This window comes from Telluria mixta (assembly GCF_029223865.1).
GTDB classification, from domain to species: domain Bacteria; phylum Pseudomonadota; class Gammaproteobacteria; order Burkholderiales; family Burkholderiaceae_D; genus Telluria; species Telluria mixta.
This window is the reverse complement of sequence record NZ_CP119520.1, coordinates 4,507,116-4,622,458: the sequence shown is the minus strand read 5'-3', so window position 1 is coordinate 4,622,458 and position 115,343 is coordinate 4,507,116. Positions and strand designations below refer to the sequence as shown.

Below are 115,343 nucleotides of genomic sequence, written 5' to 3'. Positions count from 1 at the left end.
GTGCGCGGCCGCGGCGGCGACCGCAATGCCGACGAGGCCCTGTCCGGCTTCCAGCGCTTTCCGAACTGGATGTGGCGGAACACGGACGTCGCGGCGTTCGTCCAATGGCTTCGGCACCATAACGAAACAACCGCCGGAGCGCAGGTCGGCTTCTACGGCCTCGACCTGTACAGCCTGTTCACGTCGATGGAGGAAGTGCTGCGCTACCTCGACCAGGTCGACCCGAACGCGGCGCGCCAGGCGCGCGAGCGCTACGCCTGCTTCGACCATTACCACGAGGACAGCCAGCACTACGGCTACACGGCGAGCCTCGACCTGTCCGCGTCGTGCGAACAAGGCGTCCTCGAGCAATTGCGCCAGCTACAGCAACGTGCCGCCGATTACATGTACCGGGACGGCGACGAGGAAGCGTTCTTCTACGCCGAGCAGAACGCGCGCCTCGTGAAGAACGCCGAGGAATACTACCGGACGATGTTCCGGGGCCGCGTATCGTCTTGGAACCTGCGCGACAGCCATATGGCGGAGACGCTGGATGCACTGGCCCACCACCTGTCCAAGGATGGCGAGCCGTCCAAGATCGTCGTCTGGGAACACAACTCCCACATCGGCGACGCGCGCGCGACGGAAATGGGAGAAATGGGCGAGTGGAACGTCAGCGAACTGGCACGCAAGGAATACGATGGGCAAACCAGGCTGATCGGGTTTTCCACGTACGACGGCTTCGTCACGGCCGCCTCGGAATGGGATGCGCCGGCCGAACACAAGCGCGTCCGGCCGGGCATGCCGGGCAGCTATGAGGAATTGTTGCACCAGACGGGCATTCCCCGCTTCCTGCTCCCCCTACGAGATGGCATCGACAAGGACGTCCGCGCCACGATGGAGGAGCGGCGGCTGGAGCGGGCGATCGGCGTCATCTACCTGCCCCGCACGGAGCGCCACAGCCATTATTTTGCCGCCCGCATGGCGCGCCAGTTCGACGCCGTGATCCATATCGACCACACGACGGCCGTGCATCCGCTCGATCCGGGCGGCGGCTGGCATGCGGAGGAACCGCCGGAGACCTACCCGACCGGCATCTGAAATGTGAAAATTGGCGAGATTGCGACCCTTTACATAGTTATAAAATGAACAAATTATTATTTGTTTATTATTGAAGGGTCATGAAGCCAATCCGGATCACCATTATTGCTGCCCTCCTTGCGGGCAGCACCTCCCTGCACGCCCAGGAGACCACCTCCAAAGTCGAGCGTTGCGACCGCCCGCTCGGCACCATCGCCGTCACGGAAGCCCAGAGCGATAGCGCGCACGCGCTGCAGAGCTACGGGCTCGGCTCGCCGGTCGCGCTGCTGCGCATCATGATCCAGCAATCGAACTGCTTCCAGGTCGTCGAGCGCGGCGCGGCGATGGCCAATCTGCAGCAGGAACGGGCGCTCGCCGCGAATGGCGAGATGCTGGGCGGCAGCAACGTCGGCAAGGGCCAGTTGCAGGCGGCCGACTTCGTGATGACGCCGAACGTGCAGTTCGCCGCCGCGAACACCGGCGGCATCGGCGGCGCGATCACGGATTACGGCGGACGCCTGCTGGGCGGCCTGGGCCGGATCGCGGGCGGCATCGCGGGCAACCTCAAGTTCAAGGAAGCGCAGACGAGCCTCTTGATCGCGGACGTCCGGTCCGGCATCCAGGTGGCGGCGGAAGAAGGCGTCGCGACGAAGACCGACTTCGGCATTTCCGGCTGGAGCTGGGGCGGCGGCGATTATTCGCGCCTGGGCGGCTACACGAATACGCCGGAAGGCAAGATGGTCGCGGCCAGCCTGCTCGACAACTACAACCGCATCGTGGCGCGCATCCGCAACGAGCCGAGCCTCGTGCGCACCAGCAGCGCGGCCAGCAAGGTGAATGCGCAGGCATCCACCCGGGAAGGCGTGCCCGTCTCGGCCGGCGCCAGCGTGTATGCGCGCCTGGCGACCGTCAAGGTGTACACGGAACCGCGCGCGAGCAGCAAGGTGATGGCGACGCTGAAGCGGTCGGAAGAAGCGATCGCCACCGGCGAAGAGCGCGACGGCTTCGTCAAGATCGACGGCGAGAACGTCGCGGGCGGCTGGGTGCAGCGCACGCTCGTGGCCACGCAGCCGGCACCGCAGTAATCACTGGGCCGGCACACCGGTGGCCGGCACACCGACCGCCTCCTCCGCCAGGCGCACCACGCAGCGGTTGCGGCCGCCGTGCTTGGCCGCGTACAGCGCCGTGTCGGCCCAGCCCAGCACCTGGTCCTGCGTGGGCAGCGGGCCGTCGATGCCGTGGACGAGCGTGATGCCGACGCTGGCCGTGACGTCCAGCGGCCCGGCACCCGTCGCGAACGGCTTGCGGATCACCTCCACGATCTTGGCGCCGATCCGCTCCGCCTCGTCGATGCCCTTGACGTCTTCCAGCAGGACGACGAATTCGTCGCCGGCCAGCCGGGCCGGCGTGTCCGTGACGCGCACGCAGCCAGCCAGCCGCTGCGCGAATTCCTTCAGCACCTCGTCGCCGACGCCGTGGCCCCACGTGTCGTTGATGGCCTTGAAGTGGTCGATGTCCAGGTAGGCGAGGCCCATCACCTGGCGCTGGCGGCGCACGCGTTCCAGCGCCTGGCCCAGCAGTTCCCCGAACAGGCGGCGGTTGGCGATGCCGGTCAGGCTGTCGAAGCGTGCCATCTGCACGAGCCGGCTTTCCGCTTCCTTCACCCGCGTCATGTCGTGCGCGAGCGCGTACACGCCCGCGACGGCGACGCTCACCCTGCCCTGCGCCTGCACGTCCGGCACGAACGTCCATTCGAGGATGCGGTGTCGGCCCTGTGCCTGCAGCGGCATCTCGAACGTGGCGCCGACGCCTTCGAAGGCCTGCCTGAGGCGCGGCCGGGCGGCGTCGTAGGCCGGCTTGCCCAGCACCTCCTGCAGGTGCATGCCGGGCAGGCGGACCGGTTCCAGCCCCAGCCACGCCTGGAACGTCGCGTTGCCGAAGCCCATGCGGTGGTTGCGGTCGATGTAGCAGATCAGCACCGGCAGGTTGTCGGCGATCAGGCGCAGGCGCTGCTCGCTGGCGGCCTGCGCCAGCTCCGCTTCCTTGCGCTCGCTGATGTCCATCGCCATCACGAAGAACCCGACGACGCGGCCGTCGGCATCGATGTCGGGGATCGTGTCGATCATCTGGTGGCGCGTGGCATCGTCGCTGCGCACGTCCTCCACGTGGCCATGCTCGCCGCGCAGCGCGGCGCGGATCAGCGGTTCCAGGCGCGCATAGCCGGCCTCGCCCAGCGCTTCGCGCACCGTGTGCCCGATGAACGCGTCCGGTGCCGAGCCGATCATGCGGTCGAAGCCGGCGTTGGTGAATTCGAAGCGTTCGTCGCGGTCGACGTAGGCGATCACGGCCGGGACGTTATCCGCGATCGCGCGCATGCGGGCCGCCGCGCGCCCGCGCGCCTGCACGAGGTCGTGGAAGGCGCGGCCCAGTTCGCCGATCTCGTCGTTGCGGGCCAGCGCCAGCACCTCGCTGCCGGCGCCTTCGTGGCGTACAGCAGCCACGTTGCGGTGCAACGCGTCCAGCGGGCGCAGGCCGCGGCGTACGAGCCACCACGCCAGCAGGCCCGCGACCAGCGCGAGGATGCCGGCTACGACCAGCACCGTGCGCCGTACCCGGGCGAGCGGGGCGAACGCCTCCGCCTCGGGATAGCGGGCGCCGAGGATCCAGCCGGTCGTCGTCAGGCGTTTATAGGTGACGATGGCGGCCCCGTCGCGATCGCCGCCGATCAGCCAGCCCTCGAACCCGTGCAGGGCGCGCCCGAGGCCGGGCTGGTCGGCGGGCGGCGCCGTCTGGCGTTCGCGCACGGGCGAGTCGATCAGGGTGCCGTCCGCCGACATCAGGAACAGATAGCCCGTACTGCCCGGCCGCAAGGCGTCGACCTGGCGCAGGAAGCGCGCATGCTGCAGGTCGATCCGGCCCGTCAGCACGTAGACGATCTCGCCGTGGTCGTCGAACACGGGCGCCGTCACCAGCACCATGTTCGCGCCGGACAGGCGGCTCTGGAGCGGATCGGACACGATGCCGCGGCCCCGCAGCAGGGTTTCTTCGAAGTACGGGCGGCCGGTGGCCGTCAGCGGCTGCGCGGTCGGCATGGAGGCGCCCGACGCCACCAGTTCGCCGTTGCGGGCAAACGCGGCAATGTTGATGAACTCGTCGCCCACGTCGGCCGTGCGGTTCGCGAGCCAGGCCTGCAGGCGGCGCGGGTCGTTGCGGGCGTCGGCCGGCATGGCCGCGGCCAGCGCGGCCATCTGGCGCAGGCGCGCCTCCAGCAGATCGTCGAGGAAGGCGGCGGCCCCGGACAGCGACGCATACTGCTGCGCACCCAGCACGGCGCGCAGGTCGTGCTCGGCCACGTCCACGGCCAGCGGGCCGGCCAGCATGGTGGCGCCCAGCACGAGCACGCCGACGGCACCGGCCAGGCGGCTGCGCAGGTTGGTCGAAAAAGTGATGGGTCGTCGCATGTGGGTCGGGCGTACGATGCTGCGCATCGGGCCGCTCCAGTATGTCATACCCCCCGGGTTTCTACTAATGCCACGTAAAAGATCAAATGACTTGGTCTTGACGGGGCAGTTTGGTTTAGCATTGCAGAGTTCAGCAAATGGCAACGGCAATCCCAACACATCCCACGAGGACATGAGTAAATACACACTGCACGTCAACGGCAAGGCCCAGGCCGTCGACGTCGAAGCGGATACCCCGCTGCTGTGGGCGCTGCGCGATACCCTCGGCCTCGTCGGCACGAAGTACGGCTGCGGCATCGGCGCCTGCGGCGCCTGCACCGTCCACGTGGACGGCCAGCCGGCCCGTGCCTGCCAATTGCCGGTGAGCAGCATCGGCAAGCGCCGCATCACGACGATCGAAGGCCTCGATGCCCGTGCCACGCACCCGTTGCAACAGGCCTGGACCGAGCTGGACGTGCCGCAGTGCGGCTATTGCCAGGCCGGCCAGATCATGACGGCGTGCGCCCTCCTGAAACAGCATCCGAAGCCGACCGACGCCCAGATCGACGACGCGATGGCCGGCAACCTGTGCCGCTGCGCGACCTATGTCCGCATCCGCGCGGGCATCCACCGCGCGGCGGACATTGCCGCGACCGGTAACGGAAAGGACAAGGCATGAGCCCCGTCTCCTCCTCGCGCCGCCGCTTCCTCGCCCAGTCTGCCGGCGCCGGCATCGCCCTGCTGCTGGGCGTGCAGGCGAGCGGCGCCATCGCTGCGCTGGCCGACAACGGTGCGGCGGAACCCGCAGCGGGCGACTTCGTCCCGAACGCTTTCATCCGCATCGGCACGGACGGCCGCGTGACGCTCGTCTCCAAGCAGCCGGAAATCGGCCAGGGCATCAAGACATCGCTGCCGATGGTGCTCGCGGAAGAACTCGAGGTCGACTGGAAAACGGTCCGCGTCGTGCAGGGCGACCTGAACCCGATCTATGGATCGCAGGGCGCCGGCGGATCAACGTCGACGCCGACCAACTATGACAACTTCCACCGCCTCGGCGCCACCGCGCGCACGATGCTCGTACGCGCCGCCGCGCAGACGTGGAACGTGCCGGCGGCCGAATGCCGTGCGGAGAACGGCGCCGTCGTGCACGGCGCCAGCGGGCGCAAGCTGGGCTACGGCGCGCTCGTGCGCACGGCGTCCGCGCTGCCCGTGCCGGATGCGAAGGAGGTCGTGCTCAAGGATCCGGCCGCGTACCGCCTGCTCGGCACGCGCGTGGGCGGCGTGGACAACGCGCTCGTCGTCAGCGGCCAGCCGCTGTTCGGCATCGACACGCGCCTGCCCGGCATGCTGTACGCCACGTACGTGAAGTGCCCGGTGCTGGGCGGCCGCCCCGTCGAGGCGAACCTGGACGCCATCAAGCGCATGCCCGGCGTGAAGGCCGCGTTCCTCGTCGAAGGCACGGAAAACCTGAACGGCCTGCGGCCCGGCGTCGCGATCGTCGCCGACTCGACGTGGAACGCGTTCCGCGCCCGCAAGAACCTGAAGGTGACGTGGGACGAAGGCGAAGGCGCGCGCCACAGCTGGTCCGGCTTCCTCGCCGCCGCGCAGGCCGCGAGCGGGCAGCCCGGCGCCGCCGTGATGCGCAAGGACGGCGACGTGGATGCGGCGCTGGCGGGCGCCGCGCGCACGGTGGAGGCGAACTACGTCTACCCGTTCATCTCGCACGCGAGCATGGAACCGCAGAACTGCACGGCGTGGTTCAAGCCGCTAGAGGGCACGCTCGAACTGTGGGCCCCGACGCAGAATCCGGGCGCGGGCCAGGCGCTCGTGTCGACGACCTTCAACATCCCGAAAGATAAAATCACGCTGCACATCACGCGCAGCGGCGGCGGCTTCGGGCGCCGGCTGTCGTCCGACTTCATCGTCGAAGCGGCCGCGATCGCGCAAAAAGTCAAAGCGCCCGTCAAGCTGACGTGGATGCGCGAGGACGACCTGCAGCACGACCACTTCCGCGCCGGCGGCTTCCACTTCCTGCGCGGCGGCGTGGACGACCAGGGCAAGGTCGTCGCCTGGCACGACCACTTCGTCACGTTCGCCAACCGCGTCGAGAAGAAGGAAAGCGACGGCGGCAGCGCCAGCGTGCTGCAGCCGGGCAGCGGCGGCAACCTGTCGGGCGACGAATTCCCCGCCCGCTGGCTCGCCAACTGCCTGATCGAGCAGACGCCGCTCGAATGCCGCATCCCGATGGGCCCCTGGCGCGCGCCGGGCAGCAATGTGTTCGCATGGGTGTTCCACAGCTTCATCGACGAACTGGCCCATGCGGCCGGACGCGATCCGGTCGCGTTCCGTCTCGACCTCCTCGGCGAGAAGGACCTCGTGGCCGGCACGGGCGAGCGCGGCGTGCCGTACAACGTGGGCCGCATGCGCAACGTGCTTAAGGCCGTCGCGGAAAAATCCGGCTGGGGCCAGCGCAAGTTCGCGCGCGGCCAGGGCGCCGGCGTCGCGTTCCACTTCAGCCACCGCGGCTACGTGGCCGAAGTGGCCGAAGTGACGGTGTCGAAGGAAGGCCGGCTGCGCGTGGACCGCGTCGTCGTCGTCGCCGACATCGGCGCGCAGATCGTGAACCTGTCCGGCGCCGAGAACCAGGTGCAGGGCTCCGTCATCGACGGCCTGTCCACCCTGATGTATCCGACGCTCGACATCGACAAGGGCCGTATCGTGCAAAGCAACTTCCACGACTACGCCCTGCTGCGCATGCCGGACACGCCGACGAAGATCGAGACGCATTTCCTCAAGACGGACTACCCCGTTACGGGCCTCGGCGAACCCGTGTTCCCGCCGCTGGCGCCGGCCGTCTGCAACGCGATCTTCGCCGCCACCGGCAAGCGCGTGCGCGAGCTGCCGCTGGCGAAAGCGGACCTGTCCTGGAGCTGACCGCGTGGCGGTGGAAGACACGTCCGACCTGCTGGGCCAAGCCGTCAGGCTGCACCAGCAGGGCCGGCTCGAAGCGGCGCAGGCCTTGTACCGGCGCGTGCTGGACCTCAACCCGCGCCAGTTCGACGCGCTGCACCTGCTGGGCGTGATCGAGCGCCAGCGCGGGCATCCCGGCCGTGCCGTAGATCTGATCGAAGAAGCGCTGCGCATCGACCCGCTGCAGGCGCGCGCCCATTGCAACCTGGGCGCCGCGCTGCAGGACCTGGGCCGCACCGACGCCGCGCTGGCCAGCTACGAAGCGGCGCTGCGCCTCGATCCGGCGTATGCGCTCGCCTGGGACAACCGCGGCAACACGCTGCGCCGGCTCGGCCGCCTGGCCGAAGCGCTGGACAGCTACGAACGCGCGCTCGGCATCAACCCGGCGCTGGCCGACGCGTGGTGCCACCGCGCCATCGCGCTGCACGACCTCGGGCGCCATGCGGATGCCGTCGCGAGTGCCGAACAGGCCCTCGCCACGCGGCCCGCGTATGCGGACGCCTTCGTCGCGCTGGGCCATGCGCTGCAGGCGCTGGACCGTCACGCGGACGGCATCGACGCCTACGGCTGCGCGCTCGCGCTGGCCCCGCAGGCCGACACCTGGTGCGCGCACGGCACGGCACTGAAGAAATCGGGCGACCTCGCCGGCGCCCTGCACAGCTACGAACGGGCGCTGGCCCTGCGGCCCGACTACGCGCTGGCGGAACACTATCGCGCGAACACGCTGCGCGCACTGGGGCAGCGCGATGCGGCGGTGGCGTCGTACCGGCGCGCGCTCGACCTGGGCGCGGATGCGGTCGAGATCCGCTTTGCGCTGGCGGCGCTGGGCGAGGCGGAGCAACCGGCGGCCGCGCCGGCGGATTACGTGAAACACCTGTTCGACCAGTACGCGGGCCGTTTCGACCGCCACCTCGTCGACGTCCTCGGCTACCGCACGCCGGCGCTGCTGGACGCCCTGCTCCGTCCGCACCTGGCCGCGCTGCCGGTGGATGCGGCACTGGACCTCGGCTGCGGCACAGGACTGTGCGCGCCTTTCCTGCGGCCGCTCGCGCGGCACGTCACCGGTGTCGACCTGTCGCAGAAGATGCTGGAGAAGGCGGCAGGACTCGACCTGTACGACGACCTGATCTGCGCGGACATCGTCGCATGGCTGGCCGAGCGTCCGGCTTCATGCGACCTCGCCGTCGCGGCCGACGTGCTCGTGTACCTCGGCGACCTGTCCCCGCTGTTCGCGCGGGTGCGGCGCGCATTGCGCGCGGGCGGGCTGTTCGCGTTCTCGTGCGAAGCGCTCGACGACGGACGCGACCACGCGATCCTGCCGTCGAACCGGTTCGCCCATGCGCTCGACTACGTCACGCGGACCGCGCGGGCGGCCGGCTTCGACGTCGTCGCGACGGAGCGCGCCGTGCTGCGCCAGGATCACGGCCGCGACGTCGGCGGGCACCTCGTGCTGGTGCGCGCGGCGTAAATCAACCTGTCGCCTGCGCCGTGACGTCCTGCGACGCCCCGATCATGGTCGCGGCATTCCCATGCTCGTCGAGGGTCACCTCGCCCTCTTCGCGGATATGGCGCCGGCTGCCGTCCGGCAGCACGATGTCGTATTCGACGCGGTAAGGCTGGCCCTCGACGATCGCCGCGTGGATGGCCGCCTGCACGCGCGGGCGGTCTTCCTCGACGATGGACGCGAGGAAGCGCTCCATCGTCACCTTGAACGCCTGCGGCGCCCAGCCGAAGATGCGGTAGGCCTCGTCCGTCCACGTGCAGTCGTCCGTCTGGATGTTCCAATACCACGCGCCCAGGTGGGCGATCTCCTGCGCCTTGGCCAGCAGCGCCTCGTTCTGGCGCAGCGCGGCCTCGGCACGGCGGCGCTCCGTGATGTCGAGGCTGACGCCGATCATCTTGACGGGCCGCTGGTCGAAGTCGCGGACCAGCGTCGCGCGCGACGACACCCAGCGCGTCGTCTCGCCGTCGACGACGCGGAATTCCCATTCATGCATCTCGTTCGCGTCGAGCGTGCGGCGCAGCACGTCGCGCAACCGCGCGACGTCGGCCGGGTGCACGCACGCCCAGAAGTCGTCCATCGAGCGGATGTGGCGGCCGAACAGCGATGTGTCGTTCGCCGAATACTGCAGGTGGTCCGTCATCACGTTCCACTCCCACGTGACGACGCCGGACACTTCCTGCGCCAGCTTCATGCGCGCCTCGCTCTCCATGATCTCGGCCAGGTGCTTCTTGCGCAGCGCGCCGATGTGCGGGTCGGCCGCGGTACTGGCTTCCAGTTCCGCGATCGCCTGCTCGCCGTAGCGCAGCCATAGCCAGTTCACGCCGAGGAAACGCGCCAGTTCCAGCAGGCGCGGGTATTCGATCTCGCCGCCGCGCGTCCATTTGTGCACGGCCGACGGCGACACCCCCAACGCCTCCGCCACCTGCTTGAGCATGATCTTCTTCTCTTCCAGTACACCTTTCAGGCGCGCGCCGAATGTCTCTTCCATGTTCCGATTAACCGTTGGTGAATTTTGTACCGCAGAGGATACACCAATTCGACACGCTTGACGCCGTACGAAAAACGGGCATACACTCGACTCAAATAAAACGTGAGTAAATTAATTAACCATCGGTGAATCACGAACAAAAGGAGACAAGCATGGACCAGCACACCTTCGCCCCGACCTGCCCGCTGCCGGGCGAACTGGGGTACACCCTGCCCGCGCACTACTACACGTCGCCGGACATTTTCGAACAGGAAAAGCGCACGATTTTCGCCCGCAACTGGATCTGCGTGATGCACCGCAGCCAGGTGGCGGAGAACAACCAGTACGCAACGGCCAGCGTCGCCGGCGAGAACGTGTTCGTCGTGCGCGGCCGCGACGGCGTCCTGCGCGGCTTCTACAACGTGTGCCCGCACCGCGCCCACGAACTGTTCGCGGAAGGCGCGGGCAAGGCGAAAAACGTCATCACCTGCCCGTACCACGCATGGGCGTTCGGCCTGGACGGAAAACTGATCCACGTGCGCAACGGCGAGAACGTGCCGGGCTTCTGCAAGGACAACGCGGGCCTCACGCCGGTGCGCGTGGAAGAATTCTGTGGCCTCATCTTCGTCAACCTCGACATGAATGCGACCCCGCTCGCGGAACTGGCGCCGGGCCTCTCCGCCGACATCCGCGCGCGCTGCCCCGACGTCGACCAGCTCGTGCCGGCCGTGCGCCTGTCGTACACGATGAAGGCCAACTGGAAGGTCGTGGTCGACAACTACCTGGAATGCCTGCACTGCCAGACGGCGCACCCGGCCCTCGTCGATTCCATCAACATGGAGACGTACCGCCACGTCGTGCACGGCATCTACACGAGCCAGGTGGGCCAGACCCGCTCCGGCAGCGAAGCCTTCACCTACGACGGCGATGCCCCGAACACGGATTTCGCCGCCTACTGGCTGTGGCCGAACGTCACGCTGAACGTGCTGCCGGGCGACGGCAACTATGGCGTGTTCTATATGTTCCCGGTCGATGCCGACACGACGATCCAGCACTTCGAGTTCTACTTCCGCGACGCGACGCCGACCGAAGAACAGCAGCAGCTGATCGACTACTACAAGAACGTGCTCAAGCCGGAAGACCTGTCCATCGTCGAATCCGTGCAGCGCGGCCTGAAGTCGCGCGGTTACCGCAACGGCCAGGGCCCGCTGCTCGTCAGCGACGACAAGACCTCCGCCATCGGCGAGCACGGCGTACAACACTTCCAGCAAATGGTGCTGGACGCCCTGGCTGCATGAGCCACAATCGCTAACAGGAAGAACAGCATGATCAAGACCCAGCTCTACATCGACGGCCAGTGGCAGTCCCCCATCGAGGCCGCCGTCCGCGACATCGTCAACCCGGCCGACGAAGCCGTCATCGCGCAGGCGGCCGAAGGCACCCGCGCGGATGCCCGCCGCGCCATCGCGGCCGCGCGCGCCGCGTTCGACGGCCCGTGGCGCCGGACGACCATCCGCGAACGCGCCAGGATCCTGAACAAGATCGCCGACCTTGTCGACCGCGACGCCGCCGAACTGGCGCGCCTGGAATCCCTGAACACGGGCAAGACGATCACCGAAAGCCGCACGGACATGGGCGACATCGCCGCCACGTTCCGCTACTTCGCGGGCCTGGTGGCATCGGAATCGGGCGCCGTCAACGAGGCGCCGCACCACGTCATCAGCCGCACGCTGCGCGAACCCGTGGGCGTGTGCGGCCTGATCACGCCGTGGAACTACCCGCTGCTGCAGGCCGCGTGGAAGATCGCCCCGGCGCTCGGTGCCGGCAACACGATGATCGTCAAGCCGAGCAATTTGACGCCGCTGACCACGTGGCATTTTACGAAGCTGATCGAGGAACTGGACCTGCCGCCGGGCGTGTTCAACCTCGTCACCGGCGGCGCGGAAGTGGGCGCGGAGCTGGCGGAGAGCCGCGACGTCGACCTCGTGTCGTTCACGGGCGGCGCCATCGCCGGTGAAAGCATCATGAAAGCCGCGACGGGTAACTTCAAGCGCATCGGCCTGGAACTGGGCGGCAAGAACCCGAACATCGTGTTCGCCGACGCCGACCTCGATGCCGCCGTCGACTACGCGCTGAACGCCGCGTTCTTCCACGCGGGCCAGGTATGCTCGGCCGGTTCGCGCCTGATGATCGAATCGGGTATTTACGACGAGTTCGTCGCGCGTCTCGCCGCCCGCCTGCCCCGCATCGTGATCGGCAACGGTTTTCACGCGGAGACGCAGATGGGCCCCGTGCAGTCTGCGCAGCAGCACGAGAAGATCCTCGGCATGGTGCAGGCCGGGATCGCGGAAGGCGCGCGTCTCGTCCACGGCGGCAAGCGCCCGGCCGGCGACGCGTATGCGCGCGGCTTCTGGCTGGAGCCGACGCTGCTCGCGGACGTGCGCGCCGACATGCGCATCGCGAAAGAGGAGATTTTCGGGCCGGTGATCACCGCGGAGCGCTTCGATTCGGAAGAACAGGCACTGCGCGCCGCGAACGACACGCCATACGGCCTGGCCGCCGCCGTGTGGACGCGCGACCTGGACAAGGCGAACCGCATGTCGCGCCAGCTGCGCTTCGGAACGGTGTGGGTCAACGACTACCACCCCTACTTCCCGGAAGCGCCGTGGGGCGGCTACAAGGCGAGCGGCATCGGGCGCGAACTGGCGCGCGTGGGCCTGGACGAATACACGGAACTCAAGCACAGCTACATCAACCTCGCCCGAAGGCGATGGGCTGGTTCGGCGCATAAGACGCACAACGGAGGAGACCATGGACGCAATTGAGGATTACGACTACATCATCGTCGGCGCCGGTTCGGCCGGCTGCGTGCTGGCGTCGCGGCTCACGGAGGATGCGGACGTCACGGTGCTGCTGCTGGAAGCGGGCGGCCCGGACTGGCGCTTCGACTGGCGCACGCAGATGCCGGCCGCGCTGGCATACCCGCTGCAGGGCACGACCTACAACTGGGCGTACGTGACGGAACCGGAACCACACATGAACAACCGCCGCATGACGCAGGGCCGCGGCAAGGGCCTGGGCGGTTCGTCGCTGATCAACGGCATGTGCTACATCCGCGGCAACGCGATGGACTACGACGGCTGGGCGCAGGAAAAATCGCTCGATAACTGGAGCTATGCCGACTGCCTGCCGTACTTCCGCAAGGCCGAGACCTACGACAAGGGCGCCAACGATTACCACGGCGGCGACGGTCCGCTGCACGTGACGACGCCCACCGCCGACTGCAACCCGTTGTTCAAGGCGTTCATCCGCGCGGGCGAACAGGCCGGCTACGCCGCCACGGACGACCTGAACGGCTACCGTCAGGAAGGCTTCGGCCCGATGGACCGCACGACGACGGCCGACGGCCGCCGCTGCAGCACGTCCCTCGCCTACCTGGACACGGCGCGCCAGCGCCCCAACCTGACGGTGCACACGCGCGCCCTCGCCGACCGCATCGTGTTCGAACGCCAGCGCGCCGTCGGCGTCGCGTACCTGCAAGGCGACCAGCCGCGCCAGGCGCGCGCACGCCGTGAAGTCATCGTCAGCAACGGCGCCATCGCGTCGCCGCAACTGCTGCTGCGTTCCGGCGTCGGCAATGCGGACGAGCTGCGCGCGATGGGCATCGCACCCGTGCTGCACCTGCCCGGCGTGGGCGAGAACCTTCAGGACCACCTCGAGATGTACCTGCAGTACGAGTGCAAGCAGCCCGTATCGCTGTACCCCGCGCTGAAATGGTGGAACAAGCCGGCGATCGGCATCGAGTGGTATGTGCGCGGCACGGGCATCGCGGCGTCGAACCATTTCGAGGCGGGTGGATTCATCCGCAGCAGCGACGAATTCGCGTGGCCCAACCTGCAATACCACTTCATCCCGCTGGCGATGAACTACGACGGCAGCAATCCCGTCGAGATGCACGGTTTCCAGTGTCACGTGGGCTCGATGCGCTCCCCGAGCACGGGCTACGTGAAACTGGCGAGCCGCGACCCGCGCGTCAAGCCGCGCATCCTGTTCAACTACATGGCGCACGACGTCGACTGGCGCGAGTTCCGCGCGGGCGTGCGCCTGACGCGCGAGATCATCGGCCAGCAGGCGATGGACGAATTCCGCGGCCGCGAGATCAAGCCCGGCATGATGGTGCAGTCGGATGCCGAGATCGACGCCTTCGTGCGCGACCACGCGGAAACGGCGCTGCACCCGTCCTGCACCTGCAAGATGGGAGACGTCTCCGACCCGATGGCCGTCGTCGACGGCGAGGGCCGCGTGCATGGCGCTCAGGGGCTGCGCGTGGTGGATGCGTCGATCATGCCGAAGATCGTCACGGGCAATTTGAACGCGCCGACGATCATGCTGGCCGAGAAGCTGGCCGACGTGATCCGCGGCCACACGCCGCTGCAGCGGTCCACGGCGCCCTATTACAAGGCACCCGTGGCACGCGACGACAACGCCACCGCACGCGTGCTGCGCGTGGCCGTGCCGGCCTGACGGGGAGACGACCATGTACCGCATCCGTTTCCTCTTCCCGGCCCTGCTGCTCGCCACCGGGGGCGCACACGCGCAAACTAGCGACGCGCCTGCGTTTACCGCCAACGTGGCACTGACCTCGCAATACGTGTCGCGCGGCTTCCGCCAGACGTGGGGCCAGCCCGCGATCCAGGGCGGCGTCGACTGGACGCACCCGAGCGGCTGGTCGGCCGGCACGTGGATGTCGTCCGTCAGCGACAAGTTCATCGAGGGCGGCACCGTCGAGTGGGACCTGTACGGCGGTTATGCAGGCACCGTCGGCGACATCAGCTACGGCGCCCAGGTCTATTACTACCGCTATCCCGGCGCGACGCTGCAGGCCACGCATACGAGCTACGACTATGGCGAAATCGTGGCGTCGCTCGGCTACAAGTGGCTCAGCGCGAAGTACTGGCTGACGTACACGCCGGACTACTTCGGCTACAACAGCAGCTCGCTCGGCATCGGTTCCGACCTGCACAGCCGCGGCTCCGGCTACCTGGACCTGAACGGCACGTTCGACCTCGGCCACGACACGTCGCTGCTGGTGCATTACGGCCAGGAACGCGTGCGCAACTTTGCCGCGTACAGCTTCCGCGACGCGCGCATCGCGTTGTCGACGTCGTTCGCGGGCGGCTGGACGCTCACGGGCGCCTGCACACGCGGCTGGGGACGGACCGACGTCTACGACCGCTACACGACCGGCGCCCTCGATTCGGGCGGCAGGCCGGCCATCTCCAACCCGCTGCGTCCGACATTCCTGGCCTCGCTGGCCAGGACGTTCTGACGCGGCACGTACCGAACCAAACCGTTTACACACAACGTATATGACTTCCCTGAGCCTTACCGACGCCACCGGACTCGTTGGCGTTGCCGCCTACGTCGCCGCCCACTTCGCCGTGCAGGTGCTGCACGCTTCGCCCACCGGCCGGCTGGCCATCGCCCTGAACGTGCTGGGGCCGGCCTGCATCCTCGTGTCGCTGTCCGGCGCGTTCAACCTCGCGTCGTTCCTCACGCAAGTGTTCTGGCTGGTGCTGACGGTGGTGGGCTGGTGGCGCCGGCGCGCGACCAAGGTGGTGACCTTGGAAGGCAGGGTCGCGCTGCAGAACGAGTGAAGCGCGCCCTCAGGAGGAGACACCCGCCACGAGCGGGCCATGACAGACCGTGAACGGCAGACTGCGAAGCAGCACCTTCAAACAAGACGGCATCATACAAGGAGACAATCGTGCAAGCACCTCAAGAAGGACTGACCGCGGGCATCCTCGCCCCGGTCCACGAACGGCAGGAAACGCATGAACTGAAACGCACCCTGACCTGGAAGGACGCCTTCTGGGTCACAAGCGGCGTGCCCGCGGGCGTGCTGTTCACCATCGGCGGCGTCTCGTCCACGATCGGCACGCCGGCGTGGATCATCTGGATCGCCGCGATCCTCATCGGCTTCATCCAGAGCTTCGTGTACGCGGAAATCTCGACGCTGTACCCGAACAAATCCGGCGGCGCGTCCGTGTACGGCGCGCTGGGGTGGGTCCGCTACAGCAAAATGGTGGCGCCCGTCTCGGTGTGGTGCAACTGGCTCGCGTGGTCGCCGATGCTGGCGATGGGCACCAGCCTCGCCGCCGGCTACATGCTGAGCAGCCTGTTCCCGGCCGACTCCATCATCAACACCTGGCACTGGACCCTGCTCGACCTGGGCGCCGTCGGCAAGGGCCTGACCCTGCGCGTGAACTCGACGTTCATCCTCGCGACAGCCTTCCTGCTCATCACGTTCAAGCTGCAGCACAGCGGCGCCAGCGCGGCCGCGACGACGCAGCGCATCCTCGGCATCGCGTCGCTGACGCCGCTCGTCGTCATCGCCCTCGTCCCGCTGATCACGGGCGACATGCCGTCGACGAACTTCCTGCCGCTGCTGCCGCTGACCCACGACGCGGCAGGCAGCGCGGTGCTGGGCGGCTGGAACGCGGCCGGCATCTCGACCGCGATGGGCGCGATGTTCCTCGCCTGCTGGTCCACGTTCGGCTTCGAGACCGCGGTGTGCTACACCCGCGAATTCAAGGATCCGCAGAAGGACGTGTTCAAGGCCATCTTCTGGTCCGGCGTGCTGTGCCTGTTCATGTTCATCGCCGTGCCGATCGCGTTCCAGGGTTCGCTGGGCCTCGCCGGCATGCTCAAGCCTGAGATCATCGACGGCTCCGGCGTCGGCGCCGCGATGGCGCACTTCGTCGGCGGCGGGAAGCTGATGTTCAACGTCGTCGTCGTGATGCTCGTGCTGGCGATCCTGCTGATCGTGATGACGTCGATGATGGGGTCCTCGCGCACCTTGTATCAGGCCTCCGTGGACGGCTGGCTGCCCCGCTACCTGTCGCACGTGAACGAGCACGGCGCCCCGACCCGCGCCATGTGGACGGACCTCGGTTTCAATCTGATCCTGCTGCTGATGTCGGACTACATGGCGATCCTGTCCGTGTCGAACGTCTGCTACATGATCTTCGTGTTCCTGAACCTGCAGTCCGGCTGGATCCACCGCCTGGACCGCGCCGACTGGCCGCGCGCCTACAAATGCAAGAACTGGCTGCTGGGCCTCGGCGCGCTGTGCGGCTTCGTGGACCTCGTGTTCGTCGGCGCCGGCGCGAACTTCCAGGGCGAGCACACGCTGCGCAACGGCCTGCTCACGGCCCTGCTGATCGTGCCCGTGTTCGTGTACCGCCACTACATCCAGGACAAGGGCCGCTTCCCCGCGTCGATGGCGCGCGACATGGCGCTGCCCCATGCCCGCGCCGGCGTGCTGCCTTACGTGGCGCTGGCCGCCGCCGTCCTCGTCGTGTGGCTGTCCGCCCGCCTCACCGTGATCACCTGACAGGAGCCTGACATGAACGATACGTTACGAGTCCGCGTCAGCCGCATCGAGCGGCTGGCCGACGGCATCAAGCGCTTCACGCTGCGCCGCAGCGACGGCCTGGACCTGCCCGCGTTCGACAGCGGCAGCCACGTCGTCCTCCACCTGGACGGGGGCCGCTTCCGCAACGCCTATTCGCTCACGAGTCCTCTCGACGACCTGGGCGGGTACCAGATCTGCGTGCGCAAGGAAGAAGCGTCGCGCGGCGGCTCGCGCTTCATGCACGAGGACGTGCGCGAGGACGACGAGCTGCACATCGGCGCGCCCGCCAACCTGTTCGGACTGCATCCGGGCGAAGGGAAGCACGTGCTGGTGGCAGGAGGCATCGGCATCACGCCGTTCCTCACGCACATCCAGGCCCTCGCGCGGCGCGACGCGGCTTTCGAGCTGCACTACTGCTTCCGCAACCGGGCCGGCGCGGCCGCGCTGGATACGCTGCCGGCGCTGGTCGGCCCGGAACGCCTGCGACTCTACGAGAGCGACGCGGGCACGCTGCTGGACGTGGCCGCGCTGGTGGCCGGCCAGCCGGCGGACGCGCACATCTACGTGTGCGGCCCGCAGCCGCTGAACGATGCCGTCGTGGCGGCGGCGAAGGCCGCCGGCTGGGACGCGGGCCGCATCCACTTCGAGCAGTTCCGCAACGACGTGGATGCGACCGGGGGCGCGTTCGACGTCACGCTGAAGAAAAGCGGCAAGACGCTGCACGTGGGGCCGGACGATACGCTGCTGCGCGTGATCGAGAAGGCGGGCATCCAGGTCGATTGCATGTGCCGCGAAGGGATCTGCGGGTCGTGCGAGACCGTGATCCTCGATGGCGTGGCCGATCATCGGGACAGTTACCTGTCCGATGACGAGAAGGCGGCGCAGAAGACGATGATGCTGTGCGTGTCGAGGTGCAAAGGATCGCACCTCGTCCTTGATCTCTGATTACGCAACCGATAACGCCACCATCCCGAACTCGCCCAGCCGCACCGGCACGGCCCCGCGCGCAACCATGCGGTCCTGCGCGCGGCGGCCGTCGCCCGGATTCACGTCGACGGCGCGCATGGCTTCCGGCACGATGAGCGTGTCGAATCCTTCTTCCAGCGCATCCGTGACGGTGTTCAGCACGCAGTAATCGGTGGCGAGCCCCACCACCGTTACACGCTCCACGCCCCGCGCGCGCAGCTGCGCCGCGAGGTCCGTGCCGCCGAACGCGGAATACGCGTCCACCGGCGCCGTGTCGGCCTTCGAGATGACGATGGCATCGTCCGGCAGCGCCAGCTCGGCCGCGAATTCCGCCCCCGGCGTGCCGGCCACGCAGTGCGGCGGCCACGGTCCGCCCTGGGCGCCGAACGAGCAGTGATCCTGCGGGTGCCAGTCGCGCGACGCGAAGATGGGCAGGCCTTGTGCCTGGTACAGCTCGATCAGGTGGTTGATGGGCGCGACCACTTCATGGCCGCCCGTCACGCCCAGCGCCCCGCCGGGCAGGAAGTCGACCTGCATGTCGATGATCAGCAGGGCATCCTGCTTGTCGAGGTGGATGGCACTCATTGGACTCTCCTGGAAGCGGTCGCGGACCGCGATGCCCTATTGTCGCGCAAACTCAATGGCGCGTCTCCCGCGCGGCGGCGTGGGCCGGGTCCGGATCGTGCCCGCCAAAGTGTTCGAGGATCTCGGCGGCCCGCTTGGCCAGCGCGGCATCGGCCGCGTTCACCGTGACCTGGCAGTCGCGCACGTCGTCCTGCGCCACCGGCGCGTACGTGTGCGAATAGGCCGTCTTGCCCGTCACCGAGGGCGAATCGCCGACCGTGAAATTGCCCTGCACAGGGCCGGTCTCGTCGATGCGGACGTCGATCGCGACGTCGTCGGCGGCGATGCCCGCGGCCAGCAGTTCCTGGCGCGCCTGTTCGGCTGCCGTCACGTGCTTGAAGGTGCGTACGATGGATTGCTGCATGGTGTACTCCCGAATGGTTCACTTTGCAATCACCGTACCAGAATCCCGCGCCGCACGGCGCCCGTCCCTTCAGGCATTTCCCACGCGCTATTTTCCACTCGTGCGGCATGGTTCCACCGATTTAGTACAATCAGGCAACACCCAGCCGTTGCACCGTGCGTTGTAACTTTTCAATAACATTATCCCAAGAGAATAAAAATGAAAATTTCTGCCCGGATTGCTTCCTCCCGTCCCCTCGCCACCACCGCCATGCACGGCCGCGTGGAAACCTTGCGCAGCGAGGGTGAGTCCGTCATCGATTTCTCGATCGCGATCTCGCACTTCCCCGCGCCGCGGCCGGTGCTGGACGCGGTGGCGGCGGCGATCGAGCGCGAACGGATCATGCCCTACACGAGCGTAGTGGGCGCGCTGGACGTCCGGACGCGGCTGGCAGCCAAGCTGAAAAAGGAAAACGGCGTCGACGCGGGCACTGACGAGATCATCGTCACCAACGGCGCCAAGCAGGGGCTGTACGAAGCGCTGTATGTCCTGAGCGATCCGTACGACACGGTCCTGGTCTTCAAGCCCCACTGGCCGGCCTATGTTGCTACGTCACAACTGTTGGGCCTGCGTCCCATCCTGGTCGATCTCCCTGAGGAAATCACGCCGGCTCTGCTGGACAGCTTCGGCAAACCGGACATCGTCATCATCAATAACCCGCACAATCCCACCGGCAAGGTGTACACTCGCCGGGAACTGGAACACCTTCGTGCATGGGTGGAGCGCATCGGGGCCCGGGTGATCGTCGACGAAAGCTACGAACACCTGATTTTCGATGGCGGACACACCAGCCTGGCGGCTTTGTGCGACTGGCGGAACATCGGCGTGGTGACGCTGTTTTCGGCCTCGCAGAGCTACGCCATGATGGGCTGGCGGGTCGGCTTCGCGCTGGCGCCCGCCGAAGTGGTCAACGCGATGCAGACGCTGCAAGGCCCCATCACGGCGGCCGCGCCGCATTTGTCGCAAGTGGCCGCCGACGTCGCGTTCGCGACCGGTGCGCCGCGCGCGATGATGGCGGACTACCGTGAACGGCGCGACCTGGCGGTACGGCTGTTTGCCGAGGTCCCCTGGATCGTCATGCACGCGCCGGCCTCCGGTCCGTACCTGTGGGGAGACGTGCGCAGCCTGACGCTGGACACGGTCGGCTTTGCCGAAGCGCTGCTCGAGGAAAAGAGAGTGGCGGTCATGCCGGGCGAGGCGCTGGGCGTGCCTGGTTACATCCGACTCGGCTATATTTCGGACGACGTGGCGACCTTGCGCGAAGGCATCCGCAGGATCATCGAATTTGGTAATGCGTTTGCTGCCCACAAGGCGGCAGATAGAAAATAGACAAATGACATCTGGCTTGAGCCGCTTCCGGCTGAACAGCCTGCGCAGCCGGCTCATGTTGCTGGTGGCGCTGGCGATCACGCCGCTGGCGGTGATGACGATCCTGTCCGGGATCCGCGAACGCGAACATGCCATCAAGGCATCGGAAGAAAACCTGCGCCGCCTGACGGGCATGGCGGCCGCCAACGAAGCCCAGTCGATCGAGGGCGCGCGCCAGATCCTCGTCGACCTGGCCAGCGTCCCGGACCTGATGGGCGACACCGCGAAATGCACGTCGCTGCTGTCCGACGTCCTCGACCGCAACGAGGGCTTCGTCAACTTCGGCCTCATCCAGCTCAACGGCGACGTCACCTGCAGCGCCGTGCCCCTGCTCCACCCCGTCAACCTGGGCGACCGCAGCCACTTCCGCCGCGCCATCGCGGAACGCAGGTTCATTGCCGGCGACTACGTGTTCGGCCGCGTCATCAAGAAGCACACGATCAACCTCACCTACCCCGTCATCGACCGCGGCGGTAAAGTCCTGGCCGTCGTGTTCGCGGCGATGGACCTGGAAGGCCTCGACACCTTCATCAACGACATCAACCTGCCGCCCGGCTCCGTGCTGGCGACGGCGGATGCGCGCGGCGCCATCATCTCGCGCCGCCCCGATCCGGAACGCTTCTTCGGCACCAAGCTGTCGCCGGCGATGCAGGAAGCGGTGAACACGGCCGGGCAGCGGGCCATGACGGTCCGCGGCGAGGACGGCATCGAGCGCCTGCACACGTTCGCACGCGTGGGCGCCCCCGCGCTGACCGATTACACGGTCACCATCGGCATCCCCACCGAGACGATCCTGTCGGCCGCGCGCCACGACCAGATCATGTCCCTGTTGGGTCTTGCCGCGACCACCCTGCTGGCCATGCTGGCCGCGTGGCTCGTGGGCGACGTATTGATCGTCCAGCGCGTGCGCAAGCTGATGGGCACCGCCGAGCGCATCGCCGCCGGCGACCTGGAAGCCCGCTCCGGCATCGCCTACGGCCACGAAGAGATCGGCAACCTGGCGCAGGCCCTGGACCGCATGGCGGCCGCGCTGCAGAAGAAAGAGACGGCGCGCTCGCTGGCCGAGCGCGAACTGCGCGCCGCCGACCAGCGGAAGGACGAGTTCCTCGCGATGCTCGCGCACGAGCTCCGTAACCCGCTGGCGCCGATCAGCACGGGCGCGCACCTGCTCAAGCTGCTGCACTCCGATAACGCCCAGATCACCCAGACGTGCTCCATCATCGTACGCCAGGTCGACCACATGACGAGCCTCGTCGACGACCTGCTCGACGTGTCGCGCGTGACGCGCGGCCTCGTGTCGCTGGCGACGCAGGTGCTGGACTTCAAGCGCGTCGTCGACGATGCGGCCGAGCAGATCCGCCCGCTGATCGCGGCGCGGCGCCACCGCGTCGTGATCGAGCTGCCGCCCGCGCCCGCGTACGTCAAGGGCGACCACAAGCGGCTCGTGCAGGTATGCGCGAACCTGCTCAACAACGCGACCAAGTACACGCCGGAAGGCGGCACCATCCACCTGCGCGTGGACGCGGACGGCGACGACTACGTGCTGACCGTGGCCGACGACGGCATCGGCATGGATCCCGCCCTCGTCGAGCGCGTGTTCGACCTGTTCACGCAGGCCGAGCGCACGCCGGACCGTTCGCAGGGCGGCCTGGGTCTCGGCCTCGCCCTCGTGAAAAGCCTCGTCGAGCTGCACGGCGGCGAAGTGAGGGCGTACAGCCCGGGCCTCGGCAAGGGCTCGACGTTCACCGTGCGCCTGCCCCGCTACTCGCAGGACGTGGTGCTGGCACCGGCGCCCGTCGTCGGCGAGGAACACCACGACGGCGGCGTCCCGCTGCGCATCCTGCTCGTGGACGACAACGTCGACGCCGTCCACACGCTGCAGCTGTTCCTGCGCTCCGGCGGGCATCGCGTGGAAGTCGCCTACTCCGCCACGGACGCGCTGGAACTGGCGAAATCCTTCGTGCCGGAAGTCTGCCTGCTCGACATCGGCCTGCCCGACTTCGACGGCAACGAACTGGCGCGCCGCCTGCGCATGCTGCCCCAGGCGACCGGTGCCACCCTGATCGCGATGACGGGCTATGGCCGCCAGCAGGACCGCGAGGCGTCGATGGCGGCCGGGTTCGACTACTACCTCGTCAAGCCGGTGAATACCACGCAGCTGGCGGACATTCTGGCCGCCGCCGCCGAGGCCAATATCAGGCGCTGACACGGCCCTACCGTACCTCGCTCATCCGGCACATCGCCTATCATCGTCTCCGACAAGGAGAGATAGGGAATGGAGACCGTCGAAGTCATCCTGGCGATGCTGCTCGCCGTGATCGCCAGCGGCTACGTGGCCCGGGTGCTGCCCATCGCCCTGCCCCTGCCGCTGATCCAGATCGCGGCGGGCGCCGTCATCTCGGGCGTTTTCCGCCATGGCGTCGCGCTGGAGCCGGACATCTTCTTCCTCCTGTTCCTGCCGCCGCTGCTGTTCGTGGACGGCTGGCGCATCCCCAAGATCGGCCTGTTCCGCGACAAGGCGACGATCCTCGAACTGGCGCTGGGCCTCGTCCTGTTCACCGTCGTCGGCGCTGGATACCTGCTGCACTGGATGATCCCTGCCATGCCGCTGGCGGTCGCGTTCGCGCTCGCGGCCATCGTGGCGCCGACGGACCCGGTCGCCGTGTCGTCGATCACCGCGCGCGTGCCGATGCCGCCGCGCCTCATGCACATCGTCGAAGGCGAGAGCCTGCTCAACGACGCGAGTGGCCTCGTGTGCTTCCGCTTCGCAGTCGCCGCGGCCGTGACGGGGCATTTCTCGCTGGCGCAGGCGAGCCTGACGTTCTTATGGGTGGCGCTGGCGGGCATCGCGGCCGGCATCGCGATCACGTTCGCCATCACGCGCGCGCACGGCATCCTGCAGCGCCGCTTCGGCGAGGAAGACGGCGTCCCGGTGCTCATCAACCTCCTGACGCCGTTCGGCGCCTACCTCGTGGCCGAGCGCCTGGACGCATCCGGCATCCTGGCGGCGGTGGCGGCGGGCATCACGATGAGCTACCTGGAACTGTCGGGCGCGGCGACGCCGGGCACGCGCATCCGCCGCAACGTCATCTGGGATGCGCTGCAATTCACCCTGAACGGCACCATGTTCGTGCTGCTGGGCGAGCAATTGCCGGACATCGTGCGCGGCGCCCTGCACCCGGCCGGCGGCACGCCGTACGACCTGGGGTGGCTGGCCGGCCGCGCGCTCGCGTTCAGCCTGGGCCTCGTGCTGCTGCGCTTCGCGTGGGTGTGGATTTCGCTGCAGCTGACGCTCCTGAACCGCAAGCGCCTCGGGCGCCAGGTCTTCAAGCCCAGGCTGCGCGTGATGCTGGCCACGTCGGTGGCGGGCGTGCGCGGGGCGCTGACGATGGCCGGCGTGATGACCCTGCCGCTCGCGCTGCCGAACGGCGATCCGTTCCCCGCGCGCCACCTGGCGATCTTCCTGGCCAGCAGCGTGATCGTCGTCTCGCTGCTCCTGGCCAGCGCCGCATTGCCCGCCCTGCTGCGCGGCCTGGAGATGCCGGCCGAGCCGGACGCGAAGTGCAACGAGGACGATGCGCGCCACGCGGCGACGCTGGCCGCCATCGCCGCGCTGGAACGGGCGCAGAAGGCGGACGGCGAGGACGGCGGCCGGGCCGTGGCCCATGTGCTGCGGCTGTACCGGCACCGCCTGAACGCGACCGACGCCGCGGGCGGCAATGCGGACGCACAGGCGCTCAGGCACACGGAGCGCAGCTACCGGCTGCTCGCGCTGAACGCGGAGCGGGACACGGTGCTGCGTCTCGCGCGGCGCATGGACATCTCGGACGAGACGGCGCGCAGGCTGCTGCGTCAGATCGATTTGCTGGAATCCCGTTACCAGCAAGACTAGTCAGCGGTCCCCGAGGCTGCTGCGCAGCCAGTCGCGCCCCCGCTCGTCCAGCGCTTTCGCGATGACGTCGGGCGGCAGGCTGTACACGGTGGCCCACGTCGCGCGGCCGTCCGGCGCGTTGGACGGGAAGCTCGTCGTCTCGATCGGCCAGTGGTACTTGCGCTTGAGCGCGCGGACGATGGCGGCCAGGGTCACGCGGCCGCGCAGCGGTTCGGCACCCGCCTGGTCGGCGTTGGACAGGAGGACGGCGAGGACGATGCCGCGCGCGGTGCGCGGGCCGGGGAAGATGGGAGATTTGCTCGGCATGACTGCATTCTAACGGTCCTGCACTACGTTAGTTCGCGAACGGTGCGCGATGGAGGCCGGCGTAGACTGGCACGGGCAGTCCGCCATGCCAACGACGAGTCCCCGATGAAAAACGATGACCCCGCCCTGCACGACCCGGTGCCGAACACCGACCCGCCCGCCGCCGCCAAGGCCGCGGGCCTGCGCTACGTCCACGACGACCGTCCCGGCATCCGCCGCGAGCCGGCCAAGGACGGTTTTCGCTACCTCGACGCGAAGGGCGAGCCGGTCGAGGACGAGGCCACCCTCAAGCGCATCAGGTCGCTGGCGATCCCGCCCGCGTGGACGGACGTCTGGATCTGCCCGCAGGCCAACGGCCACCTGCAGGCGACGGGCCGCGACGCACGCGGGCGCAAGCAGTACCGCTACCACCCGAAATGGCGCGAGGTGCGCGACGAGGTCAAGTACGAACGCATGATCAAGTTCGGCAAGGCGCTGCCGCAGATCCGCAAGGAAGTCGACCGCGCGCTGTCCCTCCCCGGCCTGCCGCGCGACAAAGTCCTCGCGACGATCGTCTACCTGCTGGAAGCGACGATGATGCGCATCGGTAACGACGAATACGCCCGCGAGAACAAGTCGTACGGCCTGACCACCCTGCGCAACCGCCACGTCAAGATCGACGGCAGCGAGGTCGAGTTCCGCTTCCGCGGCAAGAGCGGCGTGTACCACGACGTCAAGGTGCACGACCGGCGCCTGGCCCGCATCATCCAGCGCACGCGCGACCTGCCCGGCCAGGACCTGTTCCAGTACCTCGACGAGGACGGCGAAACGCACACGGTGGGCTCCGCCGACGTGAACGACTACCTGCGCACGATCACGGGCGAGGATTACACGGCGAAGGACTTCCGCACGTGGTCCGGGACCGTCCTTGCCGCGATGGCGCTGCAGGAATTCGAGGCCGTCGATTCCGACGCGCAGGCGAAGAAGAACGTCGTGCGCGCCATCGAATCCGTCGCCGAACGGCTTGGCAATACGCCCTCCGTCTGCCGCAAGTGCTATGTGCACCCGGCCGTGCTGGACGCCTACCTCGACGGCACGATGCTGGAAGGCCTGCGCGCCCGCGCCGAGGAAAGCCTCGTCGAAGACCTGAAGGACCTGCAGCCCGAGGAAGCGGCCGTGCTCGCAATGCTGGAACGGCGCCTCGCGCAGGAGACTGCCGCCAACGACCTGGCCGTCAAGCGGCGCGCCGCCTGAATCCATCCAACGAAAGGAACCCCATGAGCAGCATCGAACTCGTCGCGGACTTCGGCCACCAGGTGACGGGCGTCACCGTCGCCGAGGACGGCCGCATCTTCGTGAACTTCCCCCGCTGGACCGAAGACACCGAGGTGTCCGTCGCCGAATTGAAGGATGGCCAGCTGCGGCCGTATCCGGACGAAGGCTGGAACGGCTGGCGCAATGCGAAGAAGGACGACGTGACGCCGCACGACCACTGGGTGTGCGTGCAAAGCGTCGTCGCGGACCAGCGCGGCAGCCTGTGGGTGCTGGACCCGGCCGCGCCCGCGCAGGCGCACCTGGTGGCCGGCGGCGCGAAGCTCGTGCGCATCGACCTCGCGACCGACAAGGTGGCGCAGACGATCGCCTTCGACGAGGACGCCGCACCACAGGGCTCCTACCTGAACGACGTGCGCTTCTCGAACGACGGCAAATACGCTTACATCACCGATTCCGGCGTGCAGGGCGCGCTGCTCGTCGTCGACATCGCATCCGGCAAGGCGGCGCGCGTGCTGGACGGCCACCCTTCCACGCAGATGAAGAAGGGGTTGGACGTGACGGCCGACGGCAAGGTGCTGCGCCGCCCGGACGGCCGCGGCGTGGAATTCTCGGCCGACGGCATCGAGCTGTCCGGCGACGGCAAGTACCTGTACTGGCAGGCGATCAAGGGCGACGAGTTGTACCGCATCCCCACGGCCGCCCTCACCGGCCCCGGCGTCCAGGGTGAAGACGTCGGCGGACAGGTCGAACCGTACGGGAAGAACGGCGTCAACGACGGCCTTCTCATCGCGCGCGGGACGGAGCTCATGTACCTGACGTCCGTGCAGGACAATGCGATCAAGGTACGCGACCTCGCGCAGGGCCCGTCGGCGCAGGCGCGCATCGTCGTGCAGGACGAGCGGCTGCGCTGGCCGGACACCTTCAGCCAGGGGCCGGACGGGACGATCTACGTGACCACGTCGCACATCCAGGACTCGGCGTTCTTCAAGCCGGAGGCGCCGGCGGCGTTGCCGACGCAGTTGTGGAAGGTCGTGGTTTAACCGGCGAGTCCGAAGGCCCCCGGCCGCAACCACCCGCGCACGATCCGGAACCGCCACGTGCGCTCCACGGGCGGCGTGCGCTCCGGTTCGTCCGCTTCCCAGTCCACCTCCACGACACCCTGCAGCTGCAGCACGTCGCCGGTCGCGAAGTCGGCCACCACAATCGCGGCGCGCGGCTCCGCCAGGAAGTTCCCGAGCGTGTTGAAGTAGCGGTTGCCCGCGTAATCCGGCACGACCAGCACGTCGCCATCCAGCCGCGCGAACCCGGCCGGGCCGCCCCGGTGCGAGATATCCAGGCCCGCGGCACCGTCCTGCGCCTCCGTGCCGCTGGCGCTGGCCACGAACAGCGTGGGCGTCTCCGCCAGCATGGCCCGCGCCCGTCCCGGCAGGCCGGCATCGAACGCAATGACCGCACCCGGCGTGCGCTCCACCGGCTGGAGCGAGCGCACGTGGATGTAGCGCGGGCAGTTGCCGAACGATTGCGCGACGTCGACCGCGAATCCGGTCTCGCCCAAGGCCGCGACGACGCCGTTCAGCCGGTTGCGCCTCCGCGTGGCCAAATCGATGCCGAGCATGCCGACCCGTGCGCCGGCCGCGAGATGCGTCCGCACCGGATCGTCGGGCGACGGCAGCGCGGCCACGTCGAGCCGCGCCGGATCGGGCGAGCTCGCGAAGCCCGGCGGTCCCTGCACGAGCGTCGCCAGCGGCCAGCCGTCGGCGTCCGCCACGGCCAGGGCCAGGAATGGCAGCAGCGGGAAGAACGTGCGGTGCTGGTCCGGCATGCGGTTGCGGATCGGCGCGTTGAACGGGTCGACGCCGGCCAGCGCCTGCGCGATCAACTCGCCCTTGTGGAACGGCATCGGAATGCGGTCGCCATCCATGATCGCCTCACTCTTTCGGCATCGCCACGAAGCCCGGCAGCGCTTCCACGCGGGCGATCCACGCGCGCACCCGCGCGTACGGTTCGAGCGCGATGCCCCCTTCGGGCGCGTGCGCGATATAGCTGTAGCACGCGACGTCCGCGATGGTCGGCGCGCTGCCGACCAGCCAGTCGCGCGCGGCCAGCTCGCCTTCCATCAGGCCCAGCACGCGGGCGGCCAGCGCCTGCGACAGCGGGGCCGGCACGCCGGTATCGTAGAACCGGGCCGACACGCGCGCGGCGGCCGGCCCGAACATGATCTCGCCCGCCGCCTGCGACAGCCAGCGCTGCACGCGGGCCGCGCCGACGGGGTCTTCCGGCAGCCACGCGCTGCCCGGGGCGTAGCGCTTCGCGAGGTAGACGAGGATGGCGGTGCTGTCGGCCAGCACCACGTCGCCGTCCTGCAGCACGGGAATCTGGCCCAGCGGATTCAGAGCGCGGAATGCCGGTGACGTGCGCACGTCGGCCGGGCTGTCGGCGAATTCGTAGGTCAGGTCGAGCAGGTGCAGGAACAGCCTGGCGCGGTGCGTGTGGCCGGACAGGCGGGTGCCGTGGAGGATGCGGGTCATGGTCGTCTCTCTGTTCGTTGTCGGTCCATGCATCGTAGTGCCGGATCATTCATACCGGAATCCGGCATAATGGCAATTCAGCATTCCGTTTTTCGCAATAATCCTGTTCTTCGCAATAATCATGGACCGACTCGACGAGCTGCACGTGTTCATCGCCATCCTCGACGCGGGCAGCATGGCGTCCGCCGCGCGCAAGCTGGGCCGCTCGCCGGCGGCCGTCACGCGCATGTTGAGTACCCTGGAAACCCGCGCCGGCGCGCGGCTGTTCGAACGCAGCACGCGCCGGCTGACGCCGACCGAAACAGGCCTGCGCCTGGCGGAACAGGCACGCCGCCTGCTGGCCGACTACGACGCCGCGCTGCAGCCGCCGGGTGCGGGCACCCCGCGCGGCCTGCTGCGGCTCACGGCGCCGACCGCGTTCGGCCGCCGCCACGTGGCACCCGTCGTCACGCGCTTCCTCGCGCTGCATCCGGACATCCAGGTCGACCTGACGCTGTCCGACCGGAACGTGGACCTGATCGAGGAAGGCATTGATGCGGCGCTGCGCATCGGGGCGCTGGCCAACCTGAGCCTCGTCGCGCGGCGGCTGGGCGAGGTGCGCCGGGTCACGGTCGCGAGCCCCGGCTACCTCGACCGGCGTGGTACGCCGCTTGTCCCGGCCGACCTCGCGGGCCACGAACTGATCATGTCGACGGCCGTGCGCAGCGTCGCCGAATGGCGCTTCCGCGCGGACGGCCGCGAGCACGTCGTGCGCTACAGCCCGCGCCTGCGCATGAACGACGTGGAAGCCATGCTGGGTGCCGCGCGCGACGGCTTCGGCATCGCGCGGGCGCTGTCGTACCAGGTCGAGCCGGACCTGCGGGCCGGCATGCTGCGCCGGCTGCTCGTGGACTACGAGCCGGAACCGGCGCCCGTGCACCTCGTCATGCCCAGCAGCCGGCACATGGCGCCGCGGCTGCGCGCGTTCGTCGATTTCGCGGTGCGGGAGTTCGCGGCGCTGGATGTGATCCGGTGAGCCCAGGATGCCTCGAAATATGCCATCATGATGACCCTTTTGATCCGACCGCATCATGCTTTCATCCCCTGCCCTTCAAACCTCTCCGGCCGACAGCGATGCTGGGCCTCACGTCCGCTTCAGGGAGTTGTTTGAACAGTGCCCCGTCAGCCTCCAGATACTGGGCCCCGACGGTCGTACGCTGAGGGTCAACCAAGCCTGGGAAGACTTGTGGGAAATCCGCGCAGGCACCTCGCTCATGGCCTTCGTCATGAGTGCGGATTACAACGTTCTTCGGGACTCACAGCTTATCCAGTCAGGCATCGCTCTCTTGCTGGAGCGTGCGTTTCAGGGCGAATCGGTTCGCATTCCGGTCGGCCGCTACGACGTCGCGGCACTGGGCGGTTCGGGGCCCGTCCGGTGGGTGGCGGCGCGCGCCCACCCGATCAAGGACAATGGCGGCAACATCGTCGAAGTGATGCTCATGCATGAAGACGTCACCGAAAAAATGGAAGCCGAAAACGCGTTGCGCATCCGCGAAGAACGGTTTCGATCTCTTGTGACGGCAACATCGCAGATCGTGTGGAGCAACACGCCTGACGGTCGGGTCGACGAAGACTCGCCTTCATGGCGCGCCTTTACCGGACAGACCTATGAGGAATGGCGCGGGTTCGGCTGGCTGGATGCCGTGCATCCGGACGACCGCGACACGACCAAAGCGGCGTGGCTCGCATGCGTGGCGGCGAAAACCCTGTTCGAAGCACGCTATCGTCTTCGTCGTGCCGACGGCGATTATCGCTGGACCGAGGTTCGAGGTGTGCCGATCCTCGATGCGGAGGGGGCGATTCGCGAATGGATCGGCACCAATACCGACATCCACGAAAGCGTCCTGGCTGAAGCGGAACTGGCACAACGCCTGGAGCGCGAAAAGCGCAACGCGGCCTTGCTGGCCAAGGTCGCGCAGGCTGCGCGCAAGTTGCAGACGGTTCTCTGGAGTGGGGACATTGCGGAAGTGCTCGTCAACGAGGTACGCGACATTCTCCAGGCCCATCACGCCGTGGTATCGCTGTCGAACAACCACGCAGAGGTATGCCGGACAGACCAGGCGATGCGGGGCCGGTTGGCGGTGCCATTGATCGACCGGACGGGCATGAACATCGGTCTGATCCAGGTCTCCGGGAAGAAGGAAGGCGAATTTTCGGACGAGGACGAAGCGATCCTGGTGCAGCTGGCGTCGATCGCGGCGAATGGATTCGAAAACGCACGTCTTTACCAGTCCTTGCAGGAACAGGACCGGCGCAAGGACGAGTTCCTGGCGATGCTCGCACACGAGCTGCGTAATCCGCTGGCGCCGATCTCGGCGGCGGCAGAGGTACTCAAGCTCGGCACCGCCAGCGACGACAGGATCCGGCAATCCAGCAGCGTGATCGGCCGCCAGGTGCGGCATTTGAAATCGCTGATCGACGACCTGCTCGACGTATCGCGGGTCACGCGTGGCCTGATCCAGCTCGACCTGGCATTGCTCGACCCGATGGCCCTCGTCGCCAGCGCGGTAGAACAATCGCAGCCATTGATCGGCGCACGCGCCCACGTTCTTGCCGTCGAAGGCGATGCCGGCGGTGCGCAGATACGGGGCGATGCCAACCGGCTGGTCCAGGTTCTCGTCAACCTGCTGAACAATGCCGCAAAATACACGCCCGAGGGCGGACGAATCGCGTTGACGGTGTCCCGCGATGCCGACAGGGTCATCATCAGCGTGCGCGATAACGGGACCGGCATCGAGGCCGGCATGCTCCCCCACATTTTCGATTTGTTCACGCAAGCGAAACGAACCCCCGACCGTGCCCAGGGCGGGCTGGGCATCGGACTGGCGCTCGTGAAGACCATCATTTCGCTTCACGACGGCCGCGTCACCGCGCACAGCGACGGCCTGGGCGCGGGCAGCGTGTTTACGATCGCGCTGAACGCCGTCGGACCAACGTAACGGCCGCGTCAGAACATCAGGCGCCCTTCGATCGAATCGTCGAGCGTCTTGCCGACGAGCGCCCCCACCGCGACCTTGGCGCCCGCGATGAGGTTCCCGTGCTTGTTGTCCCAGTAGTACCCCGCTTGCGGCGTGAACTTGATGACGCTGATGCGCGGGTCGTCCTCGCCCTCGGTGAACCAGGTTTTCAGCAACGGATTCCACAGGTCGTGGATGCGGGCGCGGTCTTCCAGGATCTCGGCGCGGCCCTCCAGTTCCAGGAAGCCCGCGTGCGCATCGCGCTGGAAGTACAGTTTCACGGCCGGGTTGGCCGCGAGCTCGTGGTTCTTGTGGCTGTCGTTCGCGCTCAGGAACCACAGGTTGCCGGCGTCGTCCGCCTTGCGCACGCTCATCGGCCGCACGCCGTTCGTCGAGCCGGTGCTGCCTGCCGTGCAGAAGAAGCAGGTGTCCGCATCATGCGTCATGTCCTTCACGCGCTTGATCGCTTCGCTGCCGCTCAGGTCGCGGCGGTTCGTTTCGGGCTGGTTGCGGTTGATCGAGTCCATGAGTCCCTCCGTCGGCCGGGATGGCCGTGTCGTCGCGCATGATCCGGCCCGCCGGTGGCGCCGTCTGTGCGGAATCGCACAACCACATATACTGGATGGCTCGACATCGACAGGGGATTCGCATGACGCAAAAGATCATCGGCATGCTGGGCGGGATGAGCTGGAAAAGCTCGGCCGAATACTATCGCCTCATCAACGAGGGCGTGCGTGACCGTCTCGGCGGCCTGCACTCCGCGCGCTGCCTCATGTGGTCGTTCGACTTCGACGACATCGCCGTCCTGCAGCGCGAAGACCGCTGGGACGAGGCGGCGCAGCTGATGGTCGAGGCGGCACAGCGGCTGCAGCGCGGCGGCGCCGACTTCCTCGTCATCTGCACGAACACGATGCACAAGGCCTATCCGCAGATCCGCGCGGCGGTCGACCTGCCGCTGCTGCACATCGCCGATCCCACGGCCGGGCGCATCAAGGCCGCCGGCTGCAAGCGCGTCGGCCTGCTGGGCACCGCCTTCACGATGGAGCAGGATTTCTACAAGGGCCGGCTGGTCGACCAGCATGGCCTGGACGTGCTCGTGCCCGACGCGGACGATCGCGCCACCGTCCACCGCATCATCTACGAGGAACTCGTGCAGGGGCAGATCGAAGCGGCGTCGCGCGAGGCCTACCGCGGCGTGATCCGGCGCCTCGTCGCCGCCGGCGCGGAGGCGATCATCCTCGGCTGCACGGAGATCATGCTGCTCGTGGGGCCCGAGGACAGCCCCGTGCCGCTGTACGACACGACGGGGCTGCACGCCGAGGCGGCGGTCGAGCTGGCGCTGGCCTGATCGCCGCGGGCACGGCGTGCCCGCCCTTAACCGGCCGGCGCGATGTTGTGGTTGAAGCGGAACAGATTGTCCGGATCGTAGCGCCGCTTCACCTGCACGAGCCGGTCCCAGTTCGTCCCGTACGCCTCGTGGATGCGCGATCCCTCGTCCTGCGTGAGGAAGTTGATGTACACGCTGCCCGCCGCGTACGGCGCCACGGCCGCGAAGAACTCGCGCGCCCAGGCCACGCAACGACCGTCGTCGGCCGCGTCGAGCCAGCGTCCGTGCACGTTCATCGCATACATCACGTTGCGGTGCGGGTAGGCGGTGGCGTCCACGGCCGGCTCGTTGGCGCGGCCGCCGATGAGGCCCAGGAAGATCTCGCATTGCGGCGTCGGCACGGCGGCGGCATAGCGCAGCACGAGGTCGACCGCGTCGTCGGACAGGGTCGTGAAGTTGTGCGACTTCCAGTAATTGCGCGCACCCGGTGCCAGCAGCGGGTCGAACGTCTTCTGCCACGCCGCGTAGGGCGCGGCGCCCACGTGCTCGCCCAGCACGTCGCCGAATGACCGGACCGGTGCCAGTACGGGCTCCGCTTCCTCCGGCGGGCGCGTCGAGAACACGGCCAGTGCGACGATGTCCTGGCCGTGCACGGCCTCCGGCAGGAACGGCAGCGGCGGCGCCTTGCGCAATACGGCCCAGATCGAGACGTCGTTCGGCAGCGTGTCGACGTAATCGCGGTAGCGGCGCAGCACGGCCTGCCCCTGCGCCGCCGGGAACACGACCAGCCCGGCTGTCACGAGCGGCCCCACGGCGTGCAGCGCATACTCGAAGCGCGTGACGACACCGAAGTTGCCGCCGCCGCCCCGGATCGCCCAGAACAGGTCCGGCTCCTGGCGTGGCCCGATGTGGCGCCGGCGCGCATCCGCCGTGACGATCTCGGCGCCCACGAGGCTGTCCACCGTCAGCCCCAGCATGCGCGACAGCCAGCCGAAACCGCCGCCCAGCGTCAAGCCCGCCGCGCCCGTCGTCGAATTGATGCCTAGGGGAACGGCGAGACCGCAGGCTTGCGTCTCGTGGTCGACGTCGGCCAGCAGCGCGCCGCCGTCGACGTACGCCATGCACGCGTCCGGGTCGACGTGGACGCTGCGCATGCCCGACAGGTCGATCACGAGCCCGTCGTCGCAGATCGCATTGCCGGCGATGTTGTGGCCGCCGCCGCGCACGGCCAGCGGCAGGCCGTGGTCGCGCGCGAACGCGACGGCCGTGCACACGTCGGCCGTGCCGGCGCAGCGCACGATCAGCGCCGGGCGGCGGTCGATCATCGCATTCCAGATCTGCCGCGCGGCATCGTAGTCCGGGTCGCCCGGCTGCAGCAGCGGCCCCCTCAGCGCGGCCCGCAAGCCGTCGACCACCTCGTTCTTCAAGCTCGTCATCGTAGGCTCCGCCTGTCACCGCGGCCAATGCCGCCATCCATGCAGCATAGGAGACGGCCCGCGATATACAAGGACTGCCGACTGGAAAGCGGTGCGGCCCGACTAGGCGTTTTGTACTGCAGCGCCGCCGATAATCAGGAGCTTCGCCTAGCAAAAGCGTGACTCCCCGCTGATGTTCAGAAAGTTCAAGATCGATAGACTTTTCTCCATGGATTGACGCTGATCAAACAGGGAGCATGAGATGAATGAGCTGGATGCCTTTCTCGAACTGACCAGGCTGCTCGTCACCGACCCGCGCACGGCAGTGCTGTTCACGCTGCTGGTTGCCGCCGCCGTGTCCGACGTGCGCCACCAGCGGATCCCCAACTGGCTGACGGTGTCCGGACTCGTATTCGGCCTGCTGTACAGCGCCGTCGTGCCCTTCTGGCTCCATCACGGTTTCCTGTGGGCGCTGGCCGGCGCGGCTGTCGGCTTCGGTGTCTTGTTCCCCATGTGGCTGCTGCGCCTGACCGGCGCCGGCGACGTCAAGCTGATGGCGATGACCGGTGCCTTGCTCGGCCTGCACGCGATCCCGCTGGCACTGATCGGCTCGCTTTCCGCCGGCGGTGTCTGCGCCATCGTCTATGCGCTGCGGCAGGGCAACCTGCGCACGATGTTGGGCAATGCGCTGCGCATCGTGCACCTGGGCGGTCTCGCAGTAACGGCCGGCATGCCCGTCCGCGTGGCGACGACCGGTTGGGATTCCGTGGGCAAGCTGCCGTACGGCGTCGCGATCGCGCTGGGCACGATCACCACCGTCGTCGCAGCGCACTACGGTTTCCTCTGACTCGATCCCGGGTGACATCATGAAGAACATCAAGGCACTGTCCCTGCTGCTGCTGGCGGCCCTCCTCGGCCTCGTCGCGGCCGTGTATGCCAACAACTGGGTTGGACAGCGGACGAATATTGCGGCCAACAAGATCGTCGTGTCCGCGGTCGACATTCCCGCCGGCAGCCGGCTCGAACCGGAGATGCTGACCACGATCGACTGGCCTTCCGCCGCGCTGCCCACCGGCGCCATCTCGGATCCCGCACTGCTGAAGGCCCGTGTCGTCAGGCTGGACGTGGTACGCGGCGAAGCGATCATCGAGGGCAAGCTCGCGCCGGTCGGCACGATGGGCGGCCTGTCCGCGGTGATCGCCGAGGGCAAGCGGGCGATGACGGTACGCGTCAACGACGTTGTCGGCGTGGCGGGGTTCGCCCTCCCCGGCAATTATGTCGACATCCTCGTCCACGCCCAGCGCGACGAAGGCAAGGGCCCGACGAAGCCGATCAGCAAGACCGTGCTGGAACACGTGCTCGTCCTGGCCGTGGCCCAGGAAGCCGGCCGCGACGACACCAAGCCGAAAGTCGTCAACGCCGTCACGCTCGAGCTGTCGCTGGCCGACTCAGAAAAGCTCGACCTGGCCCGCAGCATCGGCACCCTGTCGCTCGCCCTGCGCAACCAGACGGACGAAGCGACCGTCAGGACCGCCGGCTTTACCCGCAACGATCTCCTGGACGAGCCCAAGGCGTTCAAGGCGGTCGCGCCGGCCAGGGTCGCGAAGCCCCCGCCTGCCGCACCGCGCCACTGCGTGGAAGTCATCGACATGCCGGGCGGGTCCAGTGGGCTGAGCTGCTTCAACTGAACCGACAAGAACGCCAACCGGACAGGAGTCAATCGTGCGCCATATCGTCCTCACCACCCTGGCGGCCGCCGCGCTCTGCTGCGCGAACGCCAGCGCCGCGAACGCCGCCGCCCGGAAAGCGACCGCCGTGCTGCGCCAGTGCAGCGCGACGCAGGTCGAAAAGCCCTCGCATGTCACGCTCGGCAAATCCACCGTCGTGATGCTGCCTTATTCGGTGGTGCGCATGGCGGTCGGTGGCGTGCAGCCCGACCAGCACCCCGCCATGGCGCTGCCGGAAACGAATCCCGCCGCGCCGGCCGCCCTGCCGGCCACGGCGCTGCCGGGAACGAATCCCGCCGCGCCGGCGGCCCTGCCGGCCATGACGCTGCCGGGCGCGTATCCTGCCGCGCCGGCCGGCCTGCCGGCCATGCCGTTCACCGCGCCCGCCGCAGCGCAGGAACAGGCGGGCGTCTCGGAAGTGCGCATCACGTTGCTGGCGCCGACCGAACTGTTCGTGCTCGGCCGCAAGGCGGGCTCGATGAACGTGATCCTGCAGGACACGGACGGGCGCTGCCACGTGAAGGACATCATCGTCACCGTCGATCCGGAAACGCTGCAGTCGCTGCTGGCCGACCTGGTGCCGGAAGAACGCGGCATCGCCGTCAAGGCCGCGGAGAACAGCCTCGTGCTCATAGGCGAGGTCAGCGACGCCGTGGTGCTCGACCAGGTGCTGGCGCTGGCGGCCTCATATGGCGACGGCAAGAAGGTCGTGAACCTGCTGCGCGTCGCCGGCGCCCAGCAGGTGATGCTGGAGGTGAAGATCGCCGAGGTCAGCAAGACCCTGCTGGACAAGCTGGGCGCCGGCGTCGGCATGAACCGGTCCCGCAACGGCGGCACCGATACGTTCTCCCTGCTGTCGAACTTCCTCAGCCAGGGCGGCGGCCTGGTCGAGGCGATGCGCATCGGCCGCACGGCCATCCAGGTCGACGGCCAGAAGGACGATGGCTTGGTGCGCGTGCTGGCCGAGCCGAACATCATGGCCATCAGCGGCCAGCAGGCGAGCTTCCTCTCGGGCGGCAAGATCTTCATCCCCGTCGCGCGCGAGCCCAGCGCCGCCGGCTACGGCACGATCACGCTGGAGGAAAAGGAATTCGGCATCGGGGTGAAATTCACGCCCACGGTGCTGGGCGGCTCGCGCATCAATCTCAAGATGGTGTCCGAAGTGTCCGACCTGTCGCAGACCGGGTCGCCGTTCGCGACGATCAACGGCGTCACCGCGGTGCTGCCCTCGTTCACCGTGCGGCGCGCCGACACGACGGTGCAGCTGAACGACGGCCAGAGCTTCGTGATCGCGGGTCTCATCAAGAACAACATGACGGAAACCATCAAGCGCTTTCCCGGCCTGGGCGAAGTGCCCGTGCTGGGCGCGCTGTTCCGCAGCAGCGAGTTCCAGAAAGACCAGACGGAGCTGATGTTCGTGATCACGCCACGGCTGGTCAAACCGCTGGCCGCGCCGCCGCGACTCCCCACCGACAACCACGCGCCGCCGTCGCGCGCCGGCGTCTACCTGAACGGACGTCTCGAGGGCGCCTCCGGCACGGCCGGCGCCGAAAGGAAAGACCAATGAAGAACCTGACGCTATGGGCAATCGCCCTGCTGGCAGCCGGTTGCGCGAACACGCCGACCCCGCACTACGACGCGCGGATGGGCACGGCGGTGCGCGATGCGCGCCTTGCAATGACGATCGATCCGGCCGCGGGCAGCCGTCCCGACAATGTCACGGGCATCGACGGCCGCGCGGCGAAGGAAGCCGTCAAGCGCTACCAGGATTCGTTCAAGGAACCGCCGCCGGTCGTCAACGTGATCAACATCGGCGGCGCGATCGGCGGCGCGGCGCGCTGACGGTGATGCAAGGCAGTTTTTCAGCAGGGAAGCGGCAGGGAGCGAACCCCGCTCCTCAATCATTCGGGCAAAACAGGAGGTCGTATGAAGAACTTAATCGTCGGTTTTTATCGTGAAGAAAGCGGCGCCCAGGTCGTCGAGTATGCCCTAGTGATCGCACTGGTGTCGATCGGACTGGCCGTCGCGCTGTCGACCGCCTTTGGCGGCTCGACCGGGGCGTTGAAGGATCTGGTCGATCGCGTCAAGACCTGCTTCGGCGCCGGTGCGACGACCTGTTAGCAGCGCCAACAGAAGATTTTTCAGCAGTAGCGTTACCCCGGACCAGCCGGACCGGATTCATTCAATCAACCAAGTCGGAAGGATTCAAAATGAACGTCATCAAATCGCTCAAGAACGTCGCCGTCGATTTCTCCCGTGAAGAAGACGGTGCCCAGGTCGTGGAATACGCCCTGATCATCGCGCTGGTCTCGATCGGCCTGGCCGTCGCGCTGTCGACCGCCTTCGGAGGGGCAACCGGGGCCATGAAAACCTTGGTCGACCGCGTGAAAACCTGCTTCTCCTCCACGACCAGCAGCTGCTGATCCACTGAGCCGTGCCGTGCCGCACGCGCTGCGGCACGGCGTCGATGACCGATCCACCTATCGAACGATGCGGGGAGTTCGCCATGAGGACTAGGTTGGCAGTGAGCAGGGAGCGAGGCGGAGTTATCGTCGCCTTCGCCTTGCTCCTCATGCTGCTGATGGGCTTCATGGGCCTCGCGCTCGACTTCGGTCACCTGTACATCATCCGTACCGAACTGCAGACCGCCATGGACGCCTGCGCCCTCGCCGGCGCGCAGGAATTGAACGGCCAGCCCGATGCGCTGACGCGGGCCACCAATGCCGGCATCGCGGCCGGCAACGCCAATCGCGTCGACATGCAGCTGGCCAGCTGGAATGGGAAAGGTGGCGTGACCGCCGCCGACATCGCGTTCCGCGACAAGGATCACGTCGCAACGACCAGCAGCGCCGCCGCACGCTACGTCCGTTGCACGCACACCCAGCCGGCGACCCAGACGTCGCTGCTGCTCATGTTCGGCCAGGCGACCGGTACGACGGCCTACGCCGGCACGATGGACGTCGGCGCGGCGGCCGAGGCCACGACCACGCCGGCCCAGTCGACCTGCCCGGTGCCGCTCGCGATCCGCCCCAAGGCAGGCGGGGCGGCGCCCGACTACGGCTTCGCGAAAGGCGACTGGGTCACCCTGCTCAGCAAGACCGGGGCCACGAACGGCCAGATCGGCTGGGCGAACCTGGACGGCAGCAACAGCGCGTCCGAGACGAATGCGGAGCTGGCCGGGCATTGCGGCACCCGCGTGGGCGACACGCTCGGCACACCCGGCGTGCAACAATCGATCGCCGACATCTGGAATACCCGCTTCGGCATCTACAAGAACGGCGACGGGCCCAGCGCCAATCCGCCGGACTTCACCGGCCGGGTGTACACCGGTACCTCATGGTCGCCCGGGCGCGCCGCGTACAGCGATTTCGTCGCCAAGCGCCAGTCGTTCGCTCCCTGCGCCGCCTCGGTATCGGACTGCGAGAAGAACAACGACATCAAGCTGAACGCCCAGTCGCTGGCATCCTCGGGCGCCGGCGGCGACATGCAGCGCTACGGCACCAACCGGCGCCTCGTCGCGGTGCCGGTCGTGCAAGGCGGCAAGGTCGCCGATTTCGTCTGCATGCTGATCCTGCAGCCGCTGTCGACGCCGATGGTCGACGTGCAGCTCGAATACCTGGGCAATGCATCGTCCGCGGACAGTCCCTGCACCGGCAGCGGCCTGCCGGGCGGCGCCGCCGGTCCCCTGGTGCCTGTGCTCGTGAGATAAGGAGGGTTACATGAAAAGGGAACAAGGCGTCGCGCTGACGGAGTTCGCATTGGCCCTGCCGCTGCTGCTCATGCTCATGTTGCCCATCCTCGAGTTCGGCCGTGCCTACTACCAGTACAACACGCTGGCGAAATCCGTCCGCCAGGCGGCGCGTTACCTGTCCGTGCGCTCGCCCGGCATCGACGTCGACAAGGCGCGCAACATCGTCGTGTACGGCAACCCGGCGGGGACCGGCACGCCGCTGGTGCCGGGCCTGAGCCTGTCGAACGTGCCGGCCCCGACGTGGGGCACGACCGGCAGCTATCCCGTGTTGAACACCGTGACGGTCACCGTGACCGGCTATACCTTCGTGCCGCTCGTGAAAGGCGTGTCCTGGATCGCCTTTGACGACATCACGCTCGGTACGATCCAGGCAACGTTGAGGAGCCCGACATGAACACCCGCCAGACCGGCGCGACGACCGTGGAATTCGCCCTCGTCATGCTCATGTTCCTCATGGTGGTGTTCGGCATCATGGACTTCGCGCGCCTGCTCTACACGTGGAACACGGCGAACGAGGTGTCGCGCGAGGGCGCCCGCTACGCCGTCGTCTGCGCCGACCCGAGCAGCAACAGCCGCGTATTGGCCAGGATGCAGGCGCTGATGCCCGACATTACCGCCTCCAACATCACCGTCGCGTGGGAGCCGGCCGGCTGCAACGCCGCCAACTGCGAAGCCGTCACGGTCTCGCTCACGGGCCTGAACTTCCGGTGGGTCTCGCCGCTCCCGGGGACGGTAGGCCAGCCCGCATGGGCGCTGCCCGGTTTTTCCACGTATCTCACGCGCGAGATGATGACCTATAACCCATTGATCTGCTAGGCCCCCTGGAGGAGTCATGAAAATCCTGATCGTTTCCGAAGACAAGCCATTCCTCAAGCACGCGGGGTCCATCTTCGCCGGCACGGGGCACGATGTCACGACCACGCCCGGTACCGCCGCCGACCTGCGCACGCTCGTGAAGTCGCTGGGGCCCGACCTGCTTCTGCTGGACGGGCGCGACGACGTCATGCTCGATCTCGCCGGGATCGAACGGACCACGCTGCAGTGCCCCGGCGTGGCCATCCTGCTGCTGACCACCATGAGAACGCCCGCCTTCCTGATCGACGCGATGCGCGCCGGCGTGCGCGAGGTGCTGCCTTCGCTCCATCCGGGCGAGCTGCTGGCGGCGGTGGAGCGCGCGGCCGCCAAGCTGACGGCATCCTGGACGGCCAGCCACGGCAAGGTCCACGCCTTCGTCGGCACGAGCGGCGGCAGCGGCACCACGTTCCTCGCCACGAATTTCGGTTACCAGCTGGCGCAGACGCACAAGGTTCTGCTGGTCGACCTGAACCTGCAGTTCGGCGACGCACTGAGCTTCCTGCAGGACGCCAAGGCCACGACCACCATCGCCGACCTGGCGCGCGACATCAATCGCCTGGACGCGCCGCTGCTGCAGGCCAGCGCCATCAAGGTGACGCCGACCTACAGCATCCTCGCCGCGCCGGAGGAACCCGGCCAGGCCACCGACATCACGCCCGAGCACATCGACGCCATCCTCAGGCTGGCCGTGACGCAATACGACTTCGTCCTGCTCGACATGCCGCGCATCGTCGACGCCATGATGATGACCGCGCTCGACCAGGCATCGACGATCTTCCTCGTGCTGCAGGCCAGCGTCCCGCACCTGCGCAACGCCGACAGGCTGCTGTCGGTGTTCCGCTCGCTCGACTACGCGAACGACAAGATCGAGCTGCTGCTGAACCGCTACGACAAGCGCGACGACATCACGATCGACCGGATCCGGCGCACGCTCGGCGCGCACCAGATCCACATGATCGCCAACGGCTGGCGCCAGGTGAGCACCGCCATCAACCAGGGCGTGCCGCTCGTGCAGGTGGAGCGCAAGCATGGCGTGATCCGCAGCCTGAGCGAACTCGGCGATACGATGGTGCCGGTCCTCGATCCGCACGTCGGCCTGTTCGACCGCCTGTTCCGGCGCGCCTGACGCCCATCGCCCGTCTTCATTCTCCGGAGGTTCCCATGTCCCTGCGCGAACGACTCAGCGCCCCCGCCGCCGGGGAAACCGGCAGGACGGGCCCGCAGCAGGCGGTCCAGCGTGACGCCTACAAGAAGCTGAAGGAGCAGATGCACCTGAAGCTGCTCGACCAGTTCGACCTGACGGTGCTCGAGAGCCTGGCGCCGGACAAGCTGCGCCAGGAGATCGCCACCGCGATCGACGGCCTGCTGCTGGACGACGAGACGCCCGTCAGCGGGCTCGAACGGCGCATGCTGGTGCGCGACATCCAGCACGAAATGCTGGGCTTCGGCCCGCTGGAGCTGCTGATGGCCGACCCGGCCGTCTCCGACATCCTCGTCAACGCCTACGACAAGATCTACGTCGAACGGCGCGGCCGCCTGGAGCTCAGCGACGTCACCTTCACGGACGACCGGCACCTGATGCGCATCATCGACAAGATCGTGTCGCTGGTCGGCCGCCGCATCGACGAATCGAGCCCGATGGTCGACGCCCGGCTGCCCGACGGCTCGCGCGTGAACGCGGTGATTCCGCCGATCGCCCTGGACGGGCCGATGATGTCGATCCGCCGTTTCGCACACATCCCGCTGAAGATGTCGAACCTCGTGGACGACATGCGCAGCCTCACGCCCGACATGGCGGAGATGCTCGAAGGCCTGTGCCGCGCCAAGGTCAACATGGTGATCTCCGGCGGTACCGGCGCGGGCAAGACGACGCTGCTGAACATCCTGTCCAGCTACATTCCCGCGTCGGAGCGCCTGGTGACCATCGAGGACGCGGCCGAACTCCAGTTGCAGCAGCCGCACGTGGTACGCCTGGAGACCCGGCCGCCGAACATGGAGGGCCGGGGCGAGGTCACGGCACGCGCGCTGGTCAAGAACGCACTGCGGATGCGTCCCGACCGCATCATCATCGGCGAGGTCCGCGGTGCCGAGGCGGTCGACATGCTGCAGGCGATGAACACCGGCCACGAGGGCTCGCTGACGACGATCCACGCGAACACCCCGCGCGACGCCCTCTCGCGCATGGAAAACATGATCGGCATGGCGAACCTGAACCTGCCGCACAAGGCGGCACGCCAGCAGATCGCGTCGGCCATCACCGTGATCATCCAGGCGCTGCGCCTGACCGACGGCAAGCGCAAGATCACCAGCATCCAGGAAATCACTGGCATGGAAGGCGACGTGATCACGATGCAGGAGATCTTCGCCTATCACCAGACCGGCGTGGACACCGACGGCAAGATCGTCGGCCATTTCCAGGCGACGGGCGTGCGTCCGCGGTTCGCGGATCGCCTGCGCGCGTTCGGGATCCAGCTGCCGGACCTGATGTTCGACCCGAGCCGCCGTCAATCCTGAGGAGACCGCCATGATCATCGTCCTGCTGCTCGTCTTCCTGGCCGTGATCCTCCTCGTCGAGGGCGCGTGGCTGCTCTGGCGCGCACGCCACGGCGCGGCGGCCGTCCGGCTGCAGCGGCGCCTCGACCTGGTGGCACGCAAGTCCGACGCCACGCCCCTGCGCCCCCTGCTGAAATCGCGCCGGATGGGCGAGCTGTCCGCGCTCGCGCGCACGCTGAGCGGCGTGGTGCTGGCGGTGCGGCTGAACGGCCTGATCGCCCAGGCCGGCCTGCACTGGTCGATTTCGCGCTTGCTGCTCGTGAGCGGCGCCGCCGGCGCGGCCGGACTGGCTGCCGGCATGCTGGGTGCCCAGCCGTTCATCGTTTGCATCGTGCTCGCGGGCTTGCTGGCCACCCTGCCCTGGGCCTGGGTCACGTGGAAGCGACGCCGACGCCTGCGCCGCCTGGAACAGCAGTTGCCGGAGGCACTCGACCTGATCGGACGCGCGGTGCGCGCCGGGCACTCGCTCCCGCTGGGCATCCAGCTGCTGGCCGAGGAGATGCCCGACCCCATCGCCGCCGAGTTCCGCCTCGTGCACGAACAGGTGAGCTTCGGCGTCTCCCTGCAGCAGGCGCTCACCGGCCTGTGCGAGCGGGTACCGCTGACGGACTACCGGTATTTCGCCGTGGCCGTGCTGGTCCAGCGCCAGTCGGGCGGCAATCTGACGGAAGTGCTGGGCAATTTAAGCAAGCTGATCCGCGAACGCCTGAAGCTGCTCACGCGTATCCGCATCCTCACGTCGGAAGGCCGGATGTCGGCGTGGACGCTGGCGCTGCTGCCGTTCGTCCTCGGTGCCCTGCTGTTCTATGTGAATCCGACATTCATGCAGCCCTTGTGGCTCGATCCGATCGGCCGCGGCATGCTGCGCGTCCTGCTGTCCATGATGGTTCTGGGCATTATCGTCCTGAGCCGCATTACCAAGATCCATGTCTGAAGGAGAACCACCATGTTGCTGCCCATCGTCGTCTTCCTTGCCGTCGGCTCCGGTTGCATCGGCCTGGTCATGTGGCTGGCGCCCGACCGGACCGAGCAGCGCCTGAACGCGCTTGCCAAAGACGAGGCGAGACCGCAGGTCTGGGGCACCAGGATCATCGACGTGGTCACGCCGTTCGCCCGGCTGTCGACGCCGTCGGGCGACTGGGAAACGTCGCCCCTGCGCGTGCGTTTCATGAACGCCGGGATCCGCCATGCGAAAGCGCCGCACGTCTTCTTCGGCCTCAAGACGCTGCTGCCCGTCCTGGCCGGCGTGCCGACTTTCCTGGCGCTGCGCGCCACGCAAGGTGCGGCGGGCATGACGCTGGTGTTCTGGGTCCTCGGCGCGGCCACGCTGGGCTGCTACCTGCCGAATGTCGCGCTGTCATTGGCCGGACGCGCCCGCCAGCGCGACATCTTCGACAGCTTTCCGGATGCGGCCGACCTGCTGCTGGTCTGCGTCGAGGCCGGCCTGGGCCTCGATGCGGCGCTCACGCGCGTGGCGGAAGAATTGGCGGACAAGAGCCCGGCGCTGGCCGAAGAACTGCAGTTGACCAACCTTGAAATGCGGGCTGGGGGCACGCGCGAGAAATCGCTGCACAATCTCGCGCTGCGCACCGGTGTCGAGGAACTGACGTCGTTCGCTACGCTGCTGACGCAGGCCGACCGTTTCGGGGTCAGCATCGGCGACTCCCTGCGCGTGTTTTCGGAAGACCTGCGTCATAAACGCCAGGCCCGGGCCGAAGAGAAAGCCGCGAAGATACCGACGAAGATGCTATTCCCGCTCGTGCTGTTTATATTTCCTTCAATCATCATGGTCGTGCTCGGGCCGGCCGTTATCCAAATCGTCCGGGAGCTCGGGCCTATGCTGTCGAGCAAATAAATGGCGCCGCGCAACAGCCGCTACGCCATTTCCACAGTATTCGCTGCGAGATGGTTCTGCGCGTAGACATATAAATCAAGTCGATTACTCACGCCGAGCTTTTGATAAATCGACGATAAATGATTCCGCAACGTGGATTCCGAAATAAACAGGTGTTTCGCCAGATCTTTATTCGTTCTGACTTTATTGGCAATCACGGCCTGTAACACCCGCCGTTCCCGGGGCGTCAGCAGCTTCAGGTTGTCCCGGCTGGGCTGGGCGCGCGTCGGTTGACCGCCGCGCAAGGCGCTTAACGCGAGGCCGGTGGCTTCGCGGCCGAACCAGAGCTCGCCATCGTGCGTCTTGCCGATCGCCTTGACGATCTCGTCGGCGCTGGACCGGCGGCTCAGCAGTCCATGGGCGCCGCAGCGCAGGCTGTGCGCCAGCGTCTCCGTCTCCATCTCTTCCGCGAACAACAGCGTACGACGGCCGCGTGTCAGCACGTCCGGCAGCGAGGACTGCTGCGTCATGCTGGCCAGTTCGTACTTCAACAACACGACATCGGGCGCCGCCGCATCGATCAGCTGGATCGCGTCGGTCTGGGTGCCCGCGATGGCGGTCACCTCCATGTGCGGGCGGTGTTCATTGATCAGTTTCGTCAGTGCCCAAAGTATCAACTGGTGATTTTCCACCACCATGACCCGAATGGGATTATTCGAGATCGAGAATTGTTTCGGCACCATATTTTATTGCCTTTTGTAAATGAAATCCCTATCTGAATAAAAAGCGGACACGCCGCATGCGTCGTCTCAAGCGCGCGATGCCGCGCGTCATTTATGGATAAACCTTGTAAATATCATATCCTCAGTGTAATGCGACTTGCAGGTACATATGTTCTTTCCGAATAAATATTTTTGTGAGATTTAGTGATTGTTGTGACATGCCAACGGATACATTGATCAAAATACTTAAATAACTGATTGAGAATTTAACGAATAAGCGCCGTGAATTGCGCCAATTGATGCCCCCCTGCCGGCTTGAATGACCGGCAACCATGTTTCGTCATATAATCAATTTTTGTCCAATCACATCCCTGATGCGCGCCCAACGCGGCCCCACGCTATCCCTGCGTCACCTCCTGATCCTGCTGACCGCGATCGGCCTGCTGCCGCTGACAGCGCTGGGCGCCTGGAGCGTGCATCTCGCCGCCGACTACCACCGGAGCGAACAGGAACGGGCGCTGCTGGACCTGGCGCGGGCGCTGTCGAGCGCCGTCGACGCGGAACTGGACGGCACCGTTGCCACCCTCGCCGGCATCGCGCGCGCGCCCGCGCTCGCCGACGGCAACGTGCGCGCGTTCTACCCCATCGCACGCGACCAGGCCCGGACGCAGCCGGAATGGCTGGGCGTGATCCTGGCCGACGGCGCCGGCAACATGGTCTTCCGCACGACCGCCCCGTTCGACGCCGCGCCACAACCCGTCGCCGATCCGTCCAGCCTGCACCAGGCGCTGCTGCTGCGCCGTCCCGTCATCGGCCACGTCGCGCGCGGCAAGGGCGGAAGGGCCGCCGTGCCCGTCCGCGTTCCCATTTCCGACGGGGCCGGCCATCCGTACGTGCTGACGGCCGTCGTCCAGCCCGACCGCATCGCGCGCACGGTCGCACGCCAGCAAGTGCCACCCGGCTCGGTGATCACGGTGCTGGACGGCGCCGGCGCGATCGTCGCCCGTTCCAGCGGACAGGCCGACTACGTGGGCAAGCCGCCCAGTCCGACGCTGGCGCGGCTGATCCGGCTGAACGGCCCGGAAGGCGCCGGTCCCACAATCACGCTCGAAGGCGGCGACGTCGTGACGGCCTACACGCGGCTGTCGCGCTACGGCTGGACGGTCGCCGTCGGCGCACCGCCTGTAAGCTGGGCCGGCGGCCGGGGTTTCATGTGGTACGGCGCCGGCATCGTGCTGTCGCTCGCCCTCAGCATCGGCCTCGCGTCGCTGCTGGCGCAGCGGATCGTGCGCCGCATCGCAACGCTCGCGTCGGGTGCCGCCGCCCTTGGCGCCGGCACGGATCTCCCCGTGCCCCCGTCGCGCATCCGCGAGATCGACGCAATGGGCGCGGCATTGCGGGCCGCGGGCGCGCGCCGCGCCGCGCACGAGCGGGAACGCGAGGACGCGCTGGAACAGGCGCGCCGGGCCGGCCGTGCCAAGGACGAATTCCTCGCCGTGCTGGGCCATGAACTGCGCAATCCGCTGGCGCCCATCGCCGGCGCGCTCGACCTGATGGACCTGCGCGCCGACGAGGGCTCGCGCCGCGAGCGCGGCATCATGCGGCGCCAGGTCGCGCACCTGAAGCACCTCGTCGACGACCTGCTCGACGTGTCGCGCATCGCGTCCGGCAAGCTGCGCATCGACGTGGCGCCCGTGGACCTGGCGGCCGTCGCGCGCCATGCCGTCGCCGCCCTCCCCGACCAGCCGATCCGCCTGCGGGCGCCGGATACGCTGTGGGTCGCCGGCGACGAGCACCGCCTCACGCAGGTGCTGGGCAACCTGCTGTCGAACGCCGCCCGCTTCGGCAGCACGGACACGCACGTCGTCCTCGAACGCGTGGGCGACGACGCCCGCCTCGTCGTCGCCGACAATGGCGTCGGGATGGACGCGGCTCTCGCACGGCGCGTCTTCGAGCCCTTCTACCAGGCGCCGCAACCGCTCGTGCGCCACAGCGGCCTGGGTCTCGGCCTTGCCATCGTGCACCGCATCGTCGAGCTGCACGGCGGCCGCGTGAGCGCGCACAGCGACGGTCCCGGCCTGGGCAGCCGCTTCGAGATCGTGCTGCCGCTCGGCGCCCCCGCGTCCGATGCGGTACCCGCCGCCATCCACGCGGACACGCAACCCCTGCGCGTCCTGGTCGTGGACGACAACGAGGACGCCGCGGCATTGACCGCCGCGATCCTGCGCCAGCTGGGCCACGACGTGAAGACGGCGCACACGGCGGCGGCCGCGCTGGACGTGCAGGCGGCGTGGCCGCCGGACGCCGCGATCCTCGACATCGGCCTGCCCGACATGGACGGTTACGCGCTGGCCGCGGCCATGCGCCGCGCGGCGGCCGGGAAGCCTTTGCGGCTGACGGCCCTCACCGGCTACGGCCGCCAGGCCGGCATTGCCGCGCACACGCCGCCGGATGCGGCCGCGTTCGACCTGCACCTGACCAAGCCGGCCAGCCTGGACGACCTGCGGCAGGCGCTGGGGGCGCAGGACGCGCGTGTAGGCATCTAGCGCTTTGCCTCCAGCACGATCGGCACGCCGTCGAGCAGCCTGCGCGACGTGACGATCTTGTCGGTCGCGTCGCGGAACTTCAGGAAGTGCGGGGTCTGCAAGTGCCGACGGTAGGCCGCTTCGTCCGTGTACATCTCGAACACGCGCACGCGGTTCGGGTGGTCCTTCTCGGCCACGGCATACAGCGCCAGCACGCCGGGTTCGAGGCGCACGGCCGCCGTCACGCCTTCCCGGACCGCCGCGTCAAACTGCACCCGCTGGGCCGGATCGATGTCCAGTTCGGCCAGGCGGATGTACGGCGGTTGTCCGCCGTCGGCGCTGGCCGCGCCGGGCAACCCCAGCATCAGCGTGGCCGCGCACAGCACGGGCAGGCGCCCGGCCGTCATGCCGCGCTCCGCGTGGCGAGGTGTGTGACGAGTTCCGGGATCTCGCTCGGCGCCAGCCCGGGGCGCGACCACAGGTCGCCGACGATGGCGGTTTGCGTGATATGCGCCAGCGCCGGAGACACGGCGGCGACGTCGGCCAGCGTGATGCCGGCACGGGGATGGGTTGCTTGGGTCATGGCGTCCTCGGTGATGGGCAGGTGATGGATGCACGGATTATGGATGCCACGATTCGCAACCAGAAGACGTGGTATGTTCATGGCTCTCATAACCCCAGGTTGATAATAGAACGCCATCATGGATTCCGCTCAACGCATCCGCGCGATCCTCTCCTTCGTGCGCGCCGCCGACGGCGGGAGCTTTGCGGCCGCCGCGCGGTCGCTGGGGATCTCGTCCGCCGCAGTGAGCAAGAACGTGGCCGGCCTGGAACGGGCGCTTGGCGTGCGCCTGATGAACCGCACCACGCGCACCCTGACGCTGACAGCCGAGGGCGCGGCCTTCCTGCACCAGGCCCGCGTAGCGCTGACGGCGCTCGACGCCGCGGTCGATTCCGTGGCCGCGGGGCGCGTGGAACCCGGCGGCAAGGTGCGCATCTCGACCAGCGCCGGGTTCGGCCGCGACCAGTTGATGCCCGCCCTGCCCGGGCTGCTGGCACGTCATCCGGGGCTGTCGTTCGACGTGGATTTTGACGACCGCCGCGTCGACCTCGTGCAGGAAGGCTACGACCTCGCGCTGCGCGGCGGGACGATTACCGACTCCGCGCTCGTGTCGCGCCCTGTCTGCCGCCTGAACATGGCGCTCGTCGCGGCGCCGGCCTACCTGGCGCACGAAGGCGTTCCGCGCACGCCGGCCGAGCTGGGCCGGCACAGGCTGCTCGCCCGGCGCTTCCTCGGCGGCCGCGTGTCGCCGTGGGCGTTCCACACGGCGGGCGGCGGCACCGACGCGTTCGAGCCCGAGGGCGCCGTCCTCACCGTCTCCGCACCGGAAGCGCTCGTCCAGGCCGCCCTGGCCGGCATCGGCATCGCCCAAGTCGGCGTGCACCACGTCTGGGAACACCTGCGCGCCGGGACGCTGCAGGTCGTCCTTGCCGATTGCCACCACCCGGGCACCTATGAAATGACGCTGCAATACCCGCACCGCGCCCTGCTGGCGCCGCGCGTGCGGGCGACGATCGACTACCTGCTGGACGTCTTCGCGGCCGACGAGACCCTGCATGTGCCCATCGCGGCCCTGCGGCCATTTGCCGTGTGATCAGATGTGCTGGTCGAACACCTGGCGCAGATACGCGATGAAGGTCTCGTCCGTGCTGAAGCCCTTGCCCGGGCTGTCGGACAGCTTGGCGACGGGCTGGCCGTTGCAGCGCGTGAGCTTCATGACGATGTTCAGCGGCTCGTACTGCGTATCGTTGGTGAGCTTGGTGCCGATGCCGAATCCCGTCATCACGCGGTCCGCGAAGTGGCGGTACAGGGAGAGCGCCTTGGGCACGGTGAGCGCGTCCGAGAACACCAGGCGCTTCGTGCGGGCGTCGATGCGCAGCTTGGCGTAGTGCGCGATGGCCTTCTCGCCCCACTCCACCGGGTCGCCGGAATCGTGGCGCAGGCCGTCGAACAGCTTGGCGAAATACAGGTCGAAGTCGCGCAGGAAGGCGTCCATGCCGACGACGTCCGTCAGCGCCGTGCCCAGGTCGCCGCGGTATTCCTGCACCCAGTCTTCCAGCGCCTTTTTCTGGAAATCGCGCAGGCGCACGTCGAACGACTGGAATGCCTGCATGTATTCATGCGCCATCGTACCGATCGGCACCAGGTTGAATTTTTTCGCCAGGTAGACATTCGACGTGCCCTTGAAGAACTGCGGCAGCTCGCGCGCCAGCGTGGCGACGACTTCCTCGTGCCAGTCGCCCGAGAAGCGGCGGCGCACGCCGAAATCGAAGAACTCGAACGGGTTGGTCTTCTTCGGTTCCTGGTCGAAGGCACGGAATTCGGCGATCTTCTGCGCCAGCCGCTTGCGCGCCTCCTCGATGGCGGCCTGCTGGTCGAAGCGGCGGAAATACAGCTCGTTGACGATGTACAGCACGAAGATCTCGAAACCCATCACGTGCACGATGGGACCGCAGGCGCGGATGCGCAGGTGCGGCCCGTCCGTTTCCACGTGGATGAACTTGCGCTGGAAACGGAACAACGTGAGGAAGTCGGCGAAGTCGCTTTTGATGAAGCGCAGGGACCTCATGTAGTCCACCTCGTCTTCCGTGAACATCAGCGTGCACAGATGGTCCAACTCCCGTTCGACTTCCTCTTTCAGCTCCGCCAGCGGATAGGTGGGCGTGTTGCGGCACTTGAACTCGTATTCGCCGATGGCGTTCGGGTGCATGTGCAGCAGGGCCTGCCACATGGTGAATTTGTAGAGATCGGTTTCGAGCAGGCTGCGGACGACGGGTTTCATGGGCAGTAGGTCATTCCTGTTGTTGTGGTATCGGTGCTGTCCAGGTGGACAGCTCGGTTGCCGGTTGCCTCAGGCCGAGGCGCTGGCAGACTTGCGCGTCCGCTTCTTGGGCGCCAGCATCGTGCCCGTGCAGGCCGGCGTGCCGCAGCGGCAGGCGAACAGGCGCTTCAGCGCGGGCGTGTGGCGCTCGTCGTAGATCAGCGCGTAGTTGTAGTTGAGTTCTTCGCCCGCCTCGATGGGGCGCAGCGCGTGGATGTACACGCGGCCGTCCTCTTCGTAGGCTTCGCAATTGGGTTCGCAGGCGTGGTTGATCCAGCGGGCATCGTTGCCGCGCCGGCCGCCGTCGATCACGTTGCCGTCGGCGAGGCTGAAATAGAACGTGTGATTGACCGGGCCGCCTCGTTCGGCGGCACGGCGCGTCGCTTCGTCCCATGTGATGCGCTCGCCGCGGTATTCGATGATGCGCTCGCCGGCCGGGATGTCGCGCAGTGCGAACACGCCGTTGCCGTGCACGGGCGATTTCCTGACCTCGTACGCGACGCTTTTACCCTGCCCTGCGGGTTTCGTCGTTTTGCGGGGCGACTTGCCGGCGCCCTGGCTTGCAGTGTGGTTCGATGTGGACGGACTGACGGAGGGATTCATGAGTCGGCGTTCGGTTGGATGGACACGATCTATTATTGATCGGATCGCGGCAATCCTGCCGCACGCCTTTATCTTACCGTGTCGGCGACTCAGCCGTTGAACTCGTCCTCGCGGAACTCGCTGATCGCACGGTCCCCCGCCGCCTCCGCCTTGCGCAACTCGACGCGGCGGATCTTGCCGGAGATCGTCTTCGGCAATTCAGTGAACGCGATGCGGCGGATGCGCTGGTACGGCGCGAGCCGGTCGCGCGCGAAGGCGAAGATGGCGGCGGCCAGTTCGCGCGTCGGTTCCACGCCGGGACGCAGCGCGATGAACGCCTTCGGCACCGCGAGGCGCACGGGGTCGGGGCTGGGGACGATCGCCGCTTCCAGCACGTCCGGATGCTCGATCAATACGCTCTCCAGTTCGAACGGGCTGATACGGTAGTCGGACGATTTGAACACGTCGTCGTTGCGACCCACGTAGAAGTAATACCCCTCCTCGTCCACGCGCGCCGTGTCGCCCGTGTGGTAATGGCCGCCGCGCATGACGTCCGCCGTCTTCGCCTCGTCGTTCTCGTAGCACAGCATCAGGCCCAGCGGGGCCGGATCGAGGCGCAGCGAGATCTCGCCCTCCTCCGCCGGCCGGTCGTCGATGTCGAGCAGCGCGACGCGGTAGCCCGGCAGCGGCCGGCCCATCGATCCCGGCTTCACGGGCTGGCCCGGCGGATTGCCGATCTGGCAGGTGGTCTCGGACTGTCCGAAGCCGTCGCGGATGCGGATGCCCCACGCGCGCTCGACCTGCTCGATGACTTCCGGATTCAGCGGCTCGCCCGCGCCCACCAGTTCGCGCAGCGGCGGCCGCCATTGCGCGAGGTCTTCCTTGATCATCATGCGCCACACGGTCGGCGGCGCGCACAGTGACGTCACGCCGCAGCGCACGATCGTGTCCAGGCAGGCGCGCGCGGAAAAGCGCTCGTAGTTGTAGACGAACACGGTGGCGCCCGCGTTCCAGGGCGCGAAGAAGCAGCTCCACGCATGCTTGGCCCAGCCGGGCGAACTGATGTTCCAGTGGACGTCCCCCGGCCGCAGCCCGATCCAGTACATCGTCGACAAATGCCCGACCGGATAGCTCTGGTGGCTGTGCAGCACGAGCTTCGGTTTCGCCGTCGTGCCCGACGTGAAGTACAGCAGCAGCGGATCGGTGGCGCGCGTGACGCCGTCCGGCACGAAGCCTGGCGCCGCCGTCGCGCTGTCCGCATAATCCCGCCATCCGGCGACACCGCCACCGACGGCGATGCGCGTGAAGCCGCCGGCGAGCTCCGCGAACTTGTGCGTCTCGGATGCCTGCGCGATCACGTGGCGCACGCGGCCCCGTTCCAGGCGGTCCTGCAGGTCGTTGCTGGACACGAGCATGGTCGTCGGCACGAGCACGGCACCCAGCTTGATCCCCGCCAGCATGATCTCCCACAGTTCGACGCGGTTCGGCAGCATCAAGAGCACGCGGTCGCCGCGCCGCACGCCGCAATCGCGCAGCCAGTTCGCGACCTGGCTGGAGCGCGCCGCCATGTCGGCAAAGCTGATCTTGCGCTCGCTGCCGTCTTCGTCCACGACCCATAACGCGGGCGTGGCATTGTCCTGCGCCTGCGTATCGAAATAGTCGAGTGCCCAGTTGAATTCGTCGAGCTCGGGCGGCTGGTAATCGCGGTAGGCGGTCGCGTAGTCGGTACGGTGCTGTTGCAGGAAGTCGCGCGCGCGGATGAAGCGCTCGTACGGGGATGCCATCGGTCGTCTCCTTGTTTATGCAGCACGGGCGCCTCGTGAGCGCCCGTGTCGGTGTCGTGTTGCGGCTCGCGACCATTCTGCCACGAACGCTAGCGCCGGCGCAGCTCCTGCGCCTGGTGGATCGTCTGCTCGTCGGTGGGCGACATCATATCGATCACGCGGCAGTCGCCGCACATGCGCATGCGGTCGAGGTGACCCGCGAACGCAGGGTGACCGGCGAGGCGCGCCAGCATGCTTTCGACCATGCGCAGCGTCCCGAACGGCTTGTTGCAGCGGATGCAGTGGAACGGCTGCGTCTCGTTCAGCACGACGGGCTGCTTGCGCGTGTCGCGGAACGACAGCCGCGGGACCAGCCGGATCGCATCCTCCGGACACGTGTCCACACACAGCCCGCACTGCACGCAGTTCTTTTCGATGAAGCGCAGCTGCGGCGCGTTCTGCCCATCCTGCAGCGCCGACGCCGGACACGCCCCGACGCACGCCATGCACAGGCTGCACTTGCCCGCGTCGACGTCCAGTGTGCCGAAGGGGCTGCCCACCGGCAGCGCGATCTCCTCGACCTGCTGCGGCGCCTCGCGCAGCAGGTGCTCGAGCGCGTAGTCGAGCGTGTTGCGCTTGTCGGCCGCCACGTTGAAGCCGGCACGCCGCGCCGGCACCTCCCCGCGCGGCGCGTGCTGCAGCGCGCGCACCAGGTCGTCCGGCCCGGTCACGCGCAGCAGCTGCACGTGCTGCCCCGGATAGCCGAGCCCCGTCATGATGGTCTGCGCGATCGTCATCTGCTCGTCCAGCGCGGCCGCGTACTGCGGCGCCTCCGCATCCGTCATCAGCACGGTGATGCCGGCCGCGCCCCAGGCCAGCGCCGCGAGCCAGATGTCGATGCCGGTCGATGCCGTGTGATGCACGCCCAGCGGCAGCACGCGCCCCGGCAGAGATCCTGGTAACTGAGCGACCGTCTCCAGCAGCGCCGCGCCCTCCAGGCCGTGGACGAGCAGCACCGGTTCGCGCCCGCCCGCCTGCGCATAGGCGTTCAGCGCGGCCTTGATGCGCATGCCCGTGTGCGCCGCGCTCGGGTAGACATAGCCCAGCGCGCCCGTCGGGCAGACGGTCGTGCATGCGCCGCAGCCCGCGCACAGGTAGGGGTTCACGGCGACCAGGTCGCCCGCACCCGAGATCGCGCCCGCCGAGCAGATCTCGACGCACGCATTGCACCCGCTGCGGCGGTTGCGGCCGTGCGCGCACAGTCGTTCCTTGTACGCGAAGTATTTCGGCTTTTCGAATTCGCCCACCATCCCGACGAGTTCCTCGACGGCCGCCAGGCGCGCAGCCGGTTCCAGCCCCGGCGCGTAATAGCCGTGCGGGCGCTGGTGCGTCGCGATCTGCGGCGCCGCGCCCAGGTCGAGCACGAGGTCGAAGCGCGCGTGTTCCGGTGCGGCGCCTGGAGTCTGCCACGTCGCGTCGAACGCGCCGAGCCAGCCCGTCACGACGAGCGCCCGGGCGGCAAACACAGGGAACAGGCGCAGCGTCCTGTCGGCGCCGTCATCGTCCAGCAGCAGGACGGTGACGGGCAGCGCGGCGGCCAGGCGCTCGGCCCACGGCAGCGCGTCCGCGCGGGTGCCGATGACGAGCGTGTGACCGGCGGACTTGTAGCCGACCGTGTCCAGCGGGTCCGGCGCGGGAATCCCGGCCAGTGCGGCCAGCGCGGCGTTGCGGGCGACGCGATCGCGGTCGTCCTGGACGGGGTCGAGGGCGACGCCCTGCCCTTCGATCAAACGGATATTCATGCTGTCTCGGTTTCAGGTGGTTTTATTGGTGTCGTCGGGCGCGTCTTCATCTGCCGGCGGTTCTTCCACCGCTTCGACAACCCGCTGCAACGCGTTCTTCGCGTGCTCCAGCGACGCGAGCATCGCTTCGGACACGGGGCTCGGCTTCGTGTAGTCGTCGATGTAGACGTCCAGTCCATCCATCGCGTTGAAGTGCGGGTCGGCGAACAGTTTTTTCAGCGCTGTCCGGCGCACGGCCGCGTCGACGCCGCGTGCGACGAAGGCGGAGAAATCGGAATCGGCCGTCAGCCGGGCGACGTCGTCCATCGTCGGCAGCGGCACGTCGGCCGGCGCCGGCGCCGGCGCTTCCGCGACCGGAACCGGCAGCTCCGCCATAGGCGCGTCCGCAACCGGCATGTCCGCAACCGGCATGTCCGCGACCGGCATGTGGGATTCCGCCAGCGGCTCGATCCCCGATCGCGCCTCCGTCTTGCGGCGCGCCCAGCGGCGCAGGAAGCCTTCGTCCGTCATCCGTGCTGGCGGCCGCGCCGCGGCTTCGGTTGATAGTGCTCGCGCAGGTAGCCCGCGAGCCATGCATAGACCTCGGCCGGCATCGTGACGCCGTCCGCGTTCTCGCCCGAGTCGAACATGCGCGTGCCCTCGACGTAGCTGACCGACGCGCGCACGGGCATCGCGCGGCCGTTCTCCATCCGCCACAGCACGAAGACCTTCGATTCCGGCGCCACGCAGTTCTCGTAATAGCCTTCGTTCTCGTCCGGGTAGAGCTCCAGTTCGAGACCGGAGACGAGGTAGTAGTCGCGCTCGGGCGTCTGGCTCAGCACCTGCAGCGGCGGCAAATCGCCGCGGTCGGGCACGACGCCGACGGCTTCCCAGGCCTCGTCGGCCCAGCGGTGCTGGAGGGTGCGCCGCTGCATCAGCACGGCGATCGGCATGGATCCCATCTTCATTTGTTGTGCACCTTCGGCGTGCCTTTCTGGACGGTCGGCGGCGTGCCCGCCGGTTCGGCCTTCGTGGGTCCGGCCTTCACGTCCGTACTGGGCGCTGCAGTGCCCAGTTTTTCGCTCTTGATGGGCGCGGCGGCGCCGGCCGGCGTCAGCTTGCCGTCCGGTTGTCCGGCCGGTGCGGCGGCTTGTGCCGGTGCGGCCGCCGCGATGGCGACCGGCGCATGCGTCTTCCAGCCCTGCGCAGACGCGCGGCTGCGCCAGCGGGCCGTGATGGCATCCACCGATGCCGCGAGCGACGCCTTGTCCTTGGCCGCCTGCGCATCCGCGGCCGCCTTCTTCGCGGCGGCGGCCTCCTGCTGGGCGGGTGTCGGCGGCGGCAGCGCGGCGTGGGCCGTCGCGGCGGACAGCGCGAGCGCGAGCGCCGCGCTCCTGGTCATGTGGTTCATCCTGCTCTCCTCATCGTCCCGGCGCCGCCGAATGGCTAGGATCGCGGTTGACGGCGCCCGGCTGCGGCCCCGTTTCGGCCGGCGTCGGCGCGGCCGGCTTGCCATGGTCGCCGGGCTGGGTCTGCGTCGTGCCTTGCGTACCCGCGCCGCTGGGCGGCGTCGCGCCCTGGCTGGGCCCCTGGCCCGTCTCGCGCACGGTGCCGCCCGTCTCCGCGCCGGCCGTGTTGCCGCCGCTGCCGCCCGCGATGCCCGGTGTGCCGCCCGCGTAGCCGGCATTCGTCTTCGGCCCGCTGTGCGCGGCCATCACCTGGCCGCTCGTGCCGCCGTCGGCCGTCACCATGCCGGGGAACTTCGTCTTGCGCTGGGCTTCGTCGCCATGCTGCTTGCAGCCCACGGCGGCCAGCACACCCAGCACGGCCATGACCTTCATCGTCGTTTTCATCGGCGGCTCCTCAATGCGCGGGCCGCGGCGGCGGACTGCCGGCGGCGGGCGGCCGTTGGTCCGGCGGCACGCGGTCGTCGAACGTGCCCGGTTCCACGCCCGCCTTCACTTCGTCGTACCACACGGCGTGGTGCGCCTTGGCCCACGATTCGTCCACGGTCCCGTGGCGCATCGCTTCGTACGCGCCCGGCGTGCCCCACGTGCCGATGTAGATATGGCCCATCGCGGCCGCGATGTAGAACGTGGCGCCGGCGATGTGCAGGTAGTTCGCGACCTGCATGATGTAGCGCGTCTGGCCGAACGTGACGAAGTCGAGGATCAGGCCGGTGATCGACATCACGAGGCCCAGCAGGGTCACGCCCAGCCAGAACCAGGATTTTTCACCCGCGTTGAAGAACCCGGCCGGCACGTGCTTGTGCGAGACGAGGCCGCCGCCCTGCTTGATCCACTGCCAGTCGATGCGGCGGAAGAAGTTCCGGCGCAGGAAGGTGAAGAACATCAGCACGGAGCACACGATGAACAGCGGGCCCACGAAGTTGTGCAGGTACTTGAAGATGTAGGCCAGGGCGGCGAACACGTCGTGGCCGACGAGCGGCAGGATGAGCTTCTTGCCGAACATGATGACGAGGCCCGTCACGGCGAGGATGATGAAGCTGATCGCGGTCGCCCAGTGCACGTGGCGCTCCCAGCTGGTGAAGCGGCGGATACGCCGGCCCGTGTCCGGTTCTTCCGTGCGCACCGGACCGACGGCGCGGTAGAAGAAGAAAATCGCGACGAGCACGACGACGAGGATGGTGCCCATCGCGGTCGCGATCGGCCCGTTGCGCCAGATGCGCCACTGATTGCCGCCGCGCTGCACGATGACGGTGCCCTCCGTGCTGCCGTACTGGCCCAGGTAGTGGCGGTCGATGTGCACGCGGCCCGACGACTTCGAGTCCAGTCCCGGCTCGGGCGTGCGCGCATCCTTCTCGGCCTGCAGGATCGTCTGTTCCTCGGCATACGCGGGCTCGGCGCGGTTGTTCGGGACACCCGCGTGCGCGATACCGAGCAGCCACAGCGACAGGAGCAGTCCGAGAAAAGTCCGCAACGATCGAATAGTGAATGACATGGTCGGCTCCTGTTACGGGTTGGCCCGGTTGTATTCGTTCTGGTTCATGTTGCGGTTGCTGATCGTGCCCCACCACGACAGCTTGTCGTTGTGAAAGTGGCGCAGGAACGGGCGGTCGTCCTTCTTCCCGGCGTACATGCCGTGCACCCAGTTCGGATGCTGGTCGACTTCGAGGCAGCCCGCGAGCAGCGTCAGGGGCAGGCAGAGGATGAGAATGCGCTTCATGTCGGCAGCCTCCCCTCGTCGTTCTGCGAGTCCTTGAGGTTCTGGTTCTCGCGCGGCCCCTCGCCCTTCGCCTTGACGTCGCCGCCGCGTTTCGGCTTGCCGTACGCGATCTTCCAGCCCCACAGTTCGGGGCCGTAGCCGCGCGTCTCCACGCGCTGGCGGTAGATGTCGGCGATGACCGTCGCGTCGCCGCCGATCAGCGCCTTCGTGCCGCACATCTCCGCACAGGCGGGCAGCTTGCCCTCGGCGATGCGGTTGCGGCCATACTTCTTGAACTCGGCCTCGGACGTGTCGGGCTCCGGACCGCCGGAGCAGAACGTGCACTTGTCCATCTTGCCGCGGTGGTTGAACAGGCCCGTGGACGGGAACTGCGGCGCGCCGAACGGGCACGCGTAATAACAGTAGCCGCAGCCGATGCACTGGTCCTTGTCGTGCAGGACGATGCCGTCTTCCGTGTGGTAGATGCAGTTGACGGGGCAGACGGCCAGGCACGGCGCGTCGCTGCAATGCATGCACGCGACGGAAATGGAGCGTTCGCCCGGCACGCCGTCGTTGATGGTGACGACGCGGCGGCGGTTCACGCCCCACGGGGTCTCGTTTTCGTTCTTGCAGGCGGTCACGCAGCCGTTGCAGTCGATGCAGCGCTCCGTGTCGCAGATGAACTTCATTCTGGCCATATCGATCTCCTCACGCCCGCACCAGCCGGCACAGCGACACTTTCGTTTCCTGCATCATCGTCACGGCGTCGTACCCGTACGTCCACCCGGTGTTCACGGCCTCGCCGCGCACCGCGGGCGCGCCGCCGTCCGGATAGTGTTTTTCCAGGTCCTCGCCCATCCACCAGCCGCCGAAGTGGAACGGCATCCACACGAGGCCCACGGGCACGCGCGGCGTCACCATCGCCATCAGCTTCAGGCGCGCGCCGGTCGGCGTCTCGACCCACATGAATTCGCCCAGCTTCACGCCGATCTGCGCCGCGTCTTCCGGGTTCACTTCGCAGAACATGTTCTGCTGGAGTTCGGCCAGCCACGGATTCGAGCGCGTCTCCTCGCCGCCGCCCTCGTACTCGACGAGGCGGCCCGACGTCATGATCAGCGGGTAGTCCTTCGAGAAGTCGACCGCCTGCACCGACTTGTACAACGTCGGCAGGCGCCAGAACGCTGCCTTGTCGTCGTAGGTCGGGTATTTGGCAACCAGGTCGCGCCGCGGCGTGACGAGCGGTTCGCGGTGCGTCGGCACGGGGTCCGGGAAGTTCCACACGTTGCAGCGGGCCCGCGCGTTGCCGAACGGCGCGCAGCCGTGGGCGATCACGACACGGATGATCCCGCCCGACAGGTCCGTCTTCCAGTTCTTGCCCTCGGCTTGCACCTGCTCTTCCGGCGTGAGCTCGGCCCACCAGCCCAGCTTCTTCAGGAACACGTGGTCGAATTCGGGATAGCCCGTGTCGATCTCGCTGTCCTTCGTGAACGAGCCGTCGGCCGCGAGCAGGGGCTCGCCGTTGTGCTCCACGCCCCAGTTGGCGCGGAACGGCAGGCCGCCCTCGGCCACCGGCTTGTGCAGGTCGTACAGGATCGGCGTGCCCGGGTGCTTCATTTCCGGCGTGCCCCAACACGGCCACGGCAGGCCGTAGTAATCGCCCTTGCACGGACCGCTCTCCGCGCGCATCGTCGTCGGATTGAAGTCGCGCTTGTGCTCCATGTGCAATTTGAGTCGCTCGGGCGAGCAGCCCGTGTAGCCGATGGTCCAGCAGGAGCGGTTGATCTCGCGGAGGATGTCCTCGATGACCGGCTCGTTGTTGACGACCTTGATGTTCTTGACGAGCTGTTCGCCGAAGCCCAGCTTGCGCGCGAACAGGTACATGATCTCGTGGTCCGTCTTGCATTCGAACAGCGGCTGGATCACGCGCTCGCGCCACTGGATCGACCGGTTCGATGCCGTCACGGAGCCCTGCGTCTCGAACTGCGACGCGGCCGGCAGCAGGTAGACCCCGTCCGTGCGGCCATGCATCGCCGCCGTCATGCTGGGATAAGGATCGATGACGACCATGAAGTCCAGCTTCTGCATCGCAGCCTTCATGTCCGGCAGGCGCGTCTGGCTGTTCGGCGCGTGGCCCCAATAAAACACGGCACGCAGGTTGGTCGGCTGGTCGACGTACTGGTTATCCTCGAGCACCGCGTCGAACCAGCGCGACACCGTGATGCCCGGCTTTTCCATCAGCTCCTTCGAGCCGAAGCGCGACTTGACCCAGTCGTAATCGACGCCCCACACGGTGGAGAAATGCTTCCAGGCGCCTTCCGCGATGCCGTAGTAGCCGGGCAGCGAATCGCCGTTCGGGCCGACGTCCGTCGCGCCCTGCACGTTGTCGTGGCCGCGGTAGATATTGGCGCCGCCGCCCTGCACGCCGATGTTCCCCAGCGCGAGCTGCAGGATCGAGAGCGCGCGCACGTTCGCCGTGCCCACGTGGTGCTGCGTGATGCCCATGCACCAGACGACGGACGACGGCCTGTTCGTCGCCAGCATCTCGGCCGCCATGCGCACGGAGGCTTCCGGCACGCCCGTTACATCGCTGACCTTGTCAGGGGTCCACTTGGCCACTTCCTTGCGCACGTCGTCCATGCCGTAGGTGCGCGCCGCGATGTACTCCTTGTCCTCCCAGCCGTTGTTGAAGATGTGCCACAGCATGCCCCACACGAACGCGATGTCGGTGCCGGGACGGATGCGCACGTAGTGGTGGGCGAAGCGCGCCGTGCGGGTGAAGCGCGGGTCGACGACGATCATCTTCGCGCCCAGCTCCTTCGCGTGCAGGAAGTGCAGCATCGAGATCGGGTGCGCCTCGGCCGGGTTCGAGCCGATGAACAGCACGGCCTTGCTGTAGTGGAGGTCGTTGAACGAGTTCGTCATCGCGCCATATCCGTAGGTCTGGGCGACGCCGGCCACCGTCGTCGAGTGGCAGATGCGGGCCTGGTGGTCGCAGTTATTGGAACCCCACATCGACACCCATTTGCGCAGCAGGTAGGACTGCTCGTTGTTGTGCTTCGAGCTGCCGATGACCATCAGCGCGTCCGGCCCGGACTGCTCGCGCAGTTTCAGGAGCCGGTCGCCGATCTCGTTGATGGCCTGGTCCCACGTGATGCGCTCGTACTTGCCGTTCACGAGCTTCATCGGATAGCGCAGGCGGTGCTCGCCGAAGCCGTGCTCGCGCACCGACGCGCCCTTCGCGCAGTGGGCGCCCATGTTGATCGGAGAGTCGAACGCGGCTTCCTGGCGGATCCACACGCCATTGCTGACGACGGCCTCCACCGAGCAGCCCACCGAACAGTGGCTGCACACCGTGTGCTTGACCTCCGTGTTCGGCCTGGCCGGCACGGCGTCCGCCGCGGTTGCGGGCTGGATCACGTTCAGCGGCAGGTGGCGCGCGAGGGCGCCGGCACCGGCCGTCACGCCCGCGCCGACGAGGAAGCGGCGCCGTTTCAACCCGCTGTCGCGTGATGTCTTCACCAGGGTCATGGTCGTGGTCTCCTTCTACCAGTAAGCCGCGGTGCGGTAGTAGCGCCGGATGTGTTCCGTCTCGTGATAGCCCTTGGCCTGCTCCGGCTCCGCCGGTGCCGCGGGCCCGGGCTGCGGCTCGGGCGCACGCGCATGCGCGGCCGCGGCGACGGCCAGCGCGCCCAGCGGTGCCGCCTTCAGCAGGCTGCGGCGGGCGGGATCGGGTTGCTTGTCTTTGTCCATGATGGTCCCCTCAAGCGGCAATCGGGTCGGTAGCATCGAGCACGGCAAATGCCTGCGCTTCGATCGACAGGAACGCGTCGACGACGCCCGCGACGATCCGGTAGAAATTCGCGTCCGGGCTGTTCGCGATGTCGGCCAGGCAGGCCGCGTACCAGGGCCGGATGTGCGTCTCGAAAAAGTGTTTTTGCACGGCGAGGCCGCGCGGCGCCATGCCGGGGCCGCCCTGGATCAATACGCGCATCGTTTCGCACAGCGTGCCCAGGTGGTCCTCGAATTCGCCCACGCCGGGCGCGCGGGACAGGCGCAGGCGGGCGAGGTCGTGGCGCAGGTCGGCCAGGGGCGCGTCGTTCAGGTGGCCCGTGAGGTAGAAGGACCCGTACGGATTCAGCGGCGGCGTGCCGGTGCTGATGAACATGGCCGAGAATTCATCGGCCGCGGCGGATGCGTCGACGACGGTGGCGGCCTGGGTCAGCTTCAGCCAGGCGTCCTCGAGAGCGAATTCGCCGGCGGCGGCGATCGGGTCGGCGGCGGCCAGGGCCGCGAGCAGGGCGTCGTCGGGCGGGGCCAGCAGCAGGCGTGCGAACAGCGCGTAGAAATCGGCCCGGGCCTGGTCTTCGTCGGCCAGAGGCAGAGCCTCGCCATCATGCAAAATGGGTGAAGCGGAACGCTGGTCGGCCGACATGGTTCTCCCGTTGGCAAATATTCATGGGAAGTGTAATCCTTGACAATGCGAAGGCGCGCACGCTTGACCTCCACGCGACACTTCGTTGGCAAGGCGACCAACAGCGGGACAAATTCCCTACTTGTGGTAGGGGCTAACGTCTATAATCGGAACATCCCCCGAAGGTCCTCGCCATGATTGCAGCTGATACCCTACCCGCGACTCCCGTCACCGCTAACGCACTCAAGATCAGTTGCGCGGCTTGCAGCATGCACCAGCTGTGCCTGCCGATGGGCCTGGAGGATGCGGACATCGACCGCCTGGACCAGATCATCGGCAAGCGCCGCCGCCTGGAGCGCGACGAGCCGCTGTACAAGATGGGCGAGCCGTTCCGCAACCTGTACGCCGTGCGCTTCGGCCACTTCAAGACGTACCAGATCAACGCGGCCGGAGAAGCGCAGATCACGGGCTTCCAGATGGCCGGCGAGCTGCTCGGCATGGACGCCATCAGCGCCGACCGCCACCACTGCGACGCCGTCGCGCTGGAAGACAGCGAAGTCTGCGAGATCCCGTTCGCGCATCTGCAGGACCTGTTCGGCCAGGTGCCGGCGCTGCTGCGCCACTTCCACCGCATCATGAGCCAGGAAATCACGCGCGAGCAGAACGTCATGCTCCTGCTGGGGAACATGCGCGCCGAGCAGCGCTTCGCCGTCTTCCTCATCAACCTGTCCGCCCGCTACGCGGCGCGCGGCTATTCGTCCACGCGCTTCCAGCTGCGCATGTCGCGCGAAGACATCGGCAACTACCTGGGCCTGACCATCGAAAGCATCAGCCGCCTGCTGTCCCGTTTTAAAAAGCTGGGGCTCGTGCAGGTCGACAAGCGCGAGGTCGTGCTGCTCGAACCGGCGCGGCTGAAGGCGATGGCGGCCGGGACGGAGCAGTGCAGCCCGATGGCCTGACCTTTCGGTAGTTCACGGTCTCCCGGTCCGCATCGACAATGCGGGCGAAGGAGATCGTCCATGCATTCCAGATTCATTCCCCTCGCCGGCCTGCTGCTGGCCACCGCCGCTCACGCCCAGGACAGCGCCGTGCAGGTCTACGGCCGCCTCAACGTCGCCCTCGAACACGCGGACAGTTCCTCCGGCCCCGGCCTCGTGCGCCTCGTGAACAACCGCTCCGTGCTGGGCTTCCGCGGCGGTGAAGACCTCGGCGGCGGCTTGAAAGCCATCTTCCAGATCGAAGGCACGCTGTCGCCGGACACGGGCGCCGGCGCCCTCGCCGCACGCGACACCCGCGTGGGCCTCGCCGGCACCTGGGGCACGCTGTTCGCGGGCCACTGGACGACGGCGTACAACGGCGCCACGTCCGGCCTCGACCCGTTCTATCCGACGACGGCCGGCTTCATGAGCATCATGGGCAACGGTTCCGCGGCGGACGCGGACAACGTCAGCGACACCTCGTCGTTCGACCGGCGCCAGTCCAACTCGATCCATTACTGGAGCCCCGCGTGGCTCGGCCTGTCGCTGCGGGTGACGCACGGCCTGAACGAGGAAAAGCCGGCGAACGGCGCGAAGCCGTCGCTGACGTCGGCCGCCGCCATCTACGAACGGGGCCCGTGGTATGCCGTGCTGGCCGGCGAACGCCACCACGAGTACCAGGGCCCGGGGCTGGACGACACGGGCGCGAAGGCCGCCCTCGCCTACCAGTTCCCGCAGACGCGCATCGCCGTCGTCGCCGAACGGTTGAAATACGGGACGGGGGCCGGCGAGCTGGCGCGCAACGCCGTGTACCTGTCGCTGTCGCACCAGATGGGACCGCACGGCATCCGCATCGGCATCGCGCGCGCGGGCGACGCGAGCGGGCCGGCCGGCACGCGCATCGGCTTCGTGCGCGCCGGCGCGGGCACCGGCGCCACCCACGCGACGCTCGGCTACGACTACACGCTCAGCAAGCGCAGCAGCCTGTACGCGTACACGACGCGCCTGGACAACCGCGCGAACGGCGTCTACGAATTCGCGATCAACAGCTTGGGCGCGGCGCCGGGCGCGACGCTGAAGGCGTACGTGCTCGGCATGCGCCACAACTTCTGATCACACGTAACGTTCCAGCGTGATGACGCGCGGGTCGGCATACACGGCCTTGATGCGCGCATCGTCATTGGCCGCCGTGACGTCGACCCAGGACATGAAGAAGGACCACGGCGCGCCGCCTTCGAGGCTGCTGTCGATATCCGGCATCGGACCGTTCTCGGTCATGGCGACGAGCTTCGTGCCGCTGCTGAGTGCATAGGCCTTGTCGAACTCCGCCTTGTTGTTGATGTAGACGAAGTTGCCGGGATAGGAGTCGATGCCGATGATGTCGACCTTGTCGTTCCCCGGATACCAGGCAGCGTCGTTGCCGCACCAGCACCACAGCAGGTTGTGCAGGCCGTGGTAGTTCATGAGACGGTCGTACATCAGGTTCCACAGCTGCTTGTAAACGGTAGCGCCTTTCGCGCTCCACCAGAACCAGGTACCGCCGGCCTCATGGAGGGGTCGCCAGATGATGGGGACGCCGGCATCGCGCAGCTTTGCGAGCTGGACGGCGATGGCGTCGATATCGCGCAGCGTGTCCGCGTATTCCTGCGTCCCCTTCCTCACGGCCCGGGATGCGTCGAACGTCGTGAACTCGGTGTAGAACGTGTTCGTGCCGACGGTGCCGCCCGACGGCGAATGCCAGTGCCATTGATAGGCGATGATCGGCTTGTCCCCGTGATCCCGGCGCCATGCGATCGAGTTGGCGATCGACGGGTCGGCCGCATCGGGACCGAATGTGAAATAGCCCGGCTGGCCGGTACTCGGATTGATCGCATTGCCGTCCCACAGCCAGGAGTACATCGGGCTGTAGTGCTGCATGTCGAAGCCCCGCAGCAAGGGGTATTGGCCGGTCAGGTTTTTCACGTAGTCGAAATGATCCTGGTCGGTCTGGCCCGAAATGATGAACTTGCCGAACTTCGACAGCAGCCAGCTGTACAACGCTTTGGCGGCGGGCGTCGCGGCCGGATCGACCGGATCGGCGTTGATCGTGAAGCGCCGCACGACGCAGCTCGGGGTCGCGCCCGCCTGGCCGCAGGAATCGATCGTCACGGTGGCGGGCGATGGGGCCACCCGCCTGGACGACGCTGCTGCGACGGACTCGCTACCTGCGCGGCTGGTCGTGCCACCGCAAGCCCCAAGCAATGTCGTGGCCGCCGCGGCACCGGCGCCCTTGAACAACAGGCTGCGGCGGGTCAAAGAAAAATTTTTATCGTTAGACATGTTATCTCCTCCGTAAATGGATTGGCGTTAATCTCACGATGCTTTTCACATCAAAAAATTAACGAATCGATTATTCCACCGGCCCATACATACCCTTCGGGCTCCTCCTTCCCGGCGCATTGTTTAGTGACGTTTCTCGCAACAGCGTGAATACACCCCCCGCGCACCCAGCGTGTTTCGCGAAACAGCACTAAACAACACCGATTTCGCACCTCTTCTGGCCCGTCGACAAAACACGGCGTCAATAATTCGTATATCCGACGTTAATAAATCTTCTTTTGCAATATGTTTTTTTATTAGCGCCGGATTTACGCACATGCACAAGGTAATCGCCGCACTCGACGGCTGGACAACCAGAAGGGGACACATGAAACGCACCAACAAGACTGCCATCGCACTCGCCGTCGCTCACCTGGCGTGGGGAGCGGGAACGGCGCACGCGCAAACCGAGACCGAAGCCAAGGCCGTCGTCGTCGTGACCGGCCAGCGCGCCGCACTGGCCTCGGCGCAAAAACTCAAGCAGGATGCCGACGAGATCGTCGACTCGGTCGTCGCGGACGACATCGGCAAGCTGCCGGACCGTTCCGTCACCGAGGTCCTCCAGCGCGTCGTCGGCATCAGCATCAACCGCCAGGCGGGCGACAACGAGCGCTTCTCGGTCGAGGGCGCCGGGGTCAATATCCGCGGTCTGAACTACGTCCGTTCCGAACTCAATGGACGCGAGGCGTTCGCATCGAACGGCGGCCGCTCGATCAGCTGGGGCGACATCCCGCCCGAACTGATGGCCGGCGTCGACGTCTACAAGAACCCGTCGGCGGAGCAGACCGAAGGCGGCATTTCGGGTCTCGTCAACCTGCGCACGGCGCTGCCGTTCGACTTCAAGGGCCAGCGCGGCGCGCTGTCCGTCGAGGCGACGCACTCCACGCTCAGGAAAGGCAGGCCCGATCCTTCCGTGTCCGGCCTGTACTCGAACCGCTGGAAAACCGGCTTCGGCGAATTCGGCGCCCTGGTCGATATCGCGTCGTCGGACAGTTCCACGCAGACGGACACGTTCCAGTTCGAACCCTTCTTCCCGCGCACCGACATCGAACCGGGCCGCACGGTGTGGATCCCGAAAGGCGCGCAATGGCGCAACTACCAGTACGACCGCAAGCGGCAAGGTGCCTACGGCGCCCTGCAGTGGAAGCGCGACAATCTCCAGAGCCACCTGACCTATTTCCAGTCGCGCTACAAGGACAGCGCGAACGAGCAGTCGATCTTCTCGTCGGCCAGCCCCTATGACCTGAAGGTCAGCCCCGATACCGTGTACGACGCGAAGGGCGCGTTCGTCACGGGCACCCTCAGCGACACGAAGAACGGCGGCATCCCGTTCAGCAATGCGGGCGGCTTCAACAAGGGCGATTCGAAGACCACCGACGTGTCCTGGAACGTGCAGTGGAGGGTGGCCGACAACTGGACGCTCACGAGCGACCTGCAGCACGTGCGCTCCACGGGCAGCCACTTCACCTCGGCGGTCGGCCTGGGCATGCTGATGCCGAACGAGAGCCTCGACCTGCGCGGCAGCCTGCCGACGATTCACTTTACCGATGCCCAGCGCGCCTTCCTGGCCGATCCCGCGAATTACTACTGGGAGTCGACCATGGAGCACCTCGACAGGACCAAGGGCACCATGAAGGCCTGGAAGGGCGATGCGCGCTATGCGTTCGACCATCCGGTCCTGCGCGACGTGCGCTTCGGCGTGCGCCTGACGGACCGCGAAGCGCGGACGGTCAATTCCGATCCCAGCTGGAACTGGGCCGGCGTGACGCCGCCGTGGCTGCTGGGCTGGGACATTCCGAAACTGGCCTACCTGAACGACCCGCGCTTCAACGCGCCGCACGTGACGCAACAGTTCAACAACTTCTTCGGCGGCGACGTCAGCGTCCCCGCGGTCGTGTTCCCCGCGCCGAGCGTGGCCAGCGGCTACCCGGCTTCCTACCAGACGCTGCATGACTACCACGATGCGATCCTGTGTCCGGAACGGATCGCGGCCAATGGCGGCGATTGGGGCAACCCGTGCCAGATCTGGAAAGCGGCAAAGTTCGGCGGCGACAACCCGGCCGGCACCAACCACCAGAAAGAGAAGACCCGCGCGCTGTACGCCCAGCTGCGCTTCGGCTTCGACGACCTGAAATACCCGATCGACGGCAACGTCGGCCTGCGCTACGTGCAGACCCGCTCGCACTCGACCGGCTACATGTCGTACACGCCGGGGGCGCCGTTCGGGCAAGGCACGCAGGCCACCGGCATCCCGGTTCCCTACATCCCCGCTTACCTGAACAAGAGCGATGTCGAGAACAAGTACAACAACTTCCTGCCGACCGTGAACCTGCGCCTGAAGGCCAGCGACACACTGCAGTTCCGCCTGGCCTACGGCAAGTCGATGTCGCGTCCGGACTTCTCGCAACTGCAGGCCTACACGACGCTGTCGCAGGAAATCGTCTCGTCGGTGAACGAGGAGACCAAGGTCGTGAACGTGACGGCCGTGAACCGGACCGGCAACGCGCAGGGCAACCCGGCGCTCCGCCCGATCACGTCGAATCAGCTCGACGTCACCGCGGAATGGTACTTTGCCAAATCCGGATCGCTGACGCTGGCGCTGTTCGACAAGCACCTCAAGGATGTGATCATCAACCAGACGACGTCGGTGAGCCTGCCGGACATCACAGGAACGCCGCAGCAATTCCTGGTGACGTCGCCGGTCAACGGCGCGAAAGGCATCGCGCGCGGCGGCGAGATCGCGTACCAGCAGTATTTCGACAACGTGCCGGACTGGCTGCGGGGCATCGGCGTGTCGGCGAACTACACCTACGTCCACAGCAAGCGCAGCCTGTACAACCCGGTCTTCAGCGAATACTGCTCGGGCGGACAGAATGCCGCGAACGTCAACCTGAACCTGAACGGCTGCGACATCGACGGACGCGCCTTCGGCAACCTGCCGCTGACCCAGCTGTCGCAGAACGCCTACAACCTGGCGATCCTGTACGACAAGGGACCGTGGTCGGCGCGCCTGGCCTACAACTGGCGCTCGCGCTACCTCCTCAGCACCAACACGAACGGGACGCAGGGCAGCAACGGTACGGACACCAATCCCGCCAGCCCGACCTTCGGCCAGCACAACGTGGCCTGGGGCCTGCCGCTGTGGGCGGATGCGTACGGCCAGCTGGACGGCGGCATCTCGTACAAGTTCAGCGAGAACCTGAAATTCGACTTCCAGGCGCAGAACCTGACGGACGCCCGCTACAGCCAGACCATGCACCAGGGTATCGGCGACAAGGTGCGCGCCGTCTTCGTCTCCGGGCCGCGCTACAGCCTGCGCGTGGGCTACACGTTCTGATCTCCACGTTTTGATCTCCTTGCCCGGGCAACCGGGCTTTTCGGCCGCGCCCCTCGGGGCGCTGCCTTTTTTATTCGGAATCATCATCCTATGTTGAAAGCACTCTTCACCGTCCTGCTGCTCGGCGGCGTCGTCTCGCACCAGGCGTACGCGCAGGGCGTGACGGTCCGCACCGCGCCGGGCACGCCCGGCAAGTTCACCGAACTGGGACAGCGCCCGCAAATGGGCTGGAACACCTGGAACACCTTCGCCTGCAACATCAACGAAAAGCTCATCCGCGAAGCGGCCGACGCCATGGTCGCCAGCGGCATGCGCGATGCCGGGTACGTGTACCTGAACATCGACGACTGCTGGCAGGGCGAGCGCGATGCGCAGGGCTTCATCCACGCCGATCCGCAGCGCTTCCCGTCCGGGATCAAGGCGCTGGCCGACTACGTCCACGCCAAAGGGCTCAAGCTGGGCATCTATTCGGACGTGGGCGACAAGACCTGCGGCGGGCACGCCGGCAGCCGCGGGCACGAGTACCAGGACGCGCTGACGTACGCCGCCTGGGGTATCGATTACCTGAAATACGACTGGTGCAATACCGAGGGCCTGAGCGCGAAAGGCGGCTACACGACGATGCGCGACGCGCTGCGCGCCGCGGGCCGCCCCGTCCTGCTCTCGATCTGCGAATGGGGCGACAACAAGCCGTGGGAATGGGCCGGCGACGTGGGTCATTCGTGGCGCACGACGGGCGACATCTACCCGTGCTGGGACTGCGAATTCAACCACGGCGACTGGTCGTCGTTCGGCGTGCTGCCCATCCTCGACAAGCAGAACGGCCTGCGCAAGCATTCCGGGCCCGGACGCTGGAACGACATGGACATGCTGGAAGTCGGCAAAGGCATGACCGAGGACGAGGACAAGGCCCACTTCTCGATCTGGGCCATGATGAATTCGCCGCTCATCGCGGGGAACGACATCCGTTCGATGTCGGCCGCCACGCGCGCGATCCTGACCAACCGCGCCGTCATCGCGGTGAACCAGGACGAACGGGGCATCCAGGCCTGGCGTTTCATGAACGACGGCCAGCTCGAGATGTACGCCAAGCCGCTCGCGAACGGCGAATGGGCGCTCATGTTCCTCAACCGCGCCGATCACGCGCGGCGCTACCGGTTCGACTGGAACAGCCACGCGCTGTCCGACCGGGTCAGCAACAACAGCGTCGATTTCGGGCACAAGCGCCACCGGTTCACCGACCTGTGGACGGGCGCGACGGGCGACACCGCCAAGCCGCTGGCGCTGACGGTGCCCGCCCATGGCGCGGTGATGCTGCATCTCTCGCCCGACTGACGGCGTGGATGCCCGCCCCGCCTTGTGATAAGGTTGGGCGCATGACTGTTTCGCATGTATTCGCCGCCCTGGCGGCAGGCCTGGCGCTGTGCGCATCGACGACGGCCCGGGCGGGCGACCTGGAGGTTTTCCATTACTGGGACCTGGCCGGCGACGCCAGGGCCATCGCCTTCCTGAAAGCGACGCTGACGCAGGAGGGCGACACCTGGCGCGATTTCGCGGTCGCCGGCGGCGGCACCGGCATGGCGCTGACGCTGCTGAAGTCGAGGGTCGCGGCCGGCAACCCGCCGACCGCGGCGCAAATGAAGGCGCCCGCCATCGCCGCGTGGGCGCAGGCCGGGCACCTGGCCAACCTCGACGACATCGCCCGGGCCGGGCAATGGGACAAGGTCCTCCCGGAGGCGATCAGCGCGCGCATGAAATACAACGGCCACTACGTCGCCGTGCCCGTGGACCTCCACCGCAACAACTGGTTGTGGATTAACGCGCGCGTCCTGAAAGCGTCGCGTGCGAAGGCGCCGACGACGTGGGACGAGTTTTTCCGGACGGCCGAAGCGATGAAGCGCGCGGGCTTCATCGCTGTGGCCCATGGCGAGCAGCCCTGGGAAGACCTGCGCCTGTTCGAAAACGTCGTCATCGGCCTGGCCGGCGCGGACTTTTACCGGAAAGCGCTCGTCCAGCTGGACACGGCCGCACTGTCCAGCCCCGCGATGGAGCGCGCGCTGGCGACCTTCAGGCGCATCAAATCCTATACCGGCCGCTCGACCTATCAGAACGACTGGATCCAGGCGTCGGCCATGCTCACCAGCGGCAAGGCCGGCATGCAATTCATGGGGGACTGGAACAAGCCGGTGCTGATGGAGGCACGGAAGACGTCGGACTTCGAGTTCGAGTGCCTGCCGGTGCCGGGCGCCACCGACGCGTTCGTGTTCGACGTCGATTCGTTCGTCATGTTCAAGGTGCAGGGCGAAGCGAAACTCGGCGCGCAACGTCACCTCGCCGCCGCGCTCCTGCGCCCGGACATCCAGGAACGGTTCAATCTCTACAAGGGCGCCCTGCCCGTCCGGTCCGACGTCGATCTCGGCCGGTACGACCGCTGCGCGACCGCCTCCAGGGCAGCGTTCCAGCAGGCGGCGCGGAGCGGCGTCCTGGTCCCGAGCATCAACATGGCGCAGCCGCCGCCCGTGGAAGACGCCATGCGGGCCTTCATCAGCGATTTCTGGCGTGACGACCGCGTGACGGCTGCCACGACGATCGCACGCCTGAAAGCGCTGGCGGCAAGCCGCTGATCACGCGGCCTGCTTTTAAGCCTGCTTGTAAGCCTGCTTCTAAGCCTGCTTCTGCGCCGCGATCCAGCGCTGAACGATCTCGCCCAGCACGTCCAGCGGCACCGACCCGTTGCGCAGCACGACGTCGTGGAACGCGGGCAGCGAGAACTTCGCGCCCAGTTCCTTCTTCGCGTGCTCGCGCAGGTCGATGATGCGCAACATGCCGATCATGTACGCGCACGCCTGCCCCGGCCACGCGACGTAGCGCTCCACTTCCTGCGCGCCGATGCCGTAGTCGATGGCCTGCTGGCGCGTCCAGCCCTTCGTGTGCAGGCCGGTGTCGACGACGAGCCGGCGCGCGCGGAACAGTTCCGAGCCGAGGGCGCCCAGCAGGCCCGGGACATCGCCCTCGTACCAGCCCTGCTCCACCGCGAGACGCTCCGCGTACAGCGCCCAGCCTTCGCTGTGCGCGCTGCCGCCGCCGAAGATGCGCTGGGCGCGGAACTTGGGCAGGTCCGTGCGCTCCTGCTGGATCGCGAGCTGGAAGTGGTGGCCCGGCACGGCCTCGTGGTACGACAGGCTGCGCATGCGGATCACGTCGAACGTCGGACCGCGCATCGGCACCCAGAAGATGCCGGGACGGCTGCCGTCCGGCGCCGGCAGCGAGTAATGGGCCGCGGCCGACGGTTCCGTCAGCGGCGGTTCGCGGCGCACGTCGACCGGCGCGCGCGGCTTCAGGTTGAACAGCGCGTCGCTGCGTTTTTCCGCATCCGCCACGATGGTCGCGTAGCGCTGCAGCAGCTCCGGACGCGGGTCAAAGTTATCCAACCCCGCGCCTTTCGGCTGGAACGTCGCGTCCAGCTGCTTCATGCGCTCCTCGATGCCGCCTTCCGCGTAGCCGAGGGCGCGCAGGTGCCTGTCCATCTCGGCCTCGATGCGCGCCACTTCGCGCAGACCGATCGCGTGGATCTCTTCCGCCGTCAGATTCGTGCTCGTGTACGTCTTGAGCGCCTGCTGGTAGGCGGCCGCGCCGTTCGTCAGGCGCGAGATACCGGCCGTGTCGTTCGTCTTCGGATGCAGCTCGGCCATGTAGGCCTGCACGCGCAGGTACGCGGGACGGATCTTCGTGTCGACGATGCGGGTAGCGTCGGCGATGGCCCTGGCGCGCGCGTCCGGCGCCAGGTCCGCGAGTTTTTCCATGCGCTGGGCGAAGGTCGTCACGAGGACGTTCTGGTCCGCCGCGGGCTTCAGGAACAGGTCGACCTGGTACTGCGCGCGCTCGAGGATGAAGCGCGGCGGGACCAGGCCGCGGGCCGTGGCGGCGCGGGCGCGTGCGAGGGCTTCGTCCATGCGCGTGGCGACCTGGTCGAGGCGCGCGAGATAGCTGGCCACGTCGGACGCGCGGCGCAGCGGATGCGTCGTCGTCATGAAGTTGACGAGGCCGACCTGCGTGCCGCCGAACTGGTTGAAGACGAACTGGTAATCCTCGTACGGCTCGCTGGCGACCGTGTTGGCCAGACTCCAGCGCATCACGGACGCGGACGTGCGCTGCTCTTCGCTCAACGGCCCGGCGAGGAATGCGTCGAGACGCGCAACGCCGGTCTTCGCCAGCGCGATCACCTTCTTGCGGTGCGCCTGCGTCAGCGGCGTGAGCTGGCGGTCCAGCGCGTCCTGCTCGGCGCCGCCGAAATATTGCGTCGACGTGGCCAGTTGCGGATTGGCGCGGACCCAGTCGGCGGCGAAACGGTCGGACCAGGTGTCGAAGGCGGCGTTGGCCTTGACGGCCTGGGTGGTCGTGGCGGCCACCGCGACTTGTGGCGCGGTGGTGCCGAGGACGAGGGGAACGAACAGCGTGGCGATGGCGGCGGCCGTGCGGGCGCGCGTGTAAAGACGGGGTTGTGGCATCTCTCTTCCAGTGGTAGTGGGTTCTTGTTCCCGCCGGGTAGGCTGGGCGACAAGAATCTACCACGGTCAAGGCTTGTCGGCCACGATCTCCAGCGTACGTACAGCGTCCCACCCTTTGGCCAGCCGCCAGTCCCGCAACGCCCCTTCGACGACGACCTGCCAGTGCGTCCGCTCCAGCGCAGGCAGCGCGACGCTGAACGAACCGTCCGGCGCAGGCTTCACGAACACACGCAGGTCGCGCTGCGGCAGGGTCGGATGGGCGAGGTAGATGGTGAACGGCGCCGATTGCCCCGCAAGACGCCCCGCCAGTGCGCCCGCGCGCGGATCGTATTCCGCCCGCAGCGACAGGCCCAGCCTGGTCGCTGCGCGGTCGCGCCGCAAGTCCTGGTTGATGGCCTTGCCCTGCTTGTAGTAGTCGTCGACGACGAGGGCGTCCGGGTGGCCGGCGGCCAGCCAGGCGACGTAGCCGCCGCCGGCGAGCACGGTCGCCGGACCGAGCATCAGGAGCCACGGCCAGCGGTGGGCGTACCAGGGAGTTGAAGTCGCGTGCATGTCCTATCCTTATGATCGTTCAGCGCGGCACGATGAAGACGGCCTTCTCGGTCACGCGCAATGCGGGTTCGTCCTGTGCCGTCACGGTGAACGTGAGCGCATTCGACCCGGTGCGTGCGGCGCCGTGCTCGATGCGCACGCGCACCGGCACCGCGCGCGTGGAGGCGCCATCCAGTTCGACGAGGTCTTCGTCGGCGATGGCGGCGGACGGGATGCCGGAGACGCCAATGTGGAACAGGTGCGGACGCTCGCCCGTGTTCATCAGCTGCAGGCGGTACACGTTCTCGATCTTGCCGTCTTCGACTTCGCGGCCCATCGAGCCGCGGTCGCGGATCACGTCCAGCTTGAGCGGCGTGCGCAACGCCAGCGCCGTGCTCATGCCGGCCGCCATCAGGACGAACACGAGGCCGTAGCCGATCGTGCGCGGGCGCAGCAGGCGGGCGCGGATCTGCTTTGCATTCCAGCCGCCGGCCAGGGCATTCTCGGTCGAGTAGCGGATCAGGCCGCGCGGTCTTCCTACCTTGTCCATCACGCCGGAACAGGCATCGATGCAGGCGGCGCAGCCGATGCATTCGTATTGCAGGCCATCGCGGATGTCGATGCCGACCGGGCAGACCTGTACGCACAGCGAGCAGTCGATGCAGTCACCTTTGGTGCCGTTGCGCGCCGCGCCGCGGGGCTCGCCACGGGCCACGTCGTAGCTGACGATCAGCGTGTCGCGGTCGAACATCGCGCTCTGGAAGCGGGCGTATGGGCACATGTACTTGCACACCTGCTCGCGCATCCAGCCCGCGTTGCCGTACGTGGCGAAGCCGTAGAACAGGATCCAGAACGCTTCCCACGGACCGAGGCCCAGGTGCGCGACGGCGTCGCCCAGCGCACGGATCGGCGTGAAGTAGCCGACGAAGGTAAAACCGGTCCACAGGGCGACCGTGCCCCAGGCCAGGTGCTTGGCGCCCCGCTTGCCCAGCTTTTCCAGGGTCCACGGCTGGCGGTCGAGGCGGATGCGCGCGCTGCGGTCGCCTTCGATGCGGCGCTCGATCCACAGGAAGATCTCGGTGTAGACCGTTTGCGGGCAGGCATAGCCGCACCACACGCGCCCCGCCACCGCGGTCACGAGGAACAAACCGTAGGCGCTGATGATCAGCAGGGCCGCGAGATAAATGAAATCCTGCGGCCACAGCACGAGGCCGAACAGGTGGAATTTACGGGCGCCCAGGTCGAACAGGACCGCCTGGCGGCCGTGCATGGACAGCCACGGCAGGCCGTAGAACAGCGCCTGCGTGAGCCAGACGCACGCCCGGCGCAGGGTGGCGAACGGTCCCTTCACCACGCGCGGATGGATGTCCTCGCGTTTGGCGTACATCTTGATGACCGTCTCCTTGGGCGCGCGCGCATTCATTTTGCCGCCACCTCGTGCTGCGTGCCAGGCGTATTGGACAGCGACCAGACGTAGGCGGCCAGCACGTGCGCCTTGCCCTCGCCGAGGAATTCGCCCCACGCGGGCATCGTGTTGTTGCGGCCCTTGCGGATCGTCTCCATGATCGTCTCCGGGCTGCCGCCGTACAGCCACACCTTGTCCGTCAGGTTCGGCGCGCCCAGCATCGGATTGCCGTGCGCGTCGGGGCCGTGGCACGCGGCGCAGGCGGCGAACTTCGGTTTGCCGAAGGCGACCTTGATCGGGTCCGCCGGCGCGCCGGAGAGACTCATCACGTAGTGCGCGACGTTCTCGACGTCCTTGTCGGCACCGAGCGCCGCGCCCATCGGCGGCATCTGGCCGTTGCGGCCCTTCATGATCGTTTCCTTGATCACCGACGGCTCCCCGCCGTACAGCCAGTCGCTGTCCGTCAGGTTCGGATAGCCCTTGTTGCCGCGGGCGTCAGAGCCGTGGCACTGCGCGCAATACGTGAGGAACAGGCGCTCGCCGATGGCGTGGGCCTGCGGGTCGCTTGCCACGTCCTTGAGGTCGCGCTTGAGGTATTGCGCGAACAGCGGGCCGTAGTCGGCATCGGCCTTCGCCAGTTCCTGCCTGTACGCGCCGGCCGATTGCCAGCCCAGCCGGCCGGCGTAGCTGCCGAGGCCGGGGTACAGGACCAGGTAGCCGATGCCGAACAGGATCGTCAGGTAGAACATGAACATCCACCAGCGCGGCATCGGCGTGTTCAGTTCCGTCAGGTCCTCGTCCCACACGTGGCCCGTCGTCTTTTCGGGCTGGCCGTGCTCGTCGAGGCGCACCTTGTGGCGCGACTGCGACCACAGCAGGATCGCGCAGCCGGCGATGCCCAGCACCGTGATCAGGACGATGTACCAGTTCCAGAAACCGCTCGTGAAGTCAGACATAGTCGTCCTCCACCTCGTCGTCTGCAAAGGGCAGCGCGGCCGTGGCGGCGAAGTCCCGCTCCTTGCGCAGCAGGAAGGTCCAGGCCAGGATGCCCAGGAAGGTGGTGAAACTCACGATCGTCATCACGCGGCTCGCGTCGTCGAAAACATGTTGGATGGCCATCTCAATTCCTCGATTTGATTTGCGTGCCGAGACCCTGCAGGTAGGCGACCAGCGCGTCCTGCTCCGTCTTGTCGGCCAGTTGCGCGGGCGCGTCCTTGATGTCCTGTTCCGTGTACGGGACGTTCAGGCGCTGCATCGCGCGCATCTTCGGCACGATGGATTGCGGGTCCAGCTTCGCCGTGGCCAGCCACGGATAGCCGGGCATGTTCGATTCCGGCACGACGTCGCGCGGGTTGTCGAGGTGCGTGCGGTGCCACTCGTCCGAATAGCGGCCGCCCACGCGCGCGAGGTCGGGGCCGGTGCGCTTGGAACCCCACTGGAACGGGTGGTCGTAGACGAATTCGCCCGCGACCGAGTAATGGCCGTAGCGCTCCGTCTCGGCGCGGAACGGGCGGATCATCTGCGAGTGGCAGTTGTAGCAGCCTTCGCGGATGTAGACGTCGCGGCCCGCGAGGCGCAGCGGCGAATACGGCTTCAGGCCGGCGACGGGTTCGGTGGTCGAATGCTGGAAGAACAGCGGCACGATCTCGACGAGGCCGCCGAACGAGATCACGACCAGCACGAGGCCGATCAGCAGCCAGGGATTCTTCTCGATCCACTCATGGGTGAATTTCATGGTTTTGCTCCTGCGTGTTCTGTTAGGCGTGTTCCGGGACCGCATGCGTCTTGCCATGCGAAGCCAGCGCGGGGATACGTGCGTCGACCGATTGCGTGCCGCGCATCGTCAGCCACGTGTTGTACGCCATCAGGCACATGCCGGTCAGGTACATCAGGCCGCCGCCGAAGCGGATCACGTAGTACGGATACGTCGCCTTGACGCCTTCGACGAAGGTGTAGGTCAAGGTGCCGTCCGGGTTCACGGCGCGCCACATCAGGCCCTGCATCACGCCGGCGATCCACATCGCGGCGATGTACAGCACGATGCCGATGGTGCCGAGCCAGAAGTGCGCATCGACGAGGGCTACGCTGGCCATCTGCTTCTTGCCGGCGAGGCGCGGGATCAGGTAGTACAGGGAACCCATCGTGATGAAACCGACCCAGCCCAGCGCGCCGCCGTGCACGTGGGCGATGCCCCAGTCCGTGTAGTGCGACAGCGAGTTGATCGTCTTGATCGACATCATCGGGCCCTCGAACGTGGCCATGCCGTAGAACGACAGCGAGACGATCATGAATTTCAGGATCGGGTCCGAGCGCAGCTTGTGCCAGGCGCCGGACAGGGTCATGATCCCGTTGATCATGCCGCCCCACGACGGCGCCAGCAGGATCAGCGAGAACACCATGCCGATCGACTGCGTCCAGTCCGGGAGCGCCGTGTAGTGCAGATGGTGCGGGCCGGCCCACATGTAGGTGAAGATCAGGGCCCAGAAGTGGACGATCGACAGGCGGTACGAATACACGGGCCGCTCGGCCTGTTTCGGGATGAAGTAGTACACCATGCCCAGGTAGCCGGCCGTGAGGATGAAGCCGACGGCGTTATGGCCGTACCACCACTGGATCATCGCATCCTGCACACCGGCGTACATCGAGTACGACTTGAACAGCGTGACGGGCATCGACATGCCGTTGACGATGTGGAGGATGGCCACCGCGAGGATGTAGCCGCCGAAGAACCAGTTGGCGACATAGATGTGCTGCACGCGGCGCTTGACGATGGTGCCGAAGAAGACGACGGCATACGCGACCCACACGACGGCGATCAGGATGGCGATCGGCCATTCCAGCTCGGCGTATTCCTTGCCGCGCGTGAAGCCCAGCGGCAGGGTGATCGCGGCCGACACGAGCACGGCCTGCCAGCCCCAGAACGTGAACGCGGCCAGCCTGTCCGAGAACAGCCGGACCTGGCACGTTCGCTGCACGACATAGTAGGACGTGGCGAACAGGCCGCAGATGCCGAACGCGAAGATCACCGCGTTCGTGTGCAGCGGCCGCAGGCGGCCGTACGTGAGCCACGGGATATCGAAGTTCAATGCCGGCCAGGCGAGCTGCGCGGCAATCCACACGCCCGCCAGCATGCCGATTACGCCCCAGACGACAGTTGCGATGGCAAACTGGCGCACGATCTTGTAGTTATAGTTTAGACTGCTGTCCAAGGTGCACTCCCTGAAGAATAAGAAAGACGACACCGTCAGGGTAGGTTTCCTGGGGGTTCCAAATCCTTGATGTGAATCAAAAATTCCAGATTGGGTCCAAGGAAGGAGCCGGCTTCTTCCTCGATGTTGCTGAAAGCAGACTGGCGTTACGAAAGGACGATATGAGGTGCGTCAAACATGACGCGCGATGGTCCCGCCACACTGACCGAAGGATTTGACAACGAAGAGGACGACGACCATGCCGCCAATTTCACCTGAACTACACGAGGAACTCGGCCAGCGCCTGCGCAAGGCCCGCGAGGACGCGCTGGCCACCGTGCGCGGCCGCACGGATGGCGATACGGACGACCGCCCGGCGATCTCGCCGAACGCCCACATGGGCCAGAACGACGATGCACCGGCCGGCGAGATGCTCAGCCATAACGAGGAACACCTGGCCGAGCACGAAACGAATCTGCTGCACGAGATCGACGCCGCGATCGGCCGGCTGGAATCGGGCGCGATCGGGATCTGCGACTCGTGCGGGCGCGAGATTCCGGAAGCGCGGCTGCTGGCCACGCCGACGGTGCACACGTGCATTGCGTGCCAGGAGCGGATCGAGAAGGAACAACGCACCGGCCGCGGGCCGAGCATGTAACACCGTCGCGCGCCCGGACCACCGTCATCCCCGCGCAAGCGGGGATCCATACTGAGACTCCGAAGCCGGGCCCCGAGGTACGCCACGTCATATCAGACATATCGAATTCTGACACTCGGCATGGGTTCCCGCTTTCGCGGGAACGACGTGTGGCTGGTCAATCGTCGTCGCTGAGGATGCGGAGCGCGGGCCCTTCGAGATCGTCGAACTGCCCGCTGTCCGCCGCCCCGAAGAAGATCCACACCGCGAACGCGACGAGCATCACGCTGAGCGGCACCAGCAAATACAAGGCTTCCATCGTCATTCCCTCCTCAGGCGCGCCGCATTGAGCACGACGAGCGCCGAACTCGCGGCCATGCCCACGCCCGACAGCCACGGATTCAGCAGGCCGCTCGCGGCCGCCGGAATCGCCGCCACGTTGTACAGCATCGCCCAGCCCAGGTTCTGGCGGATCACGCGCAGGGTGGCGGCCGCCGTGTCCAGCGCGGCCGCCAGCGGGCGCAGGCCTTCACCCAGCAGCACGCAGTCGGCATGCAGTTGCGCCAGTTGCGCGCCCTGCCCCATCGCGAAGCTCACGTCGGCACCCGACAGCACGGCCGCGTCGTTGATGCCGTCGCCGACCATCGCCACGACGGCGCCTTCGCGCTGCAGGCCGCGCACGACGGAGAGCTTGTCTTCGGGCAGCTGGTGGCCCAGCGCATGCGCGATGCCGAGCTGCATGGCGACGTCCTGTGCGGCCTCCTCGTCGTCGCCGGACAGCAGCACGACCGTCTTGCCGGCCGCACGCAAGCCGGCCACGACGTCGCGCGCCTCCGGCCGGATGTCATCGACGAGGTCGAAGCGCGCGACCCAGCCGGACGTCGTGCCGAGCCACACGGCCGTGACGCCACTGGCCTGGCCGCCCGGCGCCTCACCGCACGCGATGCCCGCCACGAACGCGGCGTTGCCGAGACGGTAACGGCGGCCGCCGATCTCGCCCTCGATACCTTTGCCCACGACCTGGTTCACCATGCCGGCCGCCAGCGCCGCCGGCCCGGCCGCGTCGCGGATCGCCTGCGCCAGCGGGTGCGCGCTGCCCGCTTCCAGCGCCGCGGCAAGCTGCAGCGCCATGCGCCGGCTCGCGCCGCCGAACGTCACGGTCTGGCGCAGCACGGGGTGGCCATACGTCAGCGTGCCGGTCTTGTCGAACACGACGTGCGTGGCGCGGCCCAGCGTTTCCAGCACGTGCGGCTTGACGGCCAGCGCCCCGCGCCGCAGCAGGCGGTCCGTGGCGGCGGCCAGCGCCGTCGGCGTCGCCAGCGACAGCGCGCACGGGCACGACACGACGAGCACCGCGATCGCGGCCGGCCACGCACGTGCCGGATCGACGAGATACCAGCCCGCGCACACGACGACGGTCAGCACCAGCAGCGCGAGCACGAACCACGCGCCCACGCGGTCGGCCCACAGCGCCAGCGCGGGCTTGTCCTGGCCGGCGCGTTCGACGAGGCGCACCAGCAGCGCCAGCGTGCTGTCGCGCGCACTGCTCGTCACGCGCACGACGATCGCCTGCGCGACGTTGACGGCGCCACCGGGCAGTTGCGCGCCCGGCCCCAGCGCGCGCGTGCGGCTCTCGCCCGTCAGCAGCGCGAGGTCGACTTCCGTGTCGCCTTCGAGGATGACGCCGTCGGCGGGCACGGCCTGGCCCGGCGGCACGAGCACGACGTCGCCCGGAACGAGCGCGCCGGCGGCAACGGTGTCCGTCGCGCGCGACGCCGGATAGATGACGAAGCGCTGCGCCGTCGCGGGTGCCGCGCGCTGCAGGCCTTCGAGCGCGCGCGCGGCGCGCCGGCGCGCGTCCAGCTCCAGGTAGCGGCTGCCCAGCAGCAGGAACACGAACATCGTGATCGAATCGAAATACACGTCGCCATGACCGCGCACGACCGCGACGACGCTCGCGCCGGATGCCGCGAGAATGCCCAGCGCCACCGGCACGTCCATGCCGGCCACGCCGCGCCGCAGGTCCATCCACGCGCCCTGGAGGAACGGCCACGCCGAGTACGCGACGGCAGGCACGGTCAGCAGCAGCGCGGCCCACTGCATCAGCGCGCGCATGTCGGCATCCATCGTGCCGTCCGTGGCGAGGTAGACAGGAACCGCGTACATCATCACCTGCATCATCGCCAGGCCCGCCACGAACAGCCGGCGGAACAGCGTCTTGCGCTCCCGTTCGAGGTGTGCGGCCTGGCGCTCGGCGTCCAGCGGATACGCGGTGTAGCCGATCGCGCGCAAGGTGGCGAGGATGTCGCTGGCGCGGCACACGGACGGGTCCCAGTGCACGCGCAGCCGCTCCGTCGCCACGTTCAGCAGCGCCTCCGTCACGCCCGGCAGCGCATTCACCCGGCGCTCGATCAGCCACACGCACGCGGCGCAACGGATGCCTTCGATGGTGAAGACGACATCGCCCGCATCGGGCGCGTCGTCGTACGCGCGCAAGGCCGCCAGGTCGGCCTCATCGCCGATGCGCACGGCGAATTCGGTGCGGTTGTCGTAATAGTCGGCGAGGCCCGCATCCGCGATGGCCTGCGCGGCTGCGGCGCAGCCGGGGCAGCACATGGTGCGGCTTTCGCCGTCGACGACGGCCGACCACGGACTCGCGGCCGGTGCCGGCTGGCCGCAATGCCAGCATGCGGCGGCGTCGAGGACGGCCGCGCTCATGCGCCGGCTCCGGGCGCGATGCAGATCTCCTGCACCCAGCCGTGCGGCAGGCCGCCCGCCGCGCGCGCGAGTCCCAGCAGGCCGAAGCCCAGCACGAGGATGCCGCACGCGAGCCGCACGCGCTGGCTCGCGAGCCAGCCGCGCAGGCGCGCGCCCAGCAGGCCCAGGCCCAGCAGCATCGGCAGGGTGCCGAGGCCGAAGGCCAGCATCACGAGTGCGCCGTGGAGCGCGGAACCGCTCAGCATCGCCGTGACGAGGACGCTGTAGACCATCCCGCACGGCAGCCAGCCCCACAGGCCGCCGGCGACGAACATGCGCGCGGGCCGGTCCAGCGGGCCGACTTTTCTCAACAGCGGCTGCACGCCGCGCCACACGAAGCGGCCGCCCTGCTCCAGCCGCGCGAGGCCGCGCCACGCATCCATCAGGTACAGGCCCAGCGCGGCCAGCATCAGGTTCGCGAGCCAGTACGCGCCCGCCTGCAGCGCCGGCAGTCTTGCCACCGCCTGCGCGCCTTGGGCGAGGCCGCCAGCCAATGCACCGGCCACCATGTAGCTGCCGATGCGCCCCGTGTTGTAGGCGAAGACATTCATGACCGGCGCCCGCCTGGCGACGACGCGCACGGGCACGACTCGTCCGACGGAAGGCGCCACCGACAGCGCGCCCACGATCCCGCCGCACATGCCGGCGCAGTGGACGCTGCCCAGCAGGCCCACGACAAACACGGGAAGGAGCGCGACGTTCATGAGGTCACACCGTCCTGGAGTGCGTAGCCGGCCCGCGCGTGGCCAGGTAGCGGTCGAACACCATGCACACGTTGCGGATCAGCAGGCGGCCCTTCAGGGTGACGCTGATCCAGTCCGGCGCGAGTTCGACGAGTCCATCTCGTTCCAGTTCGGCCAACTGCGCCATCTCGCGGGCGAAATAAGTGTCGAACGCGATCGGGAACGCGAGTTCGATGGCGGCGATGGACAGTTCGAACTGGCACATCAGCTTCTGGATCACGCTGCGGCGCAGCGCATCGTCCATCGACAGCCGCACGCCGCGCGCCACCGGCAGCTCGTTGCGGTCGAGCGCATCGTAATAGGCGTCCAGCGTCTTGACGTTCTGGCTGTACGTGGCGCCGACGGCGCCGATGGCCGACACGCCGCAGGCGACGAGGTCCGTATCGGCATGCGTGGAATAGCCCTGGAAGTTGCGGTGCAGGCGGCCCTGCCGTTGCGCGACGGCGAGGTCGTCGTCCGGACGGGCGAAATGGTCCATGCCGATGTAGACATAGCCCGCGGCCGTCAGGCGTTCGATGCACAGCTGGAGCATGCGCAGCTTCGTGTCGCTGTCGGGCATGTCCGCTTCGTCGATGCGGCGCTGCGGCTTGAACAGATGCGGCAGGTGCGCGTAGTGGTACACGGCGATGCGGTCCGGCGACGCGGCGATGACCTTGTCGAGGGTGGCACGCATCGTGTCCGGCGTCTGCTTCGGCAGGCCGTAGATCAGGTCGATGCTGACGGAGCGGAACTCCGCGGCGCGCGCGGCCGCGATGATGGCACGCGTCTCGGCCTCGGGCTGGATGCGGTTGACGGCGCGCTGCACGTCGGGATCGAAGTCCTGCACGCCGAGGCTGATGCGGTTGAAACCCTGGCGCCGCAGGCTGTGCACGCGCTCCTGCGACACGGTGCGCGGGTCGATCTCGATGGAGTATTCGCCGACGGCATCCGGCGCGAAGCGAAAACTCCTGCGCAGGTGGGCCATCAGGTCTTCCATCTGCGCGTCGGAGAGGTAAGTCGGCGTGCCGCCGCCAAAGTGCAGCTGCTCGACCTCGTTGATGCCGGCGAACAGGCGGCCCTGCATCTCGGCTTCGCGTTTCAGGTAACCCAGGTATGTCGCCGCCTTCTCGCGGTTCTTCGTGACGATCTTGTTACAGGCGCAGTAGTAGCAGACCGTGTCGCAGAACGGGATGTGCAGGTACAGCGACAGCGGTTTGCCGCCGCCGCGCGTGCGCAGGTCGGCCACGGCGTGGAGAAAATCGCGGTAGCCGAACGATTCCGTGAAGCGGTCCGCCGTCGGGTACGACGTGTAGCGGGGGCCGTTGCGGCTCAGCCGGGCGATCAGGTCCGCGTCGAACTCGACGACGGGCTGGAATGCGGGAACTACGTCTAACATCTGGAAAACTCCTGGGCCTGCGGCGTGAACGTACAGGGCGAGTCTATTGAGGCAGGTCCGCAAAATCCTTGACTTGCATCAAAAATCGCCGAGGCCGCTGTGTTATCGACGGCCGATTTTAAAAACCGACAACACCTGGCCCAGATGCCCCGCCTGCTCCGCCACGCTGGCGGACGCCATGGCCGATTCCTCCACGAGGGCCGCGTTCTCGCGCGTGATGCCGTCGAGTTCGACCATCGCCGCGTTCACTTCCGCGATGCCCTCGTTCTGCGCGCGCGACGCCGTGGTGATGTCGCCCATGATGGCGGCCGCGTCCTGCACCGAGCTCACGACCTGGCGCATCGTCTGGCCGGCCGCGTCGACCAGTTCGTTGCCTTGCCCGACCTGGTGCACGGAATCCTCGATCAGCGCCTTGATCTCTTTCGCCGCCCCGGCCGAGCGCTGGGCCAGGCTGCGGACCTCCCCCGCCACGACGGCGAAGCCGCGGCCCTGCTCGCCCGCGCGCGCCGCCTCCACCGCCGCGTTCAGCGCGAGGATGTTCGTCTGGAACGCGATGCCGTCGATCAGGCCGATGATGTCGACGATGCGCGTGGCCGACCCGCTGATCTGGCCCATCGTCGTGCCGACTTCCAGCACGGCCGCGCCGCCCCGCCCCGCCACCCGCGACGCCTCGCCCACGAGGCCGTCGGCGCGCTCGGCGCTGTCCGTGTTCTGCCCCGCCTTCGCCGCGATGTGGGCAAGGCTCGCGGCCGTCTGCTCCAGACTGGCCGCCTGCGCTTCCGTGCGGCGCGCCAGGTCGTGGTTGCCCGTGGCGATGTCGCGCGTGGCCGCGTGGATCGCCCCGACGCTCGTGCGCACGTCGCCCACGATCGCCGTCAGGTTGATGTTCAACTGGCGCAGCGCGAGCAGCAGGCGGCCCATTTCGTCGTCGCGTCCCCGTGCGGGCGGACGCGACAGATCGCCTCCGGCCAGCGCATACACGCCGTCCAGCGCCCGGTGCATCGGCGCCACGATGGACCGGTGCAGCTCGGCCCAGGCCAGCAAGGTCAGCGCCGCGCCGGCCAGGGCGAGCAGGCGCCAGCCCCAGGCCTGGGTGACGCACGCCAGCACGAGCATCAGCAAGGCCTGCGCGCTCATCATGACGCCGAGACGCCGGCCCAGCGGCAGGGTACGCAAGTCGAGCAGGCGCGCCCACCACGCGGTGCGGACGACGGCGCCGCGCCGGATCGCCAATCCATCCGCCCCGCCGTCGCGCAGGCGTTGATAGAGGGCTTCGGCCCGTTCGACCTGGTCGCGCGCGGGACGGGTGCGCACGGACATGTAGCCGACCGTCGTCCCCTCCTCCTTGATGGGCACGACGTTCGCCACGACCCAGTAGAAATCGCCGTTTTTTCGACGATTTTTCACGAGTCCTGTCCACGGTTCGCCCGCCTGCAGCGTTTGCCACAGGTCGGCGAACGCTGCCGGCGGCATGTCCGGGTGGCGGACGATGTTGTGGGCCTTGCCGATCAGCTCGTCTTCGCTGAAGCCGCTGACTTCGATGAAGGTGGGATTGACATAGGTAATGCGGCCCTTGGTGTCCGTCTTCGAGACGATGGACTGGCCGTCCTGTAACGGATATTCGATGCCCGTAACGGGTAGGTTGGTACGCAAGCGTGGCTCCTGGCTTTAATAAGGAAATATTGTTTTAGGGAAATTTTATGAAATGTAACCCGGCCAAATCCTTGATCCAGATCAAAAATGGCCAAATGTCAGGCGGTCAGGGGCGTAAAGAAACACTTGCGCCGCCCGGCCGTTAAAATGAAGTACCCTGCGCGGATGTGGCTGCCAGGTTTGCGTTTTTGTCTTGATGAAATTCAACCAACCCCAACATAGCCGTCGATGAACGATATCTCTCCTCTGACACGGCACCCCGATGTCCTCTACGGCCCGCACCAGCCCGAACTGTTGCGCGACGAGATCCTGGCCGACCTGCTCGAAGCAAGCGCAGCGCGCGCACCGGACCAGCCGGCCCTCATCGCCGGCGACCGCCGCCTGACCTATCGCGAGCTCGACGCCCTTGCCAGCCTCGCTGCGTCGCGCCTGATCGACGCGGGCATCCGGCCCGGCCACATCGTCGGCCTGTGGATGCCGCGCGGGATCGACCTGCTCGTCATGCAGGCGGCGATCGCGAAGGCCGGCGCCGCCTGGCTGCCGGTCGACGAGGACACGCCCGTCGAGCGCCTCCTCGTGTGCATGGAAGACGCCGGCTCGCCCGCCCTCGTGAGCAGCGAGCGCATGCGCGACCGGCTCGGCACCGTCACGCAACCGATCCACACCGCCGAAGCCCTGCTGGCGCCCGCGCCCGAAGGCTATGCACTGCGCCGGCGCGGGAAGGTCGACGGCGACGCCCCCGCCTACGTCATCTACACGTCGGGCTCGACGGGCAAGCCGAAAGGCATCCTCATCGACCAACGCAGCATCTGCCACTTCCTGCGCAGCGAGAACGAAGTGCTGGGCGTGAAGGCTACCGACCGCGTCTACCAGGGCTTTTCGGTTGCCTTCGACATGTCGTTCGAGGAAATCTGGATTTCCTACCTCGTCGGCGCCACCCTGTGGATCGGCCCGAAGGAGACGGCCGGCGATCCGGAGGCGCTGCCGCGTCTGCTATCCGAACATGGCGTCACCGTGCTGCACGCCGTGCCGACCCTGCTCGCGCTGTTCGCGGACGACGTGCCCAGCCTGCGCATCATCAACCTGGGCGGAGAAATGTGTCCGGAGACGGTGGTCGAGCGCTTTTCGAAGCCGGGCCGGCAGATGTTCAACACCTATGGCCCCACGGAAGCGACCGTGTCGGCCAGCCTCGCGCGCCTGGAGCCGGGGCGTTTGATCACGATCGGCACGCCGCTGCCGAACTATGGTCTTCTGGTCATTTCGACCGAGACCGATAAGGGCTTGCAACTGCTGCCGCGCGGCGACACGGGCGAGCTGTGCATCATCGGCCCGGGCCTGTCGGCCGGTTACCTCGGCCGTCCCGACCTGACGGCCGAGAAATTCCTCGCGAACCCGTGGAGCGCGGGCCCGGACGATCCGCGCCTGTACCGCACGGGCGACCTCGCGCGGATCGAACCGGATGGCCAGGTCGTTTGCCTGGGCCGCACGGACGACCAGGTCAAGATCCGGGGCTTTCGCGTCGAACTGGGCGAGATCGAAGCCCAGCTCGCGCAGCAGGATGGCATCGGCACGACGGCCGTGTTGCTGCGCAAGGACGACGGCATCGACCGCCTCGTCGCCTACCTCGTCCCGGCCGCCGGCGCGACGCCTGAACAGCTCGCACCAGCCACCTTGCGCCGGGCGCTATCGGAAAAACTGCCGCCGTACATGGTGCCGAGCCGCTTCGAACCATTGTCCGTGATGCCGCGCCTGACGTCCGGCAAGATCGACAGGAAAGCCCTGAAGGCGATGGCCTTGTCGGCCCCGCTGCCGAGCGACCCGGCCGAATCGGACGTGGCGGAAACGCTGGGCGAGGAAGCGCTGTTCGCCGCGTTGGAAAAATTGTTCCCCGGTCAGCCGATCCGGCGCGAACTGGATTTCTTCACCGACCTGGGCGGTCACTCGTTCTTCGCCGCCCGCCTCGCCACTGCCCTGCGCGCCGACCCGCGCTTCGCCCATGTCACGGTGCGCGACATTTATACGCACCGGCAGATCGGCGCCATCGCGTCGGGCCTGGACCAGGCCGCCGGCACGGCTGCGGTCGAGCAGGACTGGACGCCGCCGTCGGAAGCGCGCCGCTGGCTGTGCGGCGTCGCCCAGCTGGCGACCGTGCCCGTGCTGATCACGCTGCGCATGGCCCAGTGGCTGGCGCCGTTCTTCACGTATCACTTCTTCACGGGCGACCCGGGCGACTCCGTGACGCGCGCCATCGCCGCGTCCATCGGTGTGTTCCTGCTCGCGACACTGCTGGAGTTCGTGTTCGCCATCGGCGGAAAGTGGCTCGTCGCGGGCCGCTTGAAGCCCGGCGTGTACCCGCTGTGGGGCGCGACCTACTTCCGCTGGTGGCTGGCCGACCGCCTCGTCGAGGCCGCGCCGACCTACCTGCTGGCCGGCTCGTCGTTGTACGGCTGGTATCTCCGCCTGCTCGGCGCGAAGATCGGGCAGGACGTCGTGATCGGCTCGCTGACGATCCGCGCCCCCGACCTGCTCGATATCGGCGACAACGTCAGCATCGGCAATGCCGTCAACTTCGAGAACGGGCGCGTGGAACGGGGCCGGCTGATCCTCGGCCGCATCGCGCTGGACGACGACGCGTGCGTGTCGTCGTACGCGATCCTGGAAGGCAATACCAAGGTGGGCCGGCGCGGCCACCTGGAGGGCCAGTCCGCGCTGCAGGATGGCGCGAGCGTGCCTGACGGCCGCGTCTGGAGCGGCTCGCCCGCGCGCGACGCCGACGCGTTCGACCCGTCGACCCTGCCGCCGCGCCCGCACGTCAGCCGCGCCCGCCTCGCCGGCGAGGCCCTGTTCTTCGTGTTCGGCATGCTGCTCGTCGCCACGCTGTTCTTCATGCCCGTCTTCCCCAGCTTCGTGCTGATCGACTGGTTCGACGAACGCGGTACGTTACCGATCCTCGCGCAGAACTCGATCCAGGGCCAGCTGCTGCGCTATTTCGTGCTGGCGCTGCCCGCGTCCGCCGTGCTGATCGCGCTGACGATGCTCGTCTCGGCCGCCATCCGCTGGGGCTTCCTGCCGCGCATGACGCCGGGCCGCTCGGCCGTGCACAGCAACGCGTACTGCAAGAAATGGCTCGTGAGCCATATCCAGGAATCGAGCCTGAACGTCCTGCACGGTATCTACGCGACCGTGTTCGCGCCGTTCTGGTATCGCCTGCTGGGCGCGAAGGTCGGCCGCGACGCCGAGATCTCGACGGCGCTGGGCGTCGTCCCCGACATGCTGACCCTGGGCGACGAGACCTTCATCGCGGACGCCGTTATGCTGGGCGACGAGCAGATCGACGGCGGCTGGATGACGATGGAAGCGACTGTCGTCTCCAACCGCAGCTTCGTCGGCAACGGCAGCTACATCCCGGACGGCACGGTGCTGCCGGAAGGCGTCCTCGTGGGCGTGCACACGCATGCGCCCGCGAACGAGCGCATGACGGGCGGCGACACGTGGCTCGGCTCGCCGCCGATCCACCTGCCCGCGCGCGAACAGGTCAGCGGCTATCCGGAACACCTGACCTACCGCCCGTCGCCGGCGCGCCGCCTGGGCCGCGCGCTCGTGGAAGCCTTCCGCATCGTCGCGCCGCACGCGGTCGTCATCGCCGTCGGCTACACGGTCGTGCTGGACCTGATGCCGATCGCCGGCGCCGGCCGCTGGGGCGAAGTGATCTGGGACCTCGCCCTCATCAGCCTCGCCTACGGCATCGGCAACTACCTGTTCGTGCTCGCGTTCAAATGGCTGCTGCTGGGCCGTTACAAGAAGCGGGCCGAGCCGATGTGGACGCCGTTCGTGTGGCTGTCCGAAGGCGTCACGAACATGTACGAAGGCATCGCCGTACCGAACTTCATGCGCTACCTGCGCGGCACGCCCTGGCTGCCGCTCGCGTTCAGCCTGCTGGGCTGCCGCATCGGCCGCGGCGTCTACATGGACACGACGGACATCACGGAATTCGACTGCGTGACGATCGGCGACCACAGCGAGCTGAACGCGCTGTCCTGCCCGCAGACCCACCTGTTCGAGGACCGCGTGATGAAGATCGATCATGTCGACATCGGCAGCAAGGTGTACCTGGGCCCGCGCAGCGCCGTGCTGTACAGCGCGAAGGTCGGGGACAATGCCCGCATCGGCCCGCTGACCCTCGTCATGAAGGGCGAGCACATTCCGGCCGCGACCGCGTGGAACGGGTTGCCGGCGGCGCCGCAGCGGGTGTGATGGACCACGCATTGGCCGTGCGCTGGTGGGCTGGCGGCGGCTTTGCGGAGGCGCCGGCGTCCGACGTTTTGCACATCGTTGGCGTGTGCGGGCAGCCGGACCGCGCGACGGCGCGGCGTACGATTCGTTTGGCGCTGCTCGCCGCGCTGGCGGAGGCGAGCGGGTTGCCTGCTGCAGCCATCCAACTGTGCGGCGCGCCGGGTGAAGCACCGTATGCCCTGCTCGACGGCCATCGCATCGGGCTGTCGATCAGCCACGACGGCCACCTGTCCGTGGCAGCCTTCCGGCTGGACGCCGGCGCCGTCGGCATCGACCTCATGCAAGTTACCGACGTCCCCGACTGGCAAGCGGTCGCCCGCGACTATCTCGGTCCCGGGTGCGCGGCCACGCTGACCGGCATGCCCGCGTTCGCGCGCGCATGGAGCGAACGCGAAGCCCGGCTCAAATGCCGCGGGCTGGCGTTGGCAGAATGGAGCGCCAGCGATGAACCGCTGCTGTCGGCGTGCTCATGCCTGTCATTGGTGCTGCCGGACGGTTACGTGGGTAGCGTCGCCGTGCTGCCCGACTAAGCGCATCTGACAAGACCCTGCAGTTGCCCCAGCGTCTACTTCATCGGCGTGCATGGCATTTCAGTTGCAATCCTCATTTTGCTGCAGCAGACGGTGAGTCACCGTACCGAACACTATTGACGGAAGCCTTACGGTAAAGCTTTCCAGCATCAAGCAATAGGATTCGGTACTGGACCAACGAGGCGGCCCGGCACGAATGCCGACCACATGAGGACAATATGACCACTACCGCTCACGAAATGCATGAGGCCGAAACCCGCGCAGCTGCCGCCGAGCCGGGAACGTATGAGCAATTCAACGCGTTGAAATCGAAGGCTTCAGACGTGCTTTCCTCTCCGTACGTGCGCGGCGCCGCCGTACTGGGCGTCGCGGCGGCGGGCTATGCGCTCCTGAGGCGCAAAAAAGACCCTGTATCCGACAGGGCACCGGAGAAGGCACCAGAGCGCAGCCACGACACTGGCGACATGCTGAAGGTCGGTAGTGTTCTTGTATCGCTGTTGGCGTCTTTTGCCTCGGCCAGGAGCAATGCCCACGTCGATGCGTCCGCCGCGGTCCAGAAAGAAACGGCATATGCGCCGACGCGTCCGGAGGAACATAAACCTGACGCGAAGGATGCGGAATCCTCCCCAAACACTCCCCCGCGCCCGAAGTTCGAGCACACCTCGGCGAGCTGGATCGGCAGGCAGTGGCAAATATTCAAGGCGGCGGCAAATGCATGGATGGATGATTACGCGCCGAGCATGGGGGCGGCGCTTTCGTATTACACGCTGTTTTCCCTGGCACCGCTGCTGGTCCTGATCATCGCGATTGCCGGGATGGTATTTGGACAGGACGCTGCACAAGGCGCAATTATTGCGCAGCTTCAAGGCATCATGGGTCAGGAAGGTGCGACGGCTGTGCAGGGCTTGCTGAACGCCGCGCGTGAACGGTCCACCGGGGTGGTCGCCAGTATCATCGGCGGCGTTCTTTTGCTGCTGGGCGCCACCGCCACGTTCGCCGAGCTGCAAACCGATCTGGACCGCATCTGGCAGGTGCCGGCGAAACAGAAACCGACGGGCGTCTGGGGTTGGTTGCGCAGCCGCGTATTATCCTTCGGGCTGGTTCTCGGATTTGCATTCATGCTGATGATTTCCCTCATCGTCAGCGCCGCGCTCGCAGCGACGGGCGAATGGTTGGGCGGAGGCGCTGCAGCGGAAAGCGTGTTGGCAAGCGTATTGAATTTCATCGCGTCGTTCGCTCTCTTCACAGTCCTGTTTGCGATGATCTACAAGATCATGCCAACCGCGAAGATATCCTGGCACGATGTCTGGATGGGGTCCGCAGTGACAGCGTTGCTCTTCAACGTGGGCAAATCATTGATCGGGCTGTACCTTGCGAAATCGAGCGTGGCAACGGGCTTTGGCGCAGCCGGCTCGTTTGTCATTCTCGTCGCGTGGTTCTACTATTCCGCGCAGATTTTCCTGTTTGGCGCCGAATACACGTGGGTGTACGCCAACAGCAAAGTACGGAACGGGTAGTTCGCGCGTCGCCAGCTTGTGATTTGGGTAAGATTGCAGGATGGATAATCTTACCCACTCCGTCGTCGGCCTCGGCATCGGCGCGCTGATCGACCGCAGCGTCCCGCCCGAGGCGACATCCGACGCGCAGCGCGTGCGAACGCGCATGCTGCTTACCATCGGCTGCCTCGCGAGCAATTTCCCCGACCTGGACCTCGTGCTCACGAAGCTGCTCGAAGCGCCGCTGGGCTATCTGCTGCATCACCGCGGCCATACGCACACGTTGCTGGCGGTGCTCGGCGAAGTCGCACTGCTGCTGGGACTCGTGTGGCTGCTGTGGCCGGCCGCGCGCGGCCTGCTGCGCACCAGCCCGCGTGCCCGGACCGCGGCGCTGCTGGCGGCCTGCGTCGGCATGGTGCTGCATATTTCGATGGACGGCCTGAACGTCTACGGCGTGCATCCGTTCTGGCCGTTCAATGCGCGCTGGTATTACGGCGACCTCATCTTTATCGTCGAGCCCGTGTTCTGGATCGCGTTCGGCATCCCGCTCGCCCTCATGGCGCGCAGTCCGGTGTGGCGTGGGCTGCTGCTGGCCTTGCTGGTGGGCGTGCCCGTCGCCGTCACGTTCGCCGGATTCCTGCAATGGGGTTCGCTGGCCGGGCTGCTGGCCCTGGCCGGTGTCCTGGCGTGGATTGCACGCTGGCGGATGCGGCGGGCAGGCGGTGACCGTGGCCGCACCGTACTGGCCGCCGGGCTGGCCGCATCCGTCGCCTTCGTTGCGCTGCAGGCAGCGGCCATGCACACGGCCCGCGATACGGTCGCGACAGCCATCGCCCGCCTCGACCCGGGCGAGCGCCTGCTCGACACCGCCCTGTCCGCCTATCCTGCCAATCCGCTGTGCTGGTCGTTCGTGACGGTGGCCACCGATGCCACGCACGGCAGCTACCACCTGCGCCGCGGCCAGCTCAGCGTCGCGCCTGGCATCACGCCGGTCGCATCCTGCCCCGCCGGGATCGCAGGCCGCGCCGCCGGCGACGATGTGCAATTGGCCTGGCAAGGCGACGCGCGCGACAGCCTCGCCCGGCTGCACGACCTGCAACAGAACAATTGCCACTTCAACGCATGGCTGCGGTTCGCCCGGGCGCCGGCCATCGATGGCACGACGGCGACGGACGCGCGCTGGAGCCCGCTGGGCAGCGCCAATTTCTCGACGATCGACTATGCCGACGACGCAGCGGCGCCCTGCCCCCGACCTGTACCGCACTGGGGCTATCCGCGCGCCGACCTGTTGCGACAGCCTTGAGCAACGCCGGCACGCGTGCCTGTGCCATAACGTGACACACCGCACGTCCGGACGGCCGCCAGGCCATGGTCTGAATATTGCTGAAGGATCAACCACTGTCATCAACGAGGGAGATCCAATGCGCAAGTTACTGATCTGGACCATGTCGTGTGCCGCCCTTCACGGCGCGGCGGCACATGCCCAGCCGGGCGGCAATCGCGATGCCGAAAGCGAACTGAGCTATCGGTCCTACGTCACCAGCACCAAGCGCATCAAATGCCTGTACGGCTATGCGGCGAACAAGACCGGCGACCACGCGGCCGCCATCCAGATCTTCGAAGACTGCATCCGGCGCTGGAACGACGTGTTTTCCATGATCGGCCTGGCGCAGATGTACGAAACCGGCATCGGCATCCGCGAGGACGCCGCGCAATCGACCGCCCTGATGCGCCGGGCGGCCCAACTGGACGACGGTTCGAGCTATCCGAGCCTCGCCCGCTATCACTATGGCGTCGCCCTGGCGGAGGGATATGGCATCCAGAAAAATATCGCCGAAGCGCGGACATGGCTCCGCAAGGCGGCCGAGGAAGGCGTGAACGAAGCGGCCGACTACCTCGCCCAACTGGATCGCGCAGCGCCATGATCACCGTCTAGCCTGCCACCCGCGGCCCGCTGCTCGCATGGGCGATGACTTGCCGGAAGAACGCGACGAGCGCCGGCACATGCGTGTCGAAGCAGAACTGCTCGCGCCGCGCCCACATGCGCGCGCGCAGTGCCTGCATATGCGGTCCGTCCCGCAACTGCGCCGCCAGTGAATCGATGTCGTCATAAAACACGCCGACACCGAGCCGGCGCGCCAGCGCCTGCGCCGCGACGATAGCGTCGCCGTTGTCGCGCTGGATCAGCGGCAGGCCGGCCGCGGCCAACGTGGCGACGCGGGCCGGCAGGTTCAGGTCGTCCCAGTCCGCGCGGCGCAGCTCGCCTGCATTGCGGCTCGCGAAGCAATGCAGCCAGCCGGCGTCGTAGCGCGAGAATTCCTCGACCCAGCGGTCTTGCGCCACGTTGCCGTGCAGGTGCAGGTGGTGAGCCGCCAGTGCCTGCGTCGTCGCGATCCACTCGCGCCACTGGCCATGCGTGAAGTCGCCGTAGAAATGCAGGTGGATGCCGGCCGCCGCCAGTGCCGCGACCGTGGGCGGGTGCAGCCCGATCGGGCGGCCCGGCACGACCGTGTGGACCTCGCCGTCGGCGGCGGACAGCGGCGGCGCGACGGGACCGTCGAACCAGTCGCGCTTGGGCAGGTCGCCGTCGAGGACGTGGCACGGACGGGTGCGCGTCAGGCCCGGCGACGCCAACTCGAACCAGTCACGCGTCTCGGGGCAGCTGAAGATGCGTCCGTCCGCCATGCGGTACAGGTCGAGCAGTTGCGGCCACGTGCCCTTCTCCAGGCAGATGAACGGCCCTTCCTTGAAGTGCCAGACAAACGGGATGCCCGCGCTGGCTAACAGGACATCGTGGCAGAACGGCACGGCCTGCCAGTTCAGCTGCGCGTAGATCACGTCGGGTCGGAGCCGCCGCAGCGCCGCGCGCCAGTCGTCGCGGGGCAGGTCTTCGACGTGGCCGAACGGCAGCGGGCCCACCGCGTTGAACCACGCCGGCGTGTCCGTCCACAGGCCGTACAAGGTGTGCCCCTGCTCTTCCAGCGCCAGCACGCGTTCCGCGTTGTAGGCCAGTTCGCCCACGAGCAGGATCGTGAGGCCGTCTTGCGCGCGCGGCGTCGGCGGACGTTCGCGCAGGCGGCGGTACAGCGCCACCTCGTCGATCGGATTACCCGTGCGCGTGTGAAAGCGCAGCGGCGTGTGCACGCGGTAGTGCCGGCGGAACGGGTTGATGCCGCCCGCCGGCTCGCGCATCAGCTTGTGGCGCTGGCGCGGGTGGTCGACCCACTCGCAGGACACGATACCCGTCCCCACGCTGGCGCCCAGCGCCTGCAGGCGCGACCAGTACAGCCGGTCGAGGTCGTCGGACTCGAGCTCGGCGCGCTCGGTCCAGCGCAAGCCGGTGCGCCGGTGCATGGCCTGGACGAGCTGTAGCCCCTCGCCGGGGACGGATCCTTCGGCCTCGCGGTTGTAGTGCCAGCGCACGCCGGACACCGCCAGCACGGCCTCCGGCGCCGCCGCGAGCGCCGCCGCCAGCGTCTCCAGGTGGCGCGGATAAAGCACGTCGTCGCTGGGCAGGTAGGCGACGAGCGGCGCCGTCGTCGCGTCCAGCGCCACGTTCAGCGCCCGTCCCAGCCCCTCGTTCGCGTCCAGCGCGAGGTAGCGGATGCGCCCATCTTCCAGGAAGGGGGCGACGACCGCCGCCGTGGCGTCGCGCGAGCCGTCGTCCACCACCACGGCCTCCCACGCGTCCAGCGTCTGGGCCTGCAGGCTCGCGAGCGCGCGGGCGATGAAATGCGCCTGTTCGAAGGTCGGCACCAGCACGCTCACGCGGGGTTGGGAAGATGTCGTCGGCATGCAAGCAGCATAAGGAGGCGCGGTCCCGCGCGTTTGCGGCAGGTCAGTCGTGCGCGCGCATGGCCCGACATTGCAACATTTTCGGGAAGACCACCTCACAAGCCCGAAAACGACGATTTGTTAACCATATTGCATCACTTTGTGGTAACTGGACACTATTGCCCGTTCGCACTACCTGATAGACTCCTCCGTTTCACCCGCCTGCAATAAACTCTCACGAAAATCACGCAGGCAGGTGGCGCCAGTGCACAAGACACGGCGCACCAAGCAAACACTATAAAAAAACTGGGATAGTTCATGAAGAATCAGCAGGGTCGGTCGACCCCCAACCTGCTCGCCATGTCGATCGCGGCGATCGCATGGAGCGCGCCGGCGTGCGCGCAGGTGGAGACACAAGACGGCGGCATCCAGGAGGTGATCGTCACGGCGCAGCGGACGGCCGCGCCGGAATCGAAGACGCCGGTGGCAATGAGCGTGCTCACGGCGCGCCAGCTCGACGCGATCGGCGCCGACACGCCGGGTGCCCTCGCCGCGCGCCTGCCCAACACGTACCTGGAAAACTCGTACGACGGCCTGCGCATCACGATCCGCGGCGTCTCCAATGCGGACGTCACGGAAAAGGGCGACACGTCGGCCGCCTTCATGGTCGACGGCGTCTATGTTGCGCGGCCGCAGAGCCAGAACACGGCGCTGTACGACGTCGAGCGCATCGAAGTGCTGCGCGGTCCGCAGGGCACGCTGTACGGCCGCAACACGACGGCCGGCGTCGTCAATGTGATCACGAAGGCGCCCGTCGACCGCTTCGAGGGCGACGTCAACGCCACCTTCGGCAACCATGGCGAGCGCAAGGTCGGCGCCATGGTCAACGTGCCGGTGAACGACGTGCTCGCGCTGCGCGCCGCCGCCACCTGGAACGAGCACGACTCTTACCTGAAGAACGGTTCGAACACGCCGCGCGGCCTGGGCCTGGACCGCGACGACCGCGCCGCGCGCCTGTCGGCCAGGCTGGCACTCGGCAAGAACGCCACGCTGCTCGTCCGCTACGAAGCGAGCCGCGACGACAGCAACAACGACAGCACGGTGCCCGACTCGAATTTCTACAGCGGCATCGCCACCGGCCAGCCGGTGTGGAACGGCGATTCCACCGACCGGCAGCTGACCTATCGCTTCAACCCGCCGAACACGCGGTTCGAACAGGGCTACTCGCACAAGAAGGCGTCCAGCCTGACGGCGGACCTGAGCTGGGACCTCGGCCCGGCGACGCTGTCGTGGCTGGGCGGGCACCGCAGCTTCGACCACGACTACCTGTACAACTTCTACTACCGCGTGGCGCCGACGATCGCGCTGGGCGTGCGCCAGCCGTTCACCGGCACGTACAGCCAGGATTCGCACGAACTGCGCCTCGCGACGAACGGCGCCGGCCCCGTGAGCGCCCAGGGCGGCGTGTACTGGTTCCGCGAACGCGCGCGCGACACCTACTATTTCCGCGACCTGCAGGCCGTCGGCCTGCCGCCCTACTACGTGTTCGGCAACGACCCGGTCGAATCCCGGAGCAAGGCCGTATTCGGACAGGCGACGGTCCGCCTGGCGGACGGCCTGCGCGCCACGGCCGGCGCCCGCTATACGGAAGACGACAAGTCGCGCGTCGGCTATATCGGCTACCAGCGCACTGCGACGTTCAACGCGGCCACCGACCTGCGCGAGCTGAACGCCGGCAGCATTTCCACCGACAAGACGACGTGGCGCCTGGGCCTCGACTACGACCTGGCCCCGGCCACCCTCGTCTACGGCTCGATCGCGACCGGCTACAAGGCGGGCGGCTTCAACGACGGCTGCGCCGCGGGCGATTCGCGCAACGGCGTCGGCTGCCCCGCCGCCACCGCGCTGCCGGCCGCCAGCCTCACGTACCGGCCGGAGACCGTGCGCGCCTACGAGGCGGGCGTCAAGACCCGCTTCCTGGACGGACGCGCAAGCCTGAACGTGGCCGTGTTCCACTACGACTACCGCAACCTGCAGCTGTCGAACGAGGTCGTGATCAACGGCCGCCCGCGCTACGAAACGACGAACGCGGGCGCGGCGTCGATCCGCGGCCTGGAGGCGGATGGCCAGGTGCTCGCGACGAGCGCCGACCGCTTCACGTATGCCCTCACCCTGCTCGACGCGCACTACGCCAGCTACATGCCGGACGGCGTGCATTCCTGGGCCGGAGTCAAGCTGGACCGCACGCCGGCGCGCACCCTGTCGCTCGGCTGGGAACATCGCCTACACCTCGGCAGCGGCGTGCTGACGGCCGGTGCGGGCACCCGCGCGAGCGCCGGCTACCTGCTGGGCGTGTCGCAGGCGGGCCTGAAGTTCCGCGTCCCCGGTCATACGGAGTCCGACCTGCGTCTCGGTTGGGAGCCGGATGGCGCGCCGTGGAGCGTGCTCGCACGCGTGCGCAACGTCGAGGACAAGGTGCGGCCGATGACGATCAGTTCGTCGGGTCTCGCCGTGCCGACCGAGCCGCGCACGGCCGACGTCCGCTTCGATTACCGCTTCTGATTCGGAACGCGGCCGCCGCGCATTCGGCGGCCGCAATTTTCATTGTTGCGTCGTGCCTTTGGAGCCTTATATGACCCCGTTGCTGCGCCGTCGTCTGCCCGTCATCACCGGCACCCTGCTGGTGGTTTTCCTGCTCGTTCTCGCCAAGCGCATCGGCGGCGAGACCACCATGGCCCTCGTCGCCAGCTCGCTGCTGATGTTCGGCTGCTGCTGGGCCAGTGCCGCCCACCTGCTGGGCGGCACCGCCGCGCTGCGCCTCGTCGCCATCGCAACGAGTTTCGGCTGGCTCGCCGAGCAGCTCGGGTCCTCGTACGGCTGGTTCTTCGGCAGCTACGACTACACGCCCGTGCTCGGGCCGGCCCTGGGCGACGTGCCCATCGTGATCCCGCTGATGTGGTTCGCGCTGACGTACGTCGGCTACGTGATCGCCAACCTGATCGTGTGGCAGGACCCCGTCGACCGCCCCGCGTCGCTGGGCCACGACGCCATCATGGCGCTGCTGGGCGCGATGGTCGTCACGTGCTACGACCTCGGTGTCGACCCGTACATGGTCTACGTGCTGAAGGCCTGGATCATGACGGAGAAGGACGGCTGGTGGTTCGGCGAGACCGTGCAGGGCTTCGCCGGCTGGATGACGGTATCGTTCGCGATCCTGTTCGCGTTCCGCCGCCTCGCGCGCGTGCGCACGAAGCCTGCCGATGCGGGCACCGTGCTGCCGACGATGCGCCACGTGTTCGTGCCGCTGGGCGTCTACGCCGGCCTGATGGTGTTCCAGGTGCTGCTCGGCTACCCCGTCGAGGCGCGCACGATCGCGCTGTTCGCGATGGGCTTCCCGCTGCTCGCGGCCACCATCGGCCTGCTGCGCTGGCAAGGCATCCTGGCCCGTCCCGCCACCGACGAAGTCACGCCGGCCGCCTTGCCGGCCGAGACGCTGCAGGAGGCCGCATGAGACGCGACGCCCTCGAGCCCGGCCTCGTCGACAACCCGGCGCTGCGTGCCGACCCGCTGGCCGATTCCACCATCGCGCGCATCCTGGGCCCCGGCCATCCCGGCGGTCCGGACATGGCGACGATCGGCCTGCTGAACCAGGAGATCGCGCGCTGGCAGTTGAACGGTGACCTGGACGGCTGGCGCGCCAGCCCCGGCCTGCCGCCCGACATGGCCGCCGCGCTCGAGGAGTACGTCGCGAAGGCGCGCGTGCTGCCCGACTGGGCCGACGCGGCGAAGATCGCGCGCGCCGAAGTCCTGTTCATGGAGATGAGCATGGCCTCGTGCACGCTGCTGTTCTGCGCCAGCCTGCCCCAGTGCTACATCATGCCGGACCTCGCGGCCGTGCTGCACGCGGCCGGCGAACTGGAACAGCACACGGACTACCGCGTGCGCGCCACCGCCGCCATGATCTTCCCCGTCATGATGCGCGGCGGCCTGACGGCGCCTTCCGGCGGCGGCGTCGCGCAGGCCATCAAGGTGCGCCTGATCCACGCGATGATCCGCCACCTCGTGCTGCGCGGGGACGTGGCCGAGGCCCTCGTGGCGCCGCGCCATCTGCCCCGCTTGCTGACGCAGGCGAAGACGATGCCGCAGGTGCTGTATGCGCACGGCTGGGACATCGACCGGCTCGGCCTGCCCTGCAACCAGGAAGAACTGGGCTACACGCTCCTCACCTTCAACTACGTGTTCCTGCAGGGCCTGCGCCGCCTCGGCCTGCGCCTGGCGCCCGGCGACGAGGAAGCCTACATGCATGCCTGGAACGTACTGGGCGCCGTGCTCGGCATCGAACGCGAGCAGATGACGGACACGATGGCGGACGCGGAACGCATGTTCACGGCGATCCAGGCGCAGGTGCGCGGCCAGCAGCGCAAGGACGACCCGCGCCCGGCGCTGGCCGGTGCGCTGATGGCGAACATCCAGCGCTACCTCCCGCTGCGCATCCTGAAGCCGTTCCCGGTGCTCCTCACGCGCCGCCTGATCGGCAAGGAGTCCTCGCGCGACCTGGGCCTCGACAAGCGCGTGTCGCTGCTGTCGCGCGGCCTGTTCGTGCTGGTGTTCGGCTTCATCCGCGGCGTCGACGCCATCGCGCGCCTCGTGTTCCCCGGCTTCTCGATCTCGCGCCTCATTACGCGCATCCTCGGCTACAACCTCACGGTCAAGCTGCTGATGGACGAGACCCGTCCGCTGAAACTGCCGGACACGCTGCTCGGCGAAGTCGGCGACGCCGTGCACGCATGGCACAATGACGAGAAGGCGCCGCGCTGGGTCAATGCCCTCGAGCGCCGTTTCACCGGGCGCCTCAAGCCCGCCGCCCAACAAGGATAAACGATGTCCGTATTCCGTCTCTTCGCGCTGCTGTTCCTGCTGAACGTGGCCCATGCCGCCCCGGCGCCGCTCGTGCTGGACGACGCCGTGCCCCGCGTCGAGGCGTGGCCCGCCGTCACGCTCGTGCGCGACCCTGCCGGCCGCCTCGACGTCGCCGACCTCGTCGCCGCGCCCGGGCGCTTCGCGGTCCCGCAATCCGCGTACGCCACGCTGGGCATGGAAAAAGGCGTCGTCTGGGTGCGCGTGCCCGTGCAGCCGGCGCCCGACACCGACGGCGCGTGGACACTGAAGGTCGACTTCGGGCTGCTGAACCGCGTCGACATGTACCTCGTGCGCGGCGGCCGCATCGAGCGCCATGCGCAGGCCGGGTCGGAGCGCACGGGCGAGCGGCCGTCGATCTTCCATGGCGGCCCGGTGCCGGCCTTCCTGCTGCAACTGGAGCCGGGCCAGCGCTACGACGTGCTGCTGCGCGTGGAGACCAACGGTCCGAAGATCCTGCCGATCAGCTTCGCGAAACCGGGCGTGTTCTACGAGGAAGCGCTGCGCGACCGCCTCGTGCAGGGCATCCTCACGGGCCTGTTCCTGTGCCTGCTGCTGTACAGCCTCGCGCAATGGGCCAACCTGCGCGAAAGCCTGTTCGCCAAGTACTCGCTGCTGATCGGCGGCCTGGCCCTGTACAACATCGCGTGGTGGGGCCTCGGCGCCGAATACCTGTGGGGCGCCAGCGCGTGGGCCACCGCGAACGCCACCGGCATCATCTCCCTGATGACGTCGTGCGGCGCCTACCTGTTCGTCGGATCCGCGCTGACCCGGCCCGGCGTCGACCGCATCTTCCCCCGCCTGATGCAGGCGGGCGCCGTGCTGTGCGTGATCGCCGCCATTGCCTTCGGCCTCGGCCTGATCCACGACGAGGCCCTGGTCGCCGTCGTCGGCTCGCTGGGCATCATGCCGATGCTGCTGGGCCTCCCCGGCGCCTTCAACCGCGCGCGCCGCGGGGACACGGTCGGCATCTACTTCCTCGTCGGCTGGGCCGCGAGCTTCATGAGCTCCGTCGTCCAGGCGCAGGTGATCAAGGGCGGCATGGACGCCACCTACTGGACGCTGAATTCCACGCAGTTCGGCGGCACGTTCGACATGCTCGTGTTCATGCGCATCCTCGGCCTGCGCACCAAGAGCATCCAGGACGCGATGGTCCGCGCCGAGGCGGCGACCCGCATGAAATCGGAATTCCTGGCCAACATGAGCCACGAGATCCGCACGCCGATGAACGCGATCATCGGCATGAGCCGCCTTGCGCTGATGGCCGATCCGAATCCGAAGCAGCGCAACTACCTCGGCAAGATCCTCGGCGCGGGCGAGCACCTGCTGGGCATCATCAACGACATCCTCGACTTTTCCAAGATCGAGGCCGGCCGCATGACGCTCGACAAGGTGCCGTTCGACCTCGACGACATGCTCGAACACCTGGCCAGCATCGCCGCCATCAAGACGGATGCGCGCCGCGTCGAACTCGTGTTCTGCGTGCCGCGCGGCGTGCCGGGCCGCCTCGTGGGCGATCCGCTGCGCCTGGGCCAGGTCCTGATCAACCTGACCAACAACGCGGTCAAGTTCACCGAGGACGGCGAGATCGTCGTCGCCGTCGACGTCGTCGAACGCGAGGCGGACCGCGTGATGCTGCGCTTCTCCGTCAGCGACACCGGCATCGGCATGGACGCCGACCAGCTCGCGCGCCTGTTCCAGTCGTTCACGCAGGCCGACAACTCGATCACCCGCAAGTACGGCGGCACGGGCCTGGGCCTGTCGATCTCGAAGCAGCTCGTCGAACTGATGGGCGGCACGATCACGGTCACCAGCACGCCGGGCGTGGGCAGCCGGTTCACCTTCACGGTCCCGCTGGGCATCGCCGACGCCGATGCCGCGGCGGCCGCCACGCCGGGCGCGGAACTGCAGCGCATGCGCGTGATGGTCGTCGACGACAGCGCGGGCGCGCGCGACGCTCTCGTCGAGATGCTGGTGGGCTTCGGCATCCAGGCCGACGCCGTCGCGTCGGGCGAGGAATCGCTGGCGCGGCTGGCGCAGGGCGTGCAGGACGGCGCGCCGTACCAGGTCGTGCTGATGGATTACATGATGCCCGGCTGGGATGGCGTGGAGACGATCCGCCGCATCCGCGCCGACGCGCGCTTCGCGGCGCCGCCCGCGATCCTGATGGTCAGCGCCTGCACGCGCGAAGGCGTGCTGCAGCAGGAAGGCGACCTGCCGCTGTCCGGCTTCCTCACCAAGCCGGTCGGCCCGGCGCTGCTGTACGACAGCCTGCTGCAGGTGCTGCGCCCCGACCTGGCCGCGCCGGCACAGCGTGCGCCGGCGCCCGCCGGCCAGCGCCCGGATGCCGACCGCCTGGCCGGCGCGCGCATCCTGCTCGTCGACGACAACGCCAACAACCGCGAGGTCGCGCTCGACTTCCTCGCCGTGGCGCGCATGCAGGTCGACGTAGCTACCGGCGGCCAGGAGGCCGTGCGCATGGCGAAAACGGGCGACTACGACCTCGTACTGATGGACATCCAGATGCACGAGATGGACGGCTACTCGGCCACGCGCGCGATCCGCGCCCTGCCCGGCTGTGCCGACGTGCCGGTCGTCGCGATGACGGCCCATGCGATGGCGGGCGACCGGGAGAAGAGCCTGGCCGCCGGCATGAACGACCACGTCGTCAAGCCGATCGACCCGGACCTGCTGCTGCGCACCCTCGTCAAGTGGATCGATCCGCGCCGCCTGGAAGGCCGCACGGCCCCGCAGGCCGTGTCCGCCCCGGCTGTCCCCGTCCCGGCCGCGACCACGGCGCTGCCGCTCGTGCGCGGCATCGACTGGAACCGTGCGCTGGCCAACGCCGGCGGCCAGCAGCAGCGCCTGCGCCGCCGCATCGCCAGCTTCCTGCGCGAGTACGTGCAGGCACCGCAGGCGATGCGCGACGCGCTGGCGCACGGCGACTACGCGCCGCTGCAATCCCTGTCGCACAACCTGAAATCGGGCGCGGCCTACATCGGCGCCATGCCGCTGGCCACGCTCGCGGGCAACCTGGAGCAGGAACTGCGCGCCGGCCGCGCCGACCGGGTTCCGGTGCTGGCGCCGGACCTGATCGTCGCGCTGGACAGCGTGCTGTCCGGCCTGGCCCGCATCGACGCCGTCCAGGCACCGGCCGTCAGCGGCCTGGATGCGGGCGCCCTGCTGGCGCGCCTGCGCGGCTTCCTGGAAACGGACGACGCGCGCGCCGAGGACGCGCTGGCCGAGTTGCAGGCCGCGCTGGCCGATCCGCGCCACGCGGCGCCGCTGGCGGCCATCCGCGCCGCCGTCGACGAGATCGAATACGAGCGCGCGCTGGTCCATCTCGACGAGCTGGAGCGCGCCGTCGACAGCCGCGTGGAGGCCGCATCGTGAACGTGGAACCGCAAAAAGTCCTGATCGCCGACGACGACGTGATCAACCGCCAGGTGCTGGCCGAGCTGCTCAAGCCGGAATACACGGTGCTGCTGGCGAAGAACGGCGAACAGGCGCTGGAACGGGCCACGCGCCATGCGCCGGACCTGATCCTGCTCGACGTGATGATGCCGGACCTGGACGGCTACGAGGTGCTGCGCCGGTTGCGCGCCGATCCGCAGACGGAGCAGATCGCCGTAATCTTCATCTCAGGCCTTGACCGCCCGGAAGACGAGGCGAACGGCCTCAAGATGGGCGCCGCCGACTACATCGCCAAACCGTTCAACGCCACCGTCGTGATGGCGCGCGTGGCGCTGCACCTGCAGCTCGTGCGCCAGCGCCGCATGCTGGAACGCCTCGCGCACGTGGACGGCCTGACGGAACTGGCGAACCGGCGCCGCTTCGACGAGCTGTACGCGCAGGAATGGCAGCGCGCGCAGCGCAACGGCTGGCCGCTGTCGCTGGCGCTGCTCGACATCGACGCCTTCAAGCAGTACAACGATTATTACGGCCACCCGGCCGGCGACCGCGCCCTGCGCGCCGTCGCGCGCACGACGGTGACCGGCCTGCGCCGCCCGGCCGACCTGGCGGCGCGCTACGGCGGCGAGGAACTGGTGCTGCTGCTGCCGGATACGGACATCGTCCAGGCGCGCCACGTGGTGGACGAGATCTGCGCGGCGATCGCCGCCCTGGAAATGCCGCACGCGGCGTCGCAGGTTGCGCCGGTGCTCACGGTCAGCGTGGGTGGCGCGACGCTCGGCGGCCATGGACCGGAGAGCGCGGCCGAATTGTTCGAGGCGGCGGACGAACACCTGTACCGCGCCAAGCAGGACGGCAGGAACCGGGTCGTGTGGCGCAGCCCGGTCGGCAGTTGATCAACGGCGCCCGGGTTCCAGCGTCGACACCACCAGCAGCCCGCCCACGATGCACACGTGCTCCATGAACGGAATCAGTTCCGCATGGCGCGCGGCACCGGTCGCATGCCAGAAGCCGTGATACAGCACGGTCGCCAACGCCGTGAAGCCGGCCAGCGCCCAGCACGCGGGCTTCAATAACCGTCCCGCGATGATCGCGGCGCCACCGGCCACCTGCAGCAGGATCGTCAGCGCCAGCATCAGCGCGGGCGCCGGCAATCCGCCCGCCACCACTTCCTGCAGCGCGCCCTGCCAGCCCTGCACCTTGTCGATGCCGGCCCACAGGAACAGCACGCCGACGAGCACGCGGCCGGCCGTGCGCACCGTGCGGTCGAAGCCGTCGGCGGGGGCGGCGGCGCGGGTGTGGATGAGATCGAGGTCGGGGGTCGTCATGGGGTACTCCTTTACGGTTGAATCGGATCGCCCGAATCTACACCCCCGCCCGCGAAACCGGCTCCGTCTTTGGATGGAGGCACCGGCGCGCGGGCGGTGCTAGCCCTCCGTCGGCACGTCGGCAAATACCTTGTTGACGATCACCCAGCGCCCCTCCCAGCGCACGAGCGACAGGTAGTTCACGTAATTGAACCCGAGCGCCGGCACGTGCACGCGCGCCATCGCGATGTCGTGCGTGACGTCGATCGCCAGCACCCGCATGCGGTACGGCTCGCCCAACGACGCGGGCGACGCCCGCTGCGCGACGCCGTCCAGGTACGCGTCCAGCCCCTTGTGGTAGGACCGGCCGCCCAGCTCCGCGAACAGCGCGGCGGCCGGGTGGAACACGGTGCGCAGCAACGCCGTGTCCCCCGCGTACAGGCCCTTGAAGTAGTCGCCGAGGACCGCGGCGATGGCCCGATGGTCGTCCATGGCCGTCAGGCGAGGCGCTCGGCCGTCGCGCGCACGCGCTGGCCGAACAGGATCGCGGTGCGGATGTCGCCGGGGACCATCTCGTCGGGCGAAGCGTCCGACGGGGTCGCGGTGGCCAGGCCGGCGAACGAGGACAGGTAGTTCACGTCGTCGCGCTGCGCGGACTTGGCGTTGCTGGGCATGAGGCCCGTACCGACCCACGCCATGCCGTGCTGCTGCGCCAGCGTGAACATCGTGTACAAGGCCGTCTGCTTGTCGCCCGCGACCGACGCCGAATTCGTGAACGCGGCGGCCAGCTTGTCCTTCCAGCCCTGCGTGAACCACACCTTCGACGACTGGTCGGCGAATTTCTTGAACTGCCAGCTCACGTTGCCCATGTAGGTCGGCGAGCCGAACACGATCGCGTCGGCGGCGCCCAGCTTGTCCCAGGCGTCGTCCGGCAGGTTGCCGTCGGCGTCGATGGCCAGCAGGTGCCCCCTGCTTCCTTCCGCGACCGCCTCCGCGATCTTGCGGGTGTGGCCGTAGCCGCTGTGGAAGACGATGACGATGGATTTGCTCATTTTGCCGCTCCTTTTTTTGCCGCTTCACGCTGGCGGCGCTTGGTCACGACTTCGCCGCCGTGGCCCCAGTTGTCGGTGTTGACTTCGTCGATGACGACGAACGTCGCTTCCGGATCCTTGTTCAGTACTTTCACCATGAGGTCGGTCGCGCCGGCGATCATGGCTTCCTTCTGGTCCTTCGTGACGCCTTCGTCGGTCACCTGGATGAGGATGTAGGGCATGATGTTCTCCTTGATCGAAAGATTGATTACCACGTGCCGGCGGAGGCGCCGCCGTCCACGCTCAGCACGACGCCGCTCGTGAAGCGCGCGTCCGTCAGGTACAACACCGCCTCGACGACGTCGTCCGTCGTGCCGGTCGTGCCGCTCGGGGCCAGCGTGTTGTAGAAGGCCCGCGTCCCTTCGTAGTCGGCGTGCAGCGGGGTCTCGATGATCCCCGGCGCCACGGCCGACACCTTCACGCCATGCGCCGCCAGCTCGATCGCCAGGGCGCGCGTCGCGCTGTTCAGGCCCCCCTTGACGAGTACGGGCAGGACGGCAGGGACTTTCACGTTCGGCTGCACCGCGATGCTCGCCGTGATGTTCACGATGTGGCCGCTGCCGTTGGCGGCCATGTGCTCGGCGGCGCGTTGCGACGGGTAGAAGAAGCCTTTCAGGTTCGTGTCGACGAGGCGGTCGACTTCTTCCGGCGTGTAGGTGTGGAACGGCTTGGCATTGAAGATGCCGGCATTGTTGATCAGGATGTCGACCTTGCCGAAGCGGGCGATCGCGGTCTCGAACAGGGCCTGCGCCGTGGCCGGCTCGGCGATGTCGCCGGCGACGCCGACGAAGTTGGCCGGATTGCCAAGCTGGGCGGCCGCTTCGTCCAGGCGTGCCGCGCTGCGGGCATTGCCGACGACGTTGTCGCCGCGGTCGCTGTAGGCCTTGGCCAGTGCGAGGCCGATGCCGCTGGAGGCGCCGGTGATGACGACGGTACGACGGTTGTTCGTGGTTGCGTTCATGCTGTTCTCCTTGGTTGTCTGAGCGGCGCCGGTGCGCCGTCCGTGGAGACAACTATAGGAACTGCCTGAACGCGGAAAAAGATGGGTTACGACAAGACAATCGTTACATCGCGTAATGAATCACTTGCGGCGGGGCGTCGCACGCAGGGATTCGACGAGGAAATCGACGAACGCGCGCACGCGCAGCGCCACGTGCCGGTTATGCGGGTAGATCAGGCAGAACGGGCGCGCGCTGCCGCCGTACGCGGGCAGCAGTTCGACGAGGCGGCCGGCCGCCACGTCGGCGTCGACGATGAAGCGGTAGGTCTGGAAGATGCCGCCGCCCGAGCGCGCCAGCGTGACGGCGCCCAGGATGTCCTCGGCGCAGCAGTACAGGCCCTCCGTCGGCAGTTCGGTGTCCTCGCCGTCCACGCGGAACAGCCACGGGATGTTGCGGCCCGTGCTGGGCAGCGCGAACTGGATGCAGTTGTGGCCGCGCAGGTCGTCCGGCGTTTTCGGCGTGCCCGCGCGCTTGAGGTACTCGGGCGCGGCGACCACCACCAGTTCCGCGTCTTCCAGCGGGCGCGAGATCATGGTCGAATCGGCCGGCGCCCGGCCCCGGATCGCGAGATCGAAGCCCTCGTCGCCGAAGTCGACGTTGCGGTTACTGAGGTGGAAATCGACCTTCACGTCCGGATAGCGGCGCGTGAATTCGGGGAGGATCGGCAGCACGCGGTAATGGCCATACGGCGTGGGCATGCTGATGCGCAGCAGGCCGGACGGCGCGCTCTGGCGGCCCGTGACGGCGCGTTCGGCCTCGACGAGCTGGGCCAGCGCCTGCCGGCACTGGTCGAAGTACTCGCGGCCCGCTTCCGTCAGGTGCAGGGTGCGCGTGGTGCGCACGAACAGGCGCACGCCGAGGCGCGCTTCCAGGCGCGAGACCGCGCGGCTGACGGCGGCCGGGGTGACGGCCGCCGCCGTCGCCGCGGCCGTGAAGCTGCCCAGTTCCGCGGCGGAGCAGAACAGCTCGATGCTGCCGAGCAGGATGTCGTCGAACTGGCGGCTCATCGAAGGCTCCCATTCATTACACGGTGTATCAACAATCCTGCATCTTACTTGGTTTATCGACACATGGGACCCGCGCTAGGCTAAGCCGTCAACCTCATTCGGAGCCCATCATGCACACCTCCCTGTCCGGCCGCCTCGGCATCGTTCACCCCATCATCCAGGCGCCCATGGCGGGCGTATCGACAGCCGCGCTGGCGGCCGCCGTCTCGAACGCCGGCGCCCTCGGTTCCATCGCCGTCGGCGCCGGCAACGCCACACAGGCGCGCGCCGCGATCCGCGCCGTGCGCGCCCTGACGGACAAGCCGTTCAACGTCAACGTGTTCGCGCACCGCCCCGCCCGCGCCGACGCACGCCGCGAAGCCGCCTGGCTGGACTGGCTCGCCGCCCACTTCGACGCGCAGGAGGCCACGGCGCCGCTGGCGCTGCGCGAGATCTACACGAGCTTCCTCGACGATCCGGCCATGCTCGCCGTGCTCGTCGAGGAACGCCCCGCCGTCGTCAGCTTTCATTTCGGCCTGCCGACGCCATCGCAGGTGGCGAGCCTCCACGCAGCCGGCGTCGTGCTGATGGCCACCGCGACGTCGCCGCAGGAAGCGCGTTCCATCGAGGCGGCCGGCATCGACGTCGTCGTCGCCCAGGGTATCGAGGCGGGCGGCCACCGCGGCACGTTCGATCCGGCGCAACCGGATGCGGGCCTGGGTACGTTCGCGCTCGTGCAACTGGTGCGCGCCACCGTGGACATCCCGATCGTCGCCGCGGGCGGCATCATGGACGGCCGCGGCATCGCCGCCGCACTGCGCCTGGGCGCGGGCGCCGCGCAACTGGGCACCGCGTTCATCCTGGCGCCGGAGTCCGCCGCCACGCCGCACCACCGCGCGCTGCTGCGCGACGGTTGCGCGCGGACCGCCATGACGGACGCCATCTCGGGACGCGCCGCGCGCGGCATCGTGAACCGCTTCTTCGACGAGATCGGCGGTCCCGGCCACCCGCCCGTGCCCGATTATCCGATCGCGTACGACGCCGCCAAGGCATTGCACGCGGCCGCGTTCAGCCGCGGCAACCAGGATTATTCGGTGAACTGGGCAGGCCAGGCGTATCCGCTGGCGCGTTCGATGCCGGCGGCGGAGCTCGTCGGCGTGCTGGCCGCGGAGCTCGACGCCATGCGCTGATCACGCCGCCTTGTGCCTGCCGAAGCCGGCCATGGCGCTCATCGAATGGCGCGCCACTTTGCGGCCACGAGATGTACAATGGGTCATCGATACACGGTTCATGGCAGTGCAATGGCTCACGAGAATTTCCTGAAATGCCAACAGCCTGAGGCCCCCGTCCGCGCGACGGCGGCCTGCACGCGCCTTTCCGACTACTCCCTGCCGCGCCGCCTCGCCCGGCTTCATTAAGCTCGGCGGCGGCATCGCCGTTGGCCGGGCTCACACAACATATCCCATCCGCCCGATCCGTATCGGGCGGCCATGACACATTCCTGTCCAGGACATAAAGAGACTACTCATGAAGATCAATCGACCCTCGCTGTTCCGCCGCCCGCCCAGCATCCGCACGCTCAACGACCTGATCGCGCAGCGCAGACGCCTGCGCCAGCGCATCGGCCTGGCCCTCGCCGTCTGCCTGCCGCTCGGCTGGCTGCTGCTCCACTTCGAATGAAGGAGGTGTCCACATGCTGCCCATCATCACCATCTCGACGGTCGATCTCGACCGCATCGACCTGCTGCTGGACCGCCTGCCATCCGCTCAGGCACCCGCGCGCGACGCCCTGGCGGACGAACTCGCGCGGGCCGACGTCGTCGCGCCGTGGGACATGCCGCCCCGCGTCGTGACCATGCGTTCCACCGTCCGCTTCCGGCTGGACGGCAAGGAAAGCGAATGGTGCAAGACGCTCGTCTATCCGAAAGAAGCCGGCCAGGGCGACGACACGGTGTCCGTGCTGTCGCCTGTCGGCAGTGCCCTGCTGGGCCTGGCGGAAGGCGACCGCATCGAGTGGACGCATCCCGATGGCCGGACGCTCGGGGTGGAAATCGTCGAAGTGCTCTACCAGCCGGAACGCGCCGGCCACTACCACCTCTGATCGCCGCAAACGAGCAGTCATGCGCCTGACGGATGACGCTCATCACGAAACATCATTGGACGGTTCTTGTGCATTGCAGCACAATGCTTCCTGTCTCCTCTATCTTCCTCCAAGAAAATAGATTCAAGCCCGCCAAACAGCGGGCTTTTTTTTTGCCCGTCGAACTTCGGGGTCAGAGCCCTTTTTGGGGCACGATCCTTGAAGCAATGGCGCCAGCCAGCCTCTCGCCCCCTCTCCTCTCACTGCTTACAACCGCCGCGATAAGTCAGGCGCTTTGTCCGGCCGATTGTTGCGTCCTCGACATTGAGCGGAAATGTGCTCTGACCCCGAATTTTTCACTCGGCTGAATAACGTTCCACGATGTGGAATTTCAGGCTTTCAATAGGTGGGATGAATATTCCATTTCGCAAAATTCTTTGCCGCATTGCGGAATGCTTGAGATAACTCATTGAATTCACTAGTTTAATTTTAGTTCTATGTCTTATATAAGACAGAAGATTTAGGCACTCTGGATCTCTTATGATGAACCCATGCGCTTCACCACTTTCGATTCACTTTTCATGGAGTTCGACATGTCCGAGTACCAAAACGATATCCAGGCCATCGCCACCCTCAAGCAGCAGTACGGTAGCGGCTGGGACGCCATCAATCCGGAATCCGCCGCCCGCATGCGTGCGCAGAACCGCTTCAAGACCGGCCTCGACATCGCCCGCTACACGGCCGCAATCATGCGCCGCGACATGGCGAACTACGACGCCGATCCCTCCAAGTACACGCAGTCGCTGGGCTGCTGGCACGGCTTCATCGGTCAGCAGAAGCTGATCTCGATCAAGAAGCATTTCAACAGCACCGATCGCCGCTACCTCTACCTGTCGGGCTGGATGATCGCCGCCCTGCGCTCGGAATTCGGCCCGCTGCCGGACCAGTCGATGCACGAAAAGACCGCTGTCCCGGCGCTGATCAAGGAGCTGTACACGTTCCTGCGCCAGGCCGACGCCCGTGAACTGGGCGGCCTGTTCCGCCAGCTGGACGCCGCCGAAGGCGCCGCCAAGGCCGCGATCCAGGACAAGATCGACAACTTCGTCACGCACGTCGTGCCCATCATCGCCGACATCGACGCCGGCTTCGGCAACGCGGAAGCGACCTACCTGCTGGCCAAGCAGATGATCGAAGCGGGCGCGTGCTGCATCCAGCTGGAAAACCAGGTGTCGGACGAAAAGCAGTGCGGCCACCAGGACGGCAAGGTCACGGTCCCGCATGAAGATTTCCTCGCGAAGATCCGCGCCGTGCGCTACGCGTTCCTCGAACTGGGCGTGGACGACGGTGTCATCGTGGCCCGTACCGACTCGCTGGGCGCCGGCCTGACCAAGCAGATCGCCGTCACCCACGAGCCGGGCGACCTGGGCGACCAGTACAACAGCTTCCTCGACGCGGAAGAAATCGCGGCCGCTGAACTGAAGAACGGCGACGTCGTGATCCAGCGTAACGGCAAGCTGCTGCGTCCGAAGCGCCTGGCGAGCAACCTGTTCCAGTTCCGCGAAGGCACGGGCGAAGCACGCTGCGTCCTCGACTGCATCACCTCGCTGCAGAATGGCGCCGACCTGCTGTGGATCGAAACCGAGAAACCGCACATCGGCCAGATCGGCGGCATGGTGAAGGAAATCCGCAAGGTCATCCCGAACGCGAAGCTGGTGTACAACAACAGCCCGTCGTTCAACTGGACCCTGAACTTCCGCCAGCAGGTGTACGACGGCATGAAGTCGCGCGGCGAAGACGTGTCGGCCTACGACCGCGCCCACCTGATGAGCGCCGAGTACGACGACTCGATCCTGGCCAAGGTTGCCGACGAGCGCATCCGCACGTTCCAGGCCGACGCGGCACGCGAAGCGGGCATCTTCCACCACCTGATCACGCTGCCGACCTACCACACGGCCGCCCTGTCGACGGACAACCTGGCCAAGGAGTACTTCGGCAACCAGGGCATGCTGGGCTACGTGGCCGGCGTGCAGCGCAAGGAAATCCGCCAGGGCATCGCCTGCGTCAAGCACCAGAACATGTCCGGTTCGGACATCGGCGACGACCACAAGGAATACTTCAGCGGCGAAGCAGCCCTGAAGGCCGGCGGCAAGCACAACACCATGAACCAGTTCTGATTCCGGTCACAGCTGACAAAAGCCCGGGCGGTGCCGCAAGGCCCGCCCGGGCTTTTTATTGCGGCCTCAGGCCGGCGCCGCCTCGCCCAGTGCCGGTGCGGGTTCGGCGGCCGGTGCGATCCGGAACCAGATCGCGTACATCGCGGGCAGGAACACGAGCGTCATCACCGTGCCCGCGAACGTGCCGCCGATCAGCGTGTACGCGAGCGTGCCCCAGAACACGGAGTGCGTGAGCGGAATGAAGGCCAGCATCGCCGCCAGCGCCGTCAGGATGACGGGCCGCGCGCGCTGCACGGTCGCCTCGACGACGGCGTCGAACGGCGCCAGGCCTTCCTTGCGGTTGTGGTCGATCTGCCCGATCAGGATCAGCGTATTGCGCATCAGGATCCCGGACAACGCCACGAGCCCCACGAGCGCATTGATGCCGAACGGCTGGCGGAACAGGATCAGGGTCGGCACGACGCCGATCAGGCCCAGCGGACTGGTCAGGAACACCATCACCATCGACGCGATCGAGCGCACCTGGAACACGATGATCAACAGCGTGAACGCGAGCATGACCGGGAACAGCGGCAGCAGCGCGGCATTCGCCTTGCCCGCCTCCTCGATCGATCCGGCCATCTCCAGCCTGTAGCCGGCCGGCAGCGCCGCCACGACCGGTTGCAGCGCCTGCTGCATGGCGAGCGACACGTCCGGTGGCTGCAGACCGTCCGCGATGTCGCCGCGGATGGTGATGGTCGGCACGCGGTCACGCCGGCGCAGCACCGGTTCTTCCGGCCGGACCTCGACCGTGCCCACCTGCGACAACGGAATGCGCTGTCCCGCCGCGCCGACGAGCGTGAAGGCGTTGATGCGCGCCGGATCCAGGCGCACGTCGCCGGCCGCGCGGGCGACGACCTGCACCGGGCGGATGTCCTCGCGCACCGCCGTGACGGGCACGCCGCTCAACAGGAACTGCAGCTGCTGCGCCACGCTGGCCGACGTGAGGCCGACGGCCTGCAAACGGTCCTGGTCCAGGGTGAAATGCAGGGCCGGCACGCGCGCGCCCCAGTCCGTGTTCACGGTGCGCATCTGCGGGCTGGCGCGCAGGATGGATTCCACCTTCGCGGCGTTGGCGCGCAGCGTGTCCGGGTCCGGGCCGGACAGGCGAAACGCGACCGGATACGGCGAGTACGGGCCGAACACGAGCTGCGTGACGCGCACCCGGGCCTCCGGCGCCAGGCCGTCGGCGATGGCCGCGCGCAGGCGCAGCTTGAGCGCGTCGCGTTCGGCTTCGTTCTCGGTACGGATCACGATCTTGGCGAACGACGGGTCGGGCAGCTCGGGCGCCATCGCAAGGTAGAAACGCGGCGCGCCCTGGCCGACGTACGCGGTGACCGTGCGCGCTTCCTTCTGCTTCGCCAGCCACGCCTCGACCTTCGCCGCGGCGGCGGACGTCTGCCCGATCGCCGTCCCGTAGGGCATTTGCACCTCGACCAGTACCTCCGGGCGGTCGGACGTCGGGAAGAACTGCTTCTTGACGATGGCCATGCCGGCGCCGGCCAGCACGAAGGTGCCGATCACGATCAGCGCGACGAGCCATTTGCGCCGGATCACGGTGCCCAGCAGCCGCCGGAACCGGTTGTAGTTCGGCGTGTCATAGATGGCGTGATGACCGCCTTCGATCTTCGGAATCGCCGGCAGGAGTTTGACGCCCAGGTAGGGTGTGAACACGACGGCGACGATCCACGAGGTGACGAGGGCGATCCCCACGATCCAGAACATATTGCTCGTGTATTCGCCGGCAGTCGATTTCGCGAAGCCATTCGGCATGAAGCCGATGGCCGT

102 protein-coding genes (2 of these 102 cut by a window edge) are annotated in these 115,343 nt (G+C 67.6%); 55 read left to right on the top strand and 47 right to left on the bottom strand.

The window, feature by feature from the left end:
- Both P0M04_RS20665 and P0M04_RS20660 read left to right on the top strand, forming a co-directional pair.
- Positions 1-1,080, top strand: partial view of an erythromycin esterase family protein gene (locus P0M04_RS20665; RefSeq protein ID WP_259447241.1) — the 3' portion only. It extends 264 nt beyond the left edge of the window; 1,080 of the gene's 1,344 nt are visible here — the last part of the coding sequence; its start codon lies beyond the left edge, outside the window; the stop codon is at positions 1,078-1,080.
- A gap of 80 nt (positions 1,081-1,160) precedes the next feature.
- Positions 1,161-2,144, top strand: a complete 984-nt coding sequence (locus tag P0M04_RS20660) for a CsgG/HfaB family protein (protein ID WP_259447242.1) — start codon at positions 1,161-1,163, stop codon at positions 2,142-2,144.
- On the opposite strand, the gene P0M04_RS20655 is transcribed toward P0M04_RS20660, so the two are convergent.
- Positions 2,145-4,547: a diguanylate cyclase domain-containing protein gene (locus tag P0M04_RS20655; protein ID WP_281042056.1), complete on the bottom strand. Its 2,403-nt coding sequence runs from the start codon at positions 4,545-4,547 to the stop codon at positions 2,145-2,147.
- A gap of 145 nt (positions 4,548-4,692) precedes the next feature.
- On the opposite strand from P0M04_RS20655, the gene P0M04_RS20650 reads away from it, so the two are divergent.
- The 3 genes from P0M04_RS20650 to P0M04_RS20640 are packed head-to-tail and all read left to right on the top strand — an operon-like array spanning position 4,693 to position 8,937.
- Complete coding sequence (locus tag P0M04_RS20650; RefSeq protein ID WP_259447244.1) at positions 4,693-5,178, top strand: (2Fe-2S)-binding protein; 486 nt, start codon at positions 4,693-4,695, stop codon at positions 5,176-5,178.
- Positions 5,175-7,433, top strand: a complete 2,259-nt coding sequence (locus P0M04_RS20645) for a xanthine dehydrogenase family protein molybdopterin-binding subunit (RefSeq protein ID WP_259447245.1) — start codon at positions 5,175-5,177, stop codon at positions 7,431-7,433. The genes P0M04_RS20650 and P0M04_RS20645 overlap by 4 nt, the downstream gene beginning before the upstream one ends.
- A gap of 4 nt (positions 7,434-7,437) precedes the next feature.
- A complete protein-coding gene (locus tag P0M04_RS20640) occupies positions 7,438-8,937 on the top strand; it encodes a tetratricopeptide repeat protein (protein WP_259447246.1) in 1,500 nt (499 codons plus the stop codon).
- 1 nt (position 8,938) lies between these two features.
- On the opposite strand, the gene P0M04_RS20635 is transcribed toward P0M04_RS20640, so the two are convergent.
- Complete coding sequence (locus P0M04_RS20635) at positions 8,939-9,961, bottom strand: PAS domain-containing protein (protein WP_259447247.1); 1,023 nt, start codon at positions 9,959-9,961, stop codon at positions 8,939-8,941.
- A gap of 152 nt (positions 9,962-10,113) precedes the next feature.
- On the opposite strand from P0M04_RS20635, the gene P0M04_RS20630 reads away from it, so the two are divergent.
- From P0M04_RS20630 to P0M04_RS20600, 7 genes are all read left to right on the top strand, one after another.
- Entirely contained in the window at positions 10,114-11,238 is a 1,125-nt protein-coding gene (locus tag P0M04_RS20630) for an aromatic ring-hydroxylating oxygenase subunit alpha (protein WP_259447248.1), read from the top strand.
- A gap of 27 nt (positions 11,239-11,265) precedes the next feature.
- Positions 11,266-12,765, top strand: coding sequence for an aldehyde dehydrogenase family protein (locus tag P0M04_RS20625; RefSeq protein WP_281042055.1), 1,500 nt, complete (start codon positions 11,266-11,268; stop codon positions 12,763-12,765).
- On the top strand, positions 12,752-14,464 hold the full coding sequence (gene betA, locus P0M04_RS20620; RefSeq protein ID WP_259447250.1) for a choline dehydrogenase: 1,713 nt from the start codon (positions 12,752-12,754) through the stop codon (positions 14,462-14,464). Before P0M04_RS20625 ends, betA begins: the two co-directional genes overlap by 14 nt.
- 13 nt (positions 14,465-14,477) lie before the next feature.
- Positions 14,478-15,269, top strand: coding sequence for a TorF family putative porin (locus P0M04_RS20615; RefSeq protein ID WP_259447251.1), 792 nt, complete (start codon positions 14,478-14,480; stop codon positions 15,267-15,269).
- A gap of 40 nt (positions 15,270-15,309) precedes the next feature.
- Entirely contained in the window at positions 15,310-15,597 is a 288-nt protein-coding gene (locus tag P0M04_RS20610) for a CBU_0592 family membrane protein (protein WP_259447252.1), read from the top strand.
- A 131-nt stretch (positions 15,598-15,728) separates the two neighbouring features.
- Positions 15,729-17,336, top strand: a complete 1,608-nt coding sequence (locus P0M04_RS20605) for a trimethylamine N-oxide permease (RefSeq protein WP_259447867.1) — start codon at positions 15,729-15,731, stop codon at positions 17,334-17,336.
- Positions 17,337-17,348: 12 nt separating this feature from the next.
- Complete coding sequence (locus tag P0M04_RS20600; RefSeq protein ID WP_259447253.1) at positions 17,349-18,302, top strand: PDR/VanB family oxidoreductase; 954 nt, start codon at positions 17,349-17,351, stop codon at positions 18,300-18,302.
- Here the strand turns inward: P0M04_RS20600 and P0M04_RS20595 are convergent, their stop codons facing one another.
- Together P0M04_RS20595 and P0M04_RS20590 are read right to left on the bottom strand one after the other, a co-directional pair.
- The gene (locus P0M04_RS20595) at positions 18,303-18,908 is read right to left on the bottom strand and encodes an isochorismatase family protein (RefSeq protein ID WP_259447254.1); all 606 of its coding nucleotides are present in this window, start codon (positions 18,906-18,908) and stop codon (positions 18,303-18,305) included.
- A gap of 52 nt (positions 18,909-18,960) precedes the next feature.
- Positions 18,961-19,311 (bottom strand): hypothetical protein, encoded by a 351-nt coding sequence (locus P0M04_RS20590; protein WP_259447255.1) that lies wholly within the window; start codon positions 19,309-19,311, stop codon positions 18,961-18,963.
- A gap of 198 nt (positions 19,312-19,509) precedes the next feature.
- Here P0M04_RS20590 and P0M04_RS20585 point away from each other — a divergent pair, with 198 nt between their 5' ends.
- From P0M04_RS20585 to P0M04_RS20575, 3 genes are all read left to right on the top strand, one after another.
- Positions 19,510-20,679 (top strand): pyridoxal phosphate-dependent aminotransferase, encoded by a 1,170-nt coding sequence (locus P0M04_RS20585; RefSeq protein ID WP_259447256.1) that lies wholly within the window; start codon positions 19,510-19,512, stop codon positions 20,677-20,679.
- A 4-nt stretch (positions 20,680-20,683) separates the two neighbouring features.
- Positions 20,684-22,924: a hybrid sensor histidine kinase/response regulator gene (locus P0M04_RS20580; RefSeq protein ID WP_259447257.1), complete on the top strand. Its 2,241-nt coding sequence runs from the start codon at positions 20,684-20,686 to the stop codon at positions 22,922-22,924.
- A gap of 69 nt (positions 22,925-22,993) precedes the next feature.
- Positions 22,994-24,610 (top strand): Na+/H+ antiporter, encoded by a 1,617-nt coding sequence (locus tag P0M04_RS20575; protein ID WP_259447258.1) that lies wholly within the window; start codon positions 22,994-22,996, stop codon positions 24,608-24,610.
- Here the strand turns inward: P0M04_RS20575 and P0M04_RS20570 are convergent, their stop codons facing one another.
- Positions 24,611-24,916: a hypothetical protein gene (locus P0M04_RS20570; RefSeq protein ID WP_259447259.1), complete on the bottom strand. Its 306-nt coding sequence runs from the start codon at positions 24,914-24,916 to the stop codon at positions 24,611-24,613.
- 105 nt (positions 24,917-25,021) lie between these two features.
- Between P0M04_RS20570 and P0M04_RS20565 the strand changes: the two genes are divergently transcribed.
- On the top strand, positions 25,022-26,149 hold the full coding sequence (locus P0M04_RS20565; protein WP_259447260.1) for a DNA topoisomerase IB: 1,128 nt from the start codon (positions 25,022-25,024) through the stop codon (positions 26,147-26,149).
- Between the two features lie 23 nt (positions 26,150-26,172).
- On the top strand, positions 26,173-27,210 hold the full coding sequence (locus P0M04_RS20560; RefSeq protein ID WP_259447261.1) for an L-dopachrome tautomerase-related protein: 1,038 nt from the start codon (positions 26,173-26,175) through the stop codon (positions 27,208-27,210).
- On the opposite strand, the gene P0M04_RS20555 is transcribed toward P0M04_RS20560, so the two are convergent.
- Together P0M04_RS20555 and P0M04_RS20550 are read right to left on the bottom strand one after the other, a co-directional pair.
- The gene (locus P0M04_RS20555; RefSeq protein WP_259447262.1) at positions 27,207-28,091 is read right to left on the bottom strand and encodes a pyridoxamine 5'-phosphate oxidase family protein; all 885 of its coding nucleotides are present in this window, start codon (positions 28,089-28,091) and stop codon (positions 27,207-27,209) included. The genes P0M04_RS20560 and P0M04_RS20555 overlap by 4 nt on opposite strands.
- 7 nt (positions 28,092-28,098) lie before the next feature.
- Positions 28,099-28,698: a glutathione S-transferase family protein gene (locus P0M04_RS20550; RefSeq protein WP_259447263.1), complete on the bottom strand. Its 600-nt coding sequence runs from the start codon at positions 28,696-28,698 to the stop codon at positions 28,099-28,101.
- Between the two features lie 121 nt (positions 28,699-28,819).
- Here P0M04_RS20550 and P0M04_RS20545 point away from each other — a divergent pair, with 121 nt between their 5' ends.
- Both P0M04_RS20545 and P0M04_RS20540 read left to right on the top strand, forming a co-directional pair.
- Entirely contained in the window at positions 28,820-29,713 is an 894-nt protein-coding gene (locus P0M04_RS20545; RefSeq protein WP_259447264.1) for a LysR family transcriptional regulator, read from the top strand.
- Positions 29,714-29,768: 55 nt separating this feature from the next.
- Complete coding sequence (locus P0M04_RS20540; protein ID WP_259447265.1) at positions 29,769-31,676, top strand: sensor histidine kinase; 1,908 nt, start codon at positions 29,769-29,771, stop codon at positions 31,674-31,676.
- An 8-nt stretch (positions 31,677-31,684) separates the two neighbouring features.
- On the opposite strand, the gene P0M04_RS20535 is transcribed toward P0M04_RS20540, so the two are convergent.
- A complete protein-coding gene (locus P0M04_RS20535; RefSeq protein ID WP_259447266.1) occupies positions 31,685-32,221 on the bottom strand; it encodes a pyridoxamine 5'-phosphate oxidase family protein in 537 nt (178 codons plus the stop codon).
- Positions 32,222-32,343: 122 nt separating this feature from the next.
- Here P0M04_RS20535 and P0M04_RS20530 point away from each other — a divergent pair, with 122 nt between their 5' ends.
- A complete protein-coding gene (locus tag P0M04_RS20530; protein WP_259447267.1) occupies positions 32,344-33,042 on the top strand; it encodes an aspartate/glutamate racemase family protein in 699 nt (232 codons plus the stop codon).
- A 26-nt stretch (positions 33,043-33,068) separates the two neighbouring features.
- On the opposite strand, the gene P0M04_RS20525 is transcribed toward P0M04_RS20530, so the two are convergent.
- Positions 33,069-34,457 (bottom strand): FAD-binding oxidoreductase, encoded by a 1,389-nt coding sequence (locus P0M04_RS20525; protein ID WP_259447268.1) that lies wholly within the window; start codon positions 34,455-34,457, stop codon positions 33,069-33,071.
- 241 nt (positions 34,458-34,698) lie between these two features.
- Here P0M04_RS20525 and P0M04_RS20520 point away from each other — a divergent pair, with 241 nt between their 5' ends.
- From P0M04_RS20520 to P0M04_RS20460, 13 genes are all read left to right on the top strand, one after another.
- Complete coding sequence (locus P0M04_RS20520) at positions 34,699-35,283, top strand: A24 family peptidase (RefSeq protein ID WP_259447269.1); 585 nt, start codon at positions 34,699-34,701, stop codon at positions 35,281-35,283.
- 19 nt (positions 35,284-35,302) lie between these two features.
- Complete coding sequence (gene cpaB, locus P0M04_RS20515) at positions 35,303-36,124, top strand: Flp pilus assembly protein CpaB (protein WP_259447270.1); 822 nt, start codon at positions 35,303-35,305, stop codon at positions 36,122-36,124.
- A gap of 34 nt (positions 36,125-36,158) precedes the next feature.
- Positions 36,159-37,730, top strand: a complete 1,572-nt coding sequence (locus P0M04_RS20510; protein ID WP_371877206.1) for a type II and III secretion system protein family protein — start codon at positions 36,159-36,161, stop codon at positions 37,728-37,730.
- Complete coding sequence (locus tag P0M04_RS20505) at positions 37,727-38,005, top strand: hypothetical protein (RefSeq protein WP_259447271.1); 279 nt, start codon at positions 37,727-37,729, stop codon at positions 38,003-38,005. Before P0M04_RS20510 ends, P0M04_RS20505 begins: the two co-directional genes overlap by 4 nt.
- 84 nt (positions 38,006-38,089) lie before the next feature.
- On the top strand, positions 38,090-38,284 hold the full coding sequence (locus P0M04_RS20500) for a Flp family type IVb pilin (protein WP_259447272.1): 195 nt from the start codon (positions 38,090-38,092) through the stop codon (positions 38,282-38,284).
- An 89-nt stretch (positions 38,285-38,373) separates the two neighbouring features.
- Entirely contained in the window at positions 38,374-38,586 is a 213-nt protein-coding gene (locus P0M04_RS20495) for a Flp family type IVb pilin (protein ID WP_259447273.1), read from the top strand.
- A gap of 101 nt (positions 38,587-38,687) precedes the next feature.
- The gene (locus tag P0M04_RS20490) at positions 38,688-39,872 is read left to right on the top strand and encodes a pilus assembly protein TadG-related protein (RefSeq protein ID WP_259447274.1); all 1,185 of its coding nucleotides are present in this window, start codon (positions 38,688-38,690) and stop codon (positions 39,870-39,872) included.
- A 10-nt stretch (positions 39,873-39,882) separates the two neighbouring features.
- A complete protein-coding gene (locus P0M04_RS20485) occupies positions 39,883-40,308 on the top strand; it encodes a TadE/TadG family type IV pilus assembly protein (RefSeq protein ID WP_259447275.1) in 426 nt (141 codons plus the stop codon).
- Complete coding sequence (locus P0M04_RS20480; RefSeq protein ID WP_259447276.1) at positions 40,305-40,730, top strand: TadE/TadG family type IV pilus assembly protein; 426 nt, start codon at positions 40,305-40,307, stop codon at positions 40,728-40,730. Before P0M04_RS20485 ends, P0M04_RS20480 begins: the two co-directional genes overlap by 4 nt.
- A gap of 16 nt (positions 40,731-40,746) precedes the next feature.
- Positions 40,747-41,895, top strand: coding sequence for a CpaE/TadZ family protein (locus tag P0M04_RS20475; protein ID WP_259447277.1), 1,149 nt, complete (start codon positions 40,747-40,749; stop codon positions 41,893-41,895).
- A 35-nt stretch (positions 41,896-41,930) separates the two neighbouring features.
- Entirely contained in the window at positions 41,931-43,283 is a 1,353-nt protein-coding gene (locus tag P0M04_RS20470; protein WP_259447278.1) for a TadA family conjugal transfer-associated ATPase, read from the top strand.
- Positions 43,284-43,293: 10 nt separating this feature from the next.
- Positions 43,294-44,256 carry a type II secretion system F family protein gene (locus P0M04_RS20465; protein WP_259447279.1) on the top strand — a complete coding sequence of 321 codons (963 nt, stop codon included), beginning with the start codon at positions 43,294-43,296 and terminating at the stop codon, positions 44,254-44,256.
- Between the two features lie 12 nt (positions 44,257-44,268).
- Entirely contained in the window at positions 44,269-45,177 is a 909-nt protein-coding gene (locus P0M04_RS20460; RefSeq protein ID WP_259447280.1) for a type II secretion system F family protein, read from the top strand.
- Positions 45,178-45,197: 20 nt separating this feature from the next.
- Here the strand turns inward: P0M04_RS20460 and P0M04_RS20455 are convergent, their stop codons facing one another.
- A complete protein-coding gene (locus P0M04_RS20455; RefSeq protein WP_281042054.1) occupies positions 45,198-45,899 on the bottom strand; it encodes a response regulator transcription factor in 702 nt (233 codons plus the stop codon).
- Between the two features lie 353 nt (positions 45,900-46,252).
- On the opposite strand from P0M04_RS20455, the gene P0M04_RS20450 reads away from it, so the two are divergent.
- On the top strand, positions 46,253-48,424 hold the full coding sequence (locus P0M04_RS20450) for a hybrid sensor histidine kinase/response regulator (protein ID WP_259447281.1): 2,172 nt from the start codon (positions 46,253-46,255) through the stop codon (positions 48,422-48,424).
- Here the strand turns inward: P0M04_RS20450 and P0M04_RS20445 are convergent.
- The gene (locus tag P0M04_RS20445; protein WP_259447282.1) at positions 48,421-48,810 is read right to left on the bottom strand and encodes a putative quinol monooxygenase; all 390 of its coding nucleotides are present in this window, start codon (positions 48,808-48,810) and stop codon (positions 48,421-48,423) included. The genes P0M04_RS20450 and P0M04_RS20445 overlap by 4 nt on opposite strands.
- Positions 48,807-48,986 carry a hypothetical protein gene (locus P0M04_RS20440; RefSeq protein WP_259447283.1) on the bottom strand — a complete coding sequence of 60 codons (180 nt, stop codon included), beginning with the start codon at positions 48,984-48,986 and terminating at the stop codon, positions 48,807-48,809. Before P0M04_RS20440 ends, P0M04_RS20445 begins: the two co-directional genes overlap by 4 nt.
- Positions 48,987-49,104: 118 nt before the next feature.
- Between P0M04_RS20440 and P0M04_RS20435 the strand changes: the two genes are divergently transcribed.
- Positions 49,105-50,058, top strand: coding sequence for a LysR family transcriptional regulator (locus tag P0M04_RS20435; protein WP_259447284.1), 954 nt, complete (start codon positions 49,105-49,107; stop codon positions 50,056-50,058).
- Here the strand turns inward: P0M04_RS20435 and pncB are convergent, their stop codons facing one another.
- The 14 genes from pncB to P0M04_RS20365 form a co-directional block, all read right to left on the bottom strand.
- Entirely contained in the window at positions 50,059-51,246 is a 1,188-nt protein-coding gene (gene pncB, locus P0M04_RS20430) for a nicotinate phosphoribosyltransferase (protein WP_259447285.1), read from the bottom strand.
- 69 nt (positions 51,247-51,315) lie between these two features.
- On the bottom strand, positions 51,316-51,888 hold the full coding sequence (locus tag P0M04_RS20425; protein WP_259447286.1) for an SET domain-containing protein: 573 nt from the start codon (positions 51,886-51,888) through the stop codon (positions 51,316-51,318).
- A gap of 89 nt (positions 51,889-51,977) precedes the next feature.
- Positions 51,978-53,651 (bottom strand): AMP-binding protein, encoded by a 1,674-nt coding sequence (locus P0M04_RS20420; protein WP_259447287.1) that lies wholly within the window; start codon positions 53,649-53,651, stop codon positions 51,978-51,980.
- An 89-nt stretch (positions 53,652-53,740) separates the two neighbouring features.
- Positions 53,741-55,432: a 4Fe-4S binding protein gene (locus P0M04_RS20415; protein ID WP_259447288.1), complete on the bottom strand. Its 1,692-nt coding sequence runs from the start codon at positions 55,430-55,432 to the stop codon at positions 53,741-53,743.
- A gap of 12 nt (positions 55,433-55,444) precedes the next feature.
- Positions 55,445-55,942, bottom strand: coding sequence for a DUF3306 domain-containing protein (locus P0M04_RS20410; protein ID WP_259447289.1), 498 nt, complete (start codon positions 55,940-55,942; stop codon positions 55,445-55,447).
- Positions 55,939-56,379, bottom strand: a complete 441-nt coding sequence (locus P0M04_RS20405) for a DUF3305 domain-containing protein (protein ID WP_259447290.1) — start codon at positions 56,377-56,379, stop codon at positions 55,939-55,941. The genes P0M04_RS20410 and P0M04_RS20405 overlap by 4 nt, the downstream gene beginning before the upstream one ends.
- Positions 56,376-56,822 carry a hypothetical protein gene (locus tag P0M04_RS20400; protein WP_259447291.1) on the bottom strand — a complete coding sequence of 149 codons (447 nt, stop codon included), beginning with the start codon at positions 56,820-56,822 and terminating at the stop codon, positions 56,376-56,378. The genes P0M04_RS20405 and P0M04_RS20400 overlap by 4 nt, the downstream gene beginning before the upstream one ends.
- Positions 56,823-56,832: 10 nt before the next feature.
- Positions 56,833-57,264: a hypothetical protein gene (locus P0M04_RS20395; RefSeq protein WP_259447292.1), complete on the bottom strand. Its 432-nt coding sequence runs from the start codon at positions 57,262-57,264 to the stop codon at positions 56,833-56,835.
- 10 nt (positions 57,265-57,274) lie between these two features.
- Entirely contained in the window at positions 57,275-58,372 is a 1,098-nt protein-coding gene (locus P0M04_RS20390) for a formate dehydrogenase subunit gamma (protein WP_259447293.1), read from the bottom strand.
- A 12-nt stretch (positions 58,373-58,384) separates the two neighbouring features.
- Positions 58,385-58,597, bottom strand: a complete 213-nt coding sequence (locus P0M04_RS20385) for a hypothetical protein (protein ID WP_258849732.1) — start codon at positions 58,595-58,597, stop codon at positions 58,385-58,387.
- Entirely contained in the window at positions 58,594-59,274 is a 681-nt protein-coding gene (fdh3B, locus tag P0M04_RS20380; RefSeq protein ID WP_036228272.1) for a formate dehydrogenase FDH3 subunit beta, read from the bottom strand. The genes P0M04_RS20385 and fdh3B overlap by 4 nt, the downstream gene beginning before the upstream one ends.
- Positions 59,275-59,284: 10 nt before the next feature.
- Positions 59,285-62,104, bottom strand: a complete 2,820-nt coding sequence (locus tag P0M04_RS20375; RefSeq protein WP_259447294.1) for a formate dehydrogenase subunit alpha — start codon at positions 62,102-62,104, stop codon at positions 59,285-59,287.
- Between the two features lie 15 nt (positions 62,105-62,119).
- Complete coding sequence (locus P0M04_RS20370) at positions 62,120-62,326, bottom strand: formate dehydrogenase (protein WP_259447295.1); 207 nt, start codon at positions 62,324-62,326, stop codon at positions 62,120-62,122.
- Positions 62,327-62,336: 10 nt separating this feature from the next.
- Positions 62,337-63,008 carry a TorD/DmsD family molecular chaperone gene (locus P0M04_RS20365; RefSeq protein ID WP_259447296.1) on the bottom strand — a complete coding sequence of 224 codons (672 nt, stop codon included), beginning with the start codon at positions 63,006-63,008 and terminating at the stop codon, positions 62,337-62,339.
- Between the two features lie 248 nt (positions 63,009-63,256).
- Here P0M04_RS20365 and fnr point away from each other — a divergent pair, with 248 nt between their 5' ends.
- Both fnr and P0M04_RS20355 read left to right on the top strand, forming a co-directional pair.
- A complete protein-coding gene (fnr, locus tag P0M04_RS20360) occupies positions 63,257-63,946 on the top strand; it encodes a fumarate/nitrate reduction transcriptional regulator Fnr (protein WP_281042053.1) in 690 nt (229 codons plus the stop codon).
- A gap of 60 nt (positions 63,947-64,006) precedes the next feature.
- Positions 64,007-65,077, top strand: a complete 1,071-nt coding sequence (locus tag P0M04_RS20355) for a porin (protein WP_259447298.1) — start codon at positions 64,007-64,009, stop codon at positions 65,075-65,077.
- Here P0M04_RS20355 and P0M04_RS20350 read toward each other — a convergent pair whose 3' ends face one another.
- Positions 65,078-66,283 carry a glycosyl hydrolase gene (locus tag P0M04_RS20350; protein ID WP_259447299.1) on the bottom strand — a complete coding sequence of 402 codons (1,206 nt, stop codon included), beginning with the start codon at positions 66,281-66,283 and terminating at the stop codon, positions 65,078-65,080.
- Positions 66,284-66,650: 367 nt separating this feature from the next.
- Between P0M04_RS20350 and P0M04_RS20345 the strand changes: the two genes are divergently transcribed.
- The 3 genes from P0M04_RS20345 (at position 66,651) to P0M04_RS20335 (ending at position 72,283) form a co-directional block, all read left to right on the top strand.
- Complete coding sequence (locus P0M04_RS20345; protein WP_259447300.1) at positions 66,651-69,659, top strand: TonB-dependent receptor; 3,009 nt, start codon at positions 66,651-66,653, stop codon at positions 69,657-69,659.
- A 90-nt stretch (positions 69,660-69,749) separates the two neighbouring features.
- Entirely contained in the window at positions 69,750-70,994 is a 1,245-nt protein-coding gene (locus tag P0M04_RS20340; RefSeq protein ID WP_259447301.1) for a glycoside hydrolase family 27 protein, read from the top strand.
- Between the two features lie 41 nt (positions 70,995-71,035).
- Positions 71,036-72,283 (top strand): ABC transporter substrate-binding protein, encoded by a 1,248-nt coding sequence (locus tag P0M04_RS20335; RefSeq protein WP_259447302.1) that lies wholly within the window; start codon positions 71,036-71,038, stop codon positions 72,281-72,283.
- Between the two features lie 39 nt (positions 72,284-72,322).
- On the opposite strand, the gene P0M04_RS20330 is transcribed toward P0M04_RS20335, so the two are convergent.
- The 7 genes from P0M04_RS20330 to ccoN form a co-directional block, all read right to left on the bottom strand.
- A complete protein-coding gene (locus P0M04_RS20330) occupies positions 72,323-74,167 on the bottom strand; it encodes a DUF885 domain-containing protein (RefSeq protein WP_259447303.1) in 1,845 nt (614 codons plus the stop codon).
- Positions 74,168-74,233: 66 nt separating this feature from the next.
- Positions 74,234-74,719: a FixH family protein gene (locus tag P0M04_RS20325; RefSeq protein WP_259447304.1), complete on the bottom strand. Its 486-nt coding sequence runs from the start codon at positions 74,717-74,719 to the stop codon at positions 74,234-74,236.
- 19 nt (positions 74,720-74,738) lie between these two features.
- On the bottom strand, positions 74,739-76,121 hold the full coding sequence (gene ccoG / locus P0M04_RS20320; protein WP_259447305.1) for a cytochrome c oxidase accessory protein CcoG: 1,383 nt from the start codon (positions 76,119-76,121) through the stop codon (positions 74,739-74,741).
- A complete protein-coding gene (gene ccoP / locus P0M04_RS20315; RefSeq protein ID WP_259447306.1) occupies positions 76,118-77,059 on the bottom strand; it encodes a cytochrome-c oxidase, cbb3-type subunit III in 942 nt (313 codons plus the stop codon). Before ccoP ends, ccoG begins: the two co-directional genes overlap by 4 nt.
- A complete protein-coding gene (locus P0M04_RS20310) occupies positions 77,052-77,222 on the bottom strand; it encodes a cbb3-type cytochrome c oxidase subunit 3 (RefSeq protein WP_259447307.1) in 171 nt (56 codons plus the stop codon). Before P0M04_RS20310 ends, ccoP begins: the two co-directional genes overlap by 8 nt.
- Position 77,223: 1 nt before the next feature.
- Positions 77,224-77,838 carry a cytochrome-c oxidase, cbb3-type subunit II gene (ccoO, locus tag P0M04_RS20305; protein ID WP_091667341.1) on the bottom strand — a complete coding sequence of 205 codons (615 nt, stop codon included), beginning with the start codon at positions 77,836-77,838 and terminating at the stop codon, positions 77,224-77,226.
- 22 nt (positions 77,839-77,860) lie between these two features.
- The gene (ccoN, locus tag P0M04_RS20300) at positions 77,861-79,312 is read right to left on the bottom strand and encodes a cytochrome-c oxidase, cbb3-type subunit I (RefSeq protein ID WP_259447308.1); all 1,452 of its coding nucleotides are present in this window, start codon (positions 79,310-79,312) and stop codon (positions 77,861-77,863) included.
- 238 nt (positions 79,313-79,550) lie between these two features.
- Here ccoN and P0M04_RS20295 point away from each other — a divergent pair, with 238 nt between their 5' ends.
- Positions 79,551-79,949 (top strand): TraR/DksA family transcriptional regulator, encoded by a 399-nt coding sequence (locus P0M04_RS20295; RefSeq protein WP_259447309.1) that lies wholly within the window; start codon positions 79,551-79,553, stop codon positions 79,947-79,949.
- A 157-nt stretch (positions 79,950-80,106) separates the two neighbouring features.
- Here the strand turns inward: P0M04_RS20295 and ccoS are convergent, their stop codons facing one another.
- From ccoS to P0M04_RS20270, 5 genes are all read right to left on the bottom strand, one after another.
- Positions 80,107-80,247 (bottom strand): cbb3-type cytochrome oxidase assembly protein CcoS, encoded by a 141-nt coding sequence (gene ccoS / locus P0M04_RS20290; RefSeq protein WP_036240176.1) that lies wholly within the window; start codon positions 80,245-80,247, stop codon positions 80,107-80,109.
- A 2-nt stretch (positions 80,248-80,249) separates the two neighbouring features.
- A complete protein-coding gene (locus P0M04_RS20285) occupies positions 80,250-82,646 on the bottom strand; it encodes a heavy metal translocating P-type ATPase (protein WP_259447310.1) in 2,397 nt (798 codons plus the stop codon).
- Complete coding sequence (locus P0M04_RS20280; RefSeq protein ID WP_259447311.1) at positions 82,643-83,389, bottom strand: sulfite exporter TauE/SafE family protein; 747 nt, start codon at positions 83,387-83,389, stop codon at positions 82,643-82,645. The genes P0M04_RS20285 and P0M04_RS20280 overlap by 4 nt, the downstream gene beginning before the upstream one ends.
- A gap of 4 nt (positions 83,390-83,393) precedes the next feature.
- On the bottom strand, positions 83,394-84,803 hold the full coding sequence (gene hemN, locus P0M04_RS20275; RefSeq protein ID WP_259447312.1) for an oxygen-independent coproporphyrinogen III oxidase: 1,410 nt from the start codon (positions 84,801-84,803) through the stop codon (positions 83,394-83,396).
- A 102-nt stretch (positions 84,804-84,905) separates the two neighbouring features.
- Positions 84,906-86,456 (bottom strand): methyl-accepting chemotaxis protein, encoded by a 1,551-nt coding sequence (locus P0M04_RS20270; protein WP_259447313.1) that lies wholly within the window; start codon positions 86,454-86,456, stop codon positions 84,906-84,908.
- Between the two features lie 228 nt (positions 86,457-86,684).
- Between P0M04_RS20270 and P0M04_RS20265 the strand changes: the two genes are divergently transcribed.
- The 5 genes from P0M04_RS20265 (at position 86,685) to P0M04_RS20245 (ending at position 94,700) form a co-directional block, all read left to right on the top strand.
- Positions 86,685-90,710: a Pls/PosA family non-ribosomal peptide synthetase gene (locus P0M04_RS20265; protein ID WP_259447314.1), complete on the top strand. Its 4,026-nt coding sequence runs from the start codon at positions 86,685-86,687 to the stop codon at positions 90,708-90,710.
- On the top strand, positions 90,710-91,279 hold the full coding sequence (locus P0M04_RS20260) for a 4'-phosphopantetheinyl transferase family protein (RefSeq protein WP_259447315.1): 570 nt from the start codon (positions 90,710-90,712) through the stop codon (positions 91,277-91,279). Before P0M04_RS20265 ends, P0M04_RS20260 begins: the two co-directional genes overlap by 1 nt.
- A gap of 218 nt (positions 91,280-91,497) precedes the next feature.
- Complete coding sequence (locus P0M04_RS20255) at positions 91,498-92,796, top strand: YihY/virulence factor BrkB family protein (RefSeq protein ID WP_259447316.1); 1,299 nt, start codon at positions 91,498-91,500, stop codon at positions 92,794-92,796.
- Between the two features lie 40 nt (positions 92,797-92,836).
- Positions 92,837-94,078: a metal-dependent hydrolase gene (locus P0M04_RS20250; protein WP_259447317.1), complete on the top strand. Its 1,242-nt coding sequence runs from the start codon at positions 92,837-92,839 to the stop codon at positions 94,076-94,078.
- Positions 94,079-94,196: 118 nt separating this feature from the next.
- On the top strand, positions 94,197-94,700 hold the full coding sequence (locus tag P0M04_RS20245; protein WP_259447318.1) for a tetratricopeptide repeat protein: 504 nt from the start codon (positions 94,197-94,199) through the stop codon (positions 94,698-94,700).
- Positions 94,701-94,707: 7 nt separating this feature from the next.
- Here P0M04_RS20245 and P0M04_RS20240 read toward each other — a convergent pair whose 3' ends face one another.
- On the bottom strand, positions 94,708-96,570 hold the full coding sequence (locus P0M04_RS20240) for a glycosyltransferase (RefSeq protein WP_259447319.1): 1,863 nt from the start codon (positions 96,568-96,570) through the stop codon (positions 94,708-94,710).
- 297 nt (positions 96,571-96,867) lie between these two features.
- Between P0M04_RS20240 and P0M04_RS20235 the strand changes: the two genes are divergently transcribed.
- From P0M04_RS20235 to P0M04_RS20215, 5 genes are all read left to right on the top strand, one after another.
- Positions 96,868-99,111, top strand: a complete 2,244-nt coding sequence (locus tag P0M04_RS20235) for a TonB-dependent receptor (protein ID WP_259447320.1) — start codon at positions 96,868-96,870, stop codon at positions 99,109-99,111.
- 70 nt (positions 99,112-99,181) lie between these two features.
- Entirely contained in the window at positions 99,182-100,060 is an 879-nt protein-coding gene (locus tag P0M04_RS20230; RefSeq protein WP_259447321.1) for a carotenoid biosynthesis protein, read from the top strand.
- Positions 100,057-101,427: an oxygenase MpaB family protein gene (locus P0M04_RS20225; protein WP_259447322.1), complete on the top strand. Its 1,371-nt coding sequence runs from the start codon at positions 100,057-100,059 to the stop codon at positions 101,425-101,427. Before P0M04_RS20230 ends, P0M04_RS20225 begins: the two co-directional genes overlap by 4 nt.
- Positions 101,428-101,430: 3 nt before the next feature.
- Positions 101,431-104,859 (top strand): hybrid sensor histidine kinase/response regulator, encoded by a 3,429-nt coding sequence (locus tag P0M04_RS20220; protein ID WP_259447323.1) that lies wholly within the window; start codon positions 101,431-101,433, stop codon positions 104,857-104,859.
- Positions 104,856-105,773, top strand: coding sequence for a diguanylate cyclase (locus tag P0M04_RS20215; protein ID WP_259447324.1), 918 nt, complete (start codon positions 104,856-104,858; stop codon positions 105,771-105,773). Before P0M04_RS20220 ends, P0M04_RS20215 begins: the two co-directional genes overlap by 4 nt.
- Here the strand turns inward: P0M04_RS20215 and P0M04_RS20210 are convergent, their stop codons facing one another.
- From P0M04_RS20210 to P0M04_RS20185, 6 genes are all read right to left on the bottom strand, one after another.
- Positions 105,774-106,205: a DoxX family protein gene (locus tag P0M04_RS20210; protein WP_259447325.1), complete on the bottom strand. Its 432-nt coding sequence runs from the start codon at positions 106,203-106,205 to the stop codon at positions 105,774-105,776.
- Between the two features lie 99 nt (positions 106,206-106,304).
- The gene (locus P0M04_RS20205) at positions 106,305-106,676 is read right to left on the bottom strand and encodes a nuclear transport factor 2 family protein (RefSeq protein WP_259447326.1); all 372 of its coding nucleotides are present in this window, start codon (positions 106,674-106,676) and stop codon (positions 106,305-106,307) included.
- 5 nt (positions 106,677-106,681) lie between these two features.
- Positions 106,682-107,236: a flavodoxin family protein gene (locus P0M04_RS20200; RefSeq protein ID WP_259447327.1), complete on the bottom strand. Its 555-nt coding sequence runs from the start codon at positions 107,234-107,236 to the stop codon at positions 106,682-106,684.
- Complete coding sequence (locus P0M04_RS20195; protein WP_259447328.1) at positions 107,233-107,457, bottom strand: tautomerase family protein; 225 nt, start codon at positions 107,455-107,457, stop codon at positions 107,233-107,235. The genes P0M04_RS20200 and P0M04_RS20195 overlap by 4 nt, the downstream gene beginning before the upstream one ends.
- Positions 107,458-107,483: 26 nt before the next feature.
- Positions 107,484-108,236, bottom strand: coding sequence for an SDR family NAD(P)-dependent oxidoreductase (locus P0M04_RS20190; RefSeq protein WP_259447329.1), 753 nt, complete (start codon positions 108,234-108,236; stop codon positions 107,484-107,486).
- Between the two features lie 120 nt (positions 108,237-108,356).
- Positions 108,357-109,283 (bottom strand): LysR family transcriptional regulator, encoded by a 927-nt coding sequence (locus P0M04_RS20185; protein WP_259447330.1) that lies wholly within the window; start codon positions 109,281-109,283, stop codon positions 108,357-108,359.
- Between the two features lie 110 nt (positions 109,284-109,393).
- On the opposite strand from P0M04_RS20185, the gene P0M04_RS20180 reads away from it, so the two are divergent.
- The 4 genes from P0M04_RS20180 (at position 109,394) to P0M04_RS20165 (ending at position 113,516) form a co-directional block, all read left to right on the top strand.
- Entirely contained in the window at positions 109,394-110,452 is a 1,059-nt protein-coding gene (locus P0M04_RS20180; RefSeq protein WP_259447331.1) for an NAD(P)H-dependent flavin oxidoreductase, read from the top strand.
- A 337-nt stretch (positions 110,453-110,789) separates the two neighbouring features.
- Entirely contained in the window at positions 110,790-110,942 is a 153-nt protein-coding gene (locus P0M04_RS20175) for a hypothetical protein (protein WP_259447332.1), read from the top strand.
- 13 nt (positions 110,943-110,955) lie between these two features.
- Positions 110,956-111,363, top strand: coding sequence for a nucleoside diphosphate kinase regulator (gene rnk, locus P0M04_RS20170; RefSeq protein WP_259447333.1), 408 nt, complete (start codon positions 110,956-110,958; stop codon positions 111,361-111,363).
- 572 nt (positions 111,364-111,935) lie between these two features.
- Entirely contained in the window at positions 111,936-113,516 is a 1,581-nt protein-coding gene (locus P0M04_RS20165) for an isocitrate lyase (protein WP_259447334.1), read from the top strand.
- Positions 113,517-113,582: 66 nt separating this feature from the next.
- Here P0M04_RS20165 and P0M04_RS20160 read toward each other — a convergent pair whose 3' ends face one another.
- Positions 113,583-115,343, bottom strand: the 3' portion of a protein-coding gene (locus P0M04_RS20160) for an efflux RND transporter permease subunit (RefSeq protein WP_259447335.1). It continues 1,329 nt past the right edge of the window; 1,761 of the gene's 3,090 nt are visible here — the last part of the coding sequence; the start codon falls outside the window, past its right edge; its stop codon occupies positions 113,583-113,585.

Bases quoted from the DNA above. Each gene is read 5' to 3' on its own strand.
- P0M04_RS20240 (WP_259447319.1), bottom strand. From the start codon at position 96,570: ATGCCGACGACATCTTCCCAACCCCGCGTGAGCGTGCTGGTGCCGACC.
- P0M04_RS20550 (WP_259447263.1), bottom strand. From the start codon at position 28,698: ATGACCCGCATCCTCCACGGCACCCGCCTGTCCGGCCACACGCACCGC.
- P0M04_RS20655 (WP_281042056.1), bottom strand. From the start codon at position 4,547: ATGCGCAGCATCGTACGCCCGACCCACATGCGACGACCCATCACTTTT.
- P0M04_RS20420 (WP_259447287.1), bottom strand. From the start codon at position 53,651: ATGGCATCCCCGTACGAGCGCTTCATCCGCGCGCGCGACTTCCTGCAA.
- ccoS (WP_036240176.1), bottom strand. From the start codon at position 80,247: ATGGAAGCCTTGTATTTGCTGGTGCCGCTCAGCGTGATGCTCGTCGCG.
- P0M04_RS20230 (WP_259447321.1), top strand. From the start codon at position 99,182: ATGACCCCGTTGCTGCGCCGTCGTCTGCCCGTCATCACCGGCACCCTG.
- P0M04_RS20210 (WP_259447325.1), bottom strand. From the start codon at position 106,205: ATGACGACCCCCGACCTCGATCTCATCCACACCCGCGCCGCCGCCCCC.
- P0M04_RS20545 (WP_259447264.1), top strand. From the start codon at position 28,820: ATGGACCGACTCGACGAGCTGCACGTGTTCATCGCCATCCTCGACGCG.
- P0M04_RS20195 (WP_259447328.1), bottom strand. From the start codon at position 107,457: ATGCCCTACATCCTCATCCAGGTGACCGACGAAGGCGTCACGAAGGAC.
- cpaB (WP_259447270.1), top strand. From the start codon at position 35,303: ATGAAGAACATCAAGGCACTGTCCCTGCTGCTGCTGGCGGCCCTCCTC.
- P0M04_RS20485 (WP_259447275.1), top strand. From the start codon at position 39,883: ATGAAAAGGGAACAAGGCGTCGCGCTGACGGAGTTCGCATTGGCCCTG.
- P0M04_RS20375 (WP_259447294.1), bottom strand. From the start codon at position 62,104: ATGACCCTGGTGAAGACATCACGCGACAGCGGGTTGAAACGGCGCCGC.
- P0M04_RS20350 (WP_259447299.1), bottom strand. From the start codon at position 66,283: ATGTCTAACGATAAAAATTTTTCTTTGACCCGCCGCAGCCTGTTGTTC.
- P0M04_RS20175 (WP_259447332.1), top strand. From the start codon at position 110,790: ATGAAGATCAATCGACCCTCGCTGTTCCGCCGCCCGCCCAGCATCCGC.
- betA (WP_259447250.1), top strand. From the start codon at position 12,752: ATGGACGCAATTGAGGATTACGACTACATCATCGTCGGCGCCGGTTCG.
- P0M04_RS20570 (WP_259447259.1), bottom strand. From the start codon at position 24,916: ATGCCGAGCAAATCTCCCATCTTCCCCGGCCCGCGCACCGCGCGCGGC.
- P0M04_RS20600 (WP_259447253.1), top strand. From the start codon at position 17,349: ATGAACGATACGTTACGAGTCCGCGTCAGCCGCATCGAGCGGCTGGCC.
- P0M04_RS20480 (WP_259447276.1), top strand. From the start codon at position 40,305: ATGAACACCCGCCAGACCGGCGCGACGACCGTGGAATTCGCCCTCGTC.
- rnk (WP_259447333.1), top strand. From the start codon at position 110,956: ATGCTGCCCATCATCACCATCTCGACGGTCGATCTCGACCGCATCGAC.
- P0M04_RS20585 (WP_259447256.1), top strand. From the start codon at position 19,510: ATGAAAATTTCTGCCCGGATTGCTTCCTCCCGTCCCCTCGCCACCACC.
- P0M04_RS20460 (WP_259447280.1), top strand. From the start codon at position 44,269: ATGTTGCTGCCCATCGTCGTCTTCCTTGCCGTCGGCTCCGGTTGCATC.
- hemN (WP_259447312.1), bottom strand. From the start codon at position 84,803: ATGTTAGACGTAGTTCCCGCATTCCAGCCCGTCGTCGAGTTCGACGCG.
- P0M04_RS20610 (WP_259447252.1), top strand. From the start codon at position 15,310: ATGACTTCCCTGAGCCTTACCGACGCCACCGGACTCGTTGGCGTTGCC.
- P0M04_RS20535 (WP_259447266.1), bottom strand. From the start codon at position 32,221: ATGGACTCGATCAACCGCAACCAGCCCGAAACGAACCGCCGCGACCTG.
- P0M04_RS20165 (WP_259447334.1), top strand. From the start codon at position 111,936: ATGTCCGAGTACCAAAACGATATCCAGGCCATCGCCACCCTCAAGCAG.
- P0M04_RS20225 (WP_259447322.1), top strand. From the start codon at position 100,057: ATGAGACGCGACGCCCTCGAGCCCGGCCTCGTCGACAACCCGGCGCTG.
- P0M04_RS20395 (WP_259447292.1), bottom strand. From the start codon at position 57,264: ATGAAAACGACGATGAAGGTCATGGCCGTGCTGGGTGTGCTGGCCGCC.
- P0M04_RS20540 (WP_259447265.1), top strand. From the start codon at position 29,769: ATGCTTTCATCCCCTGCCCTTCAAACCTCTCCGGCCGACAGCGATGCT.
- P0M04_RS20455 (WP_281042054.1), bottom strand. From the start codon at position 45,899: ATGGTGCCGAAACAATTCTCGATCTCGAATAATCCCATTCGGGTCATG.
- P0M04_RS20330 (WP_259447303.1), bottom strand. From the start codon at position 74,167: ATGCCACAACCCCGTCTTTACACGCGCGCCCGCACGGCCGCCGCCATC.
- P0M04_RS20445 (WP_259447282.1), bottom strand. From the start codon at position 48,810: ATGACGGCCGGGCGCCTGCCCGTGCTGTGCGCGGCCACGCTGATGCTG.
- P0M04_RS20260 (WP_259447315.1), top strand. From the start codon at position 90,710: ATGGACCACGCATTGGCCGTGCGCTGGTGGGCTGGCGGCGGCTTTGCG.
- P0M04_RS20340 (WP_259447301.1), top strand. From the start codon at position 69,750: ATGTTGAAAGCACTCTTCACCGTCCTGCTGCTCGGCGGCGTCGTCTCG.
- P0M04_RS20425 (WP_259447286.1), bottom strand. From the start codon at position 51,888: ATGAATCCCTCCGTCAGTCCGTCCACATCGAACCACACTGCAAGCCAG.
- P0M04_RS20590 (WP_259447255.1), bottom strand. From the start codon at position 19,311: ATGCAGCAATCCATCGTACGCACCTTCAAGCACGTGACGGCAGCCGAA.
- P0M04_RS20580 (WP_259447257.1), top strand. From the start codon at position 20,684: ATGACATCTGGCTTGAGCCGCTTCCGGCTGAACAGCCTGCGCAGCCGG.
- P0M04_RS20220 (WP_259447323.1), top strand. From the start codon at position 101,431: ATGTCCGTATTCCGTCTCTTCGCGCTGCTGTTCCTGCTGAACGTGGCC.
- ccoO (WP_091667341.1), bottom strand. From the start codon at position 77,838: ATGAAATTCACCCATGAGTGGATCGAGAAGAATCCCTGGCTGCTGATC.
- P0M04_RS20500 (WP_259447272.1), top strand. From the start codon at position 38,090: ATGAAGAACTTAATCGTCGGTTTTTATCGTGAAGAAAGCGGCGCCCAG.
- P0M04_RS20255 (WP_259447316.1), top strand. From the start codon at position 91,498: ATGACCACTACCGCTCACGAAATGCATGAGGCCGAAACCCGCGCAGCT.
- P0M04_RS20470 (WP_259447278.1), top strand. From the start codon at position 41,931: ATGTCCCTGCGCGAACGACTCAGCGCCCCCGCCGCCGGGGAAACCGGC.
- P0M04_RS20575 (WP_259447258.1), top strand. From the start codon at position 22,994: ATGGAGACCGTCGAAGTCATCCTGGCGATGCTGCTCGCCGTGATCGCC.
- pncB (WP_259447285.1), bottom strand. From the start codon at position 51,246: ATGAAACCCGTCGTCCGCAGCCTGCTCGAAACCGATCTCTACAAATTC.
- P0M04_RS20200 (WP_259447327.1), bottom strand. From the start codon at position 107,236: ATGAGCAAATCCATCGTCATCGTCTTCCACAGCGGCTACGGCCACACC.
- P0M04_RS20660 (WP_259447242.1), top strand. From the start codon at position 1,161: ATGAAGCCAATCCGGATCACCATTATTGCTGCCCTCCTTGCGGGCAGC.
- P0M04_RS20475 (WP_259447277.1), top strand. From the start codon at position 40,747: ATGAAAATCCTGATCGTTTCCGAAGACAAGCCATTCCTCAAGCACGCG.
- P0M04_RS20525 (WP_259447268.1), bottom strand. From the start codon at position 34,457: ATGACGAGCTTGAAGAACGAGGTGGTCGACGGCTTGCGGGCCGCGCTG.
- P0M04_RS20280 (WP_259447311.1), bottom strand. From the start codon at position 83,389: ATGAACGTCGCGCTCCTTCCCGTGTTTGTCGTGGGCCTGCTGGGCAGC.
- P0M04_RS20355 (WP_259447298.1), top strand. From the start codon at position 64,007: ATGCATTCCAGATTCATTCCCCTCGCCGGCCTGCTGCTGGCCACCGCC.
- P0M04_RS20205 (WP_259447326.1), bottom strand. From the start codon at position 106,676: ATGGACGACCATCGGGCCATCGCCGCGGTCCTCGGCGACTACTTCAAG.
- P0M04_RS20325 (WP_259447304.1), bottom strand. From the start codon at position 74,719: ATGCACGCGACTTCAACTCCCTGGTACGCCCACCGCTGGCCGTGGCTC.
- P0M04_RS20345 (WP_259447300.1), top strand. From the start codon at position 66,651: ATGAAACGCACCAACAAGACTGCCATCGCACTCGCCGTCGCTCACCTG.
- P0M04_RS20520 (WP_259447269.1), top strand. From the start codon at position 34,699: ATGAATGAGCTGGATGCCTTTCTCGAACTGACCAGGCTGCTCGTCACC.
- P0M04_RS20650 (WP_259447244.1), top strand. From the start codon at position 4,693: ATGAGTAAATACACACTGCACGTCAACGGCAAGGCCCAGGCCGTCGAC.
- P0M04_RS20385 (WP_258849732.1), bottom strand. From the start codon at position 58,597: ATGAAGCGCATTCTCATCCTCTGCCTGCCCCTGACGCTGCTCGCGGGC.
- P0M04_RS20530 (WP_259447267.1), top strand. From the start codon at position 32,344: ATGACGCAAAAGATCATCGGCATGCTGGGCGGGATGAGCTGGAAAAGC.
- ccoP (WP_259447306.1), bottom strand. From the start codon at position 77,059: ATGTCTGACTTCACGAGCGGTTTCTGGAACTGGTACATCGTCCTGATC.
- P0M04_RS20250 (WP_259447317.1), top strand. From the start codon at position 92,837: ATGGATAATCTTACCCACTCCGTCGTCGGCCTCGGCATCGGCGCGCTG.
- P0M04_RS20400 (WP_259447291.1), bottom strand. From the start codon at position 56,822: ATGAACCACATGACCAGGAGCGCGGCGCTCGCGCTCGCGCTGTCCGCC.
- P0M04_RS20285 (WP_259447310.1), bottom strand. From the start codon at position 82,646: ATGAGCGCGGCCGTCCTCGACGCCGCCGCATGCTGGCATTGCGGCCAG.
- P0M04_RS20450 (WP_259447281.1), top strand. From the start codon at position 46,253: ATGCGCGCCCAACGCGGCCCCACGCTATCCCTGCGTCACCTCCTGATC.
- P0M04_RS20565 (WP_259447260.1), top strand. From the start codon at position 25,022: ATGAAAAACGATGACCCCGCCCTGCACGACCCGGTGCCGAACACCGAC.
- P0M04_RS20410 (WP_259447289.1), bottom strand. From the start codon at position 55,942: ATGACGGACGAAGGCTTCCTGCGCCGCTGGGCGCGCCGCAAGACGGAG.
- P0M04_RS20435 (WP_259447284.1), top strand. From the start codon at position 49,105: ATGGATTCCGCTCAACGCATCCGCGCGATCCTCTCCTTCGTGCGCGCC.
- P0M04_RS20625 (WP_281042055.1), top strand. From the start codon at position 11,266: ATGATCAAGACCCAGCTCTACATCGACGGCCAGTGGCAGTCCCCCATC.
- P0M04_RS20440 (WP_259447283.1), bottom strand. From the start codon at position 48,986: ATGACCCAAGCAACCCATCCCCGTGCCGGCATCACGCTGGCCGACGTC.
- P0M04_RS20415 (WP_259447288.1), bottom strand. From the start codon at position 55,432: ATGAATATCCGTTTGATCGAAGGGCAGGGCGTCGCCCTCGACCCCGTC.
- P0M04_RS20560 (WP_259447261.1), top strand. From the start codon at position 26,173: ATGAGCAGCATCGAACTCGTCGCGGACTTCGGCCACCAGGTGACGGGC.
- P0M04_RS20615 (WP_259447251.1), top strand. From the start codon at position 14,478: ATGTACCGCATCCGTTTCCTCTTCCCGGCCCTGCTGCTCGCCACCGGG.
- P0M04_RS20310 (WP_259447307.1), bottom strand. From the start codon at position 77,222: ATGGCCATCCAACATGTTTTCGACGACGCGAGCCGCGTGATGACGATC.
- P0M04_RS20635 (WP_259447247.1), bottom strand. From the start codon at position 9,961: ATGGAAGAGACATTCGGCGCGCGCCTGAAAGGTGTACTGGAAGAGAAG.
- fnr (WP_281042053.1), top strand. From the start codon at position 63,257: ATGCACCAGCTGTGCCTGCCGATGGGCCTGGAGGATGCGGACATCGAC.
- P0M04_RS20265 (WP_259447314.1), top strand. From the start codon at position 86,685: ATGAACGATATCTCTCCTCTGACACGGCACCCCGATGTCCTCTACGGC.
- P0M04_RS20180 (WP_259447331.1), top strand. From the start codon at position 109,394: ATGCACACCTCCCTGTCCGGCCGCCTCGGCATCGTTCACCCCATCATC.
- P0M04_RS20595 (WP_259447254.1), bottom strand. From the start codon at position 18,908: ATGAGTGCCATCCACCTCGACAAGCAGGATGCCCTGCTGATCATCGAC.
- P0M04_RS20645 (WP_259447245.1), top strand. From the start codon at position 5,175: ATGAGCCCCGTCTCCTCCTCGCGCCGCCGCTTCCTCGCCCAGTCTGCC.
- P0M04_RS20295 (WP_259447309.1), top strand. From the start codon at position 79,551: ATGCCGCCAATTTCACCTGAACTACACGAGGAACTCGGCCAGCGCCTG.
- P0M04_RS20630 (WP_259447248.1), top strand. From the start codon at position 10,114: ATGGACCAGCACACCTTCGCCCCGACCTGCCCGCTGCCGGGCGAACTG.
- P0M04_RS20555 (WP_259447262.1), bottom strand. From the start codon at position 28,091: ATGGATGGCGACCGCATTCCGATGCCGTTCCACAAGGGCGAGTTGATC.
- P0M04_RS20370 (WP_259447295.1), bottom strand. From the start codon at position 62,326: ATGGACAAAGACAAGCAACCCGATCCCGCCCGCCGCAGCCTGCTGAAG.
- P0M04_RS20185 (WP_259447330.1), bottom strand. From the start codon at position 109,283: ATGAGCCGCCAGTTCGACGACATCCTGCTCGGCAGCATCGAGCTGTTC.
- P0M04_RS20245 (WP_259447318.1), top strand. From the start codon at position 94,197: ATGCGCAAGTTACTGATCTGGACCATGTCGTGTGCCGCCCTTCACGGC.
- P0M04_RS20495 (WP_259447273.1), top strand. From the start codon at position 38,374: ATGAACGTCATCAAATCGCTCAAGAACGTCGCCGTCGATTTCTCCCGT.
- P0M04_RS20335 (WP_259447302.1), top strand. From the start codon at position 71,036: ATGACTGTTTCGCATGTATTCGCCGCCCTGGCGGCAGGCCTGGCGCTG.
- P0M04_RS20190 (WP_259447329.1), bottom strand. From the start codon at position 108,236: ATGAACGCAACCACGAACAACCGTCGTACCGTCGTCATCACCGGCGCC.
- P0M04_RS20365 (WP_259447296.1), bottom strand. From the start codon at position 63,008: ATGTCGGCCGACCAGCGTTCCGCTTCACCCATTTTGCATGATGGCGAG.
- P0M04_RS20405 (WP_259447290.1), bottom strand. From the start codon at position 56,379: ATGAAGATGGGATCCATGCCGATCGCCGTGCTGATGCAGCGGCGCACC.
- ccoG (WP_259447305.1), bottom strand. From the start codon at position 76,121: ATGAATGCGCGCGCGCCCAAGGAGACGGTCATCAAGATGTACGCCAAA.
- P0M04_RS20235 (WP_259447320.1), top strand. From the start codon at position 96,868: ATGAAGAATCAGCAGGGTCGGTCGACCCCCAACCTGCTCGCCATGTCG.
- P0M04_RS20505 (WP_259447271.1), top strand. From the start codon at position 37,727: ATGAAGAACCTGACGCTATGGGCAATCGCCCTGCTGGCAGCCGGTTGC.
- fdh3B (WP_036228272.1), bottom strand. From the start codon at position 59,274: ATGGCCAGAATGAAGTTCATCTGCGACACGGAGCGCTGCATCGACTGC.
- P0M04_RS20465 (WP_259447279.1), top strand. From the start codon at position 43,294: ATGATCATCGTCCTGCTGCTCGTCTTCCTGGCCGTGATCCTCCTCGTC.
- P0M04_RS20390 (WP_259447293.1), bottom strand. From the start codon at position 58,372: ATGTCATTCACTATTCGATCGTTGCGGACTTTTCTCGGACTGCTCCTG.